Source organism: Pseudomonas sp. KD5, from assembly GCF_012932895.1.
In the GTDB taxonomy this organism is placed as follows: Bacteria; Pseudomonadota; Gammaproteobacteria; order Pseudomonadales; family Pseudomonadaceae; genus Aquipseudomonas.
Genome location: NZ_JDWJ01000007.1, coordinates 57,672 through 169,777 on the forward strand (window position 1 = coordinate 57,672; position 112,106 = coordinate 169,777).

Below are 112,106 nucleotides of genomic sequence, written 5' to 3' on the forward strand. Positions count from 1 at the left end.
TTCATCGGCGGGCGGCGGCAACAGACTACCGGGCATCGTCAGTGCCGGCGGGTTGACGGACGACACCGGGCTGGCCAGTACATCGGCCAACGACTGGACGGTTTCGGGGTCGTCCAGCTCCTGCATGTCCTGCATCACCAGGGCTTCACTGGGGCTGAGCACATCCTCAAGCATCGGCACGTGTTGTTCGCTGGGGAAACAGCCGAGTGCGGCCAGGCCTTTTTCCGCGACATCGAGCAGTTGTTCCCCCGGCGCTTCAGGGTCGTCGCTGAGGCGCTCCAGGTAATACTCGATGCTGGTGATGACGTCGGCCAGGCTGTCCAGTTGCTGCCAGCCGGGCTGCCCCGGGTCCACCAATAGATGCTCGCGGATGAAACCGTTACAGGCCTCGACCAGGCTCGCCGCGCGGGCCAACGGAATCATCGCCAGCGCACCGCGCACTTGGGTCAGCAATGCCGGCAACGGCTGCAAATGCTGACGGTCCCAGTCGGCGTCGATGTAGTCGACGATCATATCCTTGGCCTGTTGCAGACAGATGCGCGCTTCCTTGATCACGATCTGGTGGATCTGCGTCAGGTCGGTGGTCGGCAGACGGCTGTCTTCCTGGCTTTCCGGTTCCACGGTGCCGACCATGCCGGCCAGGGTCGCTTCGACATAGAGCAAGGCCCCGGCGACGTCCATGAGGGTCGCGTCGTTGGGTTCGCGCTGGCCCTGGGCGAGGCTCAGCACCACCGCCAGTTGATCGATGATGACCTTGCGCGGCTGGCCGAAACCGAGCACCGCCAGGGTGTCGGCGATTTGCCGCAGGGGCGCCAGCAGGCTTTCGAGGTCCGAGGTGTGCTGGCGGTCGCTGCGCACGAACAGGTCCAGGCGCTCCTTGACCCGCACCAGCTCTTCGCACAACGCCGCCAATACCGAGCGCATGGCGTCGCGATCAGGGCCGGCCAGCCTCGCCCGTTCTTCATCGACCATCGCACTGTCGGGTAGCGCGTCGTCCAGTGAGTAGCGATCTTTCATGGTCAGCATCTGCCCGGTGGGGTGTTCGGCCTTGGCAATATAGAACAACAAACTCTTGAGCAGCTCTGGCGGTGCCGGTTGATTGATCGCGGGCATGCCTTGCTCGAGCAGACGCTTGAGCTCTTTGTCGGCCTCCTTGAACAGGCTGCGCAACGCGGGGCTGTTGGCGATCGAGCCATTGCGCATGCCTTCGACCAGCGCCGAAGCGACGTGCCATAACGGGCTCAGCGGCGCATTGCCGCACAGCCCTTCAAGGCGTGCAAAAACCCTGGCCAGGTAAGCCAAGTGGGTTTCGTCATCCTGCTCGCGCAGCAAGCCCACCAGCGCCATCTGCAGCATTTGTCGCAACTTGCGCAGCACATTCGGCAAGTCGGACGGCTCCAGCAGCGCCAGGGCTTCTTCGCTCAGGGGCGGCAGTTCCGGGAGTTGCGGGCTGAACAGGCTGGTTTCCGACAACAGGCTTTCACCACGGGCACTGCGCAGGTCGTTGATCAGTGGCAACACCACCAGCGGCAAGTCACGCCGGGCGCCTTGCACCCGGTCGAGGTAAGTCGGCAATTGCCCCAGGGCATGCAGCAGCAGACGAATGGCCTCGTCGCGATGGCTGACGCGGTTCTGCTGCAAGGCGCTGGTCAGTTGCTCGATCTCTTCGGCGAGCAGCGCCGCGCCGTAGAACTCGACCATCTGCAAACTGCCGTGCACCTGATGGACACAGGCCAGGCACTCACTCAGCGCGTGCGTCGCCTGCGGGTCGTCGATCAGGGTCTCGATCGCCTGATGAGCCTGCTTCAGCGTTTCGGCAATCTCGCCTTTGACCCATTCGAGGGCCACATAGTCGTGCCGATCACCCATAACTACTCCAATCAAATGCATACGCCCTGAGGCGGTTCAAGCGTTGTCCGCAGCTTGCGCAGGCTTGGCCGGCAAGGTGAAACCGGACACCGAACGCCGCAGCTGGCTGGCCATTTTCGCCAGGTTGCCAATGCTCTCGGCGGTGGCGGTGGAGCCAGACGAGGTCTGCGTGGTGATCTGCTGGATCACGTTCATCGTCAGGGAAATCTGGCCGGCCGAAGACGTCTGTTGCTGCGCGGCGTTGGAAATACTCTGGATCAGTGCCGCGAGGGTCTTCGATACGCCTTCGATTTCTTCCAGGGCCACTCCGGCATCCTGCGCCAGACGCGCGCCACGCACCACTTCGGTGGTGGTCTGCTCCATGGAAATCACCGCTTCGTTGGTGTCGGTCTGAATTGCCCGCACCAGCGTTTCGATCTGCCGGGTCGCCGCGGACGAGCGCTCGGCCAGCCGCTGTACTTCGTCGGCCACCACCGCAAAACCGCGCCCGGCGTCACCGGCCATGGACGCCTGAATAGCCGCGTTGAGGGCGAGGATGTTGGTCTGATCGGCAATGTCATCGATCAAGCTGACAATGTCGCCGATTTCCTGAGAAGACTCACCGAGGCGCTTGATGCGCTTGGCGGTGTCCTGAATCTGTTCGCGAATATTGTCCATGCCGTGGATGGTGTTGTGCACCACTTCGTTGCCCTTGTTGGCAATTTCCACCGAGCGCTCGGCCACCGCTGAGGATTCGGCGGCATTGGCCGAGACCTGATCGATGGACTTGGCCATGTCGTTGATCGCCATGGAGGCTTCGGAAATCTGCTGCGCCTGATGCTCCGAGGCCTGGGCCAGGTGCATCGCGGTGGCCTGGGTTTCCTGCACGGCGGCGGCGACCTGGCCGGCGGTGAGGTTGATAGTCGCCACCAGATCGCGCAGTTGGTCGACGGAATAGTTGATCGAGTCGGCGATGGTCCCGGTGAAGTCTTCGGTCACCGAGGCGGTCACGGTCAGGTCACCGTCGGCCAGGTCTTCAATTTCGTCCAGCAGGCGCATGATCGCGCTCTGATTGCGCTCGTTCTTCTCAGCGGTTTCACGCAACTGACGGTTGGTTTCGCGCACCATCACCAAGCCAATGAGGATGATCGACATCAACGCGAGCAAACCCAGCACGTAGCCGCCGATGGTATCGGTGTTGCGCCCGCCGGCGAGGTTTTCGAAACGGCTGGCCAAGTGCGAAGCTTCATCGAGCAGGGTTTGCGACAGGGTAAAAATGTTGCTGGCCGATTCGCGGACCTTGAACAGCTCCGGCGAGGTTTCGAGGATTTCGTCCACCGAGCCCGACACGAATTCAAATAGCTCGGAAATCTCGGTCAACCGGGCACGGGCATCGCGGTCTTCGACCTGGCTGATTTTCTGGGCCGCATTGCCTTGAAGCATGCCGTTGAGTACCTGGCCGAAACGCGCCGCGTCGCGACCGAAGGCGTCGGCGGCCTGCTGCGAATTTTCGTCGCCGGACAGCACGGTGTTCACTGCACCGAGAATCCGCTCGGCCAGCAGCGACTGACGCTGGGCCATCGCCACCTGAGCGGCCGGGGCGCCACGTTGCAGGAGGGTTTCGACGACCTTTTCATACTCGACCTGCAACTGCGGCACGGTTTCGGCCAGGGTCGCGGCAACTTGATGCAACGACAATACAGTCTGTTCGCTGGAGAGAATGGCGTCGGTGTTTTTCAGCAGCCGCTCCCAATCCAGCTGCACCGCGCGCATTTCCGGGCGCACGGTGGACGGTGCCGGCGGCAGGCCGGTGGAGGGATCACCTTTTTTCAGATAGCCCCAACGCAGGGCGAAGTCGTTGCGCGCATCACTGAGCAACTTGAACGCCGCAGCCTTGCCGGCGGCGGCTTCGGTGGCATTCTTGGCAATGCGTTGCGACAGCACGCGCAGCTCACCGGCGTGACCGATGTACTGTTTGTCGTAATTCGCCTGGGTGTTGAGGTACGCGAAGTTGGCGAACAGCAGCATGATGAAGATGATCAGTGCGATGAACAGCACAATGATCTGCGACCGGCTGCGCGACCCTTCCGGCGTACCTGCGTTTGCTTTAATCATCGGTCCTCGCCTGTCCTGCCCAATTCAACCTACGCCCCGGCTATAGCGCTACATTTATGAAACCTTGCGACTGCGCCAACGCAAACGGGCTGAACACCTGCCAATTCTGCTCACGCTGAAAGCGGCCTTTGACGAACGGCGCAATCGGCCCCTGCAGCTCGTCCATGGGCACCGGCTCCAGGCTGTCCTGGGCAAAGTGCTGCAAGCCGAAGACCTCATCGACCAGCAACCCGGCGAACACGTCGTTGTGCTCCACCACCAGTATCCGCCGCTGCTTGCGCAGGGCCGACAGTTCATGGCCGGCCTCATAACCATAAAAGAAGCCGTACACATCCATGATCGGCAGCAGCCGCCCACGCAGGTTCGCTACGCCCTTGACCCAGGGCTTGACCCCCGGCATTTGAGTAACGCGCGGTTCGTGCAGGACTTCGCTGACTTCGCCCATGGGCGCGACGTACCCGTGCTCGCCCAAGCGAAAACCGATGCCGCTCCAGCTGTCCTGTCGAGTCGGCTGGGACGGCAGGTCCGCCGCCAGCAGACGACAACGCTGATCAATCTGCAGCAGCAATTCGAAGGCCGTCAGCGACTCGGTCATGGCCGGACGATCAACCGGCCAGCACGTTGTTCAGCGTCTTGATCAGGGTGTCTTCATCGACCGGTTTGGTCAGGTAGTCCTTGGCGCCCTGGCGCGTGCCCCAGACTTTGTCGGTTTCCTGATCCTTGGTGGTGATGATGATCACCGGGATGTGTGCGGTTTCCGAGTCTTTGGTCAGCTGACGGGTCGCCTGGAAACCGTTGAGGCCGGGCATGACGATGTCCATCAGCACCGCGTCGGGTTTTTCCTGGCGGGCCAGGGCCACGCCGTCGGCGCCGTTTTCGGCTTTCAACACTTCATGACCGTGCTTTTCGAGCATGCCGGTCAGTTTGTACATTTCGGTCGGCGAATCATCGACGATCAGAATACGTGCCATGGTCTTCCCCATTCTTGTCGACGCAAGGCCCACTGGCCGAGCGTCACTGTGCGTGTCCTACTGCGGCGAAACGACAGCAAAGCCCGGTACGTGGGCCTGAATCGCGTTCAGCAGTTCTTCCTTGCTGAAAGGCTTGGTCAAAAACTGGTCGGAGCCGACGATCCGCCCCTTGGCCTTGTCGAACAACCCGTCCCTGGACGACAGCATAATCACTGGCGTGGACTTGAACGCACTGTTGTTCTTGATCAACGCGCAGGTCTGATAGCCATCCAGACGCGGCATCATGATGTCGACAAAGATGATGCCTGGGTGATTGTCGGCAATCTTGGCCAGGGCATCGAAACCATCGATTGCGGTGATGACTTCACAGCCCACGTTTTTCAACAGCGTTTCGGCGGTGCGACGAATCGTTTTCGAATCATCGATCACCATGACCTTCAAGGCGCTGGAATGCTGTTCCATAGGGGCTCACCGTCGCCTTTGTGAATCATTTTGTCCGTTTGCGGCCCGAAACCCTTGATACTCAAGGGCCAAGACGGCATGGCAGCCTTTTTAGCACAGTCTCCCCGTCCAATCTATCGGGTGACCTGTGCGGTGGTTTTTCCTTGACCGGGAACCCACTCAGCGCCACTCTGACGCCACTTTTTCATCGCACTTTCCACCCCAATTTCGAGGAAAACCCCATGAGCATTCGCGTCGGGATTGTCATGGATCCTATCGCCAGCATCTCCTATAAAAAGGATAGCTCGCTGGCCATGCTGCTGGCCGCGCAAAAGCGTGGCTGGGAACTGTTCTATATGGAACAGCGCGATTTGTATCAGGCCGAGGGCCAGGCGCGCGCGCGGATGCGTCCGCTGAAAGTCTTCGCCGACCCGCACAAGTGGTTCGAGCTGGGCGCCGAATCCGACGCACTGCTGAGCGACCTGGACGTGATTCTGATGCGCAAGGATCCGCCGTTCGACATGGAGTTCGTCTACTCCACTTACCTGCTGGAGCAAGCCGAGAACGCCGGCGTGCTGGTGGTCAACAAGCCGCAAAGCCTGCGTGACTGCAACGAGAAGCTGTTCGCCACGCTGTTCCCGCAGTGCACGCCGCCGACCATCGTCAGCCGTCGCCCGGACGTGTTGCGTGAATTCGCCGACCATCACGGTGACGTGATCCTCAAGCCGCTGGACGGCATGGGCGGTTCGTCGATCTTCCGTCACACCGCGGGCCACCCGAACCTGTCGGTGATCCTCGAAACCCTGACCCTGCATGGCAAGCAGCAGATCATGATCCAGGGCTACCTGCCGGCGATCGTTGATGGCGACAAGCGCATCCTGATGATCGACGGCGAGCCTGTGGATTATTGCCTGGCGCGGATTCCGGCAGCAGGCGAAACCCGTGGCAACCTCGCCGCCGGTGGCCGTGGCGAAGCCCGACCGCTGACCGAGAAAGATCGCTGGATCGCCGCGCAAGTCGGCCCGACCCTGCGCGAGAAGGGCTTGCTGTTCGTCGGTCTCGACGTGATCGGTGAGCACCTGACCGAAATCAACGTCACCAGCCCGACCTGCATTCGCGAGATCGATAATGCGTTCGGCACCGACATTGGTGGCCAGTTGATGGATGCCATCGATCAGAAGCTCAAGGCTCGTTGATCGAGAACAGCCAAGAAACAACCAACATTGCGTTATCATCGCCGGCCTGTAAAAAACGCGATGTTGGTTTTCTTGTCATGACACTCCCGTCCGATCTGCCCGCTGAACTCGCCCATCGTGGCGTGCGCCCGGCCGATCGCCTCGGTTTTACCCTGTTTCTCGCGGCGCTGATTCACCTGGCCTTGCTGTTGGGCGTCGGGTTCACCATGGTCGAACCCAAGCAAATCAGCAAAACCCTGGAAATCACCCTCGCCACCTTCAAAAGCGAAACCAAGCCGAAAAAAGCCGATTTCCTCGCTCAAGAGAATCAGCAAGGCAGCGGCACCCTGGATAAAAAGGCCATTCCCAAGACCACCGAGGTCGCGCCCTTCCAGGACAACAAGGTGCAGACGGTCACTCCGCCGCCAACCGCTAAACCCCAAGTGCAGGAAGCCGCACCCAAGGCCGCCGTGACGACTGTCGCGCCGAAGCCGAAAAAAGCCGCGACCAAGCAGGAAGACGTCAAGACCGAGACCAAGCCCAAGGTCGAAGCACCGACCTTCGACAGCTCACAGCTGTCCAGCGACATCGCCAGCCTGGAAGCAGAACTGGCCAATGAACAACAGCTGTACGCCAAGCGCCCGCGCATCCACCGCTTGAGCGCCGCGTCGACCATGCGCGACAAGGGTGCCTGGTACAAGGATGAATGGCGCAAGAAGGTCGAGCGCATCGGCAACCTCAACTACCCCGACGAGGCCCGACGCAAACAGATTTATGGCAATTTGCGCCTGATGGTCTCGATCAACCGCGACGGCTCGCTGTATGAAGTGTTGGTGCTGGAATCGTCCGGCCAACCGCTGCTGGATCAAGCGGCGCAGCGCATCGTGCGGCTGGCCGCGCCGTTCGCACCGTTTACCGGGGATCTGTCGGACATCGACCGCCTGGAAATCATCCGCACCTGGAGGTTTGCGCGCGGGGACCGGTTGTCCAGTAATTAGCCGGAAGATTTGCAGTGATTGAGCCGATACCTTCGCAGGCAAGCCCGGATCAAAAAGACACCTGCACAGGCATTTCCTGTGCATCCTCAGCTTGTCAGTTCGCCCCTCCAACGCCACACTAGCGCTCATGAAGAACGTCAGCCCCAGCTACCTCAAGCATCACTTCCTGATCGCCATGCCTCACATGGCCGACCCGAACTTTGCGCACACCTTGACCTACATCGTCGAGCACACGGCCAATGGTGCCATGGGGCTGGTGGTCAACCGTCCGCAGGACCTGAACCTGGCCGATATCCTCGAGCAATTGCGCCCCGATATCGAACCGCCAGTGCTCTGCCAGCACGTACCGATCTTTATCGGCGGCCCGGTGCAAACCGATCGCGGCTTTGTCCTGCACCCGTCGGGAAAAACCTATCAGGCTACCGTTGATCTGGATGGCGAGTTGTCGCTGTCGACCTCCCAGGACGTGCTGTTCGCCATTGCCGATGGCGTCGGTCCCGCGAAAAGTGTGATCACCCTCGGCTATGCCGGTTGGGAAGCCGGGCAACTGGAAGCCGAACTGGCCGACAACGCCTGGCTGACTTGCCCGTTCCATGCCGACATCCTGTTCAACACCAGCAGCGAGTTACGTCTCGAAGCGGCGGCCAAGCACCTGGGTATCAACCTCAGCCTGCTCACCAGCCAGGCGGGGCACGCCTGATGGCCCTGCGGCTGATTCTGGGTTTCGACTATGGCACCAAGCAGATCGGCGTTGCGGTCGGCCAGGTGATTACCGGCCAGGCCCGCGAGCTGTGCACCTTAAAGGCACAAAATGGCATTCCCGACTGGAATCAGGTCGAAGCCCTGATCAAAGAGTGGAAACCCGACGCCGTGGTGGTCGGCCTGCCGCTGAACATGGACGGCACGCCAAGCGACATGTGCCTGCGGGCCGAAAAATTCGCCCGGCGCCTGAACGGCCGCTACAACCTGCCCTTCTATACTCACGACGAACGCCTGACCACCTTCGAAGCCAAAGGCGAACGCCTGGTCCGTGGCGGCCAGAAGGGCAGTTACCGCGACAACCCGGTCGATGCCATCGCCGCCGCCCTGCTGCTGCAAGGCTGGCTCGACGAAAACACCGCACTGTTCGAATCCTCCAGCAACTGATTCTGAAGAGTCGCTACGGCGGCTCCCTTAGCTACAACCCGAGCCCTACCCACGCGCCATACCCACAAAGCGGGCTCGGGACCAAGAAGGAGCAAACCATGAGCCTGCCTAATCCCGCCGAACTGATCAGCCAGATGGCGATCCGTCTCAAGGCTTACCTGGAAAACCGTGGCATCAGCGAACCGCGTTATATCGGTATTCGGACCGGTGGCATCTGGGTCGCTCAGGCGTTGCTCAAGGAGTTGGGCAGCGACGCGCCGCTGGGCACCCTTGATGTGTCCTTCTACCGCGACGACTTCAGCCAGAGCGGCCTACACCCGCAAGTGCGTCCTTCGGCGCTGCCATTCGAGATCGAAGGCCAGCACCTGGTGCTGATCGACGACGTGTTGATGAGCGGTCGGACCATCCGCGCCGCGATGAACGAACTGTTCGACTACGGTCGCCCGGCCAGCGTGACGCTGGTGTGCCTGCTGGACCTGGACGCCGCTGAGCTGCCGATCCGCCCGAATGTCGTCGGCGCGACCCTGTCACTGGCGGCCCACGAACGGGTGAAGCTGTCCGGTCCGGAACTCAAGCTCGAACTGCAAGACCTCGCCCTTTAATTCGCCCTATTGAGAGTCCCCCTCGCGATGACGCCTCTAGAAACCAAGCGCCCGCTGCAGCTCAATGATCAGGGCCAGCTGCGCCACTTCCTCTCGCTCGACGGTTTGCGCCGCGAGCTGCTGACGGAAATCCTCGACACCGCCGACTCGTTCCTCGAAGTCGGCGCCCGGGCGGTGAAGAAAGTCCCGTTGTTGCGCGGCAAGACCGTGTGCAATGTGTTCTTCGAGAACTCCACCCGCACCCGCACCACCTTCGAACTGGCGGCCCAGCGGCTGTCGGCCGACGTGATCACCCTGAACGTGTCCACGTCATCGGCGAGCAAGGGCGAAACCCTGCTCGACACCCTGCGCAACCTCGAAGCCATGGCCGCCGACATGTTCGTCGTGCGTCACGGTGATTCTGGCGCGGCGCACTTCATTGCCGAACATGTCTGCCCGCAAGTGGCGATCATCAACGGTGGCGACGGCCGTCACGCGCACCCGACCCAGGGCATGCTCGACATGCTCACCATTCGTCGGCACAAGGGTGGCTTCGAAAACCTCTCGGTGGCCATCGTCGGCGACATCCTGCACTCGCGGGTAGCACGCTCGAACATGCTGGCCCTGAAAACCCTCGGCTGCCCGGACATCCGCGTGATCGCGCCGAAAACCCTGCTGCCGATCGGCATCGAGCAATACGGTGTGAAGGTCTACACCGACATGACCGAAGGCCTGAAAGACGTCGACGTGGTGATCATGCTGCGCTTGCAGCGTGAGCGCATGACCGGCGGCCTGCTGCCGAGTGAAGGCGAGTTCTACCGCCTGTTCGGCCTGACCACCGCGCGCCTGGCCGGTGCCAAACCCGATGCCATCGTGATGCACCCTGGGCCGATCAATCGTGGGGTGGAGATTGAGTCGGCGGTGGCCGACGGTCCGCACTCGGTGATTCTCAACCAAGTGACCTACGGCATCGCGATTCGTATGGCCGTGCTGTCCATGGCCATGAGCGGGCAAACAGCCCAGCGCCAATTCGAGCAGGAGAACGCCCAGTGAAGCTCAGCATTCTCGGCGCACGCGTTATCGATCCGGCCAGCGGCCTGGATCAAGTGACTGACATCCATGTTGAAGCCTGCAAGATCGTCGCCCTTGGCGCCGCTCCGGCCGGTTTTGTTGCCGTCGACACCATCGACGCCAAGGGCCTGGTGGCCGCCCCGGGCCTGGTTGACCTGAACGTTGCCCTGCGCGAGCCGGGCTACAGCCGCAAAGGCTCGATCGCCAGCGAAACCCGCGCAGCTGCCGCCGGCGGCGTGACCAGCCTGTGCTGCCCGCCGAAAACCAAACCGGTGCTGGACACCTCGGCCGTGGCCGAATTGATCCTCGACCGTGCTCGTGAGGCCGGCAACACCAAAGTTTTCCCGATCGGCGCCCTGAGCAAAGGCCTGGACGGCGAGCAGCTTGCAGAGCTCGTAGCCTTGCGCGATGCCGGCTGCGTGGCCTTCGGCAATGGCCTGGAGAGCTTCCGCAACACCCGCACCCTGTGCCGGGCGCTGGAGTACGCGGCGACGTTCGACCTGACGGTGATTTTCAACTCGCAGGATCACGACTTGGCCGAAGGTGGCCTGGCCCATGAAGGCCCGACCGCAAGCTTCCTCGGTCTGCCGGGCATTCCGGAAACCGCCGAAACCGTGGCCCTGGCCCGGGATCTGCTGCTGGTCGAGCAAAGCGGCGTACGTGCGCACTTCAGCCAGCTCACCAGCGCGCGCGGCGTAGCGCTGATCGCTCAGGCCCAGGCTCGCGGGCTGAAGGTCACGGCGGATGTGGCGTTGTATCAACTGATCCTCACCGACGAAGCGCTGATCGACTTCAGCAGCCTCTATCACGTCCAGCCGCCGCTGCGCACCCGCGCCGACCGCGACGGCCTGCGGGCAGCGGTGAAGTCCGGTGTGGTATCCGCCATCTCCAGCCATCACCAGCCCCATGAGCGCGACGCCAAGCTGGCACCGTTCGGCGCGACCGAACCGGGCATCAGCAGCGTTGAACTGCTGCTGCCGCTGGCGATGACCTTGGTGGAAGACGGTTTGCTCGACCTGCCGACGCTGTTGGCACGCCTGAGTGCCGGCCCTGCCGAGGCGTTGCGCCTGCCGGCAGGGAAATTGGCAGTAGGAGGCGCGGCAGACATCGTGCTGTTTGACCCGACGGCCTCGACCGTGGCCGGTGAAACCTGGCTGTCCAAGGGCGAAAACTGCCCGTTCATTGGCCACAGCCTGCCGGGCGTGGTGCGTTATACCCTGGTGGATGGGCGGATCAGCCACCAGGCGTAAAACCCTGTTGCGAGGGAGCTTGCTCCCTCGCCACTACTTACTGGAAGGCGCCTCTGTTCTGCGCGTTACGAATTGAAATCTGATCGTTCAGCGTCCAGAAGTCATACAACACCCCTAGAAAGAACAACCCGCCCGTGACCAGGTACAGCAACCCGCTGATCCACTTCCCCTGATACATCCGGTGTACGCCGAATACCCCAAGGAACGTCAGCAGAATCCACGCGACGTTGTATTCGATGGGGCCGGCGGTAAAGCGCAGGTCTGCTTCACGATCCATGGCCGGAATCAGGAACACGTCGATCAACCAGCCAATACCCAGCAAGCCCAAGGTCAAAAACCAGATCGTCCCGGTCACCGGCTTGCCGTAATAGAAGCGGTGAGCCCCGGTAAAACCGAAAATCCACAGCAGGTAACCAATCACTTTGCTGTGCGTGTCTTGTTGTGAAACGGGTTGTCGATAGGTGTTCATGGATGGCCTCGATTCACGCGATAGAGAAATATTCTTGAATTCTTTGTGACTTTTTTACAGGCAGCCGACATACGGCGAATGCTACCTTGGGTCCCGTCAAAGCCTTGTAACACCTGACTTGTGTCCGACAATTGCGCCAAATTGCCGCTTATTTGGTTCCGTTGACCCCAAGGTTGAATCGACCAACGGCCTCGGAAGGGACAAAAAAGCTGTTATAAAGTTGCGCGCTAACCCATACGAGCCTTGCCTAATGCGTCCATTTTTCAAGACATGGCTAACCATTTGCCTATTATTGCCTCTGGCCGCCCACGCCACCAATCGTGAGCAACGTCTTCCGAACGTTAATGGTTACACCCCAAAATCCCATGTTTCTGCTCCTTCGAGCAAAAACCAACAAACAGTTAAGCGTTCCACCCAACTGAGCAGCGCCAACGGCAAGCTGGTCCCGCCGATGGCGACCAAGGAAAGCAGCAACGTGTTGAGCCGCGCGGTAAACGTGCTCGGCACACCTTATCGTTGGGGTGGCAGCAGCCCAAGTAAAGGGTTCGATTGCAGCGGCCTGGTGAAATACGCGTTCAACGACGCCACCTTCGACCTGCCACGCACCTCCAATGCCATGGCCAGCGGTCACGGTGAGAAAGTCGATCGCAACGAACTGAAGCCAGGCGACCTGATCTTCTTCAACATCAAGAGCCGCCGGGTCAATCATGTGGCCATCTACCTGGGCAACGACCGCTTCATCCACGCACCACGCCGTGGCAAGTCGGTCAGCATCGACACCCTGAAGAAGCCGTACTGGGATAACCACTACGTGGTTGCCAAGCGGGTTCTGCCGAAAGAACCGAATCAACTGCGCGTCGTACAGCGCTGATCCGATTGTGGCGAGGGGGCTTGCCCCCGTTGGGCCGCGGAGCGGCCCCAAAACCTGCCACCAAGCGTTACTAGAAAGACCGCATCGCCCGAGTTTGCGACTGCTTCGCAGCCGAACGGGGGCAAGCCCCCTCGCCACAGGTCGCGCTCCAACCCTCAGAAATTATCCGGCGACCGCGCCTTCTCCCGCGCATGCTCGCGACTGATCACGCCCTTGGTCACGAGATCCTTCAGGCACATATCCAGCGTCTGCATCCCCAGCGACCCTCCGGTCTGAATCGACGAGTACATCTGCGCCACCTTGTCTTCACGGATCAAGTTACGGATCGCCGAGGTGCCGAGCATGATTTCGTGTGCGGCAACCCGCCCGCCACCGACTTTCTTGATCAGTGTCTGGGACACCACCGCCAGCAACGACTCGGAGAGCATCGAGCGCACCATCGATTTCTCGTCACCCGGAAACACGTCCACCACCCGGTCGATGGTTTTCGCCGCCGAGGTGGTGTGCAGCGTACCGAATACCAGATGGCCGGTCTCGGCAGCGGTCAATGCCAGCCGAATAGTCTCCAGGTCACGCATTTCCCCCACCAGAATCACGTCCGGGTCTTCACGCAGGGCCGAGCGCAAGGCCGTGGCAAAGCTGCGGGTGTCGCGATGGACTTCACGCTGATTGATCAGGCATTTGCGCGATTCGTGGACGAACTCGATGGGGTCTTCGATGGTAAGGATGTGGTGATGGCGATGGTTGTTCAGGTAATCGATCATCGCTGCCAGCGTGGTGGACTTGCCGGAACCGGTGGGGCCGGTCACCAGTACCAGGCCTCGGGGGGACTCGGTAATCTTGCGAAACACGTCCCCCATACCCAAGTCGTCCATGCTCAGGACCTTCGACGGAATGGTCCGGAACACCGCGCCCGCGCCACGATTCTGGTTGAAGGCGTTGACCCGGAAACGCGCCACGCCGGGCACTTCGAAGGAAAAGTCGGTTTCAAGATGCTTCTCGAAGTCCACCCGCTGGAGGTCGTTCATGATGTCGTAGATCAGCTCATGCACCTCCTTGTGGTCCAGGGCCGGCAAGTTGATGCGTCGCACATCGCCATCGACACGGATCATCGGTGGCAGGCCGGCGGACAGGTGCAGGTCGGACGCGCCTTGTTTGGCGCTGAAAGCCAGCAGCTCAGTGATATCCATAGCGCTCCTCAATTCCAGTAGAATGCCGCGAACCTTCAGACCGCTGGCGCCTAATCCTCGCCTGAAAAGTCGCCGAGCGATGATCAGGCAAGGCAAAAGTCGGCGAAGAAGCGGAGTTGACGTCAGTCAATGAGCATTCTGAGTCGACTTTTAACGCCGCATGATCGAGTGTAGGCACTTTTCAGGCAGGATTTGATGTCCACGATAGCAGACAACATTGCTCAGGTTAGTTCACGCATCCAGGCAGCAGCCAAAGCCGCCCACCGCGATGAGAACAGCATCCAGCTATTGGCCGTGAGCAAAACCAAGCCCGCCGAGGCCCTGCGTGAAGCCTATGCCGCCGGGATCCGCGACTTTGGCGAAAACTACCTGCAGGAAGCCTTGGGCAAACAGCTCGAGTTGGCCGACCTGCCCTTGATCTGGCACTTCATCGGCCCCATTCAATCGAACAAGACTCGTGCTATCGCCGAGCACTTCGACTGGGTGCACTCCGTGGATCGTTTGAAAATCGCACAACGCCTGTCCGAACAGCGCCCTGCCGATTTGCCGCCCTTGAACATCTGCATCCAGGTCAACGTCAGTGGTGAAGCCAGCAAATCCGGCTGCACCCCGGCTGACCTGCCCGCCCTGGCCAATGCCATCAGTGCGCTGCCGCGTTTGAAATTGCGCGGGCTGATGGCGATTCCCGAGCCGACTGAAGATCGCGCCGCCCAGGATGCCGCCTTTGCTGCCGTGCGCGACTTAATCAAAAGCATGCAAGCCAGCCTGAACCTGCCACTCGACACACTTTCCATGGGCATGAGCCACGACCTCGAGTCGGCCATTGCCATGGGCGCCACTTGGGTCCGCATCGGTACGGCCCTGTTTGGCGCCCGCGATTACAGTCGACCATGAACATGGCTGACTCACCTCTCTATAAGGACCTGACATGAGCAAGACTCGTATTGCCTTTATCGGAGCCGGCAACATGGCCGCCAGCCTGATCGGCGGCCTGCGCGCCAAAGGTCTGGACGCCGCGCAGATCCGCGCCAGCGATCCGGGCGAAGAAACCCGTGCCCGCGTGAAAGCCGAACACGGCATCGAAGTGTTTGCCGACAACGCCCAAGCCATAGAGGGCGTGGACGTGGTCGTACTGGCGGTCAAACCCCAGGCGATGAAAGTCGTTTGCGAAGCCATTCGCCCAAGCCTCAAGCCGAACCAGCTGGTGGTGTCGATTGCGGCCGGCATCACCTGCGCCAGCATGAACAACTGGCTGGGTGCCCAGCCGATTGTGCGCTGCATGCCCAACACCCCGGCTCTGCTGCGCCAGGGTGTGAGTGGCTTGTATGCCACGGCCCAAGTGAGCGCCGAGCAACGCCAGCAGGCCCAAGAACTGCTGTCGGCGGTCGGCATTGCTTTGTGGCTGGACGAAGAACAGCAACTGGACGCGGTCACTGCCGTTTCCGGCTCCGGCCCTGCGTATTTCTTCCTGCTGATCGAAGCCATGACCGCTGCTGGCGTAAAGCTCGGCCTGCCACCCGAAATTGCTGCACAACTGACCGTGCAAACCGCGCTGGGCGCTGCACACATGGCAGTCGCCAGCGATGTCGACGCGGCTGAACTGCGTCGCCGCGTGACCTCGCCTGCGGGCACCACCGAAGCGGCGATCAAATCGTTCCAGGCTGGCGGCTTCGAAGCCCTGGTGGAAAAAGCACTCGGCGCCGCCGCGCACCGCTCGGCCGAGATGGCCGAACAACTGGGCAAATAAGGAGCCTTACATGATTGGATTGAACACTGCAGCGATTTACGTGCTGCAAACCCTCGGCAGTCTGTACCTGCTGATCGTGCTGCTGCGGTTCGTGCTGCAACTGGTGCGCGCAAACTTCTACAACCCGCTGTGCCAGTTCGCCGTGAAAGCCACCCAGCCACTGCTCAAGCCACTGCGCCGGATCATCCCGAGCCTGTTCGGCCTGGACATGTCCTCGCTGGTGCTGGCAATCCTCGTGCAACTGGCGTTGATGGCCCTGACCCTGCTGCTGACCTTCGGCACCACCGGTAACCCGCTGCAATTGCTGATCTGGTCGCTGATCGGCGTAACGGCGCTGTTCCTGAATATCTTCTTCTATGCCCTGATCATCAGCGTGATCCTGTCCTGGGTCGCGCCGGGCAGCCACAACCCCGGCGCCGAGCTGGTGAACCAGATCTGCGAGCCGGCCCTGGCGCCGTTCCGCAAGATTCTGCCAAACCTCGGCGGCCTGGATATCTCGCCGATCCTGGCGTTCATGGTGCTCAAGCTGATCGACATGCTGGTGATCAACAACCTCGCGGCCTTGACCATGATGCCGCAAATCCTGCGCCTGCTGATCTGATCCGGTGAGCTACTTTCGCTGGGACGGTGATGACCTGATTCTGGAATGTCACCTGCAACCTGCGGCCCGCAGCGATGATTTCGCCGGGCTGCACGGTGATCGCCTGAAGATCCGCCTGACCGCACCGCCTGTCGAAGGCAAGGCCAACGCGTATCTGATGGCGTTTCTGGCCAAGGCGTTCGGGGTTTCCAAGAGTCAGGTCAGCTTGATCAGCGGAGAGCTGAACCGGCAGAAGCGGGTGCGGATCTGTTCGCCGAAGAAGCTGCCGGATTTGCCGAATCTGGTGCGCCCGGCCTGACCTCAATGTGGCGAGGGAAAATCAGGCCCGGCCTTTGCTTGCCGCTAGCCACAGCGGTCTTTAGACTTACGCCTCATTTCAATGAGAGCAGGGTCGATGCCAGCTGCCTTCCCCCCCGATTCTGTTGGTCTGGTGACGCCGCAAGTGGCGCACTTCAGTGAACCCCTGGCCTTGGCCTGTGGCCGTTCGCTGCCCGCTTATGACCTGATCTATGAAACCTACGGCACGCTGAACGCCACGGCGAGCAATGCCGTGCTGATCTGCCACGCCTTGTCCGGTCACCATCACGCCGCCGGCTTCCACAGCCCCGACGACCGCAAACCCGGTTGGTGGGACAGCTGCATCGGCCCCGGCAAACCGATCGACACCAACAAGTTCTTCGTGGTCAGCCTGAACAATCTTGGCGGTTGCAACGGTTCCACCGGCCCCAGCAGCATCAATCCGGAAACCGGCAAGCCGTTCGGCGCCGATTTCCCGGTATTGACCGTGGAAGACTGGGTACACAGCCAGGCGCGTCTCGCCGACCTGCTCGGCATCGGCCAATGGGCGGCGGTAATCGGCGGCAGTCTGGGCGGCATGCAGGCCTTGCAGTGGACCATCACCTATCCGGATCGCGTGCGGCACTGCCTGGCGATCGCCTCGGCGCCGAAACTGTCGGCTCAGAACATCGCGTTCAACGAAGTCGCACGTCAGGCGATTCTTACCGACCCGGAGTTCCACGGCGGTTCGTTCCAGGAATACGGGGTGATCCCCAAGCGCGGGCTGATGCTGGCGCGAATGGTCGGGCACATCACGTACCTGTCCGATGACTCCATGGGCGAAAAATTCGGTCGCGGCCTGAAGAGCGAAAAGCTCAACTACGACTTCCACAGTGTCGAGTTCCAGGTCGAAAGCTACCTGCGCTATCAAGGCGAGGAGTTTTCCGGACGTTTCGACGCCAACACCTATCTGCTGATGACCAAGGCGCTGGATTACTTCGATCCGGCGGCGAACTTCGACGATGACCTGGCGAAAACCTTCGAAGGCGCGAAAGCCAAGTTCTGCGTGATGTCCTTCACCACCGACTGGCGTTTCTCCCCTGCCCGCTCGCGGGAGCTGGTGGACGCGCTGATGGCGGCCAGGAAAGACGTCTGCTACCTGGAGATCGACGCTCCGCAAGGCCACGATGCCTTCCTGATTCCGATCCCGCGTTACTTGCAGGCCTTCAGCAATTACATGAACCGCATATCGCTTTGAGGAAGACATGAGAGCCGATCTGGAAATCATCCAGGAATGGATCCCCGCCGGCAGCCGCGTGCTCGACCTCGGCTGCGGTGATGGCGAGCTGCTGACCTGGCTGCGTGACCACAAGCAGGTCACCGGCTATGGCCTGGAAAACGACCCGGACAACATTGCCGAGTGCGTCGCCAAAGGCATCAACGTCATCGAGCAGGACCTGGACAAAGGCCTGGGCAACTTTGCCAGCAACAGTTTCGACATCGTGGTCATGACCCAGGCCCTGCAAGCCGTGCATTACCCGGACAAGATCCTCGACGAAATGCTGCGGGTCGGTCGCCAGTGCATCATCACCTTCCCCAACTTCGGTCACTGGCGCTGCCGCTGGTACCTGGCGAGCAAGGGCCGGATGCCGGTTTCGGAATTTCTGCCGTACACCTGGTACAACACGCCAAACATTCACTTCTGCACCTTCGAAGACTTTGAAGCGCTGTGTCGCGAACGTGAAGCCAAGGTCATTGATCGACTTGCCGTGGATCAACAGCATCGACACGGGTGGGCCAGTAAGCTATGGCCTAATCTGTTAGGTGAGATCGGTATCTATCGCGTCAGCAGCCCCGGTCTGCCGGACCACAAGGTCGCGGTCTGAATCACGACACTTCGAGGAGAACGATCATGGGTCGTCTAGCGCTGTTTGTACTTACTGCCTGCCTGAGCGTCACCGCCATGGCCGCCGACGTCATCAAAGGTGAGCGCCAGGAAACCTTTGGCGACGTGACGGTGCACTACAACACCTTCAACTCGACCTTCCTGACACCGGACATTGCCAAAGCGGCTGAGCTGACTCGCAGTAAAAACCTGGGCGTGATCAACATTTCGGTACTCAAGGACGGCAAACCGCAAACGGCGCAAGTCAGCGGGACGGTCAAAGACCTGACCAGCCAAAGCGTCCCGTTGAAGTTCAAACAGATCACCGAAACAGGCGCGGTCTACTACATCGCCCAGTACCCGGTGCCACAGCAGGAAATCCGCACCTTTGAAATCAAGGTGCAGACCGGCGACAAAATCAACACCATCAATTTCAACCAAGAGCTCTTCCCCGGCGAATGATCAATTTCACGCAACTCGTATTGGCCAGCCATAACGCCGGCAAACTCAAGGAACTCCAGGCCATGCTCGGCGAATCGGTGCACTTGCGATCGATCGGCGAGTTCAGCAGCGTCGAGCCTGAAGAAACCGGCCTGTCGTTCGTCGAAAACGCCATTCTCAAGGCCCGCAACGCCTCGCGCATTTCCGGCCTGCCGGCCTTGGCCGACGATTCGGGGCTGGCGGTGGATTTCCTCGGCGGCGCGCCGGGTATCTATTCGGCCCGTTATGCTGATGGCAAGGGCGATGCGGCGAACAACGCCAAACTGCTCGACGTCATGAAAGACGTGCCACAAGCGGAGCGCGGCGCGCAATTCGTCTGCGTGTTGGCGCTGGTGCGTCATGCCGACGATCCGTTGCCAATCCTCTGCGAAGGCCTGTGGCATGGGCGCATCCTGACCCAGGCCAGCGGTGAGCACGGTTTTGGCTACGATCCGCTGTTCTGGGTGCCAGAACGCGAGTGCTCCAGCGCCGAGCTTAAGCCCAGCGACAAGAACCAGATCAGTCACCGCGCCCGTGCAATGGATCTGCTGCGCCAGCGTCTGGGCTTGAAATGACCATTGAATCATCCGCGTCGCCGCTGATCTTCGGCGGCGCGCAATCGCCTCGGGCCGCTTTGCCTGTGCTGCCGCCCCTGGCGCTGTACATCCACATCCCGTGGTGTGTACGCAAATGCCCTTATTGCGACTTCAACTCCCACACCGCCAGCCCGGTGCTGCCGGAACAAGAGTATGTGGATGCCTTGCTCGCCGACCTCGATCAGGACCTGCATGCGGTCTATGGCCGCGAGCTGAGCTCGATCTTCTTCGGCGGCGGCACACCGAGCCTGTTCAGCGCCGAGGCGTTGGGCCGTTTGCTCAAGGGTGTCGAGCAACGCATTGCGTTTGCCAGCGACATAGAAATCACCCTGGAAGCCAACCCAGGAACGTTCGAACAGGAGAAATTCCGCGCTTACCGGGCGCTGGGCATCAATCGCCTGTCGATCGGTATCCAGAGCTTTCAGGAAGAAAAACTCAAGGTGCTGGGGCGGATCCACAACGGCGACGAAGCCGTGCGCGCCGCCGGCATGGCGCGCCAGGCTGGCTTCGACAACTTCAATCTGGACCTGATGCACGGTTTGCCCGATCAGACGCTGGACGATGCCCTGAGCGACCTGCGCCAGGCCATTGCTCTGAAGCCGACGCACCTGTCCTGGTATCAGCTGACCCTGGAACCGAACACGGTGTTCTGGAACCAGCCGCCGACGCTGCCGGAAGATGACGCCCTGTGGGACATTCAAGAGGCCGGCCAGGCGCTGTTGGCCGAGCACGGTTACGCGCAGTACGAAGTCTCGGCCTATGCCCAGCCCGGCCGTCCGGCGCGGCATAACCTCAATTACTGGAGTTTCGGCGACTTCATCGGCATCGGCGCCGGTGCCCACGGCAAGCTCAGCCATCCGGACGGGCGCATCGTACGCACCTGGAAGACTCGCCTGCCGAAGGATTACCTCAATCCAGCCAAAAGCTTCAAGGCTGGCGAGAAAGCGCTGACCAACGAAGAACTGCCGTTCGAGTTCCTGATGAACGCCTTGCGCCTGACCGAGGGTGTCGAAGCGCGGTTGTATCCGGAGCGCACCGGGATGCCCCTGGAAAGCCTTGCCGAAGGCCGCCGAGAGGCCGAACAAAGTGGCTTGTTGCAGGTCGAACCGTCACGTCTGGCAGCCACGATGCGCGGACAACTCTTTCTCAATGACTTGCTGCAGACTTTTCTGACATAAGGAAATCGAATGGATCTGGTACTCGACCTGCTCGCCACCGTGTCCCGCTGGAGCCGTAGCAACCTGTCGGAAATCTCTCTGGCACTGGTGGGCTGCCTGCTCGTGCTGTTTGGCGCCGACCTCAAGGGCTGGGTCGACCAACGCCTGGGCAGCATCGCCGGCGCCTTGCGCATCCCGCTGATGGCCCTGCTGTGCATGGTCGGCAGCGGCGTAGCGCTGATCTATGCCACGCCATGGATCATCAAAGGCCTGAGCCAGTTCAACAACTACAGCCTGGCGCCGGTGTTGTTGGTGGTGCTGGTGCTGATCGGGGTTGTGGCAGACCGTCGCTAAGCCGGGCACAACACAAATCCCGTAGGAGCGAGGCTTGCCCGCGAAGGGGACGCCGCGGTGTAACTGATACACCGTGTCATCGTTCTTCGCGGGCAAGCCTCGCTCCTACGGGATTTCAGGTCGGTCAGCTCTGTTTTTCGAACTTCAGATCCCACACGCCATGCCCAAGACGTTCGCCGCGGCGTTCGAACTTGGTGATCGGGCGTTCGGCCGGGCGCGGGACGCACTTGCCGTCTTCGGCGAGGTTGCGATAGCCCGGGGCGACGTTCATCACTTCCAGCATGTACTCGGCGTAAGGCTCCCAGTCGGTGGCCATGTGCAACACACCGCCGACCTTCAACTTGCTGCGCACCAGTTCAGCGAACGATGCCTGAACGATACGACGCTTGTGGTGACGGCTCTTGTGCCACGGATCCGGGAAAAACAGCATCAGGCGGTCGAGGCTGTTGTCGGCGATGCAACGGTTGAGCACTTCGATCGCATCGCAATCGTAGACACGCAGGTTGGTCAGGCCCTGAGTCAGCACGCCATTGAGCAGCGCGCCGACACCCGGACGGTGAACTTCAACGCCAATGAAATCCTGCTCCGGCGAAGCCGCGGCCATTTCCAGCAGCGAATGGCCCATGCCGAAACCGATTTCCAACGAGCGCGGCGCCGAACGGCCGAACACCTGATCGAAATCCACCGGCGCATCGGCCAGGGGCAGTACGAACAGCGGAGCGCCCTGCTCCAGGCCGCGTTGCTGGCCTTCGGTCATGCGCCCGGCGCGCATCACGAAACTCTTGATACGGCGGTGTTGGCGCTCTTCGCCTTCTTCCTGCTGGATAGGCGTGTCGTTTGATTCAGTCATCAATGGCTCTTACTTGATCAGACCATCCAGCGGCGAGGAGGCGCTGGCATAGAGTTTTTTCGGCATGCGCCCGGCGAGGTAGGCCAGACGACCTGCCACGATGGCGTGTTTCATGGCTTCAGCCATCATGATCGGCTGCTGGGCATGGGCGATGGCCGAGTTCATCAGCACCGCTTCACAGCCCAGCTCCATGGCGATGGTGGCGTCGGAGGCAGTACCGACACCGGCATCCACCAGCACCGGGATTTTCGCCTCTTCGAGGATGATCTGCAGGTTGTACGGGTTGCAGATCCCCAGGCCCGAGCCGATCAGACCAGCCAGCGGCATGACCGCGATACAGCCAATTTCCGCCAGTTGACGGGCAATGATCGGATCATCGCTGGTGTACACCATCACGTCGAAGCCTTCCTTGACCAGCACTTCGGCGGCCTTGAGGGTTTCGATCACGTTGGGGAACAGGGTTTTCTGATCCGCCAACACTTCCAGCTTCACCAGGTTGTGGCCGTCGAGCAGCTCACGGGCCAGGCGGCAGGTGCGCACGGCTTCAATGGCGTCGTAGCAACCGGCAGTGTTCGGCAGGAAGGTGTAGCGATCCGGCGACAGGACTTCGAGCAGGTTCGGTTCGCCCGGGTTCTGGCCGAGGTTGGTCCGGCGCACGGCGAAGGTGACGATCTCGGCACCCGAAGCCTCGATGGCCAGGCGGGTTTCTTCCATGTCACGGTACTTGCCGGTGCCTACCAGCAAACGCGACTGGTAAGTACGACCGGCCAGGACGAAGGGCTTGTCGCTACGAACGATGCTCATGGGAAATCCTCTGTTGGGGTGAGGTTCTTGCACAATGATTCTGTGGCCGCTCGGGCCAGACGGCTAGCCGCCGCCGATGGCGTGTACCACTTCGACCGAGTCGCCGTCGTTCAGCGTGGTTTCAGCGTGCTGGCTGCGCGGGACGATATCCAGATTGAGCTCGACCGCCACCCGGCGCCCGGTCAGTTCCAGACGGGTCAGCAGGGCCGCAACGGTTTCACCGTCGGGCAGTTCAAGGGATTCGCCGTTCAACTGAATGCGCATGCCGAATGCCGCCATCATTTTTAGGGGCTGGCATTCTAGCCCGATCAGACTTGGCGACCCAAGCCATTCGTCACGAAATGGACTGCGTGGTCAGCTCAGCCGCCAGGCGGCAAGCCCCAGGCAAACCCAGCCGACCAGAAACGCGAGACCGCCGAACGGTGTAACGATCCCGAGCTTGCTGACGCCGGTCATCGTCAGCAGGTACAGGCTGCCGGAAAACAACACAATGCCGAGAGCAAAAGACGCGCCGGCCCAGGTAATCAGACGACCGGGAATCTGCGTGGCCAGCAGCGCCACACCCAGCAACGCCAGGGTATGCACCAGTTGATAAGTGACGCCCGTGTGGAAAATCGCCAAATACTCAGGCGTCAGGCGGTTTTTCAGGCCGTGGGCAGCGAATGCGCCCAAGGCAACGCCGGTGAATCCGAAGAAAGCGGCAAGCATCAGAAAGCCACGCAGCATGAAGAACTCCAGTCAGACTCGATCAGCAGGGTCTGTATAATGGCCGGCTCAACGGGTTCGGCCAAGCCATCTCTATGCTGCAGTTAATTTTCCGTCGTTTCACAAAGGCCCTGCTCTGGTTCGCGGCCGGCAGTGTTTTGCTGGTTCTGCTGTTTCGGGTGGTGCCGCCACCAGGAACGGCACTGATGGTCGAGCGCAAGATCGAATCCTGGGTCGACGGCGAGCCGATCGATCTGCAACGCACCTGGAAACCCTGGGATGAAATCTCCGACGACCTGAAAGTCGCGGTGATTGCCGGCGAAGACCAGAAGTTTCCCGAGCATTGGGGCTTTGATTTCAGTGCGATTCAGGCGGCGTTTGCACATAACGAGCGCGGCGGCTCGATTCGCGGCGCCAGCACCCTGAGCCAGCAAGTGTCGAAAAACCTGTTTCTGTGGTCTGGCCGCAGCTGGCTGCGTAAAGGCCTGGAAGCCTGGTTTACCGGATTGATCGAAGTGTTCTGGCCCAAGCAGCGGATTCTTGAGGTATACCTCAATAGCGTCGAGTGGGATGAAGGCGTGTTCGGCGCCGAAGCGGCGGCCCGGCATCACTTTGGCGTGGGCGCTGGTTCGCTGTCCCGGCAGCAGGCAAGTTTGCTGGCCGCGGTACTGCCGAACCCGCGGGTGTGGAGTGCCAGCCATCCGACTTCTTACGTTGCAAGGCGGGCCGGGTGGATTCGCCAGCAGATGAATCAGCTGGGCGGGGACAGCTATCTGGTCGGCCTCAACGATTCCCGCCGGGCGCCATGGGCTCAATGACACCGAAGATCCCACAAGGTCGACGCTAAACCGGAAATTGGGCAGAAACAAAAACGCCCCGATCAATGATCGGGGCGTTTTTTATTGCCGTTGCCGCAGTTACGCAGCGATCGACAACTTGAGCTTGTTCATCGCGCTCTTCTCGAGCTGACGAATACGCTCGGCCGACACGTTGTACTTCTGCGCCAGGTCGTGCAGCGTGGCTTTTTCTTCTGCCAGCCAGCGCTGGTAGAGGATGTCGCGGCTGCGGTCGTCCAGCACTTCAAGCGCTTCGTGCAGGTTGTGGTTGGAGTTGTCGCTCCAGTCGGCGTCTTCCAGTTGACGAGCCGGATCGTACCGGTGGTCTTCCAGGTAGTTGGCCGGCGATTGGAAGGCACTGTCGTCGTCCGCTTCCGCGGCCGGGTCGAAGGCCATGTCATGGCCGGTCAGGCGACTTTCCATCTCGCGCACTTCCCGCGGCTCTACACCGAGGCTTTCCGCCACACGATGGACTTCCTCGTTGTTCAGCCAGGCCAGACGTTTCTTCTGGCTGCGCAGGTTGAAGAACAGCTTGCGCTGAGCCTTGGTGGTCGCGACTTTGACGATCCGCCAGTTGCGCAGGATGAACTCGTGGATTTCCGCCTTGATCCAGTGCACCGCAAAGGACACCAGGCGCACACCCATTTCCGGGTTGAAACGCTTGACCGCTTTCATCAGGCCGACGTTGCCTTCCTGGATCAGGTCAGCCTGGGCCAGGCCGTAACCGGAATAGCTACGGGCAATGTGTACGACAAAACGCAGGTGGGCGAGCACCATCTGCCGAGCCGCCCCCAAATCCTGCTCATAATAGAGACTCTCGGCCAGTTCACGCTCCTGCTCCGGCGTCAGCAATGGAATGCTGTTCACCGTGTGCACATAGGCCTCCAGGTTCGCACCCGGGACCAGAGCATATGCAGGCTGCAAAGAATTGGTCATACGAAAAAACCTCCGACTTACATAACTCGTGCAGTTCAGCACTGCGAAAATTGACCGGAAACCAAAAAACAAGTTCCCATAAACGCTGAAAGGTCAATACGAGCAAAATGATATTACTTTGGCGCAAGCTCCCGCAGGTGGCGTGCGACTGCAATCCATGCACCGATATACCCCAACAGCACCGCGCCAAGCAAGAGCGACAGACCGTCGGCAACTGGCACTCCGGCCAGCGCAAAATCACTGCCGTACAAACCGGCCAGTCCAACCACCGCGTCGTTCAGCCAGTTCAGGCCGAACGCCAATACGCCCCAGGAAAGAATCCCCGCACCGAAGCCATATAGCGCGCCCATGTACAGAAAGGGCCTGCGCACATAACTGTCCGTGCCGCCGACGAGTTTAATCACTTCTATCTCTGTGCGGCGGTTTTCAATATGAAGACGAATGGTATTGCCTATCACCAAAAGTAATGCAGAAACCAAAAGCACGGTCAGACCGAAGACAAAACGGTCGCCCAGCTTGAGGATGGCCGCCAGACGCTCGACCCAGACTAGATCAAGTTGCGCCTGTTGTACCTTCGGCAACTCGGAAAGTTTTTGTCGTAATGCTTCAAGCGCAGGCTTGTCGACCTCTTTCGGAGTCACCAGAACCACGCCTGGCAGCGGGTTTTCCGGCAGTTCCTTAAGGGCTTCGCCCAGACCGGACTGCTGCTGGAACTCTTCCAGCGCCTGATCGCGACCCACGTATTCGGCATCCGCTACGCCCGGCATGCCTTTGATCTGCTCACGCAACGACTCACCCTCGGCAGGGCTGGCCTCAAGTTGCAGGTACAGGGAAATCTGCGCCGCACGCTGCCAGGAGCCACCGAGACGCTCGACGTTATTCAGCAAAAGTGACAGGCCCATCGGCAAGCTCAGGGCCACCGCCATCACCATGCAGGTGAAAAAACTGCCGATTGGGTGCTTGCCCAAGCGACGCAAGCTGTCCAGCAAACTGGCACGATGACTTTCGATCCAGGCGCGGAACAGCGTGGCGAAATCCGGGCCATCGTCATCGTCGCGTTTTTTCTTCTGCTGTGGTTGCGGATCGGCGGCCTTCGGGGCCACGCGCTCGGAAACCTTGGGGCTACGTGTCGCACTCATACGCCGGCCTCCCCGTCGCCGATCAATCGACCACGCTGCAGGGTCAGCATGCGATGACGCATACGGGCAATCAGCGCCAGATCGTGACTGGCGATCAGCACGCTGGTGCCCAGGCGGTTGATGTCTTCGAACACGCCCATGATTTCTGCCGCCAGACGCGGGTCGAGGTTACCGGTCGGTTCATCCGCCAGCAGCAAGGCCGGGCGGTGAACGATGGCGCGAGCGATGCCGACGCGCTGTTGCTGGCCGGTAGACAGGTCGCCAGGGTAGAGATCGGTTTTGTCCGAGAGCGCCACGCGCTCCAGGGCCGAGTCCACGCGCTTGACGACTTCGGCCTTGGACAGGCCAAGGATCTGCAACGGCAACGCGACGTTATTGAACACCGTGCGATCGAACAGCAACTGGTGGTTCTGGAACACCACGCCGATCTGTCGGCGCAGGAACGGAATCTGTGCGTTGCTGATGGTGCTCAGGTCTTGCCCGGCCAGCAGCAATTTGCCGGTGGTCGGACGTTCCATGGCCAGCAACAGCCGCAACAAGGTGCTTTTACCCGCGCCGGAATGGCCGGTGACAAACAAGAATTCGCCCCGACGGACTCGAAAGCTCAGCTCATGCAAGCCGACGTGACCGTTCGGGTAGCGTTTACCGACCTGTTCGAAACGAATCATGAACGCTCCCGCTCGGCAAACAATGCCTGGACAAAGGGTTCTGCTTCAAAAGTACGCAAATCGTCGATGCCTTCACCAACGCCGATGTAACGGATCGGCAAGCCAAACTGCTTGGCCAGGGCGAAAATCACCCCACCCTTGGCGGTGCCGTCGAGTTTGGTCAGCGCCAGGCCGGTCAATTCGACGGTCTGGTTGAATTGCTTGGCCTGGTTGATGGCGTTCTGGCCGGTACCGGCATCGAGCACCAACAGCACCTCATGAGGCGCGTCGGCGTCGAGCTTGCCGATCACCCGGCGAACCTTCTTCAACTCTTCCATCAAATTGTCTTTGGTGTGCAGGCGACCGGCGGTGTCGGCGATCAACACATCAATGCCACGGGCCTTGGCGGCCTGCACGGCGTCGAAGATTACCGAGGCCGAGTCGGCGCCGGTGTGCTGGGCGATCACCGGGATCTTGTTGCGCTCGCCCCAGACCTGCAGTTGCTCGACCGCCGCGGCGCGGAAGGTGTCACCAGCGGCGAGCATGACTTTCTTGCCTTCCAGTTGCAGCTTCTTCGCCAGCTTGCCGATGGTGGTGGTTTTGCCGGCACCGTTGACGCCGACCACCAGAATCACGAACGGCTTGTTCTGCGAGGTGATTTTCAGCGGCTGCTCGACCGGTTTGAGCATCGCTGCCAATTCGGCTTGCAGGGATTTGTACAGCGCATCGGCATCGGCCAGCTCCTTGCGGGCGACTTTCTGAGTCAGGCGCTGAATGATCACCGACGTCGCTTCGACGCCGACATCGGCGGTCAGCAAACGGGTTTCGATGTCTTCGAGCAGTTCGTCGTCAATGATTTTCTTGCCGAGGAACAGGCTGGCCATGCCCTCGCCAATGCTGGCGCTGGTCTTGGACAGGCCTTGCTTGAGACGGGCGAAGAAACCGGCTTTGGTCTCTTCGGTACGCACAGGCTCGACTGGAGTTTCGAGGGGCGCAACCGGTGTGGCGGCAACAGGAGCGATGACGGGTGCAGGCGCAGGCGCTGGAGCAACTGGAGCAACTGGAGCAACCGGAGCAACAAATGCTGGCACTGCAGGCTCTGGAACCACTGGAGCAGGTTCGGCCACGAACACGGGTGGAACGGCTGCCGGTGCAACGACTGCCGGCTCAACCACTGGCGCCCGAACCGGCTCCGGAGCAAACGCAGTCGGGGCCGGAATCGGTGGCGTGATGTGCGGCGCTTGCTCATCTTCAACCAGCGCCACCGGCTCTTCCGCTACCGGCAAAGTCAGCCACGGCGTGGCAACTGGCGTCAGCGGCAATGGGGCCGCGACTTCGGTTTCAGGTACGAGCGCGGCCGCAGGTTGCAGCACCGGCTCGGCAATCGGCGCAGGCTTTTGCTCTATAACCGGTGCCGGGGTTGGCTCAGAAAGTGGCTGTGGCTGTTCGACAACGGGTTCCTGCGGCTTTTTGCGCAGCCATCCGAACAGGCTTTTCTTCTCACCAGCCGCAGCTGGGGTCTTCTTGTCGTCGTTGGAACCAAACATGGAGGACGGCTATCTCACGGTAGCGACGCGCCAATAGGCGCCTCGGCAAATAAAAATTCGATGCTGAACAGACTGCGATTCATCCAGCTTGTTCACGCGCAACATTTTGTCGAGGAGCCAACGGCGCCTCAAAGGTCGACTAATACGAAGGACTGGAACGGCATCGTCGGCGAAAACGCAGAGTTTAGCTGACAAACTCAAAGTTTCTGCCGGTAACCCATGCAACCTGCAAGCCGATCAAAGGCCTGATAGGCGTGGCCGCCAGTAAAACGGATCAGTATCCTAGCACCCTCTCGCCCGCCGACGCTAAGACCAGCGGGCAGCCCAACAGGTTTAAAAACGAATGAATGCTCTAGCCCGCCGCGCTGCAGGCCTGCTGCTCAGCACAGTTTGTCTGCCCCTCTCAGCCTTGGCTGCCGACCCACAACCGACCCACGAATTCACCCTCGACAACGGCCTGAAGGTTGTCGTGCGCGAAGACCATCGCGCACCGGTCGTCGTTTCTCAAATCTGGTACAAGGTCGGCTCGAGCTACGAGACCCCAGGCCAGACTGGGCTGTCCCATGCGCTGGAACACATGATGTTCAAGGGCAGCGAGAAAGTCGGCCCCGGCGAAGCCTCGCTGATCCTGCGCGACCTTGGCGCCGAAGAGAACGCTTTCACCAGCGACGACTTCACCGCGTATTACCAGGTGCTGGCCCGCGACCGTCTGGGCGTGGCCTTCGAACTGGAAGCCGACCGCATGGCCAACCTGCGCCTGCCGGCCGACGAGTTCACCCGCGAAATCGAGGTGATCAAAGAAGAGCGTCGCCTGCGCACCGACGACAAGCCGATGTCCAAGGCCTACGAACGTTTCATGGCCATGGCCTACCCCGCCAGCGGTTACCACACGCCGACCATCGGCTGGATGGCCGACCTCGACCGCATGAAAGTCGAAGAACTGCGTCATTGGTACCAGTCCTGGTATGTGCCGAACAACGCCACTCTGGTGGTGGTCGGCGATGTAACCCCGGACGAAGTCAAAACCCTGGCCCAGCGTTACTTCGGCCCGATCGCCAAGCGCGACGTGCCACCGGCGAAAATCCCGCTGGAGCTGGCTGAGCCCGGCGAACGCAAGATCACCCTGCATGTGCAGACCCAATTGCCGAGCCTGATGCTGGCCTTCAACGTGCCGAGCATTGCCACCGCCGAAGACAAACGCTCGGTGAACGCCCTGCGCTTGATTTCCGCCCTGCTCGACGGCGGCTACAGTGGCCGCATCCCGACGCAACTGGAACGCGGCGAAGAGCTGGTGTCCGGCGGGTCGTCGAGCTACGACGCCTATACCCGTGGCGACAGCCTGTTCACCTTGTCGGCTTCGCCGAACACCCAGAAAAATAAAACCATGGCCCAGGCCGAAGCCGGCCTGTGGAAACTGCTCGAACAACTGAAAACCACCGCGCCATCCGCTGAAGAACTGGAGCGGGTACGAGCGCAGGTCATTGCCGGCCTGGTTTTTGAGCGTGACTCGATCACCAGCCAGGCCACCGCCATCGGTCAGCTGGAAACCGTCGGCCTGTCCTGGAAACTGATGGACACCGAACTCGCCGACCTGGAAAGCGTGACCCCGCAAGATATCCAGAAGACCGCCAAGCTGTATTTCACCCGCGAACGTCTCAGCGTCGCCCATGTACTGCCACAGGAGACGACTCATGAGTGAGCGTAAAAAGTCGCGCCTGGCCCTGATCGGCCTGATCGCTGTTGCACTGATCGGGTCTGCCGCCTTCTATCTGTCAAAACCCGACGAGTCCAACGCCAGCGAAGCCCTCGACAAGGCCAAGTCCAGCCAAAAGCTGCAATCGCTGGCCGAACTCGACGGCAAGGCCCCAAGCCATCGCTCGCTGAACGTGCAGACCTGGAATACCGCCGAAGGCGCCAAGGTATTGTTCGTCGAAGCCCGTGAACTGCCGATGTTCGACATGCGCCTGATCTTCGCCGCCGGCAGCAGCCAGGACGGTGATGCACCCGGCCTGGCATTACTGACCAACGCCATGCTCAACGAAGGTGTGGCCGGCAAAGATGTCGGCGCCATCGCTCAGGGCTTCGAAGGATTGGGCGCCGACTTCAGCAACGGCGCGTACAAGGACATGGCGCTTGCCTCCCTGCGCAGCCTCAGTGCCGTGGACAAACGCGAGCCTGCCTTGAAGCTGTTCGCTGAAGTCGTCGGCAAGCCGACCTTCCCCGCCGACTCGTTTGCGCGCATCAAGAACCAGATGCTCGCCGGCTTCGAATACCAGAAACAGAACCCCGGCAAACTCGCCAGCCTGGAGCTGATGAACCGTTTGTACGGCGATCATCCGTACGCACACTCCAGCGACGGCACAGCCAAGAGCATTCCACCGATCACCCTGGCGCAGTTGCGAGCCTTCCATCAGAAAGCCTACGCCGCCGGCAACGTGGTGATTGCGCTGGTAGGCGACCTGTCGCGCGCCGAGGCAGAGGCGGTTGCCGCCCAGGTGTCCGCCGACCTGCCCAAGGGCCCAGCCCTGGCGAAAATCGAACAACCGACCGACCCCAAGCCCAGCATCGGCCACATCGAGTTTCCGTCCAAACAGACCAACCTGATGATCGCGCAACTGGGTATCGACCGTGACGATCCGGATTACGCAGCGCTGTCCATGGGCAACCAGATTCTTGGCGGCGGCGGTTTCGGCACCCGGCTGATGAGCGAAGTGCGCGAGAAGCGTGGCCTGGCTTACGGCGTGTATTCGGGTTTCAGCCCGATGCAGGCTCGTGGCCCGTTCATGATCAACCTGCAAACCCGCGCCGAAATGAGCGAAGGCACCCTGAAACTGGTGCAGGATGTGCTCGCCGACTACCTTAAGACCGGCCCCACCGAGAAAGAACTCGACGACGCCAAGCGTGAACTGGCCGGCAGCTTCCCGCTGTCCACCGCCAGCAACGCCGATATCGTCGGTCAGCTCGGCGCCATGGGCTTTTACAACTTGCCGCTGAGCTACCTGGAAGACTTCATGCAACAGTCCCAGAGCCTGACCGTCGAGCAAGTCAAAGCCGCACTGAACAAACACCTGAGCACGGATAAACTGGTCATCGTCAGCGCTGGCCCGACCGTGCCACAAAAGCCGTTGCCGGCCCCAACTGACAAACCCGCCGAGCAACCGCTCGGGGTTCCGGAGCATTAATGGCCACTCGCCCAAAAAAACCTGTCCATAACGTGCATAACGGTGTGAACCAACTGCGCATCATCGGTGGCGAATGGCGCAGCCGAAAGCTGAGCTTCCCTGATGCTCCGGGCCTGCGCCCGACGCCGGACCGGGTGCGTGAGACCCTGTTCAACTGGCTCGCGCCTTACGTCGCCGGGGCCAAGGTGCTCGATCCGTTTGCCGGCAGCGGCGCGCTGTTCCTGGAAGCCTTGTCCCGTGGCGCGGCCATGGGCCAGGCGCTGGACGCCAGCAACATCGCGGTGTCCAGCCTGAAAGAACATCTGGGCACCCTGCGCTGCACCAACGGCCAGGTACAGACTGCCGACGCCTTGCGTTATCTGGAAACCCAACCGGCCACGGCGTTCGACCTGGTGTTCCTCGACCCGCCGTTCAATCAGAATCTGTTGCCTGTGGTTTGCACTCTGCTCGAAGAACGTCATTGGCTGGCCGACGATGCGTGGGTCTACACTGAAAGCGAAAGCGCACCGTCGATATTGGGTTTGCCAGAAAATTGGCGCCTGCATCGGGAGCAAAAATCGGGACGTGTGTACTACGCGTTGTGGCAACGTATGGCAGGGATCGCCGGCTAGTCCGGCCTGAGAAAACGGTGCGAAGCTCAGTCAGCTAACGCTGCGGGTACGCGCCGCAGCATCGAGAGCAATCGTGTCCCATCTGCCAGAACGTTTCACCCCTGCCTTCACGCCCGCCTACGGCCTGGGTAATCCGCACTTACAAACCTTGTGGGGACCGCTATGGCGCAAAACCACGCATATCGAGCGTGAGCGCGAGCGATTGTGGCTTGAAGATGGCGATTTCCTTGACCTGGACTGGCACGGCCCACACAGCGCGAATGCACCGTTGGTGCTGGTATTGCACGGCCTGACCGGCTCGTCGAATTCGCCTTATGTGGCCGGCATGCAGAAAGCGCTGGGTGCCCAGGGTTGGGCCAGCGTCGCGTTGAACTGGCGGGGTTGCTCCGGCGAGCCCAATCTGTTGCCGCGCAGCTACCATTCCGGGGCCAGTGAAGACTTGGCCGAAACCATCAGGCACCTGCGCACCCAACGCCCCCTCGCGCCGCTGTATGCGGTCGGTTATTCCATGGGCGGTAACGTGTTGCTCAAGCATCTGGGTGAAACCGGCAGCAACAGCGGTGTACTCGGTGCGGTGGCAGTGTCGGTGCCGTTCCGCCTCGATCACTGTGCCGATCGTATCAGCCAGGGTTTTTCCCAGTTCTACCAAGCGCATTTCATGCGAGAGATGGTCGCCTACATCAAGAACAAGCAACGCAGATTCCAGCATGAGGGACATGAGGATGGCCTGGCGGCATTGGAGGCGCTGGGCTCATTGGAAAACTTGCGTACCTTCTGGGATTTCGACGGCCGGGTCACCGCACCGCTCAATGGTTTCGCCGATGCTGCGGATTACTATCGTCGCGCTTCGAGTCGTTACTTCCTTGGAGAGATTCGCACGCCAACCCTGATCATCCAGGCGGCTGACGACCCGTTTGTGTTTCCGCATAGCCTGCCGCAAGCCGACGAATTGTCCGCCAGCACTCAATTCGAGTTGCAGGCCAAGGGCGGGCATGTCGGTTTCGTCGAGGGCTCGTTCAGACAACCGGGTTACTACCTGGAACGGCGCATTCCCCAATGGCTGGCCACCACGGGGCGCAAGTAAAACGTGGAGGTCGATCAGGGCGAGTCGATCCACTTCTGGCAAACGGCACCGCTGGCCGGGGTCGAGTTGTTGTCTGCGCGCTACATCGAACACCGCTTCGCCCCTCATGTGCATGACGGCTATGTGATCGGCATGATCATGGCCGGCGCCCAGCGTTATCGCTATCGCGGTGCCGAGCATTTGGCGGGTAGCGGCACGCTGGTGCTGATCAACCCGGACGAACTGCACACCGGCCACAAAGGTACGGAGGACGGTTGGTTGTACCGGGCGTTTTATCCCGACAGCGGGCAAATTCTCTCGCTGCTGGAGGAGCTTGAACTGCCGAGCGACACCTTGCCGGTGTTTGGCGCCACGCTGTACCGCGACCCGGATCTGGTGAGGGGGTTCTGCCAACTGCATCGACTGCTGGAAAGTCCGTCCACGGCCCTGCAGCAGCAAACGGTCTGGCGGGAAATGATGTTGTCGTTGTTGCAACGCCACGCAGCCGTCCCGATCGCCGCCAAACCCGGCAAGGAACACCGCGCGGTGACCTTGGCCAAAGAACGGCTGCAATCGCAATTGGCGGCGCCGCCCTCGCTGGAAGAACTGGCGGCGACGGTGAACCTGTCCCCCTTCCACTTCGCCCGGGTGTTCCGCCGCGCCACCGGCATGCCGCCGCACGCCTGGCTGATGCAGCAGCGTATCGCTCGGGCACGGGCGTTGTTACAGGACGGCTGCCTGCCGCTGGAAGTCGCGACGCAACTGGGTTTTGCCGACCAGAGTCATCTGAGCCGGCAATTCAAGCAGGTTTATGGCGTTGGACCGGGAGCGTATCGCAGCGCGCGGCAGTTACCCGGTTGATGACAGCAAAGATCCAAATGTGGGAGCAAGCCAGCCCCCACATTGGCTCTGCGCTTACTTGCCGGTGGCGACGCCTCGCGCGGGGTCGTTGATCCACTCGCTCCACGAACCGGCATACAACGCCCCCAATGGATAACCCGCCAGGCACAGGGCGAACAGGTTGTGGCAGGCCGTCACGCCGGAACCGCAATAGGCGACCAGCTCCGTCGGCGAACGATCACCGAGCTTCGCAGCAAACCGCTGTTTGAGCTGATCGGCGGGCAGAAAACGCCCGTCGCTACCCAGGTTTTCGGTGAACGCGGCGCATTGTGCGCCGGGAATGTGCCCGGCAATCGGATCGATCGGTTCCACTTCGCCCTTGAAGCGCGGCATGGCGCGGGCGTCGAGCAAGGTCAACGCGGGCTGGCCGAGACGTTGCTGGAGCTGTTTGGCGCTGAGCACCAGCGAAGCATCCGGCGTCCCGGTGAAGGTGCCGCGATTGATCGACGGCGGATCAAGACTCAGGGGTAATCCGGCGGCATGCCAGGCTTTCAGCCCGCCATCGAGAATGAACACACCGTCGCGCTTGCCCAGCCAGGCCAGCAACCACCAGGCCCGCGCCGCGTAGGCGCCAGGACCGTCATCGTACAAAACCACTTCGCTGTCGGCATTGATGCCCCAGGCTTGCAGGCGCTCGATCAGCTTTTCGGGTTCAGGCAACGGATGACGCCCGGTAACTCCCTTGACCACCGCCCCGCTCAGATCACGCTCGAGATCGGCAAAACTCGACCCGGCAATATGCCCTTCGGCATAGCTGCGCTGACCGTAATCCGGGTCTTCGAGGGCAAAACGACAATCCAGAATCACCAGCCCCGGAGTCTCCTTTTTCAGGTCCAACGCTTGCGGGCTGATAAGTTGCGCAATGGGCATAACGGGCTCCTGTGATGTTGTCAGTCTTGAATCCTAATGCACTTCTTCCAGCGCCTGGGCCAGCGGTACGTAAAATTCGTCGAACAGCGCATTTACCGCGTCGCGCGATTGATCGGTGACGAACCCGGCCTCAAGCACCAACACCTGATACACGCCGCGCTTAATGGCCTGTTCGCTCAAGTGGTTGGAGTTTTCCCGCGTGGTGCACAAAAACCGCACCCAGGACGTGAGGATGATCCAGGCGTTCAGCGTCAGGGACTCGATCTGAACCTTATCCATGTTCAGGATGCCAGCGGCGACGAACCCTTCGTAAATGGCGGTGCCCTGGATCAGGCAGCGCTGGGAAAAGCGCCGGTAACGGGCGGCCAGCTCGGGATCACTGTCGAGCAAGTGCTCGAGGTCGCGATGCAAAAACCGGTAGCGCCACATGGCGGCGAGCAATTCCTTGAGGTAGAAGCGCTTGTCTTCGACCGTCGCGGCGCGGCCCTGGGGTGGGCGCAGGAAGCTGTCCACCAGGCTTTCGTACTCACTGAACAGCACAGCGATGATCGCCTGCTTGTTGGGGAAGTGGTAGTACAGGTTGCCCGGAGAAATCTCCATGTGGGCAGCAATGTGGTTGGTGCTGATGCTGCGCTCGCCCTGCTGATTGAACAGCTCCAGGCTGTTCTGCACGATGCGCTCGCTGGTTTTGATCCGAGGGGCCATGGCTTGAGCTTTAATTCAGAGTGCGGTGACGGGCATCTTACGACCTATCCGTGGGTGGATAAAACAAAGCTGCTTCAGGATGTCATTTGACTTTTTAGAGTATGGACTCTAAAAATCCCCTCATTACAATAAATCCGGAGCCGACCATGCCTGCTGACATCGCCTACCTGAAGAACTTGCAGCAGCCTCTGGACGAGCTCCAAACCCTGCTCGATGCTCAACGCGCCGCGTATGCAGGCAACCCGATGCCACCCGAAGCTCAACGCCAGCAATGGCTAAAGGCATTGCGGGACCTGTTGAGCAATGAGCGCCAGGCCTTGATCGACGCCATCAGCCAGGATTTCAGCCACCGCAGCGCCGACGAAACCCTGCTCGCCGAATTGATGCCCAGCCTGCACGGCATTCACTACGCCAGCCAACACCTCAAAGGCTGGATGAAAACCTCGCGGCGTAAAGTCGGCATCGCCTTTCAACCCGCGTCGGCCAAAGTCGTTTATCAACCGCTGGGCGTAGTCGGGGTGATCGTGCCGTGGAACTACCCGCTGTATCTGGCCATCGGGCCACTGGTGGGGGCGTTGTCAGCGGGTAACCGGGTGATGCTCAAACTCAGCGAATCGACCCCCGCCACCGGTTTGCTGCTCAAGGAATTGCTGGGGCGGATATTCCCTCAAGACCTGGTTTGCGTGGTGCTCGGCGAGGCCGACATCGGCGTGGCGTTCTCCCGGTTGCGCTTCGATCACCTGCTGTTCACCGGCGCCACCAGCATCGGCAAACACGTGATGCGCGCAGCCGCCGAGAACCTGACTCCAGTGACCCTCGAACTGGGCGGCAAGTCCCCGGCCATCGTTTCCCGCGATGTGCCGCTCAAGGATGCCGCCGAACGCATCGCTTTCGGCAAGACCCTCAACGCCGGGCAAACCTGTGTCGCCCCGGACTACGTGCTGGTGCCGGAAGACCGCGTCGGCTCCTTCGTCGAAGCCTATCGCCAGGCAATTCGCGGGTTTTATCCGACCCTGGCCGACAATCCGGACTACACCGCCATCATCAATGACCGACAACTGGCGCGGCTCAACGGTTACCTCAGCGACGCCACCAGCAAGGGCGCGCTGCTGATTCCGCTGTTCGATCAGGGCCAGGGCCGACGCATGGGTCATAGCCTGCTGCTCAACGTCAGCGACGACATGACGGTGATGCAGGACGAAATTTTCGGCCCGCTGCTGCCGATCGTACCGTACAAGGACCTCGATGAAGCATTTGCCTACATCAACCAACGGCCTCGTCCGCTGGCGCTGTATTACTTCGGCTACGACAAGCGCGAGCAAAACCGCGTTCTCCACGAAACCCATTCCGGCGGCGTATGCCTCAACGACACCTTGCTGCACGTCGCCCAGGACGACATGCCGTTCGGCGGCATCGGCGCCTCGGGCATGGGCCACTACCACGGCCATGAGGGTTTCCTGACCTTCAGCAAGGCCAAGGGTGTGCTGATCAAACAGCGTTTCAATGCGGCGAAGCTGATCTATCCGCCGTACGGCAAATCCATTCAGAAACTGATCCAGAAGCTGTTTATCCGCTAACGATCAACACCGCCGGGTAATAACAATAATGAGCCCAAGCCTGTCCGACACACCCGCGCTGTCACGGCGCGGCCTGCTTAAATTCAGCCTGGGCGCCAGCGCCTTTCTGGCCACGGCCGGATTCGGCGCGAGCCTCAGCGGCTGCTCGTCGAGCACAGCGGCCAGCGGTTTCGCGACTCTGCGCAGCGGTGACCTGTTGTTTCTGCGGGCACTGATCCCGGTGATGCTCGACGGCGCCGTGGCCGTCGAGAAAATGCCGGCCGCCGTCGAAGGCACCCTCAAGAGCCTGGATTACAGCCTCGATCACCTGTCTGCGGAAATGCTCAAGCTGACCCGGCAATTGTTCGATGTGCTGGGGATGAGCATCACCCGCGGCCCACTGACCGGGATCTGGGGCAGCTGGGAAAACGCCAGCGGCGAGGATATCCGGCACTTTCTCGATCGCTGGGAAAACAGCTCGCTGAGCTTGCTGCGCATGGGCCATAGCTCGTTGCTGCAAATGGTGATGATGGCGTGGTACAGCCGGGCGGAGTCGTGGGTGCATTGCGGGTATCCGGGGCCGCCTACGGTTTGAGACCGCAGCGCGCCCAGAACATAACAACAAGAGAACCTGACGATGCCCGTACCCGATCCGTTCCGCGAAGGCCTGGCCCGTGGCTGGAAAACCTACAACGGCGCCCAACTGACCCAGAACCTGACCCTCGAAGCGGATGTGGCGATCATCGGCAGCGGTGCCGGCGGCGGAACCACTGCCGAAATCATCAGCGCCGCAGGCTACAAGGTCTTGCTCATCGAAGAAGGCCCACTCAAGACCAGCAGCGACTTCAAGATGCTCGAAGATCAGGCCTACGCCAGCCTCTATCAGGAAGGCATCGGGCGCATGAGCAAGGACGGTGCGATCACCATCCTCCAGGGCCGGGCGGTGGGCGGTACCACGCTGATCAACTGGACTTCGAGCTTTCGCACTCCGGATCCGACGCTCGAACACTGGGCCAAGGAACATGACGTCGTGGGCCACACACCGGCCGAGATGGCGCCCTGGTTCGAGAAAATGGAACAACGCCTGGGCGTCGCCCCGTGGCTAGTACCGCCCAACGCCAACAACGACGTCATCCGCAAAGGCTGCGAAAAACTCGGCTACGCCTGGCATGTGATCCCGCGCAACGTGCGCGGCTGCTGGAACATCGGCTACTGCGGCATGGGTTGCCCGACCAACGCCAAACAATCGATGCTGGTCACGACCATCCCGGCGACCCTGGAAAAAGGTGGCGAGCTGCTCTATCTGGCCCGCGCTGAAAAGCTGTCGATCAAGGACGCCAGGGTCACGGGTCTGCACTGTGTGGCGATGGATGAGCGTTGCGTTGCCCCTACCGGACGCACAATCACGGTCAAGGCACGGCATTACGTGCTGGCCGGTGGCGGGATCAACAGCCCGGCGCTGCTATTGCGTTCAGAGGCGCCGGATCCGCATGAGCGACTGGGGAAACGGACGTTCCTGCATTTGGTCAACATGTCCGCCGGGCTGTTCGACGAGGTGATCAACCCGTTCTACGGCGCGCCGCAGTCGATTTATTCCGACCATTTCCAGTGGCAGGACGGCATCACCGGCAAGATGTCCTACAAATTGGAGGTCCCACCATTGCACCCGGCGCTGGCCACCACCCTGCTCGGTGGCTTCGGCACGGAAAACGCCCGGCACATGGAGAATCTGCCACATACCCACGCGATGCTGGCGTTGCTGCGAGACGGTTTTCACCCGGACAGCCCCGGCGGCAGTGTCGAATTGCGCAGTGACGGCACGCCGGTGCTCGACTATCAGGTTTCACCGTATGCCTGGGACGGGTTGCGCCGGGCGTTCCATAGCATGGCCGAGATCCAGTTCGCCGGTGGCGCCAACGCTGTGATGCCGCTGCATGCCGACGCCCGTTACGTGAAAACCCTCGCCGAAGCGCGTGCCTTGATCGATGGATTGAGCCTTGAGTTGTATCGCACGCGCCTGGGCAGTGCTCATGTGATGGGCGGTTGTGCCATGGGTGAGGACCCGAAAAACGCCGTGACCGACAGCCTCGGCCGACATCACCAACTGCGCAATCTGTCGATCCACGACGGCTCGCTATTCCCCACCAGCATTGGTGCAAACCCACAATTGTCGGTCTACGGACTGACGGCACAACTGGCGAATTCACTGGCCGAGCGTTTGAAAAACCCATGAAAACGCGGAATATTCCCATCGTCTATAGTGCTTTCTTACCCAACAGGCGACTTGGCCGACCGGTAAGGCTGCGATACCATCCGACTCCCCAACGGACTCCCGCCAGGACGACGCGATGAACCGAGTGTTGTACCCAGGTACCTTCGACCCTATTACCAAGGGCCATGGCGATCTGGTCGAACGCGCCTCGCGCCTGTTCGATCACGTGATCATCGCCGTCGCCGCCAGCCCGAAGAAAAACCCGCTGTTTCCCTTGGAACAACGTGTGGAGCTGGCCCGCGAGGTCACCAAACATTTGCCGAACGTTGAAGTCGTCGGCTTCTCGACGCTGCTCGCGCATTTCGCCAAAGAGCAGAACGCCAATGTGTTCCTGCGTGGTTTGCGCGCGGTGTCGGACTTCGAATACGAATTCCAGCTGGCCAATATGAACCGCCAACTGGCACCGGATGTGGAAAGCCTGTTTCTTACCCCGTCCGAGCGTTATTCGTTCATTTCCTCGACACTGGTCCGTGAAATCGCGGCCCTGGGCGGCGATATCACCAAGTTCGTCCACCCGGTGGTGGCCGACGCCCTCACCGAACGCTTCAAAAAGTAGGCGCTGCCGAAGCTGCACTTGATCGCGCCCGCGTGCACTGCGGGCGCCAATGCGGCACAATTGTGCGCATTGGTTTATTGCGCCAGGGCCTGCCGCCCCGGCTGGAGTTAGCATGTCCCTGATCATCACCGACGATTGCATCAACTGCGACGTCTGCGAACCCGAGTGCCCGAACGCCGCCATTTCCCAGGGCGAAGAGATCTACGTGATCGACCCGAACCTGTGCACGCAATGTGTCGGCCACTACGACGAACCGCAGTGCCAGCAGGTCTGCCCGGTGGATTGCATTCCGCTGGACGAGGCCCATCCGGAAACTGAAGAACAGTTGATGGAGAAGTACCGGAAGATTACCGGTAAGGCTTGAAAGCCTGGAAAGATCGTCCGAAGGCTCGAGCGGCGTTCGGACGATCTTTTTTATGCCTCACTCCCGCTGCTCAAACCCTTCCCCGACGCACCCCAGACACCGCACAAACGCCGCTTTCGCCGGGTCGACCACCAGCGCCTGCCCTGCATCGCCAATGCCGCCGCCCAGCGCGGTAAATGGCAGCGACACCACAAACGCCCCGGCACCGATCACTGTCGCCACCACCAGCAACGGTCGGGCAATCAGCAGATCGCCAAGCATGGCGTAGGCCGGTGGATTCTGGATGGTGTAACGCGGGTCGCCGCTGCCGTTCTCAGTAGCCAGCGCGGGCGCAGCGACGCTCAGCAGCAGCGTGACGACAAGGGTTCGAAACAGATTCATGGCACGGTCCTTCGGCTAGGCAGTGAGAACACTGACTATAGACCGTAGCCGATATCAGCTCTGACAGCGCGGACAAAAGACGCTGGCGCGCTGCCCGAGTTTGACTTCCCGCAGCCCCGTGCCACAGACCTTGCAGTGTTCACCACCACGGCCGTATACGAACAGCTCCTGCTGGAAGTACCCCGGCTGGCCGTCGCCGCCGATAAAGTCCCGCAACGTGGTACCGCCCCGTTCGATGGCGAGCGCCAGGATGCGCTTGATCTCGATCGCCAGCTTCAAATAACGCCCCCGGGAAATGCTCTTGGCCTCGCGGCGCGGGTCGATGCCGGCAGCAAACAGCGCTTCGGTTGCGTAGATATTGCCGACACCAACCACCACCGCGTTATCCATGATGAACGGCTTGACCGCCATGGATCGCCCGCGGGACAGCTGGAACAGACGCTCGCCATCGAACAGATCGGTCAACGGCTCCGGCCCCAGGCGAACCAGCAGTTCGTGATTCAGCGGGTCGAGACTCCAGAGCATCGCCCCGAACCGACGCGGGTCGGTGTAACGCAGGGCCAGGCCCGATTCCAGCTCGATGTCCACATGCTCATGCTTGGCCGCCGGCAAGCCGGCTTCCACCAGCCGCAGATTCCCCGACATGCCCAAATGGCTGATCAACGTGCCGACTTCGGCATTGATCAGTAAATACTTGGCCCGCCGTTCCACCAGCACGATGCGCTGGCCCGACAGCCGCACATCCAGGTCTTCGGGGATCGGCCAGCGCAGACGGCGCTCACGCACGATCACCCGGCTGACGCGCTGGCCTTCCAGGTGCGGTGCAATTCCTCGGCGGGTGGTTTCGACTTCCGGCAGTTCAGGCATGAGGCTCTCGAATCAGGCGAGGTTCGACACTCAACGTGTGGCGAGGTCGCGAATTTCTTGTTTCTGGGTTTCGAAATCGTATTCCGATAGACCGATGTAATCGAGCACCAGATGCCCGACATTGTTCCATTCGTGGTCTTCAGACTGGTTGCCCAGCACCCGATAGGAGGCACAAATGTGCTCAGCCATCTTCAGGATTGCCAGCAGGTTTTTCAACGGCGTATTGCGGCACGACTCATCGCTGAAAATGGCCAGGGCATCGTGATGGTTGGCAATGGCCTGGGTGACATGTTCCGGCAGACGCCAGGACTTGGCGGTGTAATACCCGACCACGGCGTGGTTGGTGTTGTATTGCTTGTTCTCGGTATCCACCACGCGGCATTCGACGCTGGCGTTGGCATAGGCCTGTTCCAGCACTTTCATGTAGTCGGGGAATTTCTTGAGCATCAGCGGGATGCCACAATCGTGGAACAGGCCCAGCGCATAAGCTTCATCGCCGGCCTGGACACCGACGCGCTTGGCCAGGCTCAGGCAGGTCATCGCCACGTCCTGCGCCGTGTCCCAGAAACGGTTGAGGGTGACGATGGTGTCGTCGTTCAGCTCGCCCTTGATCGACTGCGCGTTGATCAGGTTGATGATCGAACGGCTGCCCAACAGATTTACTGCTCGCTGGATCGCGGTGATCTTGTTGCTCAAGCCGTAATACGGCGAGTTGACGATTTTCAGCAAGGCACCGGATAGGCCCGGGTCCTGGGAGATCAGCTTGGCGATCACCTCCAGGTCCGGGTCGGGCATATATTGCTCCATCTGCAGATCCACCATGATCTGCGGCTGGGGCGGCACACTGATGCCTTGCAGGGACTGTTGAATCTGTTCAGAAGACAGCTCTTGGGACATAAGTACGCACTCCGGGTCAGGCGGGGATTCTAACCTTTAAAAAGATCGATCCGACAGCCAGTCAAACTCAATCCATATGTGTGCGGGCCCGCGATGGCGTCATGCGCGTTTCATCGTCCGTCAAACCCGCCACTCCCTCAACACGCTATACTCCCGCTCTTTTTTCCGGAGCGACGTCATGTCCCTGCCTAGCCTGCGCCTCAAAGCCAACGCCGACCGACGCCTGCGCAACGGTCACTTGTGGGTCTACAGCAACGAAATCGATGTAGCCGCCACCCCATTGCACGGCTTCAAGGCTGGCGATCAGGCGATCCTCGAAGCCGCCGGCGGCAAGCCGCTGGGCATCGTTGCCATGAGCCCGAACAATCTGATCTGCGCCCGCCTGCTGTCGCGCGACATCAAGTTGCCGCTGGACAAATCGCTGCTGGTGCATCGCCTGAACGTCGCCCTGTCGCTGCGCGATCGCCTGTTCGACAAGCCGTTCTATCGTCTGGTCTACGGCGACTCCGACCTGCTGCCAGGCCTGGTGGTCGACCGTTTCGGTGACATCCTGGTGGTCCAGATCGCTTCGGCGACCATGGAAGCTCACAAAGATGACGTGATCGCGGCCCTGACCCAAGTGCTCAAGCCAAGCGGCATCCTGTTCAAGAACGACTCCGCAGCCCGTGACGCTGAAGGCCTCAACCGTTACGTCGAAACCGTGTTCGGCCTGGTGCCGGAGTGGGTGGCGCTGGAAGAGAACGGCGTGAAGTTCGAAGCGCCGGTCATCCAGGGCCAGAAAACCGGCTGGTTCTATGACCACCGCATGAACCGCGCGCGTCTGGCACCTTATGCCAAAGGTAAACGCGTGCTGGACTTGTACAGCTACATCGGTGGCTGGGGCGTGCAAGCAGCCGCCTTCGGCGCCAGTGAAGTGTTCTGCGTCGATGCGTCGGCCTTCGCCCTCGACGGCGTCGAGCGCAACGCTGCACTGAACGGTTTCGCCGAAAAAATGACCTGCATTGAAGGCGACGTGTTCGAAGCCCTCAAAGAGCTGAAAGCCAGCGAAGAGCGTTTCGACGTCATCGTGGCCGACCCTCCTGCATTCATCAAACGCAAGAAAGACATGAAAAACGGTGAAGGTGCCTACCGTCGCCTGAACGAACAAGCCATGCGCCTGCTCAGCAAGGACGGCATCCTGGTCAGCGCATCGTGCTCGATGCACCTGCCGGAAGACGATCTGCAGAACATCCTGCTGACCAGCGCCCGTCACCTGGACCGCAACATCCAGATGCTGGAGCGCGGCGGACAAGGCCCGGATCACCCGGTTCACCCAGCCATTGCCGAAACCCGCTACATCAAGAGCATTACCTGCCGTCTGCTGCCAAACAGCTGAGTACGCCGGTTTGACGGGGAGCCGACAGGCTCTCCGTCAGCCATTCTGACGCCGCGACATCTCCTCTCCCACCCCATCGTCTTACTCTTGCAGTCCTACAGACTTGCAGGACGTTTCCCTGCACATTTGATTTGAAAGAATATAACTTACAAATTTTCTCCAACCCCAAGACCGCTCCGACAAAATTACTGGAATATTCCTACTTGATCTCCCCTTGATAAGAGCCCATTAAAGCCTATGATTGAGTTGTCACCTCGAAGTGACACTCACTATCAAATGACAAGGAGTCAACAACATGAAAGCAATTACTCTGGAAGCTAACAAAATCGCCAACCTGGCTTTTCTGGTTGCACCAAAAGCCCGCTAAGTAAATGAGACGCTGGGGAGTGCCGGCTACCCAGCGTGTTCTATGGCACCCGTCCAGAGCGAACCGCCCACCATGCAGATAAACCCATATCTATTCATACTTCCTCGCACGCCCGGCCAAATAGTCTGGGATTACAAAAATCACAAACAGTTTGAACTAAGCCTTGAATACTCAAGCAGACTTACGCAACTAATCAACAACCCCGAACTGTATAACGACAGCAACATAGTTGACACTCAACTCCTGAACGCAGGAATACTGACAACATCAATACAAGGCACTGTTGAATGGGGCTGGGATGAACTGTCGAAGATATTCCATATCGGTACCAAAAACATCCCCTGCGAACATGTCCCTCAGGATATTCATGAATGGTCTAGACACTACCTGGACCATTGCACCGAAGTGCTGGCCGCTCCTGCGCCGAGCAACCGGCCCACAGAACGCCAGGCGCGGGAGCTGATTGACCTGCCAAAGCCTTCCTGCCTGCCGAAAGGGTCTCTTGCCGACGTCCTGATCGGCCGAAAAACCTGCCGCACCTTCACGGATGCAGCGGTTTCACTGGAAGCTATCGGCACGCTGCTTTACCTGTCCCTTGGCTACTTGCATGAGCGCGAAAACGATGTCGACGAAACCCTTGTCGAAGGTCTCGATGCCCGGCGCAGCAGCCCATCCGGTGGCGGGCTGAATGCCTGCGAAGGCTTTCTACATGTACACAACGTCAGCGGCCTGAAACCCGGGCTCTACGCCTATCACCCCACCGACCACGCCTTGAGTTTCGTCAACCCGACACCTGACTCGCCACTGGGGCAGTTGCTGTGTGGGCAGCACTTCATCAACAACCTGCCCGTGGGCCTGTTCATCACCAGTCGGTTCGACAAGCTGTGGTGGAAATATGAACACTCGCGAGCCTATCGAATGGCCTTCGTGGAAGCGGGGCATATCTCGCAAACATTCCAACTGGTGGCCACTGCACTGGGGTTGAACACCTGGCTGACGGGGGCACTGGCCGATGATCAGGTCGAGGTCTTGCTGGGGATCGAGGACAGCGCGGAACAACCTTTGTTTTTTGTCGGCTGTGGCTACAGCGACGGACAAGTGATGTGCAAGGAATTGAAAGATCTTCTGAGCCGTCGGGAGCCGCAACAATGACCACTCCCATCGTTGCCCCGTTGGAGCAGCCCGTATCCTGGGCTCATCGTTACACCCTGGGCGACTGGAATACCCGTGCGTCAGTGCGCACCAGCGAACACGACTATCTATTACCGCCAGACCTGGAACAGCAACTGGAAACGCGCCACTGGTTTCCTCCAGGCTTCCTGGCTTACCTGACTCACCCGGCCATCCAGGCGGCAGGTCAAACCGTCATCCATCGGTTGTCGGCCAATCATCTGGTGTACTTCCTCGACTACACCACCTTGCTTGAGCACCGCATCGTCAACCGCTCCGTGGAAACCATCATCCATGATGAACTGAACGTCCACATTCCCGCACGAATGAAGACCGCCGCGCTTCAGCTTTATACCGACGAGGGTTATCACGCCCTGTTTTCCAACAGCCTTGCCGAGCAAGTTGCCAGTTTCTACGGGATCAGCCGACGTCCGGTCATGCCCCACCGCATCATGCGATTGAACGCCCTGCTTGACGGCGCCCCTGAAAGATACAGGGCGCTGGCCTGGTTTCTCGTCGGGTTCGTGTCGGAGACGATCATTGCCAAGGAACTGCTCGATGTCTGCCGTAACGACCTGGTCTCCAGCGTCCAGGCAATGCTCAGGGATCATCTGGCGGACGAGGCACGCCATAGTCGCTATTTCTCTGAAGTGTTCCATTACCTGTGGCTGACGCTGAACAGCCCTCAACGCACGTTTGTCGCCAAAGCGCTGCTGGACATCATCCGGATGTTCTTCGAAGCCGATGAGCGATGGATGCGCGAAAGCCTGCTCAGCGCGGGTCTTGGCGAGACCACCATCACGGAAATTCTTGGCGGACTGACCAGCCCCCAAGCCACCCATCAACGGGTGCGATCCGGTGCTGGCGCAACGCTTCAGGCGTTAAAAAAGGCTGGTTTCTTCGACCTGCCCTCCAACCAGCAACTGTTCATGAAGGCAGGGCTTATCGATGGCTGAAGGACAATCCGCGGCGACCGTCAAACAACGTCGGGGGGCGGTCAGCCTGTTGTTGGCCATGGTGCTGCTTGGCGTGTTCCCGCTGGATGTCCTGCTACCCTCTTTCCCGGCGCTCGCCGAACACTTTCGCAGTACGCCCGCCGATATTACGCTGTCGATCAGTCTGTTTGCCGTCGGCATAGCGGGCTCTCAACTGCTGATCGGGCCGCTGTCGGATGTGATCGGGCGCAAAGGACTGTTGCTCGCTGGAATAACCATCTCGATGCTGGGTGCGGTGGGCTGCACGCTGACCACGGACTATGTTCACTTCCTGTTGTTCCGTGTGATTCAGGCACTTGGCTGCGGGGGTTTCGTGCTGTCACAAGCATTGATCCAGGACCTGTTCGAGGGCGAGGAGCGTGACCGGTTGCGGATCCTGATGGTGACTGCCACCGGCGTTTTCATCTCGGTCTCACCGTTGGCCGGCACGTTCCTGCAAGCCACGCTGGGCTGGCAGGGCAGCTTTGTGGTGTTTATCGCACTGGCTGGAATAGTGCTGCTCAAGGCCTGTTTTTTTCTCGAAAACACTCGGCCTGCGGCAACCGGGGCGCTATCGAATATCTTCCAGCCCTACCGCCGGGTCTTGTGCGATGTCGACTTTCTGTCCTACTGGCTGATTTCCGCCTTTGCTTTCGCCTGCCATTTTTCCTTCATAGTGATTTCGCCGCTGATTTTCATGGATCAACTCCAGCTATCGGCCTATGACTTCTCGCTGATCCTGCTGGTCTATGGCGGCGCCTACATTGTCGGCGGCACGGTTGCGACGCTGCTGGGTAAACGTATCAGTCCCGGTCATCAAGTCATCAGCGGGCTATGCCTGATCCTGCTGTCCGGCCTGATCATGCTTTACCTCTCAAGCCACTTTACGCTATCCCCGTTTACCGTCCTGGTACCGATGCTCATCTGTACTGCCGGCACTACCATCGCCCGACCGGCCGCCACGTCCAAAGCCATGAGCCTGTTCCCTGAAAATGCGGGAACTTCGGCGTCGGCCGGCAGCACGGTGATTTTCATCTGTGGCGGGTTGATCAGTGCGCTCATCAGCCTGAGCCCGGCCAACCTGCAATCCACGCTGGGATACAGCTTTATCATCTTGAGCAGCGTGGCGCTGGTACTCAACAGTCGTATCCATAGCCGAGCCAAAAGCCCGGGAGCCAGCCCAAGCGTCGAATAATCCTGCCAGTCGTCATCCCACACGCCCCGTCAGCACTGGATCAACGTTTTCCGGCATTCCCTCCTGACGCCAGCGGTGTAGAATCGCGAGATTCATCGCCAGTCATCCCCCGGCGGGTTTATGAGCTCAAGCTGAAGCGCGCGGCGATCCCGCAAAGTTATCGGCAACTTCCGGACACACGGCCATTTCTGAGTGTTCCAGACGTCAATAGAAGCTCACTTCCCTTTTGATACCTGATTTGCCGCCCGGAGTGCTCCATGCCTGATTACCGCTCGAAAACATCCACCCACGGCCGCAACATGGCCGGTGCTCGCGCACTGTGGCGCGCCACGGGGATGAAAGATGACGACTTCAAGAAGCCGATCATCGCCATTGCCAACTCCTTTACCCAGTTCGTACCGGGCCATGTGCACCTGAAGGATCTGGGTCAACTGGTCGCTCGTGAAATCGAACGGGCCGGCGGCGTAGCCAAAGAATTCAACACCATCGCCGTGGATGACGGCATCGCCATGGGCCACGACGGCATGCTCTATTCGCTGCCGAGCCGCGAGATCATCGCCGACTCCGTCGAATACATGGTCAACGCCCACTGCGCCGACGCCATTGTCTGCATTTCCAACTGCGACAAGATCACCCCTGGCATGCTGATGGCCGCCTTGCGCCTGAACATCCCGGTAATCTTCGTGTCCGGCGGCCCGATGGAAGCCGGCAAGACCAAACTGGCCAGCCACGGTCTCGACCTGGTCGACGCCATGGTGATCGCCGCCGACTCCAGCGCCTCTGACGAGAAGGTCGCCGAGTACGAGCGTAGCGCCTGCCCTACTTGCGGTTCCTGCTCCGGCATGTTCACCGCCAACTCGATGAACTGCCTGACCGAAGCCCTGGGTCTCGCATTGCCGGGCAACGGTTCGACCCTGGCCACCCACAGCGACCGCGAACAGCTGTTCCTGCAAGCCGGCCGCACCATCGTCGAGCTGTGCAAGCGTTACTACGGCGAGAACGACGAGTCGGTGTTGCCGCGCAACATCGCCAACTTCAAGGCGTTCGAAAACGCCATGACCCTGGACATCGCCATGGGCGGTTCCACCAACACCATCCTGCACTTGCTGGCCGCGGCCCAGGAAGCCGAGATCGATTTCGACCTGCGCGACATCGACCGCCTCTCCCGCCATGTACCGCAACTGTGCAAGGTCGCGCCGAACATCCAGAAATACCACATGGAAGACGTGCACCGTGCCGGCGGGATCTTCAGCATCCTCGGCTCCCTGGCCCGTGGCGGTCTGTTGCACACCGACCTGCCGACCGTACACAGCAAGACCATGGCTGAAGGTATCGCCAAGTGGGACATCACCCAGACCAACGACGAAGCGGTGCATCACTTCTTCAAGGCTGGCCCTGCGGGCATCCCGACGCAAACCGCGTTCAGCCAGTCGACCCGCTGGGAAACCCTGGACGACGACCGTGAAAACGGCTGCATCCGCAGTGTCGAACACGCTTACTCGAAAGAAGGCGGCCTGGCCGTTCTGTATGGCAACATCGCGCTGGACGGTTGCGTGGTGAAAACCGCCGGTGTCGACGAGTCGATCCACGTCTTCGAAGGCAACGCGAAGATCTTCGAAAGCCAGGACAGCGCCGTACGCGGCATCCTCGCCGACGAAGTGAAGGCTGGCGACATCGTGATCATTCGTTACGAAGGTCCGAAAGGCGGCCCGGGCATGCAGGAAATGCTCTACCCGACCTCGTACCTGAAATCCAAAGGCCTGGGCAAAGCCTGCGCCCTGCTCACCGACGGCCGTTTCTCCGGCGGTACTTCGGGCCTGTCCATCGGCCACGCTTCGCCAGAAGCCGCTGCCGGTGGCGCGATCGGTCTGGTGCAGGACGGCGACAAGGTCCTGATCGACATTCCGAACCGCTCGATCAACCTGTTGGTCAGCGACGAAGAACTGGCCGCGCGCCGGGTCGAGCAGGACAAGAAAGGCTGGAAGCCAGTGGAAAAGCGTCCACGTAAAGTGACCACCGCTCTGAAAGCCTACGCCCTGTTGGCGACCAGCGCCGACAAGGGTGCCGTGCGTAACAAAGCGATGCTCGACGGACTGTAATACTTAACCGTCGAACAAAAAAATGCCCCGCCAAGTGCGGGGCATTTTTTTGATCGTTCCCACGCAGAGCGTGGGAACGAGATCACAGCGCTTATTGAATCTCTTCCGGCTTGACGATCACCCAGTTCTTGTCCGCCGTCACCGCCAACCCTTCTTTCGCCTGGGCCGCTGCGTGCTTGGCCATCATGCCGTTAATCTGGGTCATGTACTTGTCTTTGCGGTTGACCCACAAATGGATGCCGCCCTTGGACACGTCGACGCTGTGGAACAGCATGTAACCGTCGCTGCTCGGCGTATCACCACCCACCAGGACCGGTTTTTTCCATTCATCGATGTAGGTCAGGATCGCCGCTTGCTTGCCGGCCATCCAGGTTGCCGGGGTCCACAGGTACGGAGTCAGTTCCAGGCCCAGGTTAGCCTTTTCGTCATACTTGCCGGCAGTAATCTGCTTACGCGCCGTGGTCAGCTCGCCAGTCTTGCGGTCCTTGAGCAACGTAGTCACGCCGATCACGTTCTGCGGTTTGACGTTGTAGCCGTACTTCGGATCGGCAGCGACCATGCGCACCAATTCTTCGGAGGCAGCGGTCATCACGTAGACCTCAATGCCATTTTCCATCAGCTTGTTGTAGAGCTCGGCCTGGCCGGTGAAGACTTTCGGCGGCTGGACGTCGATGGTCTTGACCACATCGCCGTCGTAATAAGTGCTCGGCACCGGTTTGCCAGACGCCATCAGCTCATCGACGTAGCCCTTGAGCTCTTGAAGCGTGAAGCCGGAAAACACTTGGGCGACCCATGGATAGCAGACCATGTCGTCGATTTCGCAGAGACGATAGTAGTAGCTGAACAGGCTCTCCTTGTGGTCGGCGGTGTCTTTGAACGGGATCAGTTTCAGCGAGGGATCGAGGCTCTCGCGGGTGATCAGGCCCTTGTTTTCCATGAACGGCAACAATGACTCTTCGAGGTCGTAGCGGTAACTGGTGTTGTCCATGTCGAACACCGCGAAGTTACCCTTGTTGGCATTGGCCGCGATCATCGCGTCCAGCGCCTTGGCCTGATCCGCTGGCCAGTGCTTCAGGTCGGTAGCGAACGCCTGGCCGGCAAGGCCAAGACTCAAACCCAATCCAAGTGCAGCAGCAAGAAATTTCGGTGCAAGCTTCATCGGCGTTTCTCCCCTGGTTCAAAGAGATCGACGCTAACAAATCTGTGTGACAGTCCTCGCCTGCCCGCGACCGCTTGCATCCTGATTCCGTCAGCGGCATTCCTTATAGCGGCATTGGCTTATTCCAAAAACGACAGTTGACCGCTGTTTTTGATATTAAATCATTACATATCAAGCTGTTAGGCTTACCGGTTCGCAGTCACACACGAAGGTGGCTGGCACAAGTCTATGGAGCCTCTATGAATCTGCCGCTGATTCTCAATCTGCTGGTGTTCCTCGCCTTGCTTTTCGGCTTGGCGCAAACCCGTCACACCACCTGGAGCCTGGCCAAGAAAGTGCTGCTGGCGCTGGTACTGGGCGTGGTATTCGGTGTCGCCCTGCACACGATTTATGGTGCGGGCAACCCGGTGTTGAAAGCTTCGATCGGTTGGTTCGATCTGGTGGGCAACGGTTACGTGCAGTTGCTGCAGATGATCGTGATCCCGCTGGTGTTCGCCTCGATCCTCAGTGCCGTGGCCCGTCTGCACAACGCTTCGTCGCTGGGAAAAATCAGCTTCCTGACCATCGGCACGCTGCTGTTTACCACCGCCATCGCGGCGCTGATCGGCATTGGCCTGACCAACCTGTTCGGCCTCACCGCCGAAGGTCTGGTCGCCGGCACCCAGGAAATGGCTCGCCTGCAAACCATCCAGACCGACTACGCGGGCAAGGTCGCCGACCTGAATGTGCCGCAACTGTTGTTGTCGTTCATCCCGCAGAACCCGTTCGCCGACCTCGCTCGCGCCAAACCGACGTCGATCATCAGTGTGGTGATCTTCGCCGCATTCCTTGGGGTCGCGGCGCTGCAACTGCTCAAGGATGATGTCGAGAAAGGTCAGAAAGTGATCAACGCCATCGACACCCTGCAAGCCTGGGTGATGCGTCTGGTGCGCCTGGTGATGAAGCTGACTCCATACGGCGTGTTGGCGCTGATGACCAAAGTGGTCGCCGGCTCCAACCTGCAAGACATCATCAAGCTCGGCAGTTTCGTGGTGGTGTCCTACATCGGCCTGGGCCTGATGTTTGTGGTCCATGGCGTGCTGGTATCGGCCGCCGGGATCAACCCGTTGCGCTTCTTCCGCAAGATCTGGCCGGTGCTGACGTTCGCCTTCACCAGCCGCTCCAGCGCCGCCACCATTCCGCTGAGCATCGAAGCCCAGACCAGCCGTTTGGGTATTCCACAGTCCATCGCCAGCTTCGCCGCCTCGTTTGGCGCGACCATTGGCCAGAACGGCTGTGCCGGTCTGTACCCGGCAATGCTGGCGGTGATGGTTGCGCCAACCGTGGGCATCAACCCGCTGGACCCGCTGTGGATCGCGACGTTGGTGGCGATTGTGACGCTGAGTTCGGCCGGGGTGGCCGGGGTTGGTGGCGGTGCAACCTTCGCCGCGCTGATCGTGTTGCCGGCCATGGGCTTGCCGGTGTCACTGGTGGCGTTGCTGATTTCGGTTGAACCGCTGATCGACATGGGTCGCACGGCGTTGAACGTCAGTGGCTCGATCACCGCTGGGGCGATCACCAGCCAGATCATGCAGCAGACGGATAAAGCGCTGTTGGATGCGGATGAGCATGGGGCGTTGGCTCAGGCTTGATTGGCGCCTGATGGATCGCTATCGCGGGCTTGCCCGCGATGCGCTCAGGCCTTCTCCCAAACCTCAAAGCTATACGCCGGTTTGTCGCCTTCTGCCGGATTCGGAACATTCGACACCAGCTTCCACTGGTTCACATCAAACTCCGGAAACCACGCATCCCCTTCCGGGCTCAGCGCCACGCGCGTCAGGTATAGCCGATCGGCCTGCTCCAGACCTTGTGCATATAACTGTGCGCCACCAATCAGCATCAACTCATCGACGCCCTGCTCCAGCGCCCATTCCTCGGCGCGAACCACGGCCGCCTCCAGTGACGGATAAACCTCCGCACCTTCCAGCTGCAGATCCGCCTGGCGACTGACCACGATGTTCAACCGGCCCGGCAGCGGACGACCGAGGGAATCCCAGGTCTTGCGCCCCATGATGATCGGCTTGCCGAGGGTGGTGGCCTTGAAGTATTTGAAGTCCCCCGGCAAGTGCCAGGGCATGCTGTTATCGACGCCGATCACGCGGTTTTCACCGAGGGCTGCGATCAGGCTGAGGGGGAGTGATTTAGTCATGCCGGCGAGGATACCAGAGCCTCCCTTACCCCGATAAGCGTCACAGCGGTTATGCTCATCGCTCAATTAAGCGACGGGATGCCGCGTGACTGAACTGACACCCCTGCAAAACCTCTGGCTGAGCGAAACCATACGCCTGCGTGAAGAACACGCCGGGCCCCTGGATGATCTGGAAGCCAACCGAGTCGCCCGTAGCGCCGGCGGCGACCTGCCGACGCGCATTCAATGCCGCGCCCGGTGGCTGGCCGAGCGCGACGGGCAGACCCGCGCCCTCAAACACTGGCTGCAAGGCGCGCGACTGGCGTTGATCATGCTCGCCGTGCTGGCCGTAATCAGTGGCGCCGGCCTGGCGTTTGCCGCGCTGGGCGACGGCCAGACCCCGGTCAATGTGTTCTGGGCCTTGGGCAGCCTGCTGGGGCTGAACCTGATTCTGCTGTTGAGCTGGGCCCTGGGCCTGGTGTTCGCCGGCGAACAGGGCACCGCCCTCGGACGCTTGTGGTTGTGGCTCAGTGAAAAACTCGCCCGCGATGCCAACGCCGCACAACTGGCGCCGGCCCTGCTGCTGTTACTGCAACGGCAGAAACTCAATCGGTGGGCGCTGGGTGTGCTGGTCAACGGCTTGTGGTTGTTGGCGATGCTCAGTGCCTTGGTGATGCTGCTGACGCTGATGGCGACCCGGCGCTATGGCTTCGTCTGGGAGACCACCATCCTCGGCGCCGACACCTTCGTCGCCATGACCCAGGCCCTCGGCGCCCTGCCGGCCTTGCTCGGTTTCAGTGTGCCCAGCGTGGAGATGATCCGCGCCAGCGGCGATGCCGCGCTGAACATCGAAAGCGCCCGCCAGGCCTGGGCGGCGTGGCTGGTGGGCGTGCTGCTGGTGTACGGCGTGTTACCGCGTTTGCTGCTCGCATTGTTCTGCCGGTGGCGCTGGAAAACCGGCCAGGCAGCCTTGCATCTGGACTTGAACCTGCCCGGCTACGCCCAACTGCGCGAACGGCTGATGCCCACCAGCGAACGCCTGGGTATTAGCGATGCCGCGCCTGAGCAACTTCACCGGGTTGAAAACGCGGCCAGCGATCTGCAAAGCGATGGCGCACTGTTGGTGGCCATCGAGCTGGACGATCAACGCCCCTGGCCACCGCAGCTGCCGAAAAGCGTCAACGACGCCGGCATCCTCGATAGCCGCGAATCCCGGCACAAACTGCTTGAACAGCTGAGTCGCTTTCCCCCGGCCCGCCTGGCCATCGCCTGCGATCCACGGCGTTCGCCGGACCGTGGCAGCCTGGCGCTGATTGCCGAACTGGCTCGCAGCGCCACCGCCACCCGCGTGTGGTTGCTGCAAGCGCCGCCCGGCGAAGCGCTGGATGCCGAACGCCTGGGCGACTGGCACGTTGCGCTACAACAACTGGACTTGCCATTCGCCGATTGCGCGCCGTTGAGCTGGCTGGAGACGGGTCATGACTGATGCCTGGAAACAGCCATTGAAACTCGCCGTGGTCGGCCACACCAACGTCGGCAAAACCTCGTTGCTGCGAACGCTGACGCGGGATGTCGGCTTCGGCGAAGTCTCCCATCGCCCCAGCACCACGCGCCACGTCGAAGGAGCGCGATTGTCGGTGGACGGCGAGCCTCTGCTCGATCTGTTCGACACGCCGGGCCTGGAAGATGCCATCGCCCTGCTCGACTACCTCGAGCGCCTGGAGCGACCCGGTGAACGCCTCGACGGCCCGGCGCGGCTGGCGCGCTTCCTTGAGGGCAGCGAAGCCCGGCAGCGCTTCGAACAGGAAGCCAAGGTGTTGCGACAATTGCTCGCCTCCGACGCCGGCCTCTATGTGATCGACGCTCGGGAGCCAGTGCTGGCCAAGTACCGCGACGAACTGCAAGTGCTGGCCAGTTGCGGCAAACCGCTGCTGCCAGTGCTGAATTTTGTCAGCAGCGCCCAGCAGCGCGAACCGGATTGGCGTGAAGCCCTGGCGCGGTTGGGCTTGCATGCCTTGGTGCGGTTCGACAGCGTCGCGCCGCCGGAAGATGGCGAACGCCGACTGTATGAAAGCCTCGCGCTGCTGCTGGAAAACTCCCGCGAACAACTGGAACGCCTGATCGCCGATCAGCAGGCCCAACGCCTGGCCCGTCAGCAGAGTGCAGCGCAGTTGATTGCCGATTTATTGATCGATTGCGCCGCCTGCCGCCGCAGTGTCGCCAGCGAGGCGGAGCAGGAACAGCAAGCGATCAGCGAACTGCGCAAAGCGGTGCGTCAGCGTGAACAACGTTGCGTCGAAGCCTTGCTCAAGCTCTACGCCTTCCGCCCACAGGACGCGGCGGCCAGTGACCTGCCGCTGCTCGATGGTCGCTGGGGCGATGACCTGTTCAACCCGGAAACCCTGAAACAACTCGGTGTACGGGTCGGCGGTGGCATCGCGGCTGGCGCGGCGGCCGGGGCCGGCGTCGATTTGCTGGTGGGCGGCCTGACCCTCGGCGCGGCGGCACTGGCTGGAGCGATTGCCGGCGGCGCCCTGCAAACCGCCCGCAGTTACGGCAGCCGCCTGCTGGGCAAGATCAAGGGCCAGCGAGAACTGACTGTCGACGACAGCGTGCTGCGGTTGTTGGCCCTGCGTCAGCGACAACTGTTGCAAGCCCTGAACCAGCGCGGGCACGCGGCGATGGACAGCATTCAGGTCGCCACACCACAGGACAAAACCTGGCGCGAAGGCAAACTGCCGGAAGCGCTGAACAAGGCGCGGGCACATCCGCAATGGTCGTCGCTCAATCCTCATTCGAAGGTGAATCAGGCGGAGCGGCAGGAGCAGGTTGAGGTGTTGGCGCAGCAGCTTTAACCAACGATCGTCAGCGCCAATCCAGTTTCAGAAACTCTTTGGCCAATGCCTTCACACGGCTACGATCGGTCCTGTTCGCTCGCCCGTCATTGTCCACATCCGAGCTCAATACCCACTCAAAAACCCCATCGTTATCCAGATCGCGGACCGCAGCCTTGTAGGCAATCCTCGGTCCGTCATGAAAATGCAGTCGTACCGTCTCAGGCGTACCGTCTGCGGATGGATTCTGCGAGAAGATACGCAAGTGCCGCTCCTCAGCTTCATCCGCGTTATACCAGGCGCATTTCAAATACGTTTTGCCAAACGACTTGAGCTGTTGACGATCCGCGTCTGTCGCCTCGCGCTGCAACTGTTCACCTTCAAAGAACTGGAAAGCGACGGTATCTGCTGAGCCCTTCCCGCTTCGATCCTGTGCAATCACTTTCAAAAAATGCATCCATGCGCTCCTTTGCGAAAAGGCCAGATTGATGCTTCGACGCGCGTTGATCCATAAACCGATTCCCTATCGTGTGTCAGACAACTCAGCGCAGAGCGCGGGACAACAGACCCACGGCCTTGCGCTTCAAGGCCTTGAGGTCCTTCAACTGCCTCCCAATAAAGTGGCCACGTTACGTTCGGCCATCGCCGGCCCGACGCTCATACCGACACCGGAGTGCATCAGCGCCACGCTCACACCCGGCATCGGCCGCAGAAAGGAGAACGGGCCAGGGCCGCGTGAACCGTAAACACCCTGCCAGCGCTCGACCACTTGCACTTTGCAGCCCAACGTCTGCTCGGCCAGTTCGAGCATCCAGTCGTCCACCTGTTCGGCATTGAACGGTGATGGATCGCTGCCGTAATGGTGGGAGTCGCCGATGATCAACTCACCGTACGGTGTCGGGCTGATCAGCAGGTGAATGCCGTTTTCATGCAGATGGGGCGCCTCGCGCAGAATTTGCGCCTGTACCGCCGCAGCTTCCGGCAGATCGGCGAAGGCGCCGTAGTGCACGCAACTCAGACCGGTGAGCAGTGCGTGTTGCAGGTTGAGGTTGATCTGCGGCCGGGCACGGAGCATTTGCAGGCGGCAGATTTGCGGGTTGAGTTCGGCAATCGGCTCGGCCAGCAAGGTTTGATAATCGTGGCCGGAGCAAACGATGATCTGCTCGGCGCTGAAGGTGCCGGCTGTGCTGTGCAAGCGGCCCGACTCAATGTCGCGCACCAGGGTGGAGAAGTGAAACTCGACGCCCAACTCGCGATGCAGATAGTCAATCAACGCAGGAATCGCTTCACGGGAATACAGCTGTTGGTCATCCATGCCGTGCAACGCGGCGCGGTGATGGCTGAATTGACCGCCGTATAAATCCCGCAATGGGTTGCCGCGCAACAGCTCGACACGGTAACCGTGCTCCACGGCACGCCCAGCGCAGAAGGCTTCCAGCAGGTGTTCTTCCGCTTCGGTACGCGCGAACAGGTACGAGCCGTTGCGCTTGAGGTGCAGGCCGGCCAGTTCTGCCCATTGGCCCCAGATTTCTCGACTGGCCCTGGCCAATTCGAGCATCGGCCCTGGTGGCTGGCCGGTGACCAGTGCCTGGCCGAAGTTGCGTACCGAAGCGCCCAACGGCGTGGCGCTGCGTTCAAAGACTTTGACCTTTAGGCCGCGCCTGGCGGCGGCATAGGCGTGGGACAGGCCGAGAATGCCGGCGCCTACGATCAGCATGTCGCTGTGTTGTGTCATGAAGATAATCCCGCTTTTTGTGGCGAAGAAGCTTGCTCCCGCTGGGGCGCGTAGCGGCCCCCCCTCTCTATCTGAAAAGAAGGGGCCTGCTGCGCAGTCCAGCGGGAGCAAGCTCCCTCGCCACAAGGTGTGAGTCAGTTACTTGGCAGCCACTTTCTCGGACTTGCCGTCATAGCGTTTGCGCCATTCGCTGAGGATCTCGTCGCGATTCTTCGAGGCCCAGGCAAAGTCGTTCTTGATCAGGCGCTGCTCATAGTCCGCCGGCAATTCGGTCTGTGGCTTGGCGATACCCGGTTGTGCGAGTACCGCGAAGTTCTCTTTATAAAGCTCCATCGCCGCCGGGCTTGCGGAGAAGTCGGCCAGTTTCTTCGCTGCTTCTTCATGCGCGGTGCCTTTGATCACGGCAGTCGCTTCGATCTCCCAGCCCAGGCCTTCTTTCGGCAGGATGATGTCCAGCGGCGCGCCTTGGCGCTTCAGTTGAACGGCCGGGTATTCGAAGGAAATACCAATCGGGAATTCACCGGCAGCGGCGAGTTTGCACGGCTTGGAACCGGAGTGAACGTATTGGCCGATGTTCTGGTGCAGGTCGTCCATGTACTGCCAGCCCTGCTTCTCGCCGAAGGTTTGCAGCCAGGCGCTGACGTCGAGGAAACCGGTGCCGGACGAGGCCGGGTTGGGCATGACGATCTTGCCTTTGTACTCAGGCTTCGTCAGGTCCTGCCAGCTGACCGGTTTGCTCAGCCCCTGCTTTTCGGCTTCGACAGTGTTGAAGCAAATGGTCGCCGCCCACACGTCCATGCCGACCCAGGCCGGTGGGTTGGCGGCATCACGGTAGTTACCGCCGATCTTGCCCAGGTCTTTCGGCGCGTAGCTTTGCAGCATACCTTGCTGATCGAGGATCGCCAGGCTCGACGCCGCCAGGCCCCACACCGCATCGGCTTGCGGGCGGGCTTTTTCGGCCAGCAGCTTGGCGGTGATGATGCCGGTGGAGTCACGCACCCACTTGATCTCGACGTCCGGGTTGGCCTTCTCGAAGGCCTCTTTGTAGGTCTTCAGTTGCTCGGCTTCGAGCGCGGTGTACACCGTCAACTCGGTTTTCGCAGCGAAGGCGTTCAGGCTGAAAACGGTGAGGACGGCAGCGGCCAGGGCCAAGGGCTTGAACATGGTGCAATTCCTGTGTGAGTTGAAGGTGTGAATCAAAGACCGGGCGCGGTCTGCCGCCAGGCCTGGGAGCGGCGCAATAAACCGCGCGAGGCCCAGGCCAGCAGCAGGGACACGCCCGCCGAGGTGAATAGAATCAGGGTCGACATCGCCGCCGCACCGCCGACGTTGCCGGCGTCGTCCATGTTCAGCACCGCCACCGCCGCGAGGATGGTGTCGGGGCTGTAGAGGAAGATTGCCGCCGAAACGGTGGTCATGGCCGAGACGAACAGGTAGCGCACGATGTCCAGCAACGCCGGCAGGCAGATCGGCACGGTGACTCGCAGGTAATGCCGATACAGCGGCGCCTTGAGCGACAGCGCGGCGGCTTCGAACTCGGCGTCGAGCTGGCGCAGCGCGGTGGTGGCGGTCATTTGCGCGGTGGTCAAATAGTGAGCAATGGTGCAAACCACCAGCAGCGTCATGCTGCCGTAGAGCACATGCAGCGGATTGCCGCTGAGGTTGAAGAAGAAGACGTAACCCAGGCCCAGCACCAGACCCGGCACCGCCATCGGTACGAAACTGAGCATGCGCAGTGTCAGATTCAGGCCGCGCTGGCCACGGGTTTTCTCCATCAGGTAGGCACCGGTGAAGATCAGCACGCTGCCGATCAACGCCGTGCACAGCGCCATCTTCACGCTGTTGCCGTAGGCCAGCCAGCCACCGCCCGCGGTGTCGTTGAACTGGTAATGGTTGAGCGACAGCGACAGGTTGTACGGCCAGAACTTCACCAGCGACGAGTACACCGCCATGCCGAACACCAGCAGCAACACCGCGCAGATCAGCAGCACGATGGCCAAATAACAACCGTCGCGCAGCCTCGACGGCATTGGCTGAAAGACTTGCGCCCGACCACTCATGGAATCGCCATGACGCCGACGCAGCCAGGCGTCGACACCAAAGCTGAACAGCGCCGGCAGCAGCAGAACCATGCCGATCAGTGCGCCGCGACCGAATTGTTGCTGGCCGACCACCGCTTTGTAGGCTTCCAGCGCCAACACCTGATAGTCGCCACCGACCACCACGGGCACACCGAAGTCGGTGATGGTCAGGGTGAACACCAGACAGAACGCCGCGAACACCGCCTGACGCGTCGCCGGCCAGGTGATGCTGCGGAAGGCTTTCGCCGGGCTCGCGCCCATGCTGGAAGCGGCATCGAATAGTCGCGCATCCGCCAGGGACAGCGCTGACAGCAAAATCATCAAGGCGTGTGGGAAGGTGTAGATGACCTCGCCGAGCACAATGCCCCAGAAACCGTAGATGTTGTCCGAGAACAGACCGCGCAACAGGCCCTGATTGCCGAACAGATAAACCAGCGCAATCCCCGGCAACATCGACGGCGCCATCAACGGCAGCAGCGACATGCTGCGCCAGATGCCTTTTCCGGGAATCAACGTGCGTTGCAGCGCGTAGGCAAACAGGTAGGCCAACGGTACGACAATCGCCGCCACGCTGAGGGAAACTTTCAGGCTGTTACCGAGCAACCAATGGAAATTCGCGCTGGTCAGCAATTCACCGGCAGCCACCAGACCACCGCCCTGCCCGGCCTGCGAACTGAACCCGCGCCAGAAGATCGCCAGCAACGGCATCAACACCGCCACGCCGAGCATCACCAACAACAGCAGCTTGCCGCCGACCACGAACAGCCGGTCGCCGATCTCGGCACGGGAGGTCTGCCGAACCTGCTTGTGCGGTATCGGCAGCGCGACGTTCGCGTTCATCAGGCAAACACCTGCAGGCTGCGCGGCGGCAAGGCGACCATGATCTGTTGCGCACCGAGACGCGGCATCGCTTCCGGCGCCAGTTCCGCCAGCAATGCATGACCTGGCAGTTGATCGAGCTCGAAGCTCATGCGGCAACGATTGCCGAGGAAAGTGATTTCGCGAACCTTGGCCGGGAACAGGTTTTCTTCATGCACCAGCGGGTTGACGTTGATCGCCTCGGGACGGCAGAACAAACGGCCCGACGCGGTTTTCGCACTGCCTTCGGCCAGGCGCATGTGCATCCCGCCGACCAGGGCATGACTGTCGCTGCTACGGCGGAACGGCAGCCAGTTGCCCTGACCGACGAACTCCGCCACAAACGGTGTGGCCGGGCGGTCGTAGATGTCCTGCGGTGTGGCGTACTGCTCGACCTTGCCGTTGTTCATCACGGCGATGCGATCGGCCATCAGCATGGCTTCGTCCTGATTGTGGGTGACCATCAGGGTGGTGATGCCGAGGTTGCGCTGCAATTGGCGCAACTCGGTGCACAGATGCTCGCGGACCCGGGCGTCGAGCGCCGACATCGGTTCATCCAGCAGCAACAAGGAAGGGGCCGGTGCCAGAGCCCGGGCCAGCGCTACGCGTTGCTGCTGACCGCCGGACAACTGGCCGGGGTATTTTTTCTCGCTGCCGGTGAGGCCGACCAGTTCCAGCATCTGACCGACGCGCTGGCGCACTTGATCGCGACCGCTGCCGGCGAGGCCGTAGGCGATGTTCGCTTCGACGGTGAGATTGGGGAACAACGCGTAGGACTGGAAGAGAATGCCGTAGTCCCGGGCCTGAGGCGCCAGGTGGGAAACGTCGCGATCGCCGAGGTACAACTCGCCGCTGTCCTGGCGCTCAAGGCCGGCGATGCAGCGCAGCAGGGTGGTCTTGCCGCAACCCGACGGCCCCAGCAGACACACCAGTTCACCGGCTGCCACGTCGAGGGAAACGTTATCCAGCGCGGTGAACGCACCGAAGCGTTTCTGCACGCCGCGCACTTTCATCGGCGCGCCGGGGTTGGTCAGGGCAGTTGCGATCGAGTGGTTCATGGACAGGCCTCATCAAGCAGATGAGGGTCATCCTAGGTTTGCAATGCGTCCGTCATGTGGCAACGAGGCAAAAACGGCCGATAGTGGTATTCGGGGATTTGGGTTGGAAAAAATCCACGATCTTATGCCGGATGAATTGTGGCGAGGGGGCTTGCCCCCGTTGGGTCGCGGAGCGCCCCCAAAACCTGCGATCGTGTTTCGCCAGACATACCGCATTCAATGATTTTACGACTGCTGCGCAGCCGAACGGGGGCAAGCTCCCTCGCCACAGGGATCTACGCGGGGGCCATTTCCTGCGCCAACCCCAGAAATGCCGCCGGCAGCCGGGCGCCTTTTCGTTCCTTGAGGCAGTACAGGTACTCAGGAATCTGCGGCGCATTCTCGAGGGTCAGCACCCGCAATTGCGGATCGTGCGGCACTTCTTGCCGGGCGATGATGCTGATGCCGATGTTGCGCAACACCGCTTCACGAATCGACTCGCGGCTGCCAATCTCCAGCAGCGGCCCGAAACTCACCCCGGCACTGGCCAGCAACTCTTCGGTCAAGCGCCGGGTGGTCGAGCCCGACTCGCGCATCAACAAGGTATGCCCCGCCAGCGCACTGAGCGGCACATGGTCATGCACCGCCAGCGGATGATTGCGATGCACCGCCAACACCAGTGGATCACTACCGAGTACCCGGCGGATCAGCCGCGCATCGTCGAGCAACTGCGAGGACGCGGCAACATCGACCCGGTAATCCTCCAGCGCTTCGAGCACCTGCTGAGAGTTGCCGATTTCCACCGACACCTCCACCTGCGGCAAGCGTTCGCGAAAGGTCTTCACCAGATCAAGGATGTAATACGGCGCCGTGGCAGCGATGCGCAACGTGCCCTGGACCTGACCGCTGTTACGCAGGAAGAACTCGATATCGGCTTCCTGCTGCAGCAGTGCCTTGACCATCGGCAACAGCCGCGCACCTTCGTCGCTGACGCTGAGGCGGCGGCCGCCACGGTAGAACAGCTCAACCGAATACTGGCTTTCCAGATGCCGGATCTGGGTCGTCACCGTCGGTTGGCTCAGGCCGAGCTTTTTCGCCGCCAGGGTAATGCTGCCCAGCCGGGCCACCATGTAAAACGCCTTCAGCTCGGCACTCAGCACACCCGTCCCTCATCGTCTATTTGCGCAACAGGCGCAAACCGTTGAACACCACCAACAGGCTCACGCCCATGTCGGCGAACACCGCCATCCACATGGTGGCGATCCCGGCGAAGGTTACCCCAAGAAAGATCGCTTTGATGACCAATGCCAGGGCAATGTTCTGTTTGAGGATATTGGAGGTCTGCCGCGACAGGCTGATGAAGGCCGGGATCTTGCGCAGATCATCGTCCATCAGGGCGACATCGGCGGTTTCGATGGCGGTGTCGGTCCCGGCGGCCGCCATGGCGAAACCGATCTCGGCCCGCGCCAGTGCAGGAGCGTCGTTGATGCCGTCGCCGACCATTCCCACGCGATAGCCCTGGGCATACAGCGTTTCGATGGCCTGCAGCTTCTCGCTCGGCAACAGATCGCCTTGCGCCTGATCGATGCCCACATGGGCGGCGATGACCTCAGCGGTGTGAACGTTGTCACCGGTCAGCATCAGGGTTTTGATGCCCAGTTCATGCAACTGCTGGATCGCTTCGCGACTGGTCGCTTTCACGGTGTCCGCGACGGCAAACAAGGCCAGCGGACCCGACTTGTCGAGCAACAGCACCACCGACTTGCCCTGTTTCTCCAGAGCAAACAGTTTTTCTTCCAGCGCTGGAGAACACAGGCCCAAGTCTTCCACCAGTCGATGGTTGCCCAGGTGATAGAGCTCACCATTGATCTCACCGCGTACTCCACGCCCCGCCAAGGCTTCGAAGTTATCCACAGTCAGCGGCGCGCGCTGGTTATCCACAACTGCCGCGTTGGCGATGGCCAGCGACACCGGGTGATCCGAGCGACCAGCCAGCGCCGCCGCAAGGGCCGGGGCTGTTTGATCGGCGGTCGGGTCGAGGGACAAATAGTCGGTCTGCACCGGTTTGCCATGCGTGAGGGTGCCGGTCTTGTCGAGGGCCAGGTAATCGAGTTTGTAGCCGTGCTCCAGGTAGACGCCGCCCTTGACCAGAATCCCTTTGCGCGCCGCTGCCGCGAGGCCGCTGACGATGGTCACCGGAGTGGAAATCACCAAGGCGCATGGGCAGGCGACCACCAGCAACACCAGCGCCCGATAGATCCAGTCGAACCACAGCGCGTCCATGAACAGCGGCGGGATCACCGCTACGGCGAGGGCCAGGATGAATACAGCCGGTGTGTAGATTTTCGAAAAGCTGTCGACAAAGCGCTGGGTCGGCGCCCGCGCGCCCTGGGCCTGTTCGACGGCGTGGATGATCCGCGCGAGGGTCGAGTGATCGGCCGCTGCGGTCACGGTGTATTCCAACGAGCCGGACTGGTTGATGGTGCCGGCAAATACCTTGTCGCCAATGGTTTTCTCGACCGGCAGGCTTTCGCCGGTAATCGGCGCCTGGTTGATGGTCGAACTGCCGGACAACACTTCGCCGTCCAGACCGATCCGCTCACCGGGACGCACCCGCACCCGTGCGCCCAGTTCGATGCTTTTCACCGGTTGTGCGACCCAACTGCCGTCGGCTTGCTGCACCGTGGCTTGCTCGGGCGCCATCTGCATCAGTCCGCCGATGGCGTTGCGCGCCCGGTCCAGGGACCTGGCTTCGATCAACTCGGCGACGGTGAACAGGAACATCACCATCGCCGCTTCCGGCCACTGGCCGATCAGGACCGCACCGGTCACCGCGATGCTCATCAGCGCATTAATGTTCAGATTGAGGTTTTTCAGGGCGATCCAGCCCTTTTTATAGGTACCCAGACCGCCACTGAGGATTGAGATCAGCGCAATCACCGCCACCACCCAAGTGGGCGCCGCGTTAGTGAAGTGGATCACTTCAGCCGCCAACGCACCAACGCCGGACAGCGCCAATGGCCACCAAGGTTTTTTCTCTGGCACAGGTATTGGCGCTTCGACGCCTTGTTCCAGCGGCTCGGCGTGCATGCCGAGGGATTTGATCGCGTCGATGATCGGCATGGTGCTTGGCAGGTCATGGGTCACGCCCAATACCCGATTGATCAGGTTGAACTCCAGTTGCTGCACACCCGCAAGCTTGCCGAGTTTGTTCTGGATCAGCGTCTGTTCGGTCGGGCAGTCCATGGCCTCGATGCGGAAGCTGCTCAGCCGCGCGCCGGCGGTCGGTGTCTCGCTCAACTTGATCAGCGATGGCGCCGCTTTGGAGGAACAGCAGGCATCGCCGTGGCCGCCATGATCATGGCTACCATGGGCATGCTGGGGCGCAGGCTGCAGCTTGTGGCTGTGATCGTGATCGTGATCGTGATCGTGATCAGCCTCAGGTTTGTGGATGTGAAGAGAATCGCTCATTGGTCGCGTCCATGAAGGTGCCTGTTGCCAAGTAAAGACCCTGTAGCCACTATAGGGTCAAGCACCCTTTTGGAGATCGACGCGATGAAAATAGGAGAACTGGCGAAACTCACCGACTGCGCCGTGGAAACCATCCGCTACTACGAGCGCGAAAACCTGCTGCCGGAACCGGCCCGCAGCGACGGCAATTACCGCGTCTACACCCAGGCCCACGCCGAACGCCTGACTTTCATCCGCAATTGCCGCACCCTCGACATGACCCTGGAGGAAATCCGCAGCCTGCTGGCCCTGCGCGACAGCCCGCAGGATCAATGCGAAAACGTCAACGCGTTGATCGACGAACATATCCAACATGTGAAAGCACGAATCGACGGTTTGCTGGCGTTGCAGACACAACTGCTCGACCTGCGCCAACGCTGCAGCGAAGGGCCGGATATCGATCAGTGCGGGATTTTGCAGCGGCTGGAGGTGAGTGGCGGGGTTGTCGCGACGGAGGTTGAACATTCCCATGTTGGCCGAAGCCACGGGCATTAGCAGCCCATGATCGTTCCCACGCTCTGCGTGGGAATGCAGCCATGGACGCTCCGCGTCCACTGTGACGCAGAGCGTCACGGGAGTCATTCCCACGCAGAGCGTGGGAATGATCAGGTGGGCTAGACCGCCATCGGCGCAGTCATCGGCGCGTGGTGCTCATAACCTTCGAGCGAGAAATCACTCGGTTCGATCAGCTCCAGCCACTCCGGCTGATACACACCGGTCTTGGCGAACTCCGGCACACGGTCGGAGATCTTCAGCTTCGGCATGGCGAACGGCTCGCGCTTGAGCTGTTCGTTGAGCATGTCCAGGTGGTTTTCGTAGACGTGGGCATCGCCGATGAAATAGGTGAACCAGCGCGGCGTGTAACCGGTCAGGCGACCGATCAGGCTCAGCAGCGCGGCGCCTTCGGTGAGGTTGAACGGCGTGCCCAGGCCCAGGTCGTTGGAGCGGATGTAGAGGGTCAGGGAGATTTCCCTGGTCTCGACATTCGGGTGGAACTGGTACAGCAAGTGGCACGGCGGCAGGGCCATCTCATCGAGCTGCGCAACGTTCCAGCCGTGGAACAGAATGCGACGGCTGCCCGGGTCCTTGATGATGGTGTCGACGCACTGGCGGATCTGGTCGATCGCCTTGTACAGCACCACATAAGCCTGGCCGTTTTCTTCGCCTTCGGCGATCTGCCGATAACCCTGGCTCAGGGTCTGCTCGATGGCGGCCTGGTTGCTGACCGGTATCTGCTTGTACGCCGGCCATTTGCGCCATTGCACGCCGTAGATCTCGCCGAGGTCGTCTTCGCCCTGACGGAACGGGTTGGCCAGCCACTGGGCGTTTTCGTTGGCGTTCTGATCCCAGACCTTACAACCCAGTGCACGGAATTCAGCGGCGTTGTTCACCCCGCGCAGAAAACCGCACATCTCGCCGATGGCCGACTTGAAGGCCATCTTGCGGGTGGTGATCGCCGGGAAACCTTCCTGCAAATCGAAGCGCAGCATCGCACCCGGAAAGCTGATGGTGTTCACGCCGGTGCGGTTGGCCTGTTTGGTGCCGTTCTTGATGACGTGGGCGACCAGATCGAGATATTGCTTCATGAATTACCTGTGTCCTTGAACCCGGAGCCGTCGCCCCGGGGTTCGAATTTTTTGCGCCTGCTTCTTATGCAGCTGCGGGGGCCGCCGGGGCGCGTCGATAAGCCAGCCAGATCAGGAATAGACCGCCGACGATCATCGGTACGCACAGCACCTGGCCCATAGTCAGCCAATTCCACGCCAGATAGCCCAGTTGCGCATCCGGAACGCGGACGAACTCGACGATGAAACGGAAAATGCCATAGAACAGCGCAAACATCCCGGATACCGCCATGGTCGGCCGTGGCTTGCGCGAGAACAGCCAGAGGATCAGGAACAGCGCCACACCTTCCAGCGCAAACTGGTACAACTGCGACGGGTGACGCGGCAACTGCGCCGGATCGCTGAACGGCGGGAAGATCATCGCCCACGGCACGTCGGTCGGCTTGCCCCACAACTCGGCGTTGATGAAGTTACCGATGCGCCCGGCACCCAGGCCGATCGGCACCATCGGCGCGACGAAGTCCATCAGCTGGAAGAACGACTTGTTGTTCTTTTTACCAAACCACAACGCTGCGAGCATCACACCGATGAAGCCACCGTGGAACGACATGCCGCCCTTCCACACCTCGAAGATCAACATCGGGTTGGCCAGGTAAGCGCTCAGATCATAAAACAGCACATAACCCAGGCGGCCGCCGACGATGACGCCCATCGACATCCAGAACACCATGTCGGAGAGTTTCTCCTTGGTCCAGGTCGGGTCGAAGCGGTTCAGCCGACGGGACGCCAGCAGCCACGCGCCGCCGATGCCGACCAGGTACATCAGGCCGTACCAGTGGATTTTCAGCGGACCGATGGCCAGGGCCACCGGGTCGATCTGCGGGTAAGGCAGCATTGCGACTCCTCGTTAGAGTTGAAACCTTCAAAATTCCCGGGCGACGCTGTCACGCCAGGATTAAGCCAGGATTGCGTTACGTGTCAGAGCAGGAAGTTCAAGCCGACGCAAAACAGCAAAGCGGCAAACAGTCTTTTCAGCAAGCGTGGCGACAGCCTGTGGGCCAGTCGCGCACCGAGGCGGGCGAAGACCATGCTGGTCAGGGCGATCCCCAGCAGCGCCGGCAAATAAACAAAACCGAGACTATGGGCCGGCAGCAGTGGATCGTGCCAGCCCAGAATCATGAAACTTAATGCACTTGCCAAGGCGATGGGCAGGCCACAGGCCGACGACGTGGCCACCGCTTGCTGCATCGGCACACTGCGCCAGGTCAGGAATGGCACGGTCAGCGAACCGCCGCCGATCCCGAAAATCGCCGAGGCCCAGCCAATTACACTGCCGGCCACGGTCAGGCCGACTTTACCAGGCACCGTTCGGCTGGCCTTGGGTTTGAAGTCCAAGGCGAGTTGAACAGCGATGATCAACGCGAATACGCCGATGATCTTCTGCAGATTCGGCCCGGAAATCGCTTCGGCGGTCAGCGCGCCGAAACCGGCACCGATCAGAATGCCGAGGGTCATCCAGGCAAAAATCGGCCAACGCACGGCGCCGCGGCGATGATGCTCGCGAACCGCATTGACCGACGTAAAAATGATCGTCGCCAGGGAAGTGCCGACTGCAAGATGCGTCAGGATCGACGCATCAAATCCCTGCAAGGTGAAGCTGAACACCAGCACCGGAACGATAATGATCCCGCCGCCTACCCCGAACAGCCCGGCCAGCACGCCCGCACAGGCGCCCAGCGCCAGATAGAGCAAAAATTCCATGGCCACATCCCCAAGCATCCCAAAACAGGAGCGGCATGGTAACGGATGCATGGCCTCGGGCTCCACTGCGGATGGCGATGGATCGATGAGCGATGTCTGCGTAGAGTGAGCAAAAAACACACAAGGACCACCTTATGTGCCTGATTGTCTTTGCCTGGCGGCCGGGTCATGCCCAGCCGCTGATCGTGGCGGCAAACCGCGACGAATTCTATGCCCGGCCCAGTCTGCCTTTGGCGCAATGGCCGCATGCCCCGCATGTCTACGCCGGGCGTGACCTCGAGGCCGGCGGTACGTGGCTCGGTGTCGGCGCCAATGGGCGCTTCGCCGCACTGACCAACATCCGCGATCCCCTTCAACCGCCGGCCGCCAAGTCGCGAGGCGAACTGGTGGCGCAGTTTCTCAACGGGGAAACACCCATTGAAGACTATTTAAGCGACGTTATCGGACGTTCGGCTGAATATGCCGGGTTCAATCTGCTGATCGGCAATGCCAACGAGCTCTGGCACTTCAACGCTCGGGAAACCGCGGCGGTCAGGCTCGAACCAGGGATTTATGGGTTATCGAACGCGGGGCTGAATACGCCGTGGCCAAAAGTGCTCAAGGCCAAGGCAGCGTTGAGCGAAGTGCTGGACGATCCACAACCACAGGCGTTATTGGCCTTGCTGAGCGATCCGCAGATCGCACCACTTGCCGAGCTGCCGGACACTGGCGTGGGGCAAGCCACCGAGACGTTGTTGTCGAGCGTGTTTATCAAGAGCCAGGCTTATGGGACGCGGGCGAGCACGGCGTTGATTGTTCAGGCGAATGGGATGCGGCATATGGTCGAGCGGAGTTTCGGGCCGTATGGGGGGCATTTGGGGGAGGTAGAGATCAGGATTTAGAGATGCGGTGTGTTTGCGGACGTCTTCGCGGGCAAGCCTCGCTCCTACAGGACGGTGTAGGAGCGAGGCTTGCCCGCGAAGAGGCCCTCAGCGTTTTAGAGGGTCTTGACCGAAGCCGGATTGATCATCCGCGCCAACCCAAGATTCTTCAGCGCCAGTTGCAGCGAACTGTGGATAACTTGCGGGTTGTCGATGGTCATCAGCTCCGCCAGCAGTTCCTTGGCCTTGCTCAGGTTGATCTGACGCAGCATCCACTTCACTTTCGGCAAGTTGGTGGCGTTCATCGACAAGCTGTCGAAGCCCATTGCCATCAACAGCACCGCCGCCGCCGGGTCACCGGCCATTTCGCCGCAGATACTCACCGGCTTGCCTTCGGCATGGGCATCACGCACCACGCTCTGCAAGGCTTGCAGCACCGCCGGGTGCAGGTAGTCGTAGAGGTCGGCCACCCGTGGGTTGTTTCGGTCCACGGCCAGCAGGTACTGGGTCAGGTCGTTGGAGCCAACCGACAGGAAGTCCACCTGCCGCGCCAGTTCCTTGGTCTGATACACCGCCGCCGGAATCTCGATCATCACGCCAACCGGCGGCATCGGCACGTCGGTGCCTTCGTCGCGGACTTCGCCCCAGGCCCGGTGGATCAGGTGCAAGGCTTCTTCCAGTTCATGGGTGCCGGAAATCATCGGCAGCAGAATACGCAGGTTGTTCAGGCCTTCGCTGGCCTTAAGCATGGCGCGGGTCTGCACCAGGAAGATTTCCGGGTGGTCGAGGGTCACGCGAATGCCGCGCCAGCCGAGGAACGGGTTGTCTTCCTTGATCGGGAAGTACGACAGCGCCTTGTCACCGCCAATGTCCAGGCTGCGCATGGTCACTGGTTGTGGATGGAACGCAGCGAGTTGCTCGCGATAGATCGCCAGTTGTTCCTTTTCGCTCGGGAAGCGCTGGTTGATCATGAACGGTACTTCGGTGCGGTACAGCCCCACACCCTCGGCACCGCGCTTCTGCGCCCGTGCCACGTCCGCCAGCAGGCCGGTATTGACCCACAACGGCATGCGGTGACCGTCGACCGTGACGCACGGCAAATCGCGCAATGCGTCCAGCCCGAGGGCCAGTTGTTTCTCTTCCTCGACCACGTCGGCGAACTGCTTGCGCAGCACGTCGCTCGGGTTGGTGTAGACCTCGCCGTGGTAGCCGTCGACGATCATCTGGATGCCGTCGACCTTGGAGTACGGCAGGTCGACCAGGCCCATCACCGTCGGAATACCCATGGCACGCGCCAGGATCGCCACGTGGGAGTTGCCCGAACCAAGTACCGACACCAGGCCCACCAGCTTGCCTTCCGGCACCTCGCCAAGCATTGCCGGCGTCAGTTCTTCGCTGACCAGAATGGTGTTGTCGGGGTAGACCAGCGTCTGCTGCCGCTCTTCCTGCAAGTAGGCGAGCAAGCGGCGGCCGAGGTCTTTGACGTCCGAGGCCCGCTCACGCAGGTAGGCGTCGTCCATCAGTTCGAAACGATTGACGTGATCGGTAACCACCTGACGCAACGCGCCCTGGGCCCACTGACCGGTCTTGATCACGGTGGTGACTTCGCTGCCGAGCGAGGCATCGTCGAGCATCATCAAGTAGACGTCGAACAGCGCCCGCTCTTCAGGTCGCAGCTGGGTTGCCAGCTTGGCGGACAAGGCACGCATGTCGGCACGCACACCTTCGATGGCCGTCTTGAACAGCCCAAGTTCTGCATCGATGTCGGTGATGGTCTTGTCCGGCACCACGTCCAGATCGGCCGGCGGCAGCATGACGACCGCGGTGCCGACCGCCGCGCCCGGCGAACCCGGTACGCCAACGAACTTTGCTTCCTGGATACCTTTGCCCTGACGGCCCAGGCCACGGATCGAACCGGTGGCCTCAGCGTGGGCGATAACGCCGGCGAGCTGCGCGCTCATGGTCACGAGGAAGGCTTCTTCACCCTCATCAAACTGGCGGCGTTCCTTTTGTTGAATGACCAACACGCCGACGACGCGGCGGTGGTGAATGATCGGCGCCCCGAGGAACGACGCGTAGCGCTCTTCACCGGTCTCGGCGAAGTAACGGTAGCGCGGGTGATCCGCGGCGTTTTCGAGGTTCAGGGGTTCTTCACGCGTGCCGACCAGGCCGACCAGACCTTCGTTGGGTGCCATGCTGACTTTACCGATCGAGCGCTTGTTCAAGCCCTCGGTGGCCATCAGCACGAAGCGGTTGGTCTCTGGATCAAGCAGGTAGACCGAGCAGACCTGGCTGCCCATGGCCTCTTTGACGCGCAACACAATAATCCCCAACGCCGCCTTGAGATCCTTGGCGGAGTTAACTTCCTGGACGATCTTGCGCAGCGTATTGAGCATGGCTCGGGGTCGAACTCCGTCGTCAGTCGCGCGCTAAAAGGCGCGGGGCAAGCTCTTTGAGAGCGCGTCGATACACCTCGCGCTTGAATGTCACCACCTGGCCCAACGGATACCAATAGCTGACCCAGCGCCAGCCATCGAATTCCGGTTTACCGGTCAAATCCATCCGCACCCGCTGCTCGTTGGAGATCAGGCGCAGGAGAAACCATTTCTGCTTCTGGCCGATGCACAGCGGTTGACTGTGCGTTCTGACCAGACGTTGCGGCAAACGATAACGCAACCAGCCCCGGGTGCAGGCGAGAATTTCAACATCTTCGCGCTCCAGGCCCACTTCTTCGTTCAACTCGCGGTACAAGGCGTCTTCCGGCGTCTCCTGGGGGTTGATCCCGCCCTGTGGAAACTGCCAGGCATCTTGATTGATTCGGCGAGCCCATAGCACCTGGCCAGCATCATTCGTCAGAATGATCCCGACATTGGGGCGGAAACCATCGGGGTCGATCACGGCAACAACCTCGCAAACGCATGTCGCCGCATTGTTCCACAAAGGTTGTGAAAGCAGCAACGAGCCGACCTACCTTATGTGCACTCTTGTGAAAAGTCCGTATTCTGGAGACCTTTCTACAGACTTTTCAGCGAGTAACTGCAATGCGGCTGGCTTTATTCGACTTGGACAACACGCTTCTGGGCGGCGACAGTGACCACGCCTGGGGCGATTATCTGTGCGAACGCGGTTTCCTCGACGCCGTCGCCTACAAGGCACGCAACGACGAGTTCTATCAGGACTACCTGGCCGGCAAGCTGGATCAGGCCGCCTACCTGAACTTCTGCCTGGAAGTCCTCGGCCGCACCGAAATGGCGACACTGGATCAATGGCACCTGGATTACATGCGCGACTGCATCGAACCGCTCGTGCTGCCCAAAGGCCTCGAACTGTTGGCCCAACACCGTGAGGCCGGCGACAAGCTGGTCATCATCACCGCCACCAATCGCTTTGTGACCGGGCCGATTGCCACGCGTTTGGGCGTCGAGACCCTGATCGCCACCGAATGCGAAATGATCGACGGACGGTACAGCGGGCGCAGCACCGATGTCCCGTGCTTCCGTGAAGGCAAGGTGACCCGGTTGACTCGTTGGCTGGAAGAGACCGGCCACAGCCTGGAAAACAGCTATTTCTACAGCGACTCGATGAACGACTTGGCATTGCTGGAGATAGTGACCAACCCGATTGCGGTCGATCCGGATCCGAACCTGCGGGCCGAAGCCGAGAAGCGGGGTTGGCCGGTGATCAGTCTGCGCGACTGATTAAGCCTGTAGCAGCTGCCGAGGTACGAGGCTGCGTTGCGGTCCGCAGGACCGCCCTTCGGGGCCGCTTCGCAGCCCATCGCAGCCTCGTACCTCGGCAGCTGCTACAGATTCCGCGCTATACCGGCTTGGCCCCCATCAACCCCGCAATGGCGATCAAGCAGACAAAACTGAACAGCGCCAACGCCAACGTAAACTTCCCATTCCCTGCCGCCGGTGCCTTGCGCAGCCGATTGAGCCGCACCACCAGCCAGAACCAGCCCAGCACTGCCACGGTGTACAACACGCTGGACGCCAGCAGCCAGGTCTGCCCCAACGGCCAGCCCACCAGATGCACCATCCACCAGCCGGTGAACGGCATGCTCAACAGCGCCAGGCCCATCAACAACCAGATGAACACCTGCGGTCGCTGCAAGGTACGCGCAGGCGCCGTCGCATCACCGTTACGACGAGTGCGCCAGACCCAGATTGCCAGCCCCAGTGCGCTGATCAACAGCAGCACCGTCGCCACGCCATGCGCGACTTTGAGGGCGGTTAACGTTTCCATTGTTCGATTTCCTTATAGGCTGCCCATCAGCGTAGCCGCTCAGCCGAGAAACAGCTGATAGGCCGGGTTGTCGCTTTCGTCCCAGTACGGGTAGCCGATTTCTTCCAGCGCCGCCGGTACCAGATGACGCTCGTCGTGGGGCACTTGCAGGCCCGCGACCACACGGCCATCCGCCGCGCCGTGGTTGCGGTAGTGGAACATCGAAATGTTCCAGCGCCCACCGAGCTTGTTGAGGAAGTTGAACAACGCACCCGGACGCTCCGGGAACTCGAAGCGCAGCACCACCTCATCGACCACCTGGGCGGCACGCCCGCCAACCATATGGCGAATGTGCAATTTGGCCAGTTCGTTGTCGGTCAGGTCGAGTACCGGGAAACCCTGCTCGGTCAGGCTGGCGAGCAGCGCACTGCGTGGGTCGTTTTCCGGATGGGTCTGCACGCCGACAAAGATGTGCGCTTCGCTACCGGTGTTGTAGCGGTAGTTGAATTCGGTGATCTGGCGCTTGCCGATGGCTTCGCAGAACGCCTTGAAGCTGCCCGGTTTCTCGGGGATGGTCACGGCGATGATAGCTTCGCGGCCCTCGCCCAGCTCGGCACGCTCGGCGACGTGTCGCAAGCGGTCGAAGTTGACGTTGGCGCCGGAATCGATGGCCACGAAGGTCTGGCCGGTGACGCCACGTTGCTCGACGTATTTCTTGATCCCGGCCACGCCCAAAGCGCCGGCAGGTTCAGTGATCGAGCGGGTATCGTCGTAGATATCCTTGATCGCCGCACAGATTTCATCGGTGCTGACGGTGATCACTTCATCAACGTAGTCTTTGCAGATATCGAAGGTGTGCTGACCGATCTGCGCCACCGCGACGCCATCGGCAAACAGACCCACGGTCGGCAACACCACGCGCTCGCCGGCCGCCATGGCGGCTTGCAGGCAGTTGGAGTCATCCGGTTCGACGCCGATGATCTTGATGTCCGGACGCAGGTATTTCACGTACGCCGCAATCCCGGCGATCAATCCGCCACCGCCCACCGGAACGAAGATCGCATCCAGACGCCCCGGGTGCTGGCGCAGAATCTCCATGGCCACCGTGCCCTGCCCGGCAATGGTGTGGGGATCGTCGTAGGGGTGAATGTAGACGTAGCCTTTTTCGTCGACCAGTTTCAGCGAGTAGGCCAGGGCTTCCGGGAACGAATCGCCGTGCAGTACCACTTTGCCGCCGCGCGAACGCACGCCTTCGACCTTGATCTCCGGGGTGGTCTTGGGCATCACGATGGTCGCCTTCACGCCCAGCACTTTGGCTGCCAGGGCCAGGCCTTGCGCATGGTTGCCCGCCGAAGCGGTGACCACACCACGGGCGCGCTCTTCATCGCTCAGTTGCGTCAGCTTGTTGTAAGCGCCGCGAATCTTGAACGAGAACACCGGCTGCAAGTCTTCACGCTTGAGCCAAATCTCGTTGCCCAGCCGCTCGGAGAGCTGGCGAGCAGTCTGCAATGGGGTTTCTACGGCAACGTCATAAACGCGCGAGGTGAGGATCTTTTTGACGTACTGTTCGAGCATCGGAAAGCATCACTGAACGGGTTGGGCAGGGCCAAGGAGTCTAACCCGGCTTTCGGGCGGGCGACCACACGAATCAAGAGGTTTTAGCCTTTGCAGACATCGCGGATCCATTGTGGCGAGGGGGCTTGCCCCCGTTCGGCTGCGAAGCAGTCGTAAAATCTGTTTATGCGGTATGTCTGAAAGAATGCCAGGGGAGCGCTGCGCACTCCAACGGGGGCAAGCCCCCTCGCCACAGGAGTGTTTCCCCCTGCACTATCGCGAGGCCTATAATGCCGGCCTTTCGTCCCCTCTTCGGCACCTCGGAGCCCGCATGACCCAGGATCAACTCAAACAGGCAGTGGCTCAGGCCGCCGTCGACTTCATCCTCCCGAAACTCGATGACAAGAGCATCGTCGGGGTCGGCACCGGCTCTACCGCCAATTGCTTCATCGACGCCCTGGCCAAGCACAAAGGCGCGTTTGACGGCGCAGTGGCCAGTTCCGAAGCCACCGCCGCGCGCCTCAAGGGCCACGGTATTCCGGTGTATGAGCTCAATACCGTCAGCGATCTGGAGTTCTACGTCGACGGCGCCGATGAAAGCGACGAGCACCTGCACCTGATCAAAGGCGGCGGTGCAGCCCTGACCCGCGAGAAGATCGTGGCGGCCGTGGCCAAGACCTTCATCTGCATCGCCGACGCCAGCAAACTGGTGCCGGTGCTCGGTGCGTTCCCATTGCCGGTGGAAGTGATCCCGATGGCTCGCAGCCACGTGGCCCGCGAACTGGTGAAGCTAGGCGGCGACCCGGTTTACCGTGAAGGCGTGCTGACCGATAACGGCAACATCATCCTTGACGTGCACAACATGCAGATCACCAACCCGGTGGAGCTGGAAGCACAGATCAACGCCATCGTCGGCGTGGTCACCAACGGTTTGTTCGCGGCCCGCCCGGCGGACTTGCTGCTGTTGGGCACGAGCGAAGGCGTGAAAACCCTCAAGGCCTGATGCCTTAGCCATCTGTAGGAGCGAAGCTTGCTCGCGAAGAGGCCATAGCATTCAACATCTCAGTTGACTGATATGGCCTCTTCGCGAGCAAGCTGCGCTCCTACAATTGGTTTTGTGGTGTTGGTCAGGGCTGTGCCGGTTTTTTGAAGACGTAGAACAGGTTCGGCTCGCTGACGAGGTACAGGGTGCCGTCGTCATCCATGGCAATGCCTTCTGGCTTGTGCAATCCCTGAAGATCCTTGCTCAGTGACAGGGTGCTCAGCGGTCGCCCGTCCACATCCAGTTCAAGAATCAACCGCGACTCATCAGACAGTGCCAGCAAATGGCCGCTGCGCTCGTCATATTGCAGGCTCGACAGGTCTCGCACGAACATTCCGGCATCGCGCTTGGGATTGTTCACCACGTGCACCGCGTAGGACTTCTCCGGGTTGTAATGGGGAAAGCCCTGCACTTCGTAGACCAGCATCGGGTCGCGCTCCTTGGCGACGAACAAGCGCTTGCCCACCGAGTCATAGGCCAACCCCTCGAAACCCTTGTTGCCGCTCATGTGCACGCCGAGGGTCATCTGCTCGGCGTCCGCGACATCGAGGAACGTCGTGCCCTTGCGCAGATGAATCTTGATCAGCCGTTGCTCACGCTCATCGGTGATCACGTAAGTGTCAGCGCTAATGAACTCGACTGCTTCCGGGTCGCCGAACCCGACCAGCGCCACACGCCGCAGGATTTTGCCTTCCAGGGACAACTCGATCAGCTCGGCGTTTTTGTGGGTGACCGTGAACAGGCTTTTGCGCACGGGATCGAAGGTCAGCGCTGAAACATCGTCGTCCAGACCGTCAATGACTCGCGCCTCGATCGCCACCTGATACTGGTCCAGGCCAATGGGCTGGGCATTCATCGGCTGCCATAGCGCCTGCACATTGAACCCACTGCGCTCGAACAGGCGCTGGTACTGGCCGACGGCAACCAACACGATCAGGGCAATGACCGACAGGATCAGCATCAGGGGTTTGGGGCGGACAAGTCGACGCATTCAGGCAAACTCGGAAACAGGACGGGCGGATGAAACACCACGGCTGCCTGAATTAAAACCCTAATGGCCCGCGACCTTCTACCGCAACTACCGAACCTGTTGCTTTTCGAAGCGGTAGAACAGGTTCGGCTCGCTCACCATGTATAGCGTGCCTGCTTCGTCCATGGTGACGCCTTCGGCACGGGGAATGGTTTTCTTCAGACCATTGAACCCTCCGAGCAAGGTCATGAAACTGACCTGCTCGCCCTTCTCGTCCAGTTCCAGCAATAAGTGAGAGTCGGCGGACAGCACCAGAGTGTGGCCGGTGCGCGGATCGATGGCCAGGGCCGACAGGTTACGAACATCCAGTGCGGCGCTGGAGAGTTTTTGCTTGTCACCCTTCAGGATCTGGCTGCCATCGCTTTTCCAGCTGAACAGCGCAGGTGGACGCTCTTCACCCAGCAGCAGTTGCTGGCGACGGGCATCCCAGACGACGGCTTCGAAGCCTTTATTCTGGTTTTTCGAGGGACCAAGATCGTATTTCGGGAAATTGGCGATGTTCAGCTCGCGCGTATCGGCATCGACCTTGACGATCGAGAGCAGGTGTTCGCGCTCATCGGTAATCGCCAGCAAACCATTGCCCATCACCGTCACCCCTTCCGGGTTGCTCCAACCCACCAGCGGCATTTTGCGCAACACGTCGCCTTGCAACGTCAGCTCGACCAGGAACGGGTTCTTGCCCATCACGGAGAACAGGGTTTTGGTCTGCGGGTCGTAAGACACGTCGGACGCTTCGTCCTTCTCCATGCCCGGCAGCAGTTTGGCGTCGATCACCGCCCGATAGTCCGGCAGCCAGACACTCTCTTTTCGTTCGGCAGGGCTTTCGAAGCGCTCCTTCACCCAGAGCACACCGCGGTCATCCCAATGCATCGCGAACGCAAGGCCATAAGCAGCGACCGCCACCAGTGAAAGCCAGGAATACCAACGCATGACAAAACGCGAGCGGCGGGCAGTTTTCAGCTTGGGCAGCGATTCGATGGCCATTCAGGGATGCGTTCCAGAAATTCAGGCTATGGGTAATAGCACATAGGGACAGGCTCAGATGCCATAAGCCCCGGAATTATCCAGACAAAATGTGAAAAAAACGGGAAATGGCCGGATTGCCCTGCGTGGGCAGCCAAGATCAAAAGATCGCAGCCTGCGGCAGGCTGCGATCTTTTGCTTTTTAGAGAACGCTACTGGTAAAGCGGCTGACACCTGGCAATTCGAGCACCAGTTCGTCACCGACATTCAGCGGGCCAACGCCCACCGGCGTGCCAGTGAGGATCACGTCCCCGGCCTGCAGCGAGAAGCAGCCGGCCATGTACTGGATCATCGGCACGATCGGATTGAGCATGTCCTTGCTGTTGCCATCCTGGCGGACTTCGCCATTGATGGTCAGGCGGATGCCGATGTCGGTCAGGTCGGCAAACGTGCTGCCGGCCACGAATGGTGCAATCACCGCCGCACCGTCGAAGCACTTGGCAATTTCCCACGGCAGGCCCTTGGCTTTAAGCTCGGCCTGCTTGTCGCGCAGGGTCAGGTCCAGGGCCGGGGCGAAGCCGGAGATGGCATCCAGCACTTCTTCGCGGCTCGGCTTGGTCGACAATGGCTTGCCGATCAGCACCGCTATTTCTGCTTCGTAATGCACCGAACCGCGCTCGGTCGGAATGCTGAAGCTGCCTTCCAGTGGCACCACGCAGCTGCCGGGCTTGATGAACAGCAGTGGTTCGGTGGGCACCGGGTTGTCCAGTTCCTTGGCGTGTTCGGCGTAGTTGCGGCCGATGCACACCACTTTCCCCAACGGGAAATGAATACGCGTTCCGTCGACATACTGGTGCTGATAGCTCATTGACCGACTCCTGCCTTGTTGATTCAAACAGCGAAAATCTTGCCTGGGTTCATGATGCCATTCGGGTCGAACACCGCTTTGACGGCTTTCATGTACTCGATCTCAACCGGTGAGCGGCTATAGGTCAAGTAATCACGCTTGGTCATGCCCACGCCGTGTTCGGCGGAAATCGAACCGTTGTACTTCTCGACGGTTTCGAACACCCACTTGTTGACGGTGGCGCACTTGGCGAAGAACTCATCCTTGCTCAGGTTGTCCGGCTTGAGGATGTTCAAGTGCAGGTTGCCGTCGCCAATGTGGCCGAACCAGACGATTTCGAAATCCGGGTAATGTTCGCCGACGATCGCGTCGATTTCCTTCAGGAACCCCGGGACTTTCGACACAGTGACCGAAATGTCGTTTTTGTACGGTGTCCAGTGGGAAATGGTTTCGGAGATGTACTCGCGCAGCTTCCAGAGGTTCTGCAACTGGGTTTCGCTCTGGCTCATCACGCCGTCCAGCACCCAGCCCTGCTCGACGCAGTACTCGAAGGTTTCCAGGGCGTGATTGGCCACTTCATCGGTGGTCGCTTCGAATTCCAGCAATGCATAGAACGGGCAGTCGGATTCGAACGGCGCCGGCACATCGCCGCGAGCCATGACCTTGGCCAGGGCTTTGTCGGAGAAGAACTCGAAGGCAGTCAGGTCAAGTTTGCTCTGGAACGCATGCAATACCGGCATGATCGAATCGAAATCGGCGGTACCGAGCACCATCGCGGTGAGGTTTTTCGGCGCACGGTCCAGACGCATGGTGGCTTCGACGACAAAACCCAGTGTGCCTTCAGCGCCGATGAACAGCTGACGCAGGTCGTAGCCGGTGGCGTTCTTGATCAGGTCTTTGTTCAGTTCCAGCAGATCGCCCTTGCCGGTGACGACTTTCATGCCGGCGACCCAGTTACGGGTCATGCCGTAGCGAATTACCTTGATCCCGCCGGCATTGGTGCCGATATTGCCGCCAATCTGGCTGGAACCTGCCGAAGCGAAGTCCACCGGATAGTACAACCCGTGCTCTTCAGCCTTGTTCTGTAATTGTTCGGTAACCACGCCCGGCTGACAAACAACCGTGCGATCGGTGAGGTTCACGTCGAGAATCTGGTTCATGTAGTCGAAGGACACGACCACTTCGCCATTGGCCGCCACTGCTGCGGCAGAAAGCCCGGTACGACCGCCGGACGGCACCAGCGCAACCTTGTGTTCATTGGCCCAACGGACAATGGCCTGGACCTGCTCAATGGTCTTGGGAAACACAATGGCCGTCGGGGCCGGGGCGAAATGTTTGGTCCAATCCTTGCCGTAAGCGTTCAGGGAGTCGGCGTCGGTCAGGACCTTGCCAGGCTCAACCAGGGTCTTCAGCTCATCAATCAGCGCAGGATTGGTCATCGACAGAACTCTCGAACAATTCATGGTCATCCTGAGTACGCTTCACGTCGCAGAATGAGTGTTAGCAGGTCGCATATGCTAGCATACCGACCCCGCAGGATAGTGCCCAAAGGCTGTTCTGCGGCGACGGCTTTCCTGCCGTCCGGGTCAGCTCTGGCTGCTCCCTTCCCTGCCATTTTTTCTCCGGGACACAGGTTTACGCAGATGAGCAAGACTTCTCTCGATAAGAGCAAGATCAAGTTCCTTCTTCTCGAAGGCGTCCACCAATCGGCTGTCGACGTCCTCAAGGCGGCGGGCTACACCAGCATCGAGTACCTCACAGGTTCTCTGCCAGACGCCCAACTGAAGGAAAAGATCGCTGATGCTCACTTCATCGGCATTCGCTCCCGCACTCAACTGACCGAAGAGATCTTCGATCACGCGAAGAAACTGGTGGCTGTCGGCTGTTTCTGCATCGGCACCAACCAGGTCGACCTCAACGCGGCTCGCGAACGCGGTATCGCGGTATTCAACGCGCCGTACTCCAACACTCGCTCCGTTGCCGAGCTGGTGCTGGCCGAGGCGATCCTGTTGCTGCGCGGCATCCCTGAGAAGAACGCTTCCTGCCACCGTGGCGGCTGGATCAAAAGCGCAGCCAACTCCTTCGAAATCCGTGGCAAAAAGCTGGGTATCGTCGGTTACGGCTCGATCGGTACTCAACTGTCGGTCCTGGCTGAAGGTCTGGGCATGCAGGTTTACTTCTACGACACCGTGACCAAGCTGCCACTGGGCAACGCCACCCAGGTCGGCAACCTGCACGAGCTGTTGGGCATGTCCGACATCGTCACCCTGCACGTTCCGGAAACCGCTGCCACCCAGTGGATGATCGGCGAGAAGGAAATCCGCGCCATCAAGAAGGGCGGCATCCTGATCAACGCCGCGCGCGGCACCGTGGTCGAACTGGACGCCCTGGCGGACGCGATCAAGGACAAGCACCTGATCGGCGCGGCCATCGACGTATTCCCGGTGGAGCCACGCTCCAACGAAGAAGAGTTCGAAAGCCCGCTGCGTGGCCTGGACAACGTGATCCTGACCCCGCACATCGGTGGCTCTACCGCTGAAGCACAGGCCAACATCGGTCTGGAAGTGGCGGAAAAACTGGTCAAGTACAGCGACAACGGTACGTCGGTATCGTCCGTGAACTTCCCGGAAGTGGCCCTGCCGGCTCACCCTGGCAAGCACCGCCTGCTGCACATCCACGAGAACATTCCGGGTGTGATGAGCGAGATCAACAAGGTCTTCGCCGAAAACGGCATCAACATTTCCGGTCAGTTCCTGCAGACCAACGAGAAAGTCGGCTACGTCGTGATCGACGTCGATGCCGATTACTCGGAAATGGCGCAAGAGAAGCTGCAGCACATCAACGGCACCATTCGTTGCCGCGTGCTGTTCTGATCGCGACTTGAGCGACAAAAAAGGGAGCTCCTCGGAGCTCCCTTTTTTACGGCTGCTTTTTCATCGCTGTGGAAAAGTTACTTCACCGTCACGGTGATTTTCTTCGACACGATCGGCGGATCGAACGGCATGTGACCGCTGTCGCCCAGCTCGAGCTGCAAAGTGTGCTTACCCGGAGCCAGTTTGATTTCAGCGTGAGTCTGCGCTTTGCCGAAGTGCATATGATTGGCATCGTTTGGAATCGGAGCACCGGCGGCTGGTAGTTTGTCGACATCGATCAGCAAATGGTGATGGCCAGTATTTTTGGTGACATCGCCTGCTGGTGCCAGCGCGATTTCCTTGACGCCGAAATTCACGGTAAAGGTTTGCGCGACCGTGGCTCCGTCCGCAGGAGATACGATGAACACTTCAGCACCTTTCGGGGCCGGCGTGGCAGCACTGGCCAGCACCGAAACACCCATCAACAGGCCAGCCAATGCTGCTCGTGACATAAAGGTTTTCATTCTCTTCTCCAGTTTTTCCATAAAATTCGCTCGACTATGACAACTTAACGGCCATACGTTGTCGAAGGCTCTCGATAACCATAGCAAAGCGAGCCTGAACAGCGCGTCGCGATAAAATGAATTCAAAGGAGTGACCATGCGCTTTTTGCCTGGCCTGATCTGCCTGCTACCCCTTTTGAGCCCTTTGGCTCATGCCGAACTGATGGACGATGTAAACGACCGCGGCGAATTGCGCATTGCTCTTGAGGCTAATACACCGCCCTTCAATTTCAAGGATGACGGCAAACTGACCGGGTTCGAGGTCGAATTGGGTCAACTGCTGGCCAATGAACTGGATGTACGGGCCGACTTCGTCGTCACCGATTCCGACGATCTGATGACCGGCGTCGAAAGCGGCAAATACGACGTTGCCATCAATCACATAGCACTGACCCCGGACCTGAAGGATCGTTTCGACTTCAGCGAACCTTACATTCACACCAACGCGCAATTGATCGCGCAGAAAGAAGAGCAACCGCGATCAATCCTGTTGGTGCAGTCGCTGACAGAGGAAAAGCCGAAAGCCGCCCCGGCTGCAAGCCTGGCCATTCCGTTTCAGAAGGGTAACCCGGCGTTCCATGCCAGCCTGGAAAACGCCCTGCAGCGGATCAAGGCTGATGGCCGGCTGGAGGCGCTGGAGCAGAAGTGGTTTGGAGCGGATGCGGGTGTGGCGCCGAAACCTTGATTCGGGTGAATGAGTAACCCTGTGGGCCGTTACTTCAGAATTGCCAGGGCCTGAGCCGCTTGCGGCAACTCCAGCTCGCTGAAGACTTGCACACCATGGCGCTTGAGCAGCGCGGCGGTCACGCCCTCACCGCTGACCTTCACGCCACTGAACGTCCCGTCATAGGTCAGCAGATTCCCGCAAGACGGGCTGTTGGCCTTGAGCACGGCAACCCGGATGCCGTGCTGTTGCACCAGCTCCAGCGCCTGAGAAGCCCCCGAAAGAAACTCGGCACTGACGTCCTCGCCCTCGGTGGTGATGACCGATGCAAGGCCATCAAGCACTTCACCACCCTGCCCGCCGGGAATTTCCGCCGCGGCCCTGGGTGTCGGCAACCCGCCGGCGACTTCCGGACACAACGGCACCACCCGGCCTTCGGCAATCCACTGTTCCAACAGATCGAACGGCCCGCTGGCCCCGCCGTCATAACGGACGCGGTGACCGAGCAAACAGCGGCTTACCAGAATCTTTTGCATGATCAGAACGGCTCGTTGCCACGACGGCGGAACCAGCCCGTCAACGACAGGCGTTCTCGGGTCGCGGGCAGGACTTCGTGAGGGACGTCGCCTGACAGGAACACCACCAGGCATCCACCGGTGGGCACTACATCGTGTTCGACGCCTTCGTCCAGGTACATGCGCAACTGACCGCCATGCTCGGGCAGCCAGGCGTCGTTGAGATAGATCACCGCCGAGACCATGCGCCGGTCGTCGTCACGGAAACGGTCGACATGCTTGAGGTAGAAAGCGCCGGGCGGGTACAGGGCGAAATGGCTTTCGAAATCTTCCAGGCCCAGGAACAAACCACGATTCATCGCCTCACGCAGGCTGTCCATCAACCCCAGGTAGCTGTCGCAGGACTCGGCCTGGCCAGGTTCGAGCCACTGGATATGGTCGCCGCGAATGCCCTCGCGAATCTCCGAAAACGCCCCGCGCCCCACGGCGGCCGGGGCGAGTTCACCCTCGGCGGCACGTTTACGACACTCGGCCGCCAGCGCCCGGGTCAGGTCCAGGGGCAGGAAAATATTCTGCTGCGACCAGCCGTGTTCGGCCAGGTCGTCGACGATACGTAACAGCAGTGGATGATCAGAGGGTATGTGCATGGCGCGCATAGTATTCCTGTGCCCGCAAATCCGACAGAGCCACGCAGCGGAGGATTGGTCGGATAAGGTACTCAACCTGATACGAATTCTCGACAAGTACGAATGCCGCACGGAGAATAGTCGCCTGCTGACAGGAGTCCCTATGCGTCGCTTGCTTTTCTCACTGTTGATGTTCTGCGCTTTGCCCGCCTGGGCGGACGGCCACGACCAGTTGTACAAGGTCGCCGGCTGGCCAGAACAACGCGCGCATTTCAACGATGCTCTCTCGGCCGCTCAGCAGCGCTATCAGAACAGCTTGCCACCGGCAGTGTTCCAGGCCCTGGTCGACAACAGCAATCAGCGGTTCGCCCCCAAGGCCATGGACCAGCGCGCCGAAGCGCAACTGCGCAAGAAGCTCGCCGACCCGAAACCTGCGCTGACCTTCTTTCAATCGCCCCTGGGCAAGAAAATCGTCGCCGCCGAACTGCTGGCGACCCGTCGCGATCAATTGGCGAAAAACGCCAAGGGCTTGCCGAAGATGCAGGCCAGCGATACCCGTCAACTGATCATCGGCCACCTGGCCCAGGCCCTGCCCGCCCGCGAGGCCGGCGCTGAAGTCAGCCTGGCGATCGCAGGCGTCGCGGCCGATAGCCTGAGTTCGATGATCCCGGGCCTGCTCGGCAACGGTCAGGCTCAAGGCATGTTGAACGGTCAGCGCCAGCGCCTGATGGAGCAGATCGGCGCCGACCTGAACAACACGCTGCTGTATGTCTATCGCGACCTGTCGGATGACGAACTGGAAGAGTTTTCGACCTTTGCCGAGTCCTCTGAAGGCAAGGCTTATTACCAAGCGGCATTGGCGGCGATTCGGGCGGGGTTGGCGGTGGGGCAAAGCACGTCCAGTCTGACCCAGTAATTTTTTGGCGTCTGTGAAATGGCCCGCGATGACTGTCGAAATGTCACCGCCGATCCCGACTCATGCGCTTGGTCAAAAACCCGAAATACTCCTGCCGCAACCCCGGCGACTCATTCGCCAGATGATGCCGCGCCTCAGGCAGCATCAACACCTGGGGCCGATCGAACTTGCCTCGTAACACTTCAAGGTTGTGCTCCCAATCCACGGTCATGTCCGCCTGCCCCTGCACGATCAGCGGCCGCCGCGGGCTGCTCGGTGCCGCTTCGATACGCTTGATCCACCGCCCCAGCGCACCGACCCAGGCCGTTGGCAGACGCAGCGGTTGCAGCGGATCGGCCTGCAGGAACGCGAGGAAGTCAGGGTCGTTGGAATTTTCGCTGAAGCGCCGGGCGATGCCTTTGACAAACGGCTTGAGCAGGTAATAACTGAGCCGCGACCAACCCCAGGCTCGCGGCCGCACCAAGGGCGACAGCAGGATCACTTGCCCCTGGGCCGGGCTGCTCGCACCTTGATTGAGTACATGGTCGATCACAATCGCCCCGCCGGTGCTTTGCCCGCACAAGTGCCAGGGCCGCGGAAGGCCCAACGACTGCGCCTCGGCCAGCAGGCCTTGCAGGGCGCTCTGGTACTCGGCGAAGTCCTTGATACTCGCCCGTTCGCCACTGGACAAGCCATGCCCCGGCAGGTCACAGGCGATTACCGCAAATCCCTGGTCCAGCGCCCAGTCGATCACATGCCGGTAGAGCCCGGTGTGATCGTAGAAGCCGTGAAATAGAAACAGCGTCGCCTTCGCCCGCTCGGGCAACCAGAGCTGGCTGACCACTTCATAGCCATCGATCTCGAAACGCCCCAAGCCACGGCGCAGGGTCCGCTGTGGAAAATCCAGCCCGTAAAAACGCTGATAGGCCATGGCCTCCGTCGACAGCGGCTGCCACTGGGCCAATGGCCGCAGGCTGGCACGCAAATGATCGGGGTCGAAAGTGGCAGACATGGGCTATTCCAGAGCGCGAAACAGACTTTATGGGCCTGCGATATTCATCTGTCGCGGCAAGCATGGCAAGCTAGCCGACCTTCGAGGATTGAAACCCATGCGCCCGGCCTATCGCACCACACTGCTTGCCAGCCTGCTCGCCCTTGTGTGTGCCAGTGTGCTGTGGGCTGCTTACGACTGGTTTCAGGGACGCTACCTGCGGGCCTTCAGTTCGCACACCGCCGTGTTCTCCGGCGACCCGTTGCGCCTGCCGGACGAACTCGCCGGCCCCGGCGCCATTCGCCTGGTGCACTTCTGGGACCCGGCCTGCCCGTGCAATGTCGGCAACCAACAACACCTGACTGAACTGGTTGAGCAATATGTACCGCAGGGTGTCGAGTTCTATACGGTACAAAAGCCCGGCAGCCACGGCCAGTTGCCCGGCACCTTGAGCCGCCTGAAAACCCTCGCGACCCTGCCTGGCTCCGAACAGATCCCCGCCAGCCCGGCAGTGGCGATCTGGGACCGCGACGGCAAGCTGGCATATTTCGGCCCGTACAGCGAAGGCCTGACCTGCAATTCGAGCAACAGTTTTATCGAGCCCATCCTGCAAGCGCTGAACGCAGGTCGGGCAGTGAACGCCACCCACACGCTGGCGGTGGGTTGCTACTGCCCGTGGCCCGCGGAGGCGAAGTAAGGCATTCCTGACTTTTCCAGGACCGCGATGCCCGGCACAGGAGGTCTGTGCTACACGTTTGCAGCCCGCACGGGTGGCACCCCCCGAAAGAACAAGGAGTCACCATGAAACGCGTCCTGACCGTACTTGCCTTGCTGATCGTCGCGCTCGCCGCCGGGGGCGGCTGGTATGTGTACAGCAAACAACCGACGCGCCAGGGCCAGGTGGCGTTGCAGCATCTGCAAGGTTCAGTGACCGTGCACTACGACGAGCGCGGCGTGCCGCATATCCGCGCCGAAAACGAAACCGACCTCTACCGCGCCCTCGGCTACGTGCAGGCCCAGGACCGACTATTCCAGATGGAAGCCGTGCGGCGTCTGGCCCGTGGAGAGCTGGCCGAAGTCCTCGGCCCGAAACTGCTCGACACCGACAAACTGTTTCGCAGCCTGCGCATCCGCGAACGTGCTGACAGTTACGTGGCCGCGCTGGATCGTCAGTCGCCGGCGTGGAAGGCCCTGCAAGCCTATCTGGACGGCATCAATCAATATCAGGACAGCCACGCAGCGCCAGTAGAGTTCGACGTGCTGGGAATCCCCAAGCGCCCTTTCACCGCCGAAGACAGCATCAGCATCGCCGGCTACATGGCCTACAGCTTTGCCGCGGCGTTTCGCACCGAGCCCCTGCTGACTTACGTGCGTGACCAACTGGGCGCCGAGTACCTGAACATCTTCGATCTCGACTGGCAACCCAACGGCGTACTGGCCAAAAGGCGCGCCAGCCCCGCGCCGGTCCTCGCCGCCAGTGACTGGAAAGACCTGAACGCCCTTGCCCGTCTGAGTGAGCAGACTCTGGCCGACCACGGCCTGCCGCAATTCGAAGGCAGCAACGCCTGGGTGATTTCCGGCAACCGCAGCAAAAGCGGCAAGCCGCTGCTTGCCGGTGACCCGCACATACGCTTCTCGGTGCCGTCAGTGTGGTACGAGGCGCACCTGTCGGCGCCGGGCTTCGAGCTTTATGGCTACCACCAGGCGCTAGTGCCGTTTGCATTTCTCGGCCACAACCTGGACTTCGGCTGGAGCCTGACGATGTTCCAGAACGACGATCTGGACCTGATCGCCGAGAAGGTCAACCCGGACAACCCGAACCAGGTCTGGTATCGCGGCAAGTGGGTGGACATGGTCACTACCGAACAACAGATCGCAGTGAAAGGCCAGTCACCGGTCACATTGACGCTGCGCCAGTCGCCCCACGGCCCGATCGTCAACGATGCGCTCGGCACTGCCGCCGGCAAGACGCCGGTTGCCATGTGGTGGGCGTTCCTCGAAACCCCGAATCCGATCCTTGACGGCTTCTACCAGCTCAATCGCGCCGACACTCTGGCCAAGGCCCGCGCCGCGGCCGCCAAGGTTCAGGCTCCAGGATTGAACATCGTCTACGCCAACGCCAAGGGCGACATCGGCTGGTGGGCCTCGGCGTTGCTGCCCAAGCGTCCGGCCGGGGTGAAGCCCGGTTTCATCCTCGATGGCAGCACTCCTCAGGCAGACAAGGAAGGTTTTTACCCGTTCAGTGCCAACCCGCAGGAAGAAAACCCGGCGCGGGGCTACATCGTCTCGGCCAACTTCCAACCGGTGTCGCCGACCGGCATGGAAATTCCCGGCTACTACAACCTCGCCGATCGCGGGCAGCAGCTCAATCGCCAGCTCAGCGACAAGAATGTGAAGTGGGACAACGTGGCCAACCAGAAGCTGCAACTGGGTACCACCACCGCCTACGGGCCGCGCTTGCTGGCACCTTTGCTGCCGGTACTGCGTGAAGTGGTGAGCGATCCGGCCGAACTCAAACTGGTGGAGCAACTGGCGCAGTGGAGCGGCGATTACCCGCTGGACTCCATCAGCGCCACCCTGTTCAACCAGTTCCTGTTCAACCTCGCCGACGCGGCGCTGCGCGATGAGCTGGGCAATGACTTCTTCGAAACGCTGCTCCCGACCCGGGTGATCGATGCCGCGCTGCCACGTCTGGCGGCCTCCGCCGATTCACCGTGGTGGGACAATCACAACACCCCCGGCAAGGAAACCCGTGCCGATACGGTCAAGGTGGCCTGGCAAGCGAGCATGGCTCATCTCAAAGCCACCCTTGGCGCCGATTCCGCGCAATGGCAGTGGGGCAAGGCGCACACCCTGACCCACGGCCATCCGCTGGGGATGCAAAAGCCCCTGGACCAGATTTTCAACGTTGGCCCATTCGCGGCACCCGGCACCCACGAAGTACCGAACAACCTCTCGGCCAAGATCGGCCCGGCGCCGTGGCCCGTGACCTACGGCCCGTCGACCCGGCGGCTGATCGACTTCGCCGACCCGGCCCACAGCCTGACCATCAACCCGGTGGGCCAGAGCGGCGTGCCGTTCGACAGCCATTATGCCGACCAGGCCGAGGCGTATATCGAAGGGGTTTATTACCAGGCGAATTTCAATGAGGAAGAAGTGATGGCCAATACCCGCAGCACCTTGAAGCTGTTGCCGGCGCGGTAGATTTTTTCTGGCCGGGCTGACGCCTTCGCTGCAAAATTCTGAGCCATAAAGTCAAAAGATCGCAGCCTGCGACAACTCCTACGGAATTCACATTCCACTGTAAGAGCTGCCGCAGGCTGCGATCTTTTGATCTGCAGCAGTTTTAAGCCGCTTCCGGTGCCTGCGCCCGACGTACGTCCGGTTGTTTCCAGGAATCGGCAGCGGCTTCCTCGATAGCCAGCTGGATCGCACGCTTGCGGCTTTCTTCGGCGCGACGGCTGAAGAACCAGACCAGGAAGGTCACCAGCGACACCGCCAGCAGAATCAGGCTGGCCACGGCATTGATCTCAGGCTTCACGCCCAGACGCACCGCCGAGAACACTTCCATCGGCAGGGTCGTGGAGCCTGGCCCGGACACGAAGCTCGCCAACACCAGATCATCCAGCGACAAGGCAAACGACATCATGCCGCCGGCCGCCAGTGACGGCGCGATCATCGGAATGGTGATCAGGAAGAACACTTTCCATGGCCGCGCACCGAGGTCCATGGCGGCTTCTTCGATCGACAAATCCAATTCACGCAAGCGCGCCGACACCACCACCGCCACATACGCTGCACAGAATGTGGTGTGAGCGATCCAGATGGTGACGATGCCGCGCTCCTGCGGCCAGCCGATCATCTGCGCCATGGCCACGAACAGCAGCAACAGCGACAGACCGGTGATCACTTCCGGCATCACCAGCGGTGCGGTAACCAGGCCGCCAAACAGTGTGCGGCCCTTGAAGCGGGTGATGCGGGTCAGCACGAACGCCGCCAGCGTCCCCAATGCCACCGCCGCTATCGCCGTGTAGCAAGCGATTTCCAGCGAGCGCACCACTGAGCCCATCAGTTGCGTGTTGTCGAGCAGGCCGACGTACCACTTGACCGACCAGCCGCCCCACACCGTCACCAGTTTCGAGGCGTTGAACGAGTAGATCACCAGGATCAGCATCGGCGCGTAGATGAACAGCAGACCCAGCACCAGCATCAGGTTCGAGAAACGGAAGCGCTTCATTCTTTACCCTCCATTTCCTTGGCCTGACTACGGTTGAACAGGATGATCGGCACAATCAGGATTGCCAGCATCACCACCGCCAGGGCAGACGCCACCGGCCAGTCGCGGTTGTTGAAGAACTCTTGCCAGAGCACTTTACCGATCATCAGGGTTTCCGGACCGCCGAGCAGTTCCGGGATCACGAACTCCCCCACCACCGGGATGAACACCAGCATGCAGCCGGCGATAATGCCGTTTTTCGACAGCGGCACGGTGATCTTCCAGAAGCTGTTGAAGTTGCTCGAGCCAAGGTCCGATGCGGCTTCCAGCAGGCTGTGATCGTGTTTCACCAGGTTGGCGTAGAGCGGCAGGATCATGAACGGCAGATAGGAGTAAACAACCCCGATATAAACCGCCAGGTTGGTATTGAGGATCTGCAACGGCTCGTCGATCCAGCCCATGCTCATCAGAAAACCATTGAGCAGTCCGTTGTTGCTGAGGATGCCCATCCACGCGTACACGCGGATCAGGATCGCGGTCCAGGTCGGCATCATGATCAGCAGCACCAGCACCGTTTGCAGCTCTTTGCGGGCGGTGGCAATGCCATAGGCCATCGGGTAGCCGATCAGCAGGCAGAGGATGGTGCTGAACAGCGCCATCTTCAGCGAGCCTAGGTAAGCGGCGATGTACAACTCGTCATCGCCCAGCATCGCGTAGTTGGCCAGGTTGAGCAGCACCTGCAGTTTCTGGTCAACGAAGGTGTAGATCTCGGTGTACGGCGGAATGGCCACGTCGGCTTCAGCGAAGCTGATCTTCAGGACGATGAAGAACGGCAGCATGAAGAACATGAACAGCCAGATGAACGGAACCCCGATGACCAGCTGACGGCCACCGGGAATTATTCGATTGAGCCGGCGTTTGAGTTTGCGCATGTTCATGAGCGAAGTACCACGCCGCTGTCGTCTTCCCACCACACGTAAACCTGGTCACCCCAAGTCGGGCGCTGGCCACGGCGCTCGGCGTTGGCGACGAAGGACTGCACCAGCTTGCCGCTCGGCAGTTCGACGTAGAACACCGAATGGCCGCCGAGGTAGGCGATGTCGTGCACCTTGCCGCTGGACCAGTTGTGTTCGCAGGTCGGCATTTCGGCCGTCACCAGCAGTTTTTCCGGACGGATCGCATAGGTAACGGACTTGTCCTGCACCGAGGTGCTGATGCCGTGACCCACGTAAATGTTGCGGTCCAGATCCTTGCAGGTGATCAGTGCATGGCCCTCGGCGTCGTCCACCACTTCACCTTCGAAGATGTTGACGTTGCCGATGAATTCGCAGACCAGGCGGCTGGTCGGGGTTTCGTAGATGTCGATCGGGCTGCCGATCTGGGCGATCCAGCCCAGGTGCATGATCGCGATGCGCTCGGCCATGGTCATGGCCTCTTCCTGGTCGTGGGTCACCATGACGCAGGTTACGCCGACGCGTTCGATGATCTCGACCAGTTCCAGCTGCATTTGCGAACGCAGCTTTTTGTCCAGCGCGCCCATCGGTTCGTCGAGCAACAACAGCTTCGGCCGCTTGGCCAACGAACGCGCCAGGGCCACGCGCTGACGCTGACCACCGGACAACTGATGCGGTTTGCGCTTGGCGTACTCGCTCATCTGCACCAGCTTGAGCATCTCGGCTACGCGGGCATCGACCTCGGCCGTCGGGATCTTGTCCTGCTTGAGGCCGAAAGCGATGTTCTGCGCCACGGTCATGTGCGGGAACAAGGCGTAGGACTGGAACATCATGTTGATCGGCCGCTCGTACGGCGGCATGTCAGTGATGTCTACGCCATCGAGGAAAATGCGCCCCTCCGTGGGCCGTTCGAAACCTGCCAGCATCCGCAGCAAGGTGGATTTGCCCGAACCCGAGCCGCCGAGCAAGGCGAAGATTTCGCCTTTCTTGATTTCCAGGGACACGTCGTCCACGGCAATCGTCTCGTCGAACTTTTTGGTGACCCGGTCGATTTTGACCAACACCTGTTTAGGTGATTGGTCGCCCTCGAGGGCTTTCTTATAGGCGCCGGAGGCAACTGCCATTTACGAAACTCCCAACAGAATTTGCAGTTCGCTCAACGTGGCGAACCTGGATAGTTTGACGCTATTTGCCCGACTTGACCTTGGTCCAGCTGCGCGTCATCAAACGTTGTATGTTCGGTGGCAACTCGATGGACACATACGTCTTGTCGAGGACCGCCTGTGGTGGATAAACCGATGCGTCGGTACGTATGGACTGCTCCATCAATTTGTCCGACCCGGGGTTTGGGTTGGCATAGCCGACGGTATCGCTGACCTTGGCAATCACTTCAGGCTTGAGCAAATAGTTGATGAAGGCGTGGGCTTCCTTGACGTTGGCCGCGTCCTTGGGGATCGCCAGCATGTCGAACCAGAGTGCGCCACCCTCTTTTGGAATCGAGTAGGCGATGTTTATGCCTTTACCGGCTTCAGCCGCGCGGGCCTTGGCCTGGAACATATCGCCGGAAAAACCGATTGCAACGCAGATATCGCCGTTGGCCAGGTCCGCGATGTATTTGGATGAGTGGAAGTACGTCACATAAGGCCGCACCGCCAGCAATTTAGCCTCGGCCTTTTTGTAGTCTTCGGGGTTGGTGCTATTGGCGTTCAGGCCCATGTAATTGAGGACCGTGGGCATCATTTCATCGGCGGAGTCGAGGAACGCGACGCCGCAGCTGTGCAGCTTCTTGATGTTTTGCGGCTCGAACACCACATCCCAGGAATCGATCTTGTCGAGGCCCAGCACAGCCTTGATCTTGTCGACGTTGTAACCGATGCCATTGGTGCCCCACAGATACGGCACGGCATATTGGTTACCCGGATCGTTCTGCTCCAGGCGCTTGAGCAACACCGGGTCGAGGTTGGAATAGTTGCCTAGCTTAGACTTGTCGAGCTTCTGGAAAGCGCCAGCCTTGATCTGCTTGCCAAGGAAATGGTTGGACGGCACGACCACGTCGTAACCGGTACGCCCGGCCAGCAATTTGCCTTCCAGGGTTTCGTTGGAATCGAATACGTCGTAAATCGGCTTGATACCGGCGTCTTTCTGAAAGTCGGCCAGGGTGGTCTCACCGATGTAGTCCGACCAGTTATAAATATGCACCGTGCCGGTGGCCTGGGCACTGACGGCAAGCGTCAGCCCGGCGCCGACCAGCAGGGCATTGCGCAACAAAGAAAAAACAGGCAAGTGGAGGTCCTCTAAAATTAGTTGGGCCCAAGTTGCCCCGCGCTACATGACAGCCATGGCTGCCTGACAACAAAACCGGCGCGCAACTTACCCTCGAAAAACCGTTCCAGCAAACTTTATGAAGATCCTGTAGCAGCTGCCGCAAGCTGCATTCAACTGCGAAGCAGTTGTGCTGTCGAAAAGCGGAGGTCCTTCGGACCTCAACGCAGCCTTCGGCAGCTGCTACAGGGTTTATTACTTATTTACCGGATTTGATCTTGGTCCAGCTGCGGGTCAGTTCGCGCTGGGTTGCGGCTGGCAAATCAGCGATCGCATACAGCTTGGCCTGTACTTCAGGAGTCGGATAGATGCCCGGATCCGAAGTGATGTCCTTGCTCACATACTGGGTGGCTTCAGCATTACCGTTAGGGAAACGCACAGCGTTGGTGATGTCAGCCATTACTTTCGGTTGCAGCAGGTAGTTCATGAACTTGTAGGCCCCCTCGACGTTTTCCGCATCCTTGGGGATTGCGACCATGTCGTAGAAGCTGCCAGCGCCTTCTTTTGGAATGGCGTAGCTGACTTTCACCTTGTCACCGGCTTCGGCAGCACGGGACTTGGCTTGCTGGACGTCACCCGAATAGCCGACGGCTACGCAGATGTTGCCGTTGGCCAGGTCCGAGATGTACTTCGAGGAGTGGAAGTAGGTGATCGAAGGACGAATCTTGAGGAACAGCTCCTCGGCTTTCTTGATGTCTTCTTTCTTCTGGCTGTCGGTTGGCAGACCCAGGTAATGCAGGGCGACCGGCAGCATTTCGGTAGGCGAATCCAGGAAGCTCACACCGCAGCCCTTGAGCTTGGCAATGTTTTCAGGCTTGAGCAGGGTGTCCCAGGAATCGATCGTGTCGACGCCCAGTGCTGCCTTGACTTTCTCAGGGTTGTAACCGATCCCGATCGAGCCCCACATGTAAGGGAAGGCGTGTTTGTTGTCCGGGTCACTGACGGAAACCGCTTTAAGCAGTGATTTGTTCAGGTTGCCGTAGTTGGACAGCTTGGACTTGTCCAGCTCCCGGTAAACACCGGCCTTGATTTGCTTGGCGAGGAAGTTGTTCGACGGTACGACAACGTCGTAACCGGACTTGCCTGCCAGCAACTTGGCTTCCAGGGTTTCGTTGCTGTCGAATACGTCGTACACCACCTTGATCCCGGACTCTTTTTCGAAGTTCGCGATGGTGTCCGGTGCGATGTAATCGGACCAGTTGTACACGTGCAGCACTTTATCGTCGGCCTGAACGGCGCCCGCCATCACGCCCATCAGGGACATGGCGAGGAGGGTCTTGCCAGTTATCTTCATACCTAATGCCTTCATGGGTAATGCTCCAGTTTTTCTTTTTAACCACGTGCTCAGCAGCCTGTTACAGGGCATCCGAACAACCGTTAGTCTGGCAAGATCCAAGGCAGGCTTTCAAGGAAAGCCCCATCCTTTGTTTGCACTGAGCGAAGTGCAGACATTGCACCTCGCTCAGAGCCTAGCACTTAGCCCTGCAACGCACTCAGGGTCAGGTCCAGGCACTTGCGCGCCTTGGTCACCAACTCGTCGATTTCAGCCGGTGTAATCACCAGTGGCGGAGCAATGATCATGGTGTCGCCGACCGCGCGCATGATCAGGCCGTTGTCGAAGCAGAACTGCCGGCAGATCATGCCGACGCCCTTGCCTTCGTAACGCTTGCGAGTGGCCTTGTCCTGAACCAGCTCGATAGCCCCCAACAGACCGACCCCACGCACTTCCCCCACCAACGGGTGATCGTTCAGTTCCCGTAGACGCTTCTGCAAATAAGGTGCCGTCTCTGCTCGCACATGCTCGACAATTTTCTCATCGCGCAGGATGCGGATGTTTTCCAGCGCCACCGCCGCGGCCACCGGGTGCCCGGAATAGGTGAAACCGTGGTTGAAATCACCACCTTCGTTGAGCACCTCGACCACATCGTCATGCACGATCAGGCCACCCATCGGGATGTAGCCGGACGTCAGACCTTTGGCGATGGTCATCATGTGGGGCTTGAGGTCGTAGAAATCGGTACCGAACCACTCACCGGTACGACCGAAACCGCAGATCACCTCGTCGGCCACGAACAGGATGTCGTACTTGGCGAGGATTTCCTTGATGCGCGGCCAGTAGCTGTCTGGCGGAATGATCACGCCGCCGGCGCCCTGGATCGGCTCGGCAATAAAGGCACCGACGTTGTCGACGCCGATTTCCAGAATCTTCTCTTCCAGCTGATTGGCCGCCCAGATACCGAACTCTTGTGGCGTCATGTCACCGCCTTCACCGAACCAATACGGTTGGGCGATGTGGACGATGCCCGGGATCGGCAAGTCGCCTTGCTCGTGCATATAGGTCATGCCACCCAGGCTCGCACCGGCCACGGTAGAGCCGTGATAGCCGTTCTTGCGACTGATGATGACTTTCTTCTTCGGCTGGCCCTTGATCGCCCAGTAGTGGCGAACCATCCGCAGCATGGTGTCGTTGCCTTCGGAACCGGAACCGGTGAAGAACACATGATTCATGCCTTCAGGCGCGATTTCAGCGATGACCTTGGCCAGCTCCAGCACCGGCGGGTGAGCGGTCTGGAAGAACAGGTTGTAATAAGGCAGTTCGCGCATTTGCTTGGCGGCGGCATCGGCCAGTTCATCGCGACCATAGCCGATCGCGACGCACCACAGACCGGCCATGCCGTCGAGGATCTTGTTGCCTTCGCTGTCCCAGAGGTAAACACCCTTGGCATTGGTGATGATCCGCGGGCCTTTCTCTTTCAGCTGCTTGAAGTCGCTGAACGGGGCCAGGTGGTGATCATTGCTCAGGGTTTGCCATGCACGGGTTTGCGGGTTGTTGCTGGTCATGCGAATTCTCCTTGGATTGCAGTGACGGCGCGACGTCAGAGGGCAATCACGCCCCTTGTCGCGCCCGGCGCATCAGACGGCGAAGAGCAGGAACTCCCGCTCCCACGAACTGATCACGCGCTTGAAGTTTTCATGCTCGGCCCGCTTGACCGCGACGTAGCCTGTGATGAATTTCTTGCCCAGATACTTTTCGATGGTCTTGCTGTTTTCCATGCGATCCAGCGCGTCTTCGATGGTTAATGGCAGGCGCAGATTGCGCCGCTCGTAACCACGCCCTACCACCGGGGCACTCGGGTTATGCCCTTCGAGCATGCCGATCAGGCCGCACAACAGGCTGGCGGCGATGGCCAGGTAAGGGTTGGCGTCGGCACCCGGCAGACGGTTTTCCACCCGACGGTTCTGCGGCCCGGCATCCGGCACCCGCAGGCCCACGGTGCGGTTCTCTTCGCCCCACTCCACGTTCACCGGTGCCGAGGTATCCGGCAGGAAGCGGCGGAACGAATTGACGTTGGGCGCGAACAGCGGCAGCAACTCAGGGATGAATTTCTGCAAACCGCCGATGTGATGGAGGAACAGCTGGCTCATGGTCCCGTCTTCATTGGAGAAGACGTTTTTGCCGGTCTCGATGTCGATGATGCTCTGGTGCAAATGCATGGCACTGCCCGGCTCGCCGGTCATGGGCTTGGCCATGAAGGTCGCCGCCACGTTGTGCTTGAGTGCGGCTTCTCGCATGGTGCGTTTGAACACCAGAATCTGGTCGGCCAGGGACAGGGCATCGCCGTGACGGAAGTTGATTTCCATCTGCGCGGTGCCGTCCTCGTGGATCAACGTGTCGAGGTCCAGCTCCTGCAATTCGCACCAGTCGTAGACGTCTTCGAACAATGGGTCGAATTCGTTCGCCGCTTCAATGGAGAACGACTGGCGACCGGTTTCCGGACGACCGGAACGGCCAATCGGCGGTTGCAACGGGTAGTCCGGGTCATCGCTGCGCTTGGTGAGGTAGAACTCCATTTCCGGCGCCACGATCGGCTGCCAGCCGTGGTCGGCGTAGAGTTTCAGTACCTTCTTGAGCACGTTGCGCGGCGACAGCTCGATCGGGTTGCCCTGCTTGTCGTAGGTGTCGTGGATCACGATGGCGGTGGGCTCGATGGCCCAGGGCACCAGGAACACGGCGTTCTGGTCGGGACGGCAGATCATGTCGATGTCGGCCGGGTCGAGCAGTTCGTAATAGATGTCGTCTTCGACATAGTCGCCGGTCACGGTCTGTAACAGAACGCTTTCGGGCAGGCGCATGCCTTTTTCGGCGATGAACTTATTGGTCGGCGAGATCTTGCCCCGGGTGATGCCGGTCAGGTCGCCAATCATGCATTCGACTTCTGTGATCTTGTGGTCTTTCAACCAATCGGTGAGCTGGTCGAGGTTGTTACTCATAAATGCCTCTTAGGCTTGAGTTTCCTGACTTTTATAAGTCAGGCGTTGTTTGACGCATCGGCGTCGCGTTGTAGTGCGCGCTTGCGGCAGGCATCGCCAAATGCCTGGAAAATCGCAAGGTAGTCAGGATTCAAGCTTACCTGCCATTCGGGATGCCATTGCACGCCTAAAGCAAAAGCCTTGCCTTCGATCACAGAGACCGCTTCGATCAGCCCATCGGGCGCCACAGCTTCCACACGAAGGCCCGGCGCCAGCCGCTCGACGCCCTGACCATGAATCGAGTTGACTTGAATCTCGCTCGACAGGCCCAGCCCCGCAAGTACACCACCCGGTTGGACGTGCACCGGGTGACTGGGGGCGTACTGCCCTTCGAGCGACAAGCTGTCGTCTTCACGGTGATCCATGAAGGGACCGGCCTCGTGGACCTTCTGATGCAGGCTGCCACCGAACGCCACATTCATTTCCTGGAAGCCGCGGCAGATACCGAGCACGGGAACGCCAGCCTCGACAGCGGCGCGGATCAGCGGGAGAGTGGTGGCATCGCGTGCAGAATCATGAGCAGTGCCTGGCGCGCTGGCCGGGCCGTTGTAGTGAAACGGTTCTATATTAGAAGGAGAGCCTGTAAAAAGAATGCCGTCCAGAGCGTCCAGAATATCGGACGGCGCCAGTTGATCTGCCAGGGATGGAAGAATCAACGGCAGGCCTTTGGCAGCTGAAGCCACGGCGCGTACGTATTTGTCGCCACTGATGTGATAAGCATGCAGACCGATCTGCTTTGAGCAGGCGGTGACGCCGATTAACGGCAGGCGAGACATGAAGCACCCCGGTATTATTGCTGTTATGGGTTTAAATCGAGCTTAGCCTTGTTCATTTTTTTACACAACACCCCCGTAAAAAATACAACACGGCCCGCTCAAGCCCGCGGGCGCCAAGACGTCAGAAGACAAAAATACGCCCCAAAGTGCCTCAAAAAAGCCTTGCGAGCGCTTTTTTAGGGCAAAAAAGGCCTCGCTTGACTTCGGCATGCCGTTCGGGTTGACTGGAATCTGAAAAGATCAATGATTGATATTTTTAACAACAAAGGTGTTGCATCATGTCGGTACCCCCGCGTGCCGTTCAGCTTAACGAAGCGAACGCGTTCCTTAAGGAACATCCTGAGGTTCTGTACGTTGACCTTCTGATTGCGGATATGAATGGTGTGGTGCGCGGCAAGCGCATCGAACGCACCAGCCTCCACAAGGTTTACGAGAAAGGCATCAACCTGCCGGCCTCTCTATTTGCTCTGGATATCAATGGCTCGACGGTGGAAAGCACCGGCCTGGGCCTGGACATCGGCGATGCTGACCGAATCTGCTATCCAATCCCCGACACCCTGTGCAATGAGCCCTGGCAGAAGCGCCCGACTGCGCAACTGCTGATGACCATGCACGAACTCGAAGGTGAACCTTTCTTCGCCGACCCGCGCGAAGTCCTGCGTCAAGTAGTGACCAAGTTCGATGAGATGGGCCTGACAATCTGCGCCGCGTTCGAACTGGAGTTCTACCTGATCGACCAGGAAAACGTGAACGGTCGCCCGCAACCGCCGCGCTCGCCGATCTCCGGCAAACGCCCGCATTCGACCCAGGTCTACCTGATCGACGACCTCGACGAATACGTCGACTGCCTCCAGGACATTCTGGAAGGTGCGAAAGAGCAAGGCATCCCTGCCGATGCGATCGTCAAGGAAAGTGCCCCGGCGCAGTTCGAAGTGAACCTGCACCACGTGGCCGACCCGATCAAGGCCTGCGACTACGCGGTCCTGCTCAAGCGTCTGATCAAAAACATCGCCTACGACCATGAGATGGACACCACCTTCATGGCCAAGCCTTATCCAGGCCAGGCGGGTAATGGTCTGCACGTCCACATCTCGATTCTTGATAAAGATGGCAAAAACATTTTTGCCAGCGAGGATCCCGAGCAGAACGCCGCACTGCGTCACGCGATCGGCGGTGTGCTCGAGACCCTGCCTGCGCAGATGGCTTTCCTCTGCCCGAACGTCAACTCCTACCGTCGTTTCGGCGCACAGTTCTATGTGCCGAACTCGCCGTGCTGGGGTCTGGACAACCGCACCGTGGCGATCCGCGTACCGACCGGCTCCTCCGATGCCGTGCGCATCGAACACCGTGTGGCGGGTGCCGATGCCAACCCGTACCTGCTGATGGCCTCGGTCCTGGCCGGCGTGCACCACGGCCTGGTCAACAAGATCGAGCCGGGCGCGCCCGTGGAAGGCAACAGCTACGAGCAGAACGAGCAAAGCCTGCCGAACAACCTGCGTGATGCACTGCGCGAGCTGGACGACAGCGAAGTCATGGCCAAGTACATCGATCCGAAATACATCGATATCTTCGTCGCCTGTAAAGAGAGCGAGCTGGAGGAGTTCGAACACTCCATCTCCGACCTCGAATACAACTGGTACCTGCATACCGTGTAAACGGTTGCCGTAAAAACAACGCCGCCGGCTTTACAGCCTGCGGCGTTTTTTTTATGGCCAACCACTAAACATTGTGGCGAGGGGGCTTGCCCCCGTTGGGCTGCGTAGCAGCCCCAGAACAGGCAATCTCGTTGTATCAGGGATACCGCGTTAGCTGGATTGGGGACTGCTGCGCACTCCAACGGGGGCAAGCCCCCTCACCACGGGGTATGGATCATCTCTGCGCTCTGCGTACAATGCCCGCTGCCCTGCAGGAGACTTCAATGACCCGACTCGCCACCCCACGCAAACCCCGCGCACGCAGCCAGGCCCGGATCGATTCGATACTCGATGCCGCCCGCACGCTGCTGGCCGCCGAGGGCGTGGCCAGTCTGTCGATCTACAGCGTCGCTGAACGCGCAGAGATCCCGCCCTCCTCCGTCTACCACTTTTTCGCCAGCGTCCCGGCCCTGCTCGAAGCCCTGACCGCCGACGTCCACGCCGCGTTCCGTGCTTGCCTGCAAGCGCCCATCGACCACCACGCCCTCAACGGCTGGCGCGATTTGTCGCGACTGGTGGAACAACGCATGCTCGACATCTACGACGAAGACGCCGCTGCCCGCCAGTTGATCCTCGCCCAGCACGGCCTGACCGAAGTCACCCAGGCTGACCGCCAGCACGACATCGAACTCGGCGACCTGATGCACAAACTGTTCGACCATCACTTCGAGCTGCCGAAGCTGCCGACAGATGTCGATGTGTTTGCCCTGGCCATGGAGCTGGGAGATCGAGTGTATGCGCGCTCGGTGCAGCAACATGGGCAGATCACGCCGCGCATGGCTGAAGAAGGGATGCGGGTGTTTGATGCCTACCTCGGGCTGTATTTGCCGCCGTATTTGCCCAAGCGTGCTGTTCCAGTCTGATTTTTTTGCTGTATTCACTGGCCCTTTCGCGAGCAAGCCCGCTCCCACATTTGATCTTCACCGAGCTCACTGATTCACGCGCATAAAAAACCCCGAAGGGCTCACACCCTCCGGGGTTGTTGTTGGCGCACGCACTTACAACTTGGCGATCGACACCTCGGTGGATTTCACAAACGCGATCACTTCGCTGCCGACCACCAGTTCCAGCTCTTTCACCGAACGAGTGGTAATCACCGAAGTGACGATGCCGGAGGCAGTCTGCACGTCGATTTCCGAGAGGACGTCGCCGAGCACGATTTCCTTGATCGAGCCTTTGAACTGGTTACGAACGTTGATGGCTTTGATAGTCATGATGTTGATTCCTGTCGTTGGATGAGTTTTTACGTTATTGAGCCCAGCGCAATTGCGTGGGCAATGGTGAAACAGGTTCCGGTTCCGGCGGTTGGCCGGGTACCGACAGCACGCGGTTAAGCACTTCGGTTTCCAGCGCCGCCAGCCGATGGGAGCCGCGAACCCGAGGGCGCGGCAATTCCACTGCCAGGTCGAGACCGACTTCGCCCTCTTCAATCAGAATCACCCGATCGGCAATCGCCACCGCCTCACTGACGTCGTGGGTTACCAGCAACACGGTGAAACCGTGCTTCTGCCAGAGCCGTTCAATCAGTTGCTGCATTTCAATACGGGTCAGGGCATCCAGTGCGCCCAGCGGTTCGTCGAGCAACAGCAGGCGCGGTTGATGGATCAGCGCGCGGGCCAGGGCCACGCGTTGCTTCTGGCCACCGGACAGCGCCGCCGGCCATTCGTGGGCGCGGTCCGCCAGGCCGACCGACTCCAACGCGTCCAGCGCTTGCGGCCGCCAGTTGCCCTTGAGCCCGAGACCGACGTTGTCGATGACCTTTTTCCACGGCAGCAACCGCGCTTCCTGGAACATCAGCCGGGTGTCTTCCCGGGCGGCACTCAGCGGCGCTGAGCCAGCAAACAACTCGCCAGCCGTAGGCTTGTCGAGACCGGCGAGCAAGCGCAACAAGGTGCTTTTGCCACAACCGCTGCGCCCGACCACCGCCACAAACTGCCCGGCAGGAATATGCAGGTCGATCTCTCGCAGCACTTGCCGCGAACCGAAGGACTTTTGCAGCCTGCGCACTGCCAGCGGAATTCCGCGCAGCAGGCGTGGAGGTTGTTGAGCCGTCATGCGGCACCTCCCTTGGCAACCTGATAGGCCGGATGCCAGCGCAGCCACACGCGTTCAAGTCCACGGGCCGCGAGATCAGCGAGTTTGCCGAGCACGGCATACAACAGAATCGCCAGCACCACTACGTCGGTCTGCAAGAACTCCCGGGCATTCATTGCCAGGTAACCGATGCCGGCGTTGGCGGAGATGGTTTCGGCGACGATCAGGGTCAGCCACATGAAGCCCAGGGCAAAACGCACGCCGACCAGAATCGAAGGCAGCGCACCCGGCAGGATCACCTGACGGAACAGGCTGAAACCGGACAGGCCATAACTGCGGGACATTTCCACCAGCGCCGGATCGACGTTGCGGATGCCGTGATAAGTGTTGAGGTAGATCGGGAACAACGTGCCCAACGCCACCAGGAAAATCTTCGCCGACTCATCGATGCCGAACCACAGGATCACCAGCGGAATCAGCGCCAGGTGCGGAACGTTGCGGATCATCTGCACCGAACTGTCGAGCAGGCGCTCGCCCCACTTCGACAGGCCGGTGATAAAGCCCAGCGCCAGGCCAATGCCGCCACCAATGGCGAACCCGAGCGCCGCGCGCCAGCCGCTGATAGCCAGGTGAGTCCAGATTTCACCGCTGCGGAACAGGCTCACACCGGCTTCAATCACCGCGATGGGCGCCGGCAGAATCCGCGTCGACAACCAGCCCTCCGACACCGACAACTGCCATACCGCCAGCAACAGAATCGGCAACACCCAGGGTGCGAGGCTGTGGATAGTTTTCTTCATGGCCACGCCTCAGCTCTGGGACGCGGCTTTGGGAAGAATGTCGTTGGCCACCATCTCGCCGAACGGGCTGACGTAACCGGCGCTTTTCGGCAGTTCCGGGCGCTCGATGTCCAGGTACGGGAACAGCAACTCGGCCACCCGATAGGATTCTTCCAGGTGTGGATAACCGGAGAAGATGAACGTATCGATGCCCAGATCGGCGTATTCCTTCACCCGAGCGGCCACGGTCGGACCATCGCCGACCAGCGCCGTACCGGCTCCGCCGCGCACCAGACCGACACCGGCCCAGAGGTTGGGACTGACTTGCAGGTTGTCGCGACTGCCGCCATGCAAAGCGGCCATGCGTTGCTGGCCGACCGAATCGAAACGCGCCAGAGAAGCCTGGGCGCGGGCAATGGTGTCATCGTCCAGATGAGAGATCAGTCGATCCGCCGCTTGCCACGCCTCGGCGTTGGTTTCGCGAACGATCACATGCAGGCGAATACCGAAACGCACGGTGCGCCCGAGCTTCGCGGCTTTGGCGCGAACCTGTGCGATTTTCTCGGCAACGGCGGCCGGTGGCTCACCCCAGGTCAGGACCATTTCGACCTGCTCCGCCGCCAGATCCTGCGCCGCTTCCGACGAGCCGCCGAAATACAGCGGCGGACGCGGTTGCTGGATCGGCGGATAGAGCAACTTGGCGCCCTTCACGCTGATGTGCTGACCGTCGTAATCGACGGTTTCGCCTTCCAGGACCCGGCGCCAGATGCGGGTGAATTCCACCGAGGCCTGATAGCGCTCTTCGTGACTGAGGAACAGACCGTCGCCGGCCAGTTCTTCCGGATCGCCACCGGTGACCAGGTTGAACAGCGCACGGCCGCCGGACAGACGATCCAGGGTCGCGGCCTGACGCGCCGCCACCGTCGGGGAAATGATCCCGGGGCGCAGGGCGACGAGGAATTTCAAACGCTGGGTCACCGGGATCAGCGAGGCAGCCACCAGCCACGAATCTTCGCAGGAGCGACCGGTGGGAATCAGCACCCCGCCGAAACCCAGACGATCCGCCGCTTGCGCGACTTGTTGCAAGTAACCGTGGTCGACGGCGCGAGCGCCTTCGGCGGTGCCAAGGTAATGGCCGTCGCCGTGGGTAGGCAGGAACCAGAAGATATTGAGGCTCATGGAGTAGTCTCCTTGGGGAATCGGATTACGGCGCTTTGGCGACGGCTGCCGGTGGCGTCCAGATCACGTCCTTGATACTCAAGGGCTTGGGAATCAGCTTGAGTTGGTAGAAGCTGTCGGCGATTTTCTGTTGGGCGGCGACCACCTCAGGGGTCAGGAACAGCGCGCCGTAGCCCTGGCGCTTCACCGAAGTCAGGGTGATGTCCGCCGGCAGGCCGAGCAGTGGCGAAACCTGTCTGGTTACGTCCTCGGGATTGGCCCGGGACCATTCACCGACCGCGCGCACTTCTTCCACCAGGGTTTTGATCACTTGAGGATTTTTCTGCGCATAAGGCTTGGTCGCCAGATAGAACTGATGGTTGTCGACGATGCCTTTACCATCGCGCAAGGTGCGCGCTTGCAGTTGCTGTTCGGCGGCAGCCTGGTACGGGTCCCAGATCACCCAGGCATCGACGCTGCCGCGCTCGAATGCGGCGCGGGCATCGGCGGGCGGCAGGAACACGGTCTGGATATCGGTGTATTTGAGGCCGGCGTCTTCCAGCGCACGCACCAGCAGGTAGTGCACGTTCGAGCCTTTGTTGAGCACGACTTTCTTGCCCTTGAGCTCCTGCACCGATTTGATCGGCGAGCCCTTCGGCACCAGGATCGCTTCGCTGTGGGGCGCTGGCGGTTCATAAGCGACGTAGAGCAGATCGGCGCCCGCGGCCTGAGCGAAAACCGGAGGCGTTTCGCCGGTGACGCCGAAGTCGATGGAGCCGACGTTCAGGCCTTCAAGCAGTTGCGGGCCGCCGGGGAATTCCGTCCATTGCACGTCCACGCCTTGGGCGGCGAGGCGTTTTTCCAGAGTGCCTTTGGCTTTGAGCAGCACCAGGGTGCCGTATTTCTGATAGCCGATTCGCAAAGTCTCGGCTTGGGCTTGAGTAATGACGCCGAAGGACACAGCCGCAGCAAACAGAGCGACCAGACCACGACGCAAAATGACAGGGCGCATGGCGCTCTCCTTTTTGCAGTTGGGTTTTGGCTGCACCTGCTTGCCCGTTAGCGGGCCAGTAAGGTGAGTACTTCAAATTCAGATGTTGCTTGAGGGCTGGCTTAAATGCTCCAGCGAGCACTCAACAAACGTTCGTTCAACAGGTTCGGATCGAGCGGCTTGGGCCGGCGAGCCATGGCGCTGTAGAACAGCTCCAGCGATTCATTCAGTCGTTGTGCAAGCTCGGGAGCCAACTGCGCCTGGGTGCTGCCTTCGCCGTAAGCGATCTGACTGTCTACGGCGAAAATCCCGTGGAGCATTTCCTGGGCCTTCAACGCCGACAGCACTGGCTTGAGCGCGTAATCCACCGCCAACATGTGGGCGATGCTGCCGCCGGTCGCCATTGGCAGAACCACTTTGTGGGCCAGAGCGCGCTCGGGCAGCAAATCCAGTACGGTTTTCAACGCGCCGGAGAACGAGGCTTTGTAAACCGGTGTGGCGATGAGCAGGCCGTCGGCGTTATCAATCTGTTGCAACAGATCGATCACCTTCGGGCTGTCGAAACGGGCATGCAGTAAATCTTCAGCCGGGAAGTCCCGTACCTGGTAACTCACCACTTCCACACCTTGCTCTTGCAACCAGCGTTTGGAGCGCTCCAGCAACACCCCGGAACGGGAGCGTAGGCTGGGGCTGCCACCGAGTGAGACGACCAGCATTCAGACAATTCCTTGAGCGGTGTTGGCGATTCGCAGCTTGCGATCTCGCATCGATGAAATGACCTTAACAGGTGATTTATATATCCATAAATCATATTTATTCATTTAGTTATAGCTTAAATGAATATACTGTTTGTCTTTTTCCAGACAAAAAACAGGCCGTCGAAACGGCCTGAAAATCCCCTGCTTTGTAAATCTACACAGCCCTTGTAGGAGCGAGCGGTGCGGCGATCCGACTTGCCCGCGAAGGCGTCATCCCTGACGCTAGAAAGACCGAGGCGTTCGCTTCGCGGGCAAGCCTCGCTCCTACAAAGGTTCAGCGATTCGGCTGCGGCGTCAGCCGCAGGTACGGTTTCACCGCACGGTAACCCTTGGGAAAACGTCGCTGGATTTCATCTTCGTCCTTGAGCGACGGCACGATCACCACCTCATCACCGTCCTGCCAATTGGCCGGGGTGGCCACCTTGTAGTTGTCGGTGAGCTGCAGCGAATCGATTACCCGCAGAATCTCATTGAAGTTACGGCCGGTACTCGCCGGGTAAGTGATGGTCAGCCGGATCTTCTTGTTCGGATCGATCACGAACAACGAGCGCACGGTCAAGGTGTCGTTGGCATTCGGATGGATCAGGTCGTACAGGTCGGACACTTTACGGTCCGCATCGGCGAGGATCGGGAAGTTGACGATGGCGTTCTGGGTTTCGTTGATGTCCTCGATCCACTTGTGATGCGAATCCACCGGGTCCACGGACAGGGCAATGGCTTTGACACCGCGCTGGGCGAATTCATCCTTGAGCCTGGCAGTGAAGCCCAGCTCGGTGGTGCACACCGGCGTAAAGTCTGCCGGATGGGAAAACAGCACGCCCCAGCTATCGCCTAGCCATTCGTGGAAACGGAGGGTGCCGGCGCTGGAATCCTGTTCGAAATCGGGGGCGATATCGCCAAGTCTGAGGCTCATGGTGCTGCTCCTGGTGAGTGCTTGTTGAGCTCAACTGTGCCTGCGTTCCATTTTAATTAAAAAGAATAAATATCAATTTATTTAGATCATAAAGAAATATTAAAGATCTGTTCACTGGACCTGATCCGCCATCGGGACGAACATCGATCCCAAGGTTCGAGAAGGCCTTGAGTTGTTGCAAAAAGGGAACTTCAAGGCGGGTTTACGGGGGTGAGCCCGCCTTGAAAACGCAAAAGCCCCGCCCGGCGTGATGCCGGGCGGGGCTTTTTTTTGTCGGTTACGCGAGCGCTATTACAACAGCGGGATCGAGTAGCTGACGATCAGACGGTTTTCGTCCTGGTCGCGCTGACCCGGAACGTCGTTGCGCCACATGGCGTTTTTCCAGGTGAGGCCCAGGTTTTTCAACGGACCTTCTTGTACTACGTACGCCAGGGTCAGATCGCGTTCCCACTCGGAACGGCCACTACCGGATACCGGGTGAGCAGCGGTGTTGGCGATAGTGTCGATGTTGTCACCACGCAGGTAAACGATGCCGGCAGTAGCGCCTGGCAGGCCAACCTTGGCGAAGTCATACGAGTAGCGAGCTTGCCAGGTACGTTCGCCGGCACGGGCGAACTTGGCGATCTGGCTGTCGGTAATTATGTAGGCCGACGAGCCGTCACCCTGGTTCAACCAAGGGAAGTCGCTGCTGCCATTGCTGACCTGATAACCGCCGCCAAAGGTGTGACCGGCAACGGAGTACAGGAACAGGCCGCTATACAGGTTGTTGTCGACTTTACCGCGACCGGCACGGAAGCCCTGATAGTTGCCGGAGCTGAAATAAGCCGAGTCGTGACCGTTGGCACCGTCATCGGAGCTGTTGAAGTAACGCAAGTCAGACTTCAACACACCAGGACCAATCGACCAGTTGTGAACCAGGCCCAGGAAGTGTTGCTTGTAGAAGTCTTCCAGGTTGCCGTAGTAGTACTGGGCAGTCAGGTCTTTGGTGATTTTGTAGTCACCGCCACCGTAGATGAACTTGTTGCTGTCACGACCGGCAGCAGTGTGGGCGTTCGCCCCAGCGATCGACAACTCTTCGTTGTTGCTGGAGTTACGACCCTTGGCGTGCTCGATCTGACCGCCGACCAGTGTCAGGTCTTTGATTTCGTTCGAGGTGATCTGACCGCCCTGGAAGGTTTGCGGCAGCAGACGACCGTCGTTGGTCACGATCACCGGCAGTTTTGGCTGCAGGGTGCCCAACTTCAGTTCGGTCTGGGAGATCTTGGCTTTGGCAGTCAGGCCCAGGCTGGAGAAGTTATCAACCGCTTTGCCGTTGGACTCACTTGGGAAAACAGTGCCGCCGTAAGAGGTAGGAGTTGCGCCGTTGGTGCCGCCACCCGAATCCAGACGGACGCCCAGCAGGCCGATGGCATCAATACCAAAACCAACGGTGCCTTGGGTGTAGCCCGAGGTGAAACGCAGATCGAAGCCTTGGCCCCACTCTTCGTTTTTGCTCTGAACATTGGAAGCAGTTCTAGCTGCCGAATCACGGTTATCAGTGTTGATGTAGAAGTTGCGCAGCCCCAATGTAGCCTTGCTGTCTTCGATGAAACCGGCGGCGCCTGCCTGCTGCGCCAAAACCCCTACGGCCACAGCCAGGGCCAAGGTGGACTTGTTCATTGTTTCGCTCCTCTCATTTCTAATTCTGGGTTCCTGGTCCTGGTCGAGTGCCCGGATCCAAAGATGCGCAATGAGCGCCGGGTGGTCAGCCCCCCTTGTTTTTGCCGACATGACAAACCAAAAGATTTACCGCGGTATTTTTTAATGCCATTTAGGCATATATATCCATGCCGGGACTCAAGGTATCGGCTCATGAACCAATTCCTTGATCTTCAAAGTCGGGGGGTGCTGAATCCGATACTCGTGTTGCTGCCAATGAGTACCTGATGGATTCATTTTATAGACTTGGGCAAAAAACAAAAAAGAATAAATAACCAATTGAAGCTATTTTTTTGGAATATCAAAAAATACGCAAAAAAAAAGCCCCGCCAACAGGCGGGGCTTTTTTTTGAGGGTTATTACAGGAAGCTGTAGGTGTAGTTGAAGATCAGACGGGTCTGGTCAACATCAGGGTTGTTGGTGACTTCACTGCCACGGTAGACGCCATTACGCAACGTCACGCCGAAACCTTTGAAGCTGCCCTGTTGGATTGTGTAGTCAATCCGCATGTCGCGTTCCCACTCGGACCCATCAGGACCACGGCCATTCGTTGCTTTGATGTCATCGCCATGCAGATAGGCAATCGAGGTTTTCAAGCCCGGCACACCCAGCGCAGCGAAGTCATAGGAGTACTGACCGAAGGTGGTGTTTTCACCGGCACGAACGAAGCCGTTGATCATGGAGTCGGTGAACAGGTAGAAGCTGGCACCACCGTTCCCTTCCAAACGACCATTGCCATCAACCACGCTGCCCTGGTTCAGGTAAACGAAACCGCCGTCATCGCTGACGCGCTGGTGACCGACCAGGAAGGCGTTGCCACCCAGGGTGTAGGTGAACATGGCGCTCCAGGTCTTGTTATCGACCTCGTTCGGCTTGCTGGCATAACCGTTATTGTTGTTGAAATGATAACCGGCATCACCGTTCTTACCGTCTGAGCTGCTGTCGAAATAGCGCAGATCGGTCTTGAAGGACTGGTTGGCATCGATCGGAAAGACGTGGACCAGGCCGAGGAAGTCCTGCTTGTAGTAATCTTTCAGGTTCGAGTGGTAGTACTGCAGGGTGAGGTCTTTGGTGACCTTCCAGTCTGCACCGGCATAACGGAACTGGTTGCTGTCCTGAGTACCGCCAGCCACAGCCAGGCCAGTAGCGTTTGACGAGGCGCGACCCGCCGAGTGTTCCAACTGACCTGCGTTGAAGGTCACGTTGTCGATTTCCTTCGAGGTGATGGTGCCACCCTCAAAGGTCTGTGGCAGCAGGCGGCTGTCATTCGCTACCAGAATCGGCAGGTTAGGCTGCAGAGCGCCACCCAGGTGGGCCTCGGTCTTCGAGAAACGTGCCTTGACGTTAGCCGCCGCGCGGCTCCACTCGTTCACGGCCGAGCCATCGGTATCGCTTGGGAAGAACGTGTTGTTGGCTGGGTGGTGACCCTTGCCACCGTCCAGATGGATACCGACCAAGGCCTGGGCGTCGATACCGAAGCCGACAGTACCTTGGGTGAAACCGGACAGGTAATCGAACTTGAGGCCTTCAGCGGTCTCTCTCTGATCCGCGCCGCCTTCCCGGTTGTCGTTATTGAAATACATGGTCCGGGAACTGACGGAAGCCTTGCTGTCTTCCAGGAAACCCGCTGCGCCTGCCTGCTGCGCCAAAACCCCCACGGCCACAGCCAGGGCTAAGGTGGACTTATTCATGTTTCGCTCCTCTCGTTTTCTAATTTTTGTGTTCTTTGGTCTTGGGTCGAAAGCCCTGGATCCACAGATGCGCGATTAGCGCCAGACCGTGACTACCAAGTCAATCGTAACCATGTATGTCTACGACCAAGGTCTAACGTCGAATATTGAGTCCCTGCCGGTGGCTCATCGAACCGGACATAACGGCATTGGCCCAAAAGCTAATTCCTAAAGGTATTTACCAGCCTTTTTTTATTCCCATTGGCTTTGGCACATCCCGTACGCGTCAATCCCTATCGAAAAGGCGACGCCATCATGGCTAAACGCGCACTATCTAGTCAATTTGTTACAGTTTGTGTATCGCTATTATTTTTCTTTCGGCTCGGGCGGGACGGCAATTCGAGAAACCATAGGCCATAAAGTCGATTGGCGTCGTTTCGATCGCGGTTCGTAAGTGGTCAGCGCCGCGCAGCAGACCGCGGTGCGTTGGCGGCACGACGAAGACGATTGGAGAGATGGCGAAGTTCTTGCGGGAGCAAGGGAAGGTAGAAACGGTGCTGCCGGATTATTCGCCGTAGGTCAGCGCCAAATACGTCACTGAGTGATGATCGTTCCCACGCGTGGGAACGATCATCACTCAGTCAGAGGGCTTTTTCGAAGATCTTCGAATTACGCTGATAGTTGTACAGCGACGCCCGCGCCGACGGCAGGCGATCGACGCTGCTCGGCACGAAACCCCGCTCACGGAACCAGTGGGCGGTCCGGGTGGTGAGCACGAACAAGGTTTTCAACCCCTGCGCACGGGCGCGGGTTTCGATGCGTTCCAGCAATTCATCGCCGCGACCGCCATGGCGGTACTCCGGGTTCACCGCCAGGCACGCCAGCTCCCCCGCATCCGAATCGGCAATCTGATACAGCGCCGCGCAGGCGATGATCATGCCTTCACGCTCGACCACACTGAACTGCTCGATCTCGCGCTCCAGCACCTCGCGGGAACGGCGTACCAGAATCCCCTGCTCTTCCAGCGGGCTGATCAAGTCGAGCAAACCGCCGACGTCCTCGATGGCCGCCTCGCGTACCACCTCGAATTGCTCCTGGGCCACCAGCGTACCGCCACCGTCACGGGTGAACAGTTCGGTCAGCAGCGCGCCGTCTTCGGCGTAGCTGACGATATGGCTGCGCGCCACACCGCCCCGGCATGCCTCAGCAGCTGCGTCCAGCAGCTCAGCCTGATAGTTGCTGCCCAGGCGTTGCAGGTGCGCCGGCACTTGTTGCGGACGCAACTCGCGAACCAGGCGACCATGTTCATCCAGCAGACCGAGCTCGGCGCCGAATAGCAGCAACTTGTCTGCGCCCAGGTCGATGGCCGCGCGGGTCGCGACGTCTTCGCAGGCGAGGTTGAAGATCTCG

110 protein-coding genes (2 of these 110 cut by a window edge) are annotated in these 112,106 nt (G+C 60.2%); 48 read left to right on the plus strand and 62 right to left on the minus strand.

Going from position 1 to position 112,106, the window contains the following annotated elements:
• The 5 genes in view from AF70_RS16545 to pilG are tightly spaced (at most 57 nt apart) and all read right to left on the minus strand, a layout consistent with a single transcriptional unit that may run on beyond the window.
• Positions 1-1,869, minus strand: partial view of an Hpt domain-containing protein gene (locus tag AF70_RS16545; protein WP_028939075.1) — the beginning only. It extends 4,035 nt beyond the left edge of the window; only the first 1,869 of its 5,904 coding nucleotides appear in the window; its start codon is at positions 1,867-1,869; its stop codon lies beyond the left edge, outside the window.
• 36 nt (positions 1,870-1,905) lie between these two features.
• Positions 1,906-3,963, minus strand: coding sequence for a methyl-accepting chemotaxis protein (locus AF70_RS16550; RefSeq protein ID WP_028939076.1), 2,058 nt, complete (start codon positions 3,961-3,963; stop codon positions 1,906-1,908).
• A gap of 40 nt (positions 3,964-4,003) precedes the next feature.
• Positions 4,004-4,558 carry a chemotaxis protein CheW gene (locus tag AF70_RS16555; RefSeq protein WP_028939077.1) on the minus strand — a complete coding sequence of 185 codons (555 nt, stop codon included), beginning with the start codon at positions 4,556-4,558 and terminating at the stop codon, positions 4,004-4,006.
• Positions 4,559-4,568: 10 nt separating this feature from the next.
• A complete protein-coding gene (gene pilH / locus AF70_RS16560; protein WP_019580623.1) occupies positions 4,569-4,934 on the minus strand; it encodes a twitching motility response regulator PilH in 366 nt (121 codons plus the stop codon).
• A 57-nt stretch (positions 4,935-4,991) separates the two neighbouring features.
• Entirely contained in the window at positions 4,992-5,396 is a 405-nt protein-coding gene (gene pilG / locus AF70_RS16565) for a twitching motility response regulator PilG (protein WP_007897954.1), read from the minus strand.
• A 221-nt stretch (positions 5,397-5,617) separates the two neighbouring features.
• On the opposite strand from pilG, the gene gshB reads away from it, so the two are divergent.
• The 7 genes from gshB to AF70_RS16600 all read left to right on the plus strand — a co-directional run bounded on the left by gshB (position 5,618) and on the right by AF70_RS16600 (position 11,596).
• Positions 5,618-6,571, plus strand: coding sequence for a glutathione synthase (gshB, locus tag AF70_RS16570; RefSeq protein WP_019580622.1), 954 nt, complete (start codon positions 5,618-5,620; stop codon positions 6,569-6,571).
• Positions 6,572-6,648: 77 nt separating this feature from the next.
• A complete protein-coding gene (locus AF70_RS16575) occupies positions 6,649-7,548 on the plus strand; it encodes an energy transducer TonB (RefSeq protein ID WP_026331823.1) in 900 nt (299 codons plus the stop codon).
• A gap of 127 nt (positions 7,549-7,675) precedes the next feature.
• Complete coding sequence (locus AF70_RS16580) at positions 7,676-8,248, plus strand: YqgE/AlgH family protein (protein ID WP_019650230.1); 573 nt, start codon at positions 7,676-7,678, stop codon at positions 8,246-8,248.
• Complete coding sequence (gene ruvX / locus AF70_RS16585) at positions 8,248-8,694, plus strand: Holliday junction resolvase RuvX (protein WP_019580620.1); 447 nt, start codon at positions 8,248-8,250, stop codon at positions 8,692-8,694. The genes AF70_RS16580 and ruvX overlap by 1 nt, the downstream gene beginning before the upstream one ends.
• Positions 8,695-8,792: 98 nt before the next feature.
• Entirely contained in the window at positions 8,793-9,296 is a 504-nt protein-coding gene (gene pyrR / locus AF70_RS16590) for a bifunctional pyr operon transcriptional regulator/uracil phosphoribosyltransferase PyrR (RefSeq protein ID WP_019580619.1), read from the plus strand.
• Positions 9,297-9,323: 27 nt separating this feature from the next.
• Complete coding sequence (locus AF70_RS16595) at positions 9,324-10,328, plus strand: aspartate carbamoyltransferase catalytic subunit (RefSeq protein ID WP_007939362.1); 1,005 nt, start codon at positions 9,324-9,326, stop codon at positions 10,326-10,328.
• Positions 10,325-11,596: a dihydroorotase gene (locus tag AF70_RS16600; protein WP_018928710.1), complete on the plus strand. Its 1,272-nt coding sequence runs from the start codon at positions 10,325-10,327 to the stop codon at positions 11,594-11,596. The genes AF70_RS16595 and AF70_RS16600 overlap by 4 nt, the downstream gene beginning before the upstream one ends.
• A 37-nt stretch (positions 11,597-11,633) precedes the next feature.
• Here the strand turns inward: AF70_RS16600 and AF70_RS16605 are convergent, their stop codons facing one another.
• Positions 11,634-12,065 carry a TM2 domain-containing protein gene (locus AF70_RS16605; protein WP_018928709.1) on the minus strand — a complete coding sequence of 144 codons (432 nt, stop codon included), beginning with the start codon at positions 12,063-12,065 and terminating at the stop codon, positions 11,634-11,636.
• 250 nt (positions 12,066-12,315) lie between these two features.
• Here AF70_RS16605 and AF70_RS16610 point away from each other — a divergent pair, with 250 nt between their 5' ends.
• Positions 12,316-12,936, plus strand: coding sequence for a C40 family peptidase (locus AF70_RS16610; protein ID WP_019580617.1), 621 nt, complete (start codon positions 12,316-12,318; stop codon positions 12,934-12,936).
• A 155-nt stretch (positions 12,937-13,091) separates the two neighbouring features.
• Here AF70_RS16610 and AF70_RS16615 read toward each other — a convergent pair whose 3' ends face one another.
• Positions 13,092-14,126, minus strand: a complete 1,035-nt coding sequence (locus AF70_RS16615) for a type IV pilus twitching motility protein PilT (protein ID WP_019580616.1) — start codon at positions 14,124-14,126, stop codon at positions 13,092-13,094.
• A 195-nt stretch (positions 14,127-14,321) separates the two neighbouring features.
• Between AF70_RS16615 and AF70_RS16620 the strand changes: the two genes are divergently transcribed.
• The 10 genes from AF70_RS16620 (at position 14,322) to AF70_RS16665 (ending at position 21,222) form a co-directional block, all read left to right on the plus strand.
• Positions 14,322-15,020: a YggS family pyridoxal phosphate-dependent enzyme gene (locus tag AF70_RS16620; protein ID WP_019580615.1), complete on the plus strand. Its 699-nt coding sequence runs from the start codon at positions 14,322-14,324 to the stop codon at positions 15,018-15,020.
• Between the two features lie 34 nt (positions 15,021-15,054).
• A complete protein-coding gene (gene proC / locus AF70_RS16625; RefSeq protein ID WP_028939078.1) occupies positions 15,055-15,873 on the plus strand; it encodes a pyrroline-5-carboxylate reductase in 819 nt (272 codons plus the stop codon).
• Between the two features lie 10 nt (positions 15,874-15,883).
• Complete coding sequence (locus tag AF70_RS16630) at positions 15,884-16,474, plus strand: YggT family protein (protein ID WP_019580613.1); 591 nt, start codon at positions 15,884-15,886, stop codon at positions 16,472-16,474.
• A gap of 4 nt (positions 16,475-16,478) precedes the next feature.
• The gene (locus AF70_RS16635) at positions 16,479-16,772 is read left to right on the plus strand and encodes a DUF167 domain-containing protein (RefSeq protein ID WP_028939079.1); all 294 of its coding nucleotides are present in this window, start codon (positions 16,479-16,481) and stop codon (positions 16,770-16,772) included.
• Positions 16,773-16,868: 96 nt separating this feature from the next.
• Positions 16,869-18,008, plus strand: a complete 1,140-nt coding sequence (locus AF70_RS16640) for a homoserine O-acetyltransferase (RefSeq protein ID WP_019580611.1) — start codon at positions 16,869-16,871, stop codon at positions 18,006-18,008.
• A 7-nt stretch (positions 18,009-18,015) separates the two neighbouring features.
• Entirely contained in the window at positions 18,016-18,636 is a 621-nt protein-coding gene (metW, locus tag AF70_RS16645) for a methionine biosynthesis protein MetW (protein ID WP_007939351.1), read from the plus strand.
• Positions 18,637-18,662: 26 nt separating this feature from the next.
• Positions 18,663-19,097, plus strand: coding sequence for a DUF4426 domain-containing protein (locus AF70_RS16650; RefSeq protein WP_019580610.1), 435 nt, complete (start codon positions 18,663-18,665; stop codon positions 19,095-19,097).
• Positions 19,094-19,690: an RdgB/HAM1 family non-canonical purine NTP pyrophosphatase gene (rdgB, locus tag AF70_RS16655; RefSeq protein ID WP_007939349.1), complete on the plus strand. Its 597-nt coding sequence runs from the start codon at positions 19,094-19,096 to the stop codon at positions 19,688-19,690. Before AF70_RS16650 ends, rdgB begins: the two co-directional genes overlap by 4 nt.
• Positions 19,687-20,889, plus strand: a complete 1,203-nt coding sequence (gene hemW, locus AF70_RS16660; RefSeq protein WP_028939080.1) for a radical SAM family heme chaperone HemW — start codon at positions 19,687-19,689, stop codon at positions 20,887-20,889. The genes rdgB and hemW overlap by 4 nt, the downstream gene beginning before the upstream one ends.
• A 9-nt stretch (positions 20,890-20,898) precedes the next feature.
• A complete protein-coding gene (locus AF70_RS16665) occupies positions 20,899-21,222 on the plus strand; it encodes a DUF3392 domain-containing protein (protein WP_018928699.1) in 324 nt (107 codons plus the stop codon).
• A gap of 124 nt (positions 21,223-21,346) precedes the next feature.
• Here AF70_RS16665 and trmB read toward each other — a convergent pair whose 3' ends face one another.
• The 4 genes from trmB to AF70_RS16685 all read right to left on the minus strand — a co-directional run bounded on the left by trmB (position 21,347) and on the right by AF70_RS16685 (position 23,602).
• On the minus strand, positions 21,347-22,072 hold the full coding sequence (gene trmB, locus AF70_RS16670; RefSeq protein ID WP_018928698.1) for a tRNA (guanosine(46)-N7)-methyltransferase TrmB: 726 nt from the start codon (positions 22,070-22,072) through the stop codon (positions 21,347-21,349).
• A gap of 9 nt (positions 22,073-22,081) precedes the next feature.
• The gene (locus AF70_RS16675) at positions 22,082-22,876 is read right to left on the minus strand and encodes a thiazole synthase (RefSeq protein WP_007939343.1); all 795 of its coding nucleotides are present in this window, start codon (positions 22,874-22,876) and stop codon (positions 22,082-22,084) included.
• A gap of 63 nt (positions 22,877-22,939) precedes the next feature.
• On the minus strand, positions 22,940-23,140 hold the full coding sequence (thiS, locus tag AF70_RS16680) for a sulfur carrier protein ThiS (protein ID WP_007897898.1): 201 nt from the start codon (positions 23,138-23,140) through the stop codon (positions 22,940-22,942).
• Between the two features lie 90 nt (positions 23,141-23,230).
• Entirely contained in the window at positions 23,231-23,602 is a 372-nt protein-coding gene (locus AF70_RS16685; protein WP_019580607.1) for a DUF423 domain-containing protein, read from the minus strand.
• Positions 23,603-23,676: 74 nt separating this feature from the next.
• Between AF70_RS16685 and mtgA the strand changes: the two genes are divergently transcribed.
• A complete protein-coding gene (gene mtgA / locus AF70_RS16690; protein ID WP_019580606.1) occupies positions 23,677-24,399 on the plus strand; it encodes a monofunctional biosynthetic peptidoglycan transglycosylase in 723 nt (240 codons plus the stop codon).
• 99 nt (positions 24,400-24,498) lie between these two features.
• Here the strand turns inward: mtgA and rpoH are convergent, their stop codons facing one another.
• From rpoH to ftsY, 4 genes are all read right to left on the minus strand, one after another.
• Positions 24,499-25,353, minus strand: a complete 855-nt coding sequence (gene rpoH, locus AF70_RS16695; protein ID WP_007897890.1) for an RNA polymerase sigma factor RpoH — start codon at positions 25,351-25,353, stop codon at positions 24,499-24,501.
• A 113-nt stretch (positions 25,354-25,466) separates the two neighbouring features.
• Entirely contained in the window at positions 25,467-26,492 is a 1,026-nt protein-coding gene (gene ftsX / locus AF70_RS16700; RefSeq protein ID WP_018928695.1) for a permease-like cell division protein FtsX, read from the minus strand.
• On the minus strand, positions 26,489-27,160 hold the full coding sequence (gene ftsE, locus AF70_RS16705) for a cell division ATP-binding protein FtsE (RefSeq protein WP_018928694.1): 672 nt from the start codon (positions 27,158-27,160) through the stop codon (positions 26,489-26,491). The genes ftsX and ftsE overlap by 4 nt, the downstream gene beginning before the upstream one ends.
• Positions 27,157-28,686: a signal recognition particle-docking protein FtsY gene (gene ftsY / locus AF70_RS16710; protein WP_028939081.1), complete on the minus strand. Its 1,530-nt coding sequence runs from the start codon at positions 28,684-28,686 to the stop codon at positions 27,157-27,159. The genes ftsE and ftsY overlap by 4 nt, the downstream gene beginning before the upstream one ends.
• A 343-nt stretch (positions 28,687-29,029) precedes the next feature.
• On the opposite strand from ftsY, the gene AF70_RS16715 reads away from it, so the two are divergent.
• From AF70_RS16715 to AF70_RS16735, 5 genes are all read left to right on the plus strand, one after another.
• Positions 29,030-30,385: a pitrilysin family protein gene (locus tag AF70_RS16715; RefSeq protein ID WP_019580604.1), complete on the plus strand. Its 1,356-nt coding sequence runs from the start codon at positions 29,030-29,032 to the stop codon at positions 30,383-30,385.
• The gene (locus AF70_RS16720; RefSeq protein ID WP_019580603.1) at positions 30,378-31,868 is read left to right on the plus strand and encodes a pitrilysin family protein; all 1,491 of its coding nucleotides are present in this window, start codon (positions 30,378-30,380) and stop codon (positions 31,866-31,868) included. Before AF70_RS16715 ends, AF70_RS16720 begins: the two co-directional genes overlap by 8 nt.
• Complete coding sequence (gene rsmD, locus AF70_RS16725; RefSeq protein WP_018928689.1) at positions 31,868-32,479, plus strand: 16S rRNA (guanine(966)-N(2))-methyltransferase RsmD; 612 nt, start codon at positions 31,868-31,870, stop codon at positions 32,477-32,479. Before AF70_RS16720 ends, rsmD begins: the two co-directional genes overlap by 1 nt.
• A 73-nt stretch (positions 32,480-32,552) precedes the next feature.
• Positions 32,553-33,563 carry a hydrolase gene (locus AF70_RS16730; RefSeq protein ID WP_019580602.1) on the plus strand — a complete coding sequence of 337 codons (1,011 nt, stop codon included), beginning with the start codon at positions 32,553-32,555 and terminating at the stop codon, positions 33,561-33,563.
• Between the two features lie 3 nt (positions 33,564-33,566).
• Entirely contained in the window at positions 33,567-34,403 is an 837-nt protein-coding gene (locus AF70_RS16735) for an AraC family transcriptional regulator (RefSeq protein WP_028939082.1), read from the plus strand.
• 54 nt (positions 34,404-34,457) lie between these two features.
• Here the strand turns inward: AF70_RS16735 and AF70_RS16740 are convergent, their stop codons facing one another.
• Both AF70_RS16740 and AF70_RS16745 read right to left on the minus strand, forming a co-directional pair.
• The gene (locus tag AF70_RS16740) at positions 34,458-35,312 is read right to left on the minus strand and encodes a sulfurtransferase (RefSeq protein WP_028939083.1); all 855 of its coding nucleotides are present in this window, start codon (positions 35,310-35,312) and stop codon (positions 34,458-34,460) included.
• 33 nt (positions 35,313-35,345) lie between these two features.
• Positions 35,346-36,017, minus strand: a complete 672-nt coding sequence (locus AF70_RS16745) for a TetR/AcrR family transcriptional regulator (RefSeq protein ID WP_018928685.1) — start codon at positions 36,015-36,017, stop codon at positions 35,346-35,348.
• A 146-nt stretch (positions 36,018-36,163) separates the two neighbouring features.
• On the opposite strand from AF70_RS16745, the gene AF70_RS16750 reads away from it, so the two are divergent.
• The 5 genes from AF70_RS16750 to AF70_RS16770 all read left to right on the plus strand — a co-directional run bounded on the left by AF70_RS16750 (position 36,164) and on the right by AF70_RS16770 (position 40,765).
• Positions 36,164-37,594 (plus strand): coniferyl aldehyde dehydrogenase, encoded by a 1,431-nt coding sequence (locus tag AF70_RS16750; protein WP_028939084.1) that lies wholly within the window; start codon positions 36,164-36,166, stop codon positions 37,592-37,594.
• A 28-nt stretch (positions 37,595-37,622) separates the two neighbouring features.
• Positions 37,623-38,168 (plus strand): hypothetical protein, encoded by a 546-nt coding sequence (locus AF70_RS16755; protein ID WP_019580598.1) that lies wholly within the window; start codon positions 37,623-37,625, stop codon positions 38,166-38,168.
• A 42-nt stretch (positions 38,169-38,210) separates the two neighbouring features.
• Complete coding sequence (locus tag AF70_RS16760; protein ID WP_028939085.1) at positions 38,211-39,806, plus strand: GMC family oxidoreductase; 1,596 nt, start codon at positions 38,211-38,213, stop codon at positions 39,804-39,806.
• Positions 39,807-39,921: 115 nt separating this feature from the next.
• A complete protein-coding gene (gene coaD / locus AF70_RS16765) occupies positions 39,922-40,401 on the plus strand; it encodes a pantetheine-phosphate adenylyltransferase (protein ID WP_007939322.1) in 480 nt (159 codons plus the stop codon).
• Positions 40,402-40,513: 112 nt separating this feature from the next.
• The gene (locus tag AF70_RS16770) at positions 40,514-40,765 is read left to right on the plus strand and encodes a YfhL family 4Fe-4S dicluster ferredoxin (RefSeq protein ID WP_003195146.1); all 252 of its coding nucleotides are present in this window, start codon (positions 40,514-40,516) and stop codon (positions 40,763-40,765) included.
• Positions 40,766-40,822: 57 nt separating this feature from the next.
• Here the strand turns inward: AF70_RS16770 and AF70_RS16775 are convergent, their stop codons facing one another.
• The 3 genes from AF70_RS16775 to AF70_RS16785 are packed head-to-tail and all read right to left on the minus strand — an operon-like array spanning position 40,823 to position 42,856.
• Entirely contained in the window at positions 40,823-41,146 is a 324-nt protein-coding gene (locus AF70_RS16775; protein WP_019580596.1) for a multidrug transporter, read from the minus strand.
• A gap of 54 nt (positions 41,147-41,200) precedes the next feature.
• Positions 41,201-42,013 (minus strand): bifunctional DNA-formamidopyrimidine glycosylase/DNA-(apurinic or apyrimidinic site) lyase, encoded by an 813-nt coding sequence (mutM, locus tag AF70_RS16780; protein WP_018928680.1) that lies wholly within the window; start codon positions 42,011-42,013, stop codon positions 41,201-41,203.
• A gap of 30 nt (positions 42,014-42,043) precedes the next feature.
• Positions 42,044-42,856, minus strand: coding sequence for an HDOD domain-containing protein (locus tag AF70_RS16785; protein ID WP_169342491.1), 813 nt, complete (start codon positions 42,854-42,856; stop codon positions 42,044-42,046).
• A 232-nt stretch (positions 42,857-43,088) separates the two neighbouring features.
• Between AF70_RS16785 and AF70_RS16790 the strand changes: the two genes are divergently transcribed.
• The 5 genes from AF70_RS16790 (at position 43,089) to ilvD (ending at position 50,090) form a co-directional block, all read left to right on the plus strand.
• Entirely contained in the window at positions 43,089-44,285 is a 1,197-nt protein-coding gene (locus AF70_RS16790; protein WP_017341306.1) for a class I SAM-dependent rRNA methyltransferase, read from the plus strand.
• 439 nt (positions 44,286-44,724) lie between these two features.
• A complete protein-coding gene (locus tag AF70_RS16795) occupies positions 44,725-45,804 on the plus strand; it encodes a SagB family peptide dehydrogenase (RefSeq protein ID WP_028939087.1) in 1,080 nt (359 codons plus the stop codon).
• The gene (locus AF70_RS16800; RefSeq protein ID WP_028939088.1) at positions 45,801-46,778 is read left to right on the plus strand and encodes a diiron oxygenase; all 978 of its coding nucleotides are present in this window, start codon (positions 45,801-45,803) and stop codon (positions 46,776-46,778) included. The genes AF70_RS16795 and AF70_RS16800 overlap by 4 nt, the downstream gene beginning before the upstream one ends.
• Positions 46,771-47,991 carry a multidrug effflux MFS transporter gene (locus AF70_RS16805; RefSeq protein ID WP_028939089.1) on the plus strand — a complete coding sequence of 407 codons (1,221 nt, stop codon included), beginning with the start codon at positions 46,771-46,773 and terminating at the stop codon, positions 47,989-47,991. The genes AF70_RS16800 and AF70_RS16805 overlap by 8 nt, the downstream gene beginning before the upstream one ends.
• A gap of 257 nt (positions 47,992-48,248) precedes the next feature.
• On the plus strand, positions 48,249-50,090 hold the full coding sequence (gene ilvD, locus AF70_RS16810) for a dihydroxy-acid dehydratase (protein WP_018928674.1): 1,842 nt from the start codon (positions 48,249-48,251) through the stop codon (positions 50,088-50,090).
• Positions 50,091-50,181: 91 nt separating this feature from the next.
• Here the strand turns inward: ilvD and AF70_RS16815 are convergent, their stop codons facing one another.
• Complete coding sequence (locus AF70_RS16815) at positions 50,182-51,249, minus strand: hypothetical protein (RefSeq protein ID WP_019650201.1); 1,068 nt, start codon at positions 51,247-51,249, stop codon at positions 50,182-50,184.
• 239 nt (positions 51,250-51,488) lie between these two features.
• On the opposite strand from AF70_RS16815, the gene AF70_RS16820 reads away from it, so the two are divergent.
• Positions 51,489-52,880 (plus strand): L-cystine transporter, encoded by a 1,392-nt coding sequence (locus AF70_RS16820; RefSeq protein ID WP_028939090.1) that lies wholly within the window; start codon positions 51,489-51,491, stop codon positions 52,878-52,880.
• A 44-nt stretch (positions 52,881-52,924) separates the two neighbouring features.
• Here AF70_RS16820 and AF70_RS16825 read toward each other — a convergent pair whose 3' ends face one another.
• A complete protein-coding gene (locus AF70_RS16825) occupies positions 52,925-53,437 on the minus strand; it encodes a dihydrofolate reductase (protein ID WP_028939091.1) in 513 nt (170 codons plus the stop codon).
• Between the two features lie 85 nt (positions 53,438-53,522).
• Here AF70_RS16825 and AF70_RS16830 point away from each other — a divergent pair, with 85 nt between their 5' ends.
• Both AF70_RS16830 and AF70_RS16835 read left to right on the plus strand, forming a co-directional pair.
• Entirely contained in the window at positions 53,523-54,902 is a 1,380-nt protein-coding gene (locus tag AF70_RS16830) for a DUF2868 domain-containing protein (protein WP_028939092.1), read from the plus strand.
• Entirely contained in the window at positions 54,895-56,271 is a 1,377-nt protein-coding gene (locus AF70_RS16835) for a GTPase/DUF3482 domain-containing protein (protein ID WP_028939093.1), read from the plus strand. Before AF70_RS16830 ends, AF70_RS16835 begins: the two co-directional genes overlap by 8 nt.
• 10 nt (positions 56,272-56,281) lie before the next feature.
• On the opposite strand, the gene AF70_RS16840 is transcribed toward AF70_RS16835, so the two are convergent.
• The 7 genes from AF70_RS16840 to AF70_RS16870 all read right to left on the minus strand — a co-directional run bounded on the left by AF70_RS16840 (position 56,282) and on the right by AF70_RS16870 (position 65,432).
• Entirely contained in the window at positions 56,282-56,707 is a 426-nt protein-coding gene (locus tag AF70_RS16840; RefSeq protein WP_028939094.1) for a hypothetical protein, read from the minus strand.
• Between the two features lie 144 nt (positions 56,708-56,851).
• Complete coding sequence (locus AF70_RS16845; protein ID WP_028939095.1) at positions 56,852-57,985, minus strand: TIGR03364 family FAD-dependent oxidoreductase; 1,134 nt, start codon at positions 57,983-57,985, stop codon at positions 56,852-56,854.
• A 138-nt stretch (positions 57,986-58,123) separates the two neighbouring features.
• Positions 58,124-59,149, minus strand: coding sequence for a putative 2-aminoethylphosphonate ABC transporter substrate-binding protein (locus AF70_RS16850; protein ID WP_028939096.1), 1,026 nt, complete (start codon positions 59,147-59,149; stop codon positions 58,124-58,126).
• Between the two features lie 32 nt (positions 59,150-59,181).
• Positions 59,182-60,906, minus strand: a complete 1,725-nt coding sequence (locus tag AF70_RS16855; protein ID WP_028939097.1) for a putative 2-aminoethylphosphonate ABC transporter permease subunit — start codon at positions 60,904-60,906, stop codon at positions 59,182-59,184.
• Positions 60,906-61,982, minus strand: coding sequence for a putative 2-aminoethylphosphonate ABC transporter ATP-binding protein (locus AF70_RS16860; RefSeq protein ID WP_028939098.1), 1,077 nt, complete (start codon positions 61,980-61,982; stop codon positions 60,906-60,908). The genes AF70_RS16855 and AF70_RS16860 overlap by 1 nt, the downstream gene beginning before the upstream one ends.
• Before the next feature lie 275 nt (positions 61,983-62,257).
• Positions 62,258-63,121 carry a LysR family transcriptional regulator gene (locus AF70_RS16865; protein WP_018928662.1) on the minus strand — a complete coding sequence of 288 codons (864 nt, stop codon included), beginning with the start codon at positions 63,119-63,121 and terminating at the stop codon, positions 62,258-62,260.
• Positions 63,122-63,137: 16 nt separating this feature from the next.
• Entirely contained in the window at positions 63,138-65,432 is a 2,295-nt protein-coding gene (locus tag AF70_RS16870) for a heavy metal translocating P-type ATPase (protein ID WP_028939099.1), read from the minus strand.
• An 84-nt stretch (positions 65,433-65,516) separates the two neighbouring features.
• On the opposite strand from AF70_RS16870, the gene cadR reads away from it, so the two are divergent.
• Complete coding sequence (gene cadR, locus AF70_RS16875) at positions 65,517-65,966, plus strand: Cd(II)/Pb(II)-responsive transcriptional regulator (RefSeq protein WP_028939100.1); 450 nt, start codon at positions 65,517-65,519, stop codon at positions 65,964-65,966.
• A 119-nt stretch (positions 65,967-66,085) separates the two neighbouring features.
• On the opposite strand, the gene AF70_RS16880 is transcribed toward cadR, so the two are convergent.
• From AF70_RS16880 to AF70_RS16890, 3 genes are all read right to left on the minus strand, one after another.
• The gene (locus tag AF70_RS16880) at positions 66,086-67,057 is read right to left on the minus strand and encodes a thymidylate synthase (RefSeq protein ID WP_028939101.1); all 972 of its coding nucleotides are present in this window, start codon (positions 67,055-67,057) and stop codon (positions 66,086-66,088) included.
• Positions 67,058-67,121: 64 nt separating this feature from the next.
• Positions 67,122-67,931 carry a prolipoprotein diacylglyceryl transferase gene (gene lgt / locus AF70_RS16885; RefSeq protein WP_019580577.1) on the minus strand — a complete coding sequence of 270 codons (810 nt, stop codon included), beginning with the start codon at positions 67,929-67,931 and terminating at the stop codon, positions 67,122-67,124.
• 83 nt (positions 67,932-68,014) lie between these two features.
• Positions 68,015-68,797 carry a sulfite exporter TauE/SafE family protein gene (locus tag AF70_RS16890; RefSeq protein WP_019580576.1) on the minus strand — a complete coding sequence of 261 codons (783 nt, stop codon included), beginning with the start codon at positions 68,795-68,797 and terminating at the stop codon, positions 68,015-68,017.
• A gap of 134 nt (positions 68,798-68,931) precedes the next feature.
• Here AF70_RS16890 and AF70_RS16895 point away from each other — a divergent pair, with 134 nt between their 5' ends.
• Complete coding sequence (locus AF70_RS16895) at positions 68,932-69,678, plus strand: NRDE family protein (RefSeq protein WP_019580575.1); 747 nt, start codon at positions 68,932-68,934, stop codon at positions 69,676-69,678.
• A 95-nt stretch (positions 69,679-69,773) separates the two neighbouring features.
• Here AF70_RS16895 and ptsP read toward each other — a convergent pair whose 3' ends face one another.
• The gene (gene ptsP, locus AF70_RS16900) at positions 69,774-72,053 is read right to left on the minus strand and encodes a phosphoenolpyruvate--protein phosphotransferase (RefSeq protein ID WP_018928656.1); all 2,280 of its coding nucleotides are present in this window, start codon (positions 72,051-72,053) and stop codon (positions 69,774-69,776) included.
• Positions 72,054-72,075: 22 nt separating this feature from the next.
• Entirely contained in the window at positions 72,076-72,555 is a 480-nt protein-coding gene (locus AF70_RS16905; protein ID WP_007897732.1) for an RNA pyrophosphohydrolase, read from the minus strand.
• A 143-nt stretch (positions 72,556-72,698) separates the two neighbouring features.
• Here AF70_RS16905 and AF70_RS16910 point away from each other — a divergent pair, with 143 nt between their 5' ends.
• Positions 72,699-73,355 (plus strand): HAD family phosphatase, encoded by a 657-nt coding sequence (locus AF70_RS16910; RefSeq protein WP_028939102.1) that lies wholly within the window; start codon positions 72,699-72,701, stop codon positions 73,353-73,355.
• A gap of 118 nt (positions 73,356-73,473) precedes the next feature.
• Here the strand turns inward: AF70_RS16910 and AF70_RS16915 are convergent, their stop codons facing one another.
• Positions 73,474-73,902 (minus strand): DUF2269 domain-containing protein, encoded by a 429-nt coding sequence (locus AF70_RS16915; RefSeq protein WP_019580573.1) that lies wholly within the window; start codon positions 73,900-73,902, stop codon positions 73,474-73,476.
• 39 nt (positions 73,903-73,941) lie between these two features.
• The gene (ilvA, locus tag AF70_RS16920; RefSeq protein WP_028939103.1) at positions 73,942-75,456 is read right to left on the minus strand and encodes a threonine ammonia-lyase, biosynthetic; all 1,515 of its coding nucleotides are present in this window, start codon (positions 75,454-75,456) and stop codon (positions 73,942-73,944) included.
• 310 nt (positions 75,457-75,766) lie between these two features.
• Between ilvA and rpiA the strand changes: the two genes are divergently transcribed.
• The gene (rpiA, locus tag AF70_RS16925) at positions 75,767-76,438 is read left to right on the plus strand and encodes a ribose-5-phosphate isomerase RpiA (RefSeq protein ID WP_018928652.1); all 672 of its coding nucleotides are present in this window, start codon (positions 75,767-75,769) and stop codon (positions 76,436-76,438) included.
• A gap of 124 nt (positions 76,439-76,562) precedes the next feature.
• On the opposite strand, the gene AF70_RS16930 is transcribed toward rpiA, so the two are convergent.
• The 4 genes from AF70_RS16930 to AF70_RS16945 all read right to left on the minus strand — a co-directional run bounded on the left by AF70_RS16930 (position 76,563) and on the right by AF70_RS16945 (position 80,756).
• On the minus strand, positions 76,563-77,468 hold the full coding sequence (locus tag AF70_RS16930; protein WP_028939104.1) for an SdiA-regulated domain-containing protein: 906 nt from the start codon (positions 77,466-77,468) through the stop codon (positions 76,563-76,565).
• An 87-nt stretch (positions 77,469-77,555) separates the two neighbouring features.
• The gene (locus AF70_RS16935; RefSeq protein WP_019580570.1) at positions 77,556-78,491 is read right to left on the minus strand and encodes an SdiA-regulated domain-containing protein; all 936 of its coding nucleotides are present in this window, start codon (positions 78,489-78,491) and stop codon (positions 77,556-77,558) included.
• A 181-nt stretch (positions 78,492-78,672) separates the two neighbouring features.
• Positions 78,673-79,338 carry a fumarylacetoacetate hydrolase family protein gene (locus tag AF70_RS16940; protein ID WP_019580569.1) on the minus strand — a complete coding sequence of 222 codons (666 nt, stop codon included), beginning with the start codon at positions 79,336-79,338 and terminating at the stop codon, positions 78,673-78,675.
• A 23-nt stretch (positions 79,339-79,361) separates the two neighbouring features.
• Entirely contained in the window at positions 79,362-80,756 is a 1,395-nt protein-coding gene (locus AF70_RS16945; RefSeq protein ID WP_028939105.1) for an FAD-binding oxidoreductase, read from the minus strand.
• Between the two features lie 204 nt (positions 80,757-80,960).
• Here AF70_RS16945 and serA point away from each other — a divergent pair, with 204 nt between their 5' ends.
• Positions 80,961-82,190 (plus strand): phosphoglycerate dehydrogenase, encoded by a 1,230-nt coding sequence (gene serA / locus AF70_RS16950; protein WP_018928647.1) that lies wholly within the window; start codon positions 80,961-80,963, stop codon positions 82,188-82,190.
• A 77-nt stretch (positions 82,191-82,267) separates the two neighbouring features.
• On the opposite strand, the gene AF70_RS16955 is transcribed toward serA, so the two are convergent.
• The gene (locus tag AF70_RS16955; RefSeq protein ID WP_018928646.1) at positions 82,268-82,693 is read right to left on the minus strand and encodes a DUF4399 domain-containing protein; all 426 of its coding nucleotides are present in this window, start codon (positions 82,691-82,693) and stop codon (positions 82,268-82,270) included.
• A gap of 136 nt (positions 82,694-82,829) precedes the next feature.
• On the opposite strand from AF70_RS16955, the gene AF70_RS16960 reads away from it, so the two are divergent.
• A complete protein-coding gene (locus AF70_RS16960; protein WP_019580568.1) occupies positions 82,830-83,417 on the plus strand; it encodes a transporter substrate-binding domain-containing protein in 588 nt (195 codons plus the stop codon).
• Between the two features lie 29 nt (positions 83,418-83,446).
• On the opposite strand, the gene AF70_RS16965 is transcribed toward AF70_RS16960, so the two are convergent.
• Both AF70_RS16965 and AF70_RS16970 read right to left on the minus strand, forming a co-directional pair.
• On the minus strand, positions 83,447-83,932 hold the full coding sequence (locus tag AF70_RS16965; protein WP_028939106.1) for a DUF523 domain-containing protein: 486 nt from the start codon (positions 83,930-83,932) through the stop codon (positions 83,447-83,449).
• Positions 83,933-83,934: 2 nt separating this feature from the next.
• Positions 83,935-84,567, minus strand: coding sequence for a 2OG-Fe(II) oxygenase (locus tag AF70_RS16970; protein WP_018928643.1), 633 nt, complete (start codon positions 84,565-84,567; stop codon positions 83,935-83,937).
• A 133-nt stretch (positions 84,568-84,700) separates the two neighbouring features.
• On the opposite strand from AF70_RS16970, the gene AF70_RS16975 reads away from it, so the two are divergent.
• Complete coding sequence (locus AF70_RS16975; protein ID WP_028939107.1) at positions 84,701-85,453, plus strand: DUF2059 domain-containing protein; 753 nt, start codon at positions 84,701-84,703, stop codon at positions 85,451-85,453.
• 43 nt (positions 85,454-85,496) lie between these two features.
• On the opposite strand, the gene AF70_RS16980 is transcribed toward AF70_RS16975, so the two are convergent.
• Positions 85,497-86,444, minus strand: a complete 948-nt coding sequence (locus AF70_RS16980; RefSeq protein WP_028939108.1) for an alpha/beta hydrolase — start codon at positions 86,442-86,444, stop codon at positions 85,497-85,499.
• Between the two features lie 97 nt (positions 86,445-86,541).
• Between AF70_RS16980 and AF70_RS16985 the strand changes: the two genes are divergently transcribed.
• Entirely contained in the window at positions 86,542-87,120 is a 579-nt protein-coding gene (locus AF70_RS16985) for a DUF6436 domain-containing protein (protein WP_028939109.1), read from the plus strand.
• Between the two features lie 104 nt (positions 87,121-87,224).
• Complete coding sequence (locus tag AF70_RS16990) at positions 87,225-89,627, plus strand: penicillin acylase family protein (RefSeq protein ID WP_028939110.1); 2,403 nt, start codon at positions 87,225-87,227, stop codon at positions 89,625-89,627.
• 142 nt (positions 89,628-89,769) lie between these two features.
• On the opposite strand, the gene AF70_RS16995 is transcribed toward AF70_RS16990, so the two are convergent.
• The 8 genes from AF70_RS16995 to AF70_RS17030 all read right to left on the minus strand — a co-directional run bounded on the left by AF70_RS16995 (position 89,770) and on the right by AF70_RS17030 (position 99,001).
• Positions 89,770-90,660 carry an ABC transporter permease subunit gene (locus AF70_RS16995; protein ID WP_019580562.1) on the minus strand — a complete coding sequence of 297 codons (891 nt, stop codon included), beginning with the start codon at positions 90,658-90,660 and terminating at the stop codon, positions 89,770-89,772.
• The gene (locus AF70_RS17000) at positions 90,657-91,538 is read right to left on the minus strand and encodes an ABC transporter permease subunit (RefSeq protein WP_172901220.1); all 882 of its coding nucleotides are present in this window, start codon (positions 91,536-91,538) and stop codon (positions 90,657-90,659) included. Before AF70_RS17000 ends, AF70_RS16995 begins: the two co-directional genes overlap by 4 nt.
• A 35-nt stretch (positions 91,539-91,573) precedes the next feature.
• Positions 91,574-92,716, minus strand: coding sequence for an ABC transporter ATP-binding protein (locus tag AF70_RS17005; protein WP_018928636.1), 1,143 nt, complete (start codon positions 92,714-92,716; stop codon positions 91,574-91,576).
• Positions 92,717-92,777: 61 nt separating this feature from the next.
• Entirely contained in the window at positions 92,778-93,875 is a 1,098-nt protein-coding gene (locus AF70_RS17010; RefSeq protein WP_028939112.1) for a polyamine ABC transporter substrate-binding protein, read from the minus strand.
• Positions 93,876-94,113: 238 nt separating this feature from the next.
• Positions 94,114-95,208, minus strand: a complete 1,095-nt coding sequence (locus tag AF70_RS17015) for a polyamine ABC transporter substrate-binding protein (protein ID WP_018928634.1) — start codon at positions 95,206-95,208, stop codon at positions 94,114-94,116.
• 182 nt (positions 95,209-95,390) lie between these two features.
• A complete protein-coding gene (locus AF70_RS17020) occupies positions 95,391-96,755 on the minus strand; it encodes an aspartate aminotransferase family protein (RefSeq protein WP_018928633.1) in 1,365 nt (454 codons plus the stop codon).
• 72 nt (positions 96,756-96,827) lie between these two features.
• Positions 96,828-98,186 (minus strand): glutamine synthetase family protein, encoded by a 1,359-nt coding sequence (locus AF70_RS17025; protein WP_019580559.1) that lies wholly within the window; start codon positions 98,184-98,186, stop codon positions 96,828-96,830.
• 38 nt (positions 98,187-98,224) lie between these two features.
• Positions 98,225-99,001 carry a gamma-glutamyl-gamma-aminobutyrate hydrolase family protein gene (locus AF70_RS17030; protein ID WP_019580558.1) on the minus strand — a complete coding sequence of 259 codons (777 nt, stop codon included), beginning with the start codon at positions 98,999-99,001 and terminating at the stop codon, positions 98,225-98,227.
• Between the two features lie 278 nt (positions 99,002-99,279).
• On the opposite strand from AF70_RS17030, the gene AF70_RS17035 reads away from it, so the two are divergent.
• A complete protein-coding gene (locus AF70_RS17035) occupies positions 99,280-100,656 on the plus strand; it encodes a glutamine synthetase family protein (protein ID WP_018928630.1) in 1,377 nt (458 codons plus the stop codon).
• A 263-nt stretch (positions 100,657-100,919) separates the two neighbouring features.
• A complete protein-coding gene (locus AF70_RS17040; RefSeq protein ID WP_019580557.1) occupies positions 100,920-101,558 on the plus strand; it encodes a TetR/AcrR family transcriptional regulator in 639 nt (212 codons plus the stop codon).
• Between the two features lie 135 nt (positions 101,559-101,693).
• Here the strand turns inward: AF70_RS17040 and AF70_RS17045 are convergent, their stop codons facing one another.
• The 10 genes from AF70_RS17045 to argA all read right to left on the minus strand — a co-directional run.
• Complete coding sequence (locus tag AF70_RS17045; protein WP_003229256.1) at positions 101,694-101,909, minus strand: molybdopterin-binding protein; 216 nt, start codon at positions 101,907-101,909, stop codon at positions 101,694-101,696.
• 34 nt (positions 101,910-101,943) lie between these two features.
• The gene (ssuB, locus tag AF70_RS17050; RefSeq protein WP_019580556.1) at positions 101,944-102,750 is read right to left on the minus strand and encodes an aliphatic sulfonates ABC transporter ATP-binding protein; all 807 of its coding nucleotides are present in this window, start codon (positions 102,748-102,750) and stop codon (positions 101,944-101,946) included.
• Complete coding sequence (ssuC, locus tag AF70_RS17055; protein WP_019580555.1) at positions 102,747-103,529, minus strand: aliphatic sulfonate ABC transporter permease SsuC; 783 nt, start codon at positions 103,527-103,529, stop codon at positions 102,747-102,749. Before ssuC ends, ssuB begins: the two co-directional genes overlap by 4 nt.
• 9 nt (positions 103,530-103,538) lie before the next feature.
• Entirely contained in the window at positions 103,539-104,687 is a 1,149-nt protein-coding gene (gene ssuD / locus AF70_RS17060; RefSeq protein ID WP_019580554.1) for an FMNH2-dependent alkanesulfonate monooxygenase, read from the minus strand.
• A 25-nt stretch (positions 104,688-104,712) separates the two neighbouring features.
• Positions 104,713-105,678, minus strand: coding sequence for a sulfonate ABC transporter substrate-binding protein (locus AF70_RS17065; protein ID WP_018928625.1), 966 nt, complete (start codon positions 105,676-105,678; stop codon positions 104,713-104,715).
• A 101-nt stretch (positions 105,679-105,779) separates the two neighbouring features.
• Complete coding sequence (ssuE, locus tag AF70_RS17070; protein WP_019580553.1) at positions 105,780-106,373, minus strand: NADPH-dependent FMN reductase; 594 nt, start codon at positions 106,371-106,373, stop codon at positions 105,780-105,782.
• A gap of 316 nt (positions 106,374-106,689) precedes the next feature.
• The gene (locus AF70_RS17075) at positions 106,690-107,328 is read right to left on the minus strand and encodes a peroxiredoxin (protein ID WP_018928623.1); all 639 of its coding nucleotides are present in this window, start codon (positions 107,326-107,328) and stop codon (positions 106,690-106,692) included.
• A 291-nt stretch (positions 107,329-107,619) separates the two neighbouring features.
• Positions 107,620-108,987, minus strand: coding sequence for an OprD family porin (locus AF70_RS17080; RefSeq protein WP_019580552.1), 1,368 nt, complete (start codon positions 108,985-108,987; stop codon positions 107,620-107,622).
• 398 nt (positions 108,988-109,385) lie between these two features.
• The gene (locus tag AF70_RS17085; protein ID WP_019580551.1) at positions 109,386-110,717 is read right to left on the minus strand and encodes an OprD family porin; all 1,332 of its coding nucleotides are present in this window, start codon (positions 110,715-110,717) and stop codon (positions 109,386-109,388) included.
• A 620-nt stretch (positions 110,718-111,337) separates the two neighbouring features.
• Positions 111,338-112,106, minus strand: the 3' portion of a protein-coding gene (argA, locus tag AF70_RS17090; protein ID WP_028939113.1) for an amino-acid N-acetyltransferase. The gene runs 530 nt beyond the window's last position; the window shows 769 of its 1,299 coding nt (coding positions 531-1,299); its start codon lies off the right edge, out of view — the gene reads right to left on this strand; its stop codon occupies positions 111,338-111,340.

What these genes read in the sequence shown, in the direction of transcription:
- AF70_RS16550 (WP_028939076.1), bottom strand. Translation starts at nt 3,963, where the DNA reads ATGATTAAAGCAAACGCAGGTACGCCGGAAGGGTCGCGCAGCCGGTCG.
- AF70_RS16555 (WP_028939077.1), bottom strand. Translation starts at nt 4,558, where the DNA reads ATGACCGAGTCGCTGACGGCCTTCGAATTGCTGCTGCAGATTGATCAG.
- pilH (WP_019580623.1), bottom strand. Translation starts at nt 4,934, where the DNA reads ATGGCACGTATTCTGATCGTCGATGATTCGCCGACCGAAATGTACAAA.
- pilG (WP_007897954.1), bottom strand. Translation starts at nt 5,396, where the DNA reads ATGGAACAGCATTCCAGCGCCTTGAAGGTCATGGTGATCGATGATTCG.
- gshB (WP_019580622.1), top strand. Translation starts at nt 5,618, where the DNA reads ATGAGCATTCGCGTCGGGATTGTCATGGATCCTATCGCCAGCATCTCC.
- AF70_RS16575 (WP_026331823.1), top strand. Translation starts at nt 6,649, where the DNA reads ATGACACTCCCGTCCGATCTGCCCGCTGAACTCGCCCATCGTGGCGTG.
- AF70_RS16580 (WP_019650230.1), top strand. Translation starts at nt 7,676, where the DNA reads ATGAAGAACGTCAGCCCCAGCTACCTCAAGCATCACTTCCTGATCGCC.
- ruvX (WP_019580620.1), top strand. Translation starts at nt 8,248, where the DNA reads ATGGCCCTGCGGCTGATTCTGGGTTTCGACTATGGCACCAAGCAGATC.
- pyrR (WP_019580619.1), top strand. Translation starts at nt 8,793, where the DNA reads ATGAGCCTGCCTAATCCCGCCGAACTGATCAGCCAGATGGCGATCCGT.
- AF70_RS16595 (WP_007939362.1), top strand. Translation starts at nt 9,324, where the DNA reads ATGACGCCTCTAGAAACCAAGCGCCCGCTGCAGCTCAATGATCAGGGC.
- AF70_RS16605 (WP_018928709.1), bottom strand. Translation starts at nt 12,065, where the DNA reads ATGAACACCTATCGACAACCCGTTTCACAACAAGACACGCACAGCAAA.
- AF70_RS16610 (WP_019580617.1), top strand. Translation starts at nt 12,316, where the DNA reads ATGCGTCCATTTTTCAAGACATGGCTAACCATTTGCCTATTATTGCCT.
- AF70_RS16615 (WP_019580616.1), bottom strand. Translation starts at nt 14,126, where the DNA reads ATGGATATCACTGAGCTGCTGGCTTTCAGCGCCAAACAAGGCGCGTCC.
- AF70_RS16620 (WP_019580615.1), top strand. Translation starts at nt 14,322, where the DNA reads ATGTCCACGATAGCAGACAACATTGCTCAGGTTAGTTCACGCATCCAG.
- proC (WP_028939078.1), top strand. Translation starts at nt 15,055, where the DNA reads ATGAGCAAGACTCGTATTGCCTTTATCGGAGCCGGCAACATGGCCGCC.
- AF70_RS16630 (WP_019580613.1), top strand. Translation starts at nt 15,884, where the DNA reads ATGATTGGATTGAACACTGCAGCGATTTACGTGCTGCAAACCCTCGGC.
- AF70_RS16640 (WP_019580611.1), top strand. Translation starts at nt 16,869, where the DNA reads ATGCCAGCTGCCTTCCCCCCCGATTCTGTTGGTCTGGTGACGCCGCAA.
- metW (WP_007939351.1), top strand. Translation starts at nt 18,016, where the DNA reads ATGAGAGCCGATCTGGAAATCATCCAGGAATGGATCCCCGCCGGCAGC.
- AF70_RS16650 (WP_019580610.1), top strand. Translation starts at nt 18,663, where the DNA reads ATGGGTCGTCTAGCGCTGTTTGTACTTACTGCCTGCCTGAGCGTCACC.
- rdgB (WP_007939349.1), top strand. Translation starts at nt 19,094, where the DNA reads ATGATCAATTTCACGCAACTCGTATTGGCCAGCCATAACGCCGGCAAA.
- hemW (WP_028939080.1), top strand. Translation starts at nt 19,687, where the DNA reads ATGACCATTGAATCATCCGCGTCGCCGCTGATCTTCGGCGGCGCGCAA.
- AF70_RS16665 (WP_018928699.1), top strand. Translation starts at nt 20,899, where the DNA reads ATGGATCTGGTACTCGACCTGCTCGCCACCGTGTCCCGCTGGAGCCGT.
- trmB (WP_018928698.1), bottom strand. Translation starts at nt 22,072, where the DNA reads ATGACTGAATCAAACGACACGCCTATCCAGCAGGAAGAAGGCGAAGAG.
- AF70_RS16675 (WP_007939343.1), bottom strand. Translation starts at nt 22,876, where the DNA reads ATGAGCATCGTTCGTAGCGACAAGCCCTTCGTCCTGGCCGGTCGTACT.
- thiS (WP_007897898.1), bottom strand. Translation starts at nt 23,140, where the DNA reads ATGCGCATTCAGTTGAACGGCGAATCCCTTGAACTGCCCGACGGTGAA.
- AF70_RS16685 (WP_019580607.1), bottom strand. Translation starts at nt 23,602, where the DNA reads ATGCTGCGTGGCTTTCTGATGCTTGCCGCTTTCTTCGGATTCACCGGC.
- mtgA (WP_019580606.1), top strand. Translation starts at nt 23,677, where the DNA reads ATGCTGCAGTTAATTTTCCGTCGTTTCACAAAGGCCCTGCTCTGGTTC.
- rpoH (WP_007897890.1), bottom strand. Translation starts at nt 25,353, where the DNA reads ATGACCAATTCTTTGCAGCCTGCATATGCTCTGGTCCCGGGTGCGAAC.
- ftsX (WP_018928695.1), bottom strand. Translation starts at nt 26,492, where the DNA reads ATGAGTGCGACACGTAGCCCCAAGGTTTCCGAGCGCGTGGCCCCGAAG.
- ftsE (WP_018928694.1), bottom strand. Translation starts at nt 27,160, where the DNA reads ATGATTCGTTTCGAACAGGTCGGTAAACGCTACCCGAACGGTCACGTC.
- ftsY (WP_028939081.1), bottom strand. Translation starts at nt 28,686, where the DNA reads ATGTTTGGTTCCAACGACGACAAGAAGACCCCAGCTGCGGCTGGTGAG.
- AF70_RS16715 (WP_019580604.1), top strand. Translation starts at nt 29,030, where the DNA reads ATGAATGCTCTAGCCCGCCGCGCTGCAGGCCTGCTGCTCAGCACAGTT.
- AF70_RS16720 (WP_019580603.1), top strand. Translation starts at nt 30,378, where the DNA reads ATGAGTGAGCGTAAAAAGTCGCGCCTGGCCCTGATCGGCCTGATCGCT.
- rsmD (WP_018928689.1), top strand. Translation starts at nt 31,868, where the DNA reads ATGGCCACTCGCCCAAAAAAACCTGTCCATAACGTGCATAACGGTGTG.
- AF70_RS16740 (WP_028939083.1), bottom strand. Translation starts at nt 35,312, where the DNA reads ATGCCCATTGCGCAACTTATCAGCCCGCAAGCGTTGGACCTGAAAAAG.
- AF70_RS16745 (WP_018928685.1), bottom strand. Translation starts at nt 36,017, where the DNA reads ATGGCCCCTCGGATCAAAACCAGCGAGCGCATCGTGCAGAACAGCCTG.
- AF70_RS16750 (WP_028939084.1), top strand. Translation starts at nt 36,164, where the DNA reads ATGCCTGCTGACATCGCCTACCTGAAGAACTTGCAGCAGCCTCTGGAC.
- AF70_RS16755 (WP_019580598.1), top strand. Translation starts at nt 37,623, where the DNA reads ATGAGCCCAAGCCTGTCCGACACACCCGCGCTGTCACGGCGCGGCCTG.
- AF70_RS16760 (WP_028939085.1), top strand. Translation starts at nt 38,211, where the DNA reads ATGCCCGTACCCGATCCGTTCCGCGAAGGCCTGGCCCGTGGCTGGAAA.
- coaD (WP_007939322.1), top strand. Translation starts at nt 39,922, where the DNA reads ATGAACCGAGTGTTGTACCCAGGTACCTTCGACCCTATTACCAAGGGC.
- AF70_RS16770 (WP_003195146.1), top strand. Translation starts at nt 40,514, where the DNA reads ATGTCCCTGATCATCACCGACGATTGCATCAACTGCGACGTCTGCGAA.
- AF70_RS16775 (WP_019580596.1), bottom strand. Translation starts at nt 41,146, where the DNA reads ATGAATCTGTTTCGAACCCTTGTCGTCACGCTGCTGCTGAGCGTCGCT.
- mutM (WP_018928680.1), bottom strand. Translation starts at nt 42,013, where the DNA reads ATGCCTGAACTGCCGGAAGTCGAAACCACCCGCCGAGGAATTGCACCG.
- AF70_RS16790 (WP_017341306.1), top strand. Translation starts at nt 43,089, where the DNA reads ATGTCCCTGCCTAGCCTGCGCCTCAAAGCCAACGCCGACCGACGCCTG.
- AF70_RS16795 (WP_028939087.1), top strand. Translation starts at nt 44,725, where the DNA reads ATGCAGATAAACCCATATCTATTCATACTTCCTCGCACGCCCGGCCAA.
- AF70_RS16800 (WP_028939088.1), top strand. Translation starts at nt 45,801, where the DNA reads ATGACCACTCCCATCGTTGCCCCGTTGGAGCAGCCCGTATCCTGGGCT.
- AF70_RS16805 (WP_028939089.1), top strand. Translation starts at nt 46,771, where the DNA reads ATGGCTGAAGGACAATCCGCGGCGACCGTCAAACAACGTCGGGGGGCG.
- ilvD (WP_018928674.1), top strand. Translation starts at nt 48,249, where the DNA reads ATGCCTGATTACCGCTCGAAAACATCCACCCACGGCCGCAACATGGCC.
- AF70_RS16815 (WP_019650201.1), bottom strand. Translation starts at nt 51,249, where the DNA reads ATGAAGCTTGCACCGAAATTTCTTGCTGCTGCACTTGGATTGGGTTTG.
- AF70_RS16820 (WP_028939090.1), top strand. Translation starts at nt 51,489, where the DNA reads ATGAATCTGCCGCTGATTCTCAATCTGCTGGTGTTCCTCGCCTTGCTT.
- AF70_RS16825 (WP_028939091.1), bottom strand. Translation starts at nt 53,437, where the DNA reads ATGACTAAATCACTCCCCCTCAGCCTGATCGCAGCCCTCGGTGAAAAC.
- AF70_RS16835 (WP_028939093.1), top strand. Translation starts at nt 54,895, where the DNA reads ATGACTGATGCCTGGAAACAGCCATTGAAACTCGCCGTGGTCGGCCAC.
- AF70_RS16840 (WP_028939094.1), bottom strand. Translation starts at nt 56,707, where the DNA reads ATGCATTTTTTGAAAGTGATTGCACAGGATCGAAGCGGGAAGGGCTCA.
- AF70_RS16845 (WP_028939095.1), bottom strand. Translation starts at nt 57,985, where the DNA reads ATGACACAACACAGCGACATGCTGATCGTAGGCGCCGGCATTCTCGGC.
- AF70_RS16850 (WP_028939096.1), bottom strand. Translation starts at nt 59,149, where the DNA reads ATGTTCAAGCCCTTGGCCCTGGCCGCTGCCGTCCTCACCGTTTTCAGC.
- AF70_RS16855 (WP_028939097.1), bottom strand. Translation starts at nt 60,906, where the DNA reads ATGAACGCGAACGTCGCGCTGCCGATACCGCACAAGCAGGTTCGGCAG.
- AF70_RS16860 (WP_028939098.1), bottom strand. Translation starts at nt 61,982, where the DNA reads ATGAACCACTCGATCGCAACTGCCCTGACCAACCCCGGCGCGCCGATG.
- AF70_RS16870 (WP_028939099.1), bottom strand. Translation starts at nt 65,432, where the DNA reads ATGAGCGATTCTCTTCACATCCACAAACCTGAGGCTGATCACGATCAC.
- cadR (WP_028939100.1), top strand. Translation starts at nt 65,517, where the DNA reads ATGAAAATAGGAGAACTGGCGAAACTCACCGACTGCGCCGTGGAAACC.
- AF70_RS16880 (WP_028939101.1), bottom strand. Translation starts at nt 67,057, where the DNA reads ATGAAGCAATATCTCGATCTGGTCGCCCACGTCATCAAGAACGGCACC.
- lgt (WP_019580577.1), bottom strand. Translation starts at nt 67,931, where the DNA reads ATGCTGCCTTACCCGCAGATCGACCCGGTGGCCCTGGCCATCGGTCCG.
- AF70_RS16890 (WP_019580576.1), bottom strand. Translation starts at nt 68,797, where the DNA reads ATGGAATTTTTGCTCTATCTGGCGCTGGGCGCCTGTGCGGGCGTGCTG.
- AF70_RS16895 (WP_019580575.1), top strand. Translation starts at nt 68,932, where the DNA reads ATGTGCCTGATTGTCTTTGCCTGGCGGCCGGGTCATGCCCAGCCGCTG.
- ptsP (WP_018928656.1), bottom strand. Translation starts at nt 72,053, where the DNA reads ATGCTCAATACGCTGCGCAAGATCGTCCAGGAAGTTAACTCCGCCAAG.
- AF70_RS16910 (WP_028939102.1), top strand. Translation starts at nt 72,699, where the DNA reads ATGCGGCTGGCTTTATTCGACTTGGACAACACGCTTCTGGGCGGCGAC.
- AF70_RS16915 (WP_019580573.1), bottom strand. Translation starts at nt 73,902, where the DNA reads ATGGAAACGTTAACCGCCCTCAAAGTCGCGCATGGCGTGGCGACGGTG.
- ilvA (WP_028939103.1), bottom strand. Translation starts at nt 75,456, where the DNA reads ATGCTCGAACAGTACGTCAAAAAGATCCTCACCTCGCGCGTTTATGAC.
- rpiA (WP_018928652.1), top strand. Translation starts at nt 75,767, where the DNA reads ATGACCCAGGATCAACTCAAACAGGCAGTGGCTCAGGCCGCCGTCGAC.
- AF70_RS16930 (WP_028939104.1), bottom strand. Translation starts at nt 77,468, where the DNA reads ATGCGTCGACTTGTCCGCCCCAAACCCCTGATGCTGATCCTGTCGGTC.
- AF70_RS16935 (WP_019580570.1), bottom strand. Translation starts at nt 78,491, where the DNA reads ATGGCCATCGAATCGCTGCCCAAGCTGAAAACTGCCCGCCGCTCGCGT.
- AF70_RS16940 (WP_019580569.1), bottom strand. Translation starts at nt 79,338, where the DNA reads ATGAGCTATCAGCACCAGTATGTCGACGGAACGCGTATTCATTTCCCG.
- AF70_RS16945 (WP_028939105.1), bottom strand. Translation starts at nt 80,756, where the DNA reads ATGACCAATCCTGCGCTGATTGATGAGCTGAAGACCCTGGTTGAGCCT.
- serA (WP_018928647.1), top strand. Translation starts at nt 80,961, where the DNA reads ATGAGCAAGACTTCTCTCGATAAGAGCAAGATCAAGTTCCTTCTTCTC.
- AF70_RS16955 (WP_018928646.1), bottom strand. Translation starts at nt 82,693, where the DNA reads ATGAAAACCTTTATGTCACGAGCAGCATTGGCTGGCCTGTTGATGGGT.
- AF70_RS16960 (WP_019580568.1), top strand. Translation starts at nt 82,830, where the DNA reads ATGCGCTTTTTGCCTGGCCTGATCTGCCTGCTACCCCTTTTGAGCCCT.
- AF70_RS16965 (WP_028939106.1), bottom strand. Translation starts at nt 83,932, where the DNA reads ATGCAAAAGATTCTGGTAAGCCGCTGTTTGCTCGGTCACCGCGTCCGT.
- AF70_RS16970 (WP_018928643.1), bottom strand. Translation starts at nt 84,567, where the DNA reads ATGCGCGCCATGCACATACCCTCTGATCATCCACTGCTGTTACGTATC.
- AF70_RS16975 (WP_028939107.1), top strand. Translation starts at nt 84,701, where the DNA reads ATGCGTCGCTTGCTTTTCTCACTGTTGATGTTCTGCGCTTTGCCCGCC.
- AF70_RS16980 (WP_028939108.1), bottom strand. Translation starts at nt 86,444, where the DNA reads ATGTCTGCCACTTTCGACCCCGATCATTTGCGTGCCAGCCTGCGGCCA.
- AF70_RS16985 (WP_028939109.1), top strand. Translation starts at nt 86,542, where the DNA reads ATGCGCCCGGCCTATCGCACCACACTGCTTGCCAGCCTGCTCGCCCTT.
- AF70_RS16990 (WP_028939110.1), top strand. Translation starts at nt 87,225, where the DNA reads ATGAAACGCGTCCTGACCGTACTTGCCTTGCTGATCGTCGCGCTCGCC.
- AF70_RS16995 (WP_019580562.1), bottom strand. Translation starts at nt 90,660, where the DNA reads ATGAAGCGCTTCCGTTTCTCGAACCTGATGCTGGTGCTGGGTCTGCTG.
- AF70_RS17005 (WP_018928636.1), bottom strand. Translation starts at nt 92,716, where the DNA reads ATGGCAGTTGCCTCCGGCGCCTATAAGAAAGCCCTCGAGGGCGACCAA.
- AF70_RS17015 (WP_018928634.1), bottom strand. Translation starts at nt 95,208, where the DNA reads ATGAAGATAACTGGCAAGACCCTCCTCGCCATGTCCCTGATGGGCGTG.
- AF70_RS17020 (WP_018928633.1), bottom strand. Translation starts at nt 96,755, where the DNA reads ATGACCAGCAACAACCCGCAAACCCGTGCATGGCAAACCCTGAGCAAT.
- AF70_RS17025 (WP_019580559.1), bottom strand. Translation starts at nt 98,186, where the DNA reads ATGAGTAACAACCTCGACCAGCTCACCGATTGGTTGAAAGACCACAAG.
- AF70_RS17030 (WP_019580558.1), bottom strand. Translation starts at nt 99,001, where the DNA reads ATGTCTCGCCTGCCGTTAATCGGCGTCACCGCCTGCTCAAAGCAGATC.
- AF70_RS17035 (WP_018928630.1), top strand. Translation starts at nt 99,280, where the DNA reads ATGTCGGTACCCCCGCGTGCCGTTCAGCTTAACGAAGCGAACGCGTTC.
- AF70_RS17040 (WP_019580557.1), top strand. Translation starts at nt 100,920, where the DNA reads ATGACCCGACTCGCCACCCCACGCAAACCCCGCGCACGCAGCCAGGCC.
- AF70_RS17045 (WP_003229256.1), bottom strand. Translation starts at nt 101,909, where the DNA reads ATGACTATCAAAGCCATCAACGTTCGTAACCAGTTCAAAGGCTCGATC.
- ssuB (WP_019580556.1), bottom strand. Translation starts at nt 102,750, where the DNA reads ATGACGGCTCAACAACCTCCACGCCTGCTGCGCGGAATTCCGCTGGCA.
- ssuC (WP_019580555.1), bottom strand. Translation starts at nt 103,529, where the DNA reads ATGAAGAAAACTATCCACAGCCTCGCACCCTGGGTGTTGCCGATTCTG.
- ssuD (WP_019580554.1), bottom strand. Translation starts at nt 104,687, where the DNA reads ATGAGCCTCAATATCTTCTGGTTCCTGCCTACCCACGGCGACGGCCAT.
- AF70_RS17065 (WP_018928625.1), bottom strand. Translation starts at nt 105,678, where the DNA reads ATGCGCCCTGTCATTTTGCGTCGTGGTCTGGTCGCTCTGTTTGCTGCG.
- ssuE (WP_019580553.1), bottom strand. Translation starts at nt 106,373, where the DNA reads ATGCTGGTCGTCTCACTCGGTGGCAGCCCCAGCCTACGCTCCCGTTCC.
- AF70_RS17075 (WP_018928623.1), bottom strand. Translation starts at nt 107,328, where the DNA reads ATGAGCCTCAGACTTGGCGATATCGCCCCCGATTTCGAACAGGATTCC.
- AF70_RS17080 (WP_019580552.1), bottom strand. Translation starts at nt 108,987, where the DNA reads ATGAACAAGTCCACCTTGGCCCTGGCTGTGGCCGTAGGGGTTTTGGCG.
- AF70_RS17085 (WP_019580551.1), bottom strand. Translation starts at nt 110,717, where the DNA reads ATGAATAAGTCCACCTTAGCCCTGGCTGTGGCCGTGGGGGTTTTGGCG.